Annotated in this window: 114 protein-coding genes, 2 tRNA genes and 2 pseudogenes (2 of these 118 cut by a window edge); 50 read left to right on the top strand and 68 right to left on the bottom strand. The window is 61.2% G+C overall.

What is annotated here, in order from left to right; all coding sequences use genetic code 11:
- The 16 genes from QQL24_RS09235 to QQL24_RS09160 form a co-directional block, all read right to left on the bottom strand.
- Positions 1–523: the 5' portion of an NADH-quinone oxidoreductase subunit J gene (locus QQL24_RS09235; RefSeq protein ID WP_284311686.1), read on the bottom strand. Its footprint begins 86 nt before the window's first position; only the first 523 of its 609 coding nucleotides appear in the window; its start codon is at positions 521–523; its stop codon lies beyond the left edge, outside the window.
- Between the two features lie 107 nt (positions 524–630).
- Positions 631–1,158 (bottom strand): NADH-quinone oxidoreductase subunit NuoI, encoded by a 528-nt coding sequence (nuoI, locus tag QQL24_RS09230; RefSeq protein WP_284311685.1) that lies wholly within the window; start codon positions 1,156–1,158, stop codon positions 631–633.
- On the bottom strand, positions 1,155–2,201 hold the full coding sequence (gene nuoH / locus QQL24_RS09225) for an NADH-quinone oxidoreductase subunit NuoH (RefSeq protein ID WP_284311684.1): 1,047 nt from the start codon (positions 2,199–2,201) through the stop codon (positions 1,155–1,157). Before nuoH ends, nuoI begins: the two co-directional genes overlap by 4 nt.
- Positions 2,202–2,216: 15 nt before the next feature.
- Positions 2,217–4,295, bottom strand: a complete 2,079-nt coding sequence (gene nuoG / locus QQL24_RS09220) for an NADH-quinone oxidoreductase subunit NuoG (RefSeq protein ID WP_284311683.1) — start codon at positions 4,293–4,295, stop codon at positions 2,217–2,219.
- Between the two features lie 154 nt (positions 4,296–4,449).
- Positions 4,450–4,914: a DUF3291 domain-containing protein gene (locus QQL24_RS09215; protein WP_284311682.1), complete on the bottom strand. Its 465-nt coding sequence runs from the start codon at positions 4,912–4,914 to the stop codon at positions 4,450–4,452.
- 4 nt (positions 4,915–4,918) lie between these two features.
- Entirely contained in the window at positions 4,919–6,220 is a 1,302-nt protein-coding gene (nuoF, locus tag QQL24_RS09210; RefSeq protein ID WP_284311681.1) for an NADH-quinone oxidoreductase subunit NuoF, read from the bottom strand.
- 77 nt (positions 6,221–6,297) lie between these two features.
- Positions 6,298–7,434: an NADH-quinone oxidoreductase subunit NuoE gene (gene nuoE / locus QQL24_RS09205; protein ID WP_284311680.1), complete on the bottom strand. Its 1,137-nt coding sequence runs from the start codon at positions 7,432–7,434 to the stop codon at positions 6,298–6,300.
- 60 nt (positions 7,435–7,494) lie between these two features.
- Entirely contained in the window at positions 7,495–8,682 is a 1,188-nt protein-coding gene (locus QQL24_RS09200; protein ID WP_284311679.1) for an NADH-quinone oxidoreductase subunit D, read from the bottom strand.
- Positions 8,683–8,750: 68 nt separating this feature from the next.
- Positions 8,751–9,362: an NADH-quinone oxidoreductase subunit C gene (locus QQL24_RS09195; RefSeq protein WP_284311678.1), complete on the bottom strand. Its 612-nt coding sequence runs from the start codon at positions 9,360–9,362 to the stop codon at positions 8,751–8,753.
- A 26-nt stretch (positions 9,363–9,388) separates the two neighbouring features.
- Positions 9,389–9,997 (bottom strand): NuoB/complex I 20 kDa subunit family protein, encoded by a 609-nt coding sequence (locus QQL24_RS09190; RefSeq protein ID WP_431310661.1) that lies wholly within the window; start codon positions 9,995–9,997, stop codon positions 9,389–9,391.
- Complete coding sequence (locus QQL24_RS09185; protein ID WP_284311676.1) at positions 9,967–10,332, bottom strand: NADH-quinone oxidoreductase subunit A; 366 nt, start codon at positions 10,330–10,332, stop codon at positions 9,967–9,969. Before QQL24_RS09185 ends, QQL24_RS09190 begins: the two co-directional genes overlap by 31 nt.
- A 386-nt stretch (positions 10,333–10,718) precedes the next feature.
- Positions 10,719–10,795 (bottom strand) — tRNA-Asp (locus QQL24_RS09180).
- Between the two features lie 93 nt (positions 10,796–10,888).
- A complete protein-coding gene (locus tag QQL24_RS09175; RefSeq protein ID WP_284311675.1) occupies positions 10,889–11,563 on the bottom strand; it encodes a COG3904 family protein in 675 nt (224 codons plus the stop codon).
- 165 nt (positions 11,564–11,728) lie between these two features.
- Entirely contained in the window at positions 11,729–13,147 is a 1,419-nt protein-coding gene (locus tag QQL24_RS09170; protein ID WP_284311674.1) for an AtzE family amidohydrolase, read from the bottom strand.
- The gene (locus QQL24_RS09165; protein ID WP_284311673.1) at positions 13,144–13,335 is read right to left on the bottom strand and encodes a DUF4089 domain-containing protein; all 192 of its coding nucleotides are present in this window, start codon (positions 13,333–13,335) and stop codon (positions 13,144–13,146) included. The genes QQL24_RS09170 and QQL24_RS09165 overlap by 4 nt, the downstream gene beginning before the upstream one ends.
- A 75-nt stretch (positions 13,336–13,410) precedes the next feature.
- Entirely contained in the window at positions 13,411–14,247 is an 837-nt protein-coding gene (locus QQL24_RS09160; protein WP_284311672.1) for a glycosyltransferase family 2 protein, read from the bottom strand.
- Between the two features lie 141 nt (positions 14,248–14,388).
- Here QQL24_RS09160 and QQL24_RS09155 point away from each other — a divergent pair.
- Positions 14,389–14,502, top strand: a pseudogene (locus tag QQL24_RS09155) (SAM-dependent methyltransferase); the annotation flags it as partial.
- A gap of 213 nt (positions 14,503–14,715) precedes the next feature.
- Here QQL24_RS09155 and glpX read toward each other — a convergent pair.
- From glpX to QQL24_RS09125, 6 genes are all read right to left on the bottom strand, one after another.
- Positions 14,716–15,714, bottom strand: a complete 999-nt coding sequence (gene glpX / locus QQL24_RS09150) for a class II fructose-bisphosphatase (protein ID WP_284311671.1) — start codon at positions 15,712–15,714, stop codon at positions 14,716–14,718.
- A 34-nt stretch (positions 15,715–15,748) separates the two neighbouring features.
- The gene (locus tag QQL24_RS09145) at positions 15,749–17,074 is read right to left on the bottom strand and encodes a homoserine dehydrogenase (protein WP_284311670.1); all 1,326 of its coding nucleotides are present in this window, start codon (positions 17,072–17,074) and stop codon (positions 15,749–15,751) included.
- Complete coding sequence (locus QQL24_RS09140) at positions 17,067–17,384, bottom strand: hypothetical protein (RefSeq protein WP_284311669.1); 318 nt, start codon at positions 17,382–17,384, stop codon at positions 17,067–17,069. The genes QQL24_RS09145 and QQL24_RS09140 overlap by 8 nt, the downstream gene beginning before the upstream one ends.
- Positions 17,381–18,289, bottom strand: a complete 909-nt coding sequence (locus tag QQL24_RS09135; RefSeq protein ID WP_284311668.1) for an alpha/beta hydrolase family protein — start codon at positions 18,287–18,289, stop codon at positions 17,381–17,383. Before QQL24_RS09135 ends, QQL24_RS09140 begins: the two co-directional genes overlap by 4 nt.
- 106 nt (positions 18,290–18,395) lie before the next feature.
- Positions 18,396–19,067: an RlmE family RNA methyltransferase gene (locus tag QQL24_RS09130; RefSeq protein ID WP_284311885.1), complete on the bottom strand. Its 672-nt coding sequence runs from the start codon at positions 19,065–19,067 to the stop codon at positions 18,396–18,398.
- Positions 19,068–19,150: 83 nt separating this feature from the next.
- Positions 19,151–20,176: a Ppx/GppA phosphatase family protein gene (locus tag QQL24_RS09125; RefSeq protein WP_284311667.1), complete on the bottom strand. Its 1,026-nt coding sequence runs from the start codon at positions 20,174–20,176 to the stop codon at positions 19,151–19,153.
- Between the two features lie 188 nt (positions 20,177–20,364).
- Here QQL24_RS09125 and QQL24_RS09120 point away from each other — a divergent pair, with 188 nt between their 5' ends.
- From QQL24_RS09120 to QQL24_RS09110, 3 genes are all read left to right on the top strand, one after another.
- Positions 20,365–21,561, top strand: a complete 1,197-nt coding sequence (locus QQL24_RS09120) for a bifunctional 2-C-methyl-D-erythritol 4-phosphate cytidylyltransferase/2-C-methyl-D-erythritol 2,4-cyclodiphosphate synthase (protein WP_284311666.1) — start codon at positions 20,365–20,367, stop codon at positions 21,559–21,561.
- Positions 21,562–21,619: 58 nt separating this feature from the next.
- Positions 21,620–22,132, top strand: a complete 513-nt coding sequence (locus QQL24_RS09115) for a CinA family protein (protein WP_284311665.1) — start codon at positions 21,620–21,622, stop codon at positions 22,130–22,132.
- 195 nt (positions 22,133–22,327) lie between these two features.
- Positions 22,328–23,551: a serine hydrolase domain-containing protein gene (locus QQL24_RS09110; protein ID WP_284311664.1), complete on the top strand. Its 1,224-nt coding sequence runs from the start codon at positions 22,328–22,330 to the stop codon at positions 23,549–23,551.
- A gap of 52 nt (positions 23,552–23,603) precedes the next feature.
- Here QQL24_RS09110 and QQL24_RS09105 read toward each other — a convergent pair whose 3' ends face one another.
- Positions 23,604–24,074 carry a type II toxin-antitoxin system RatA family toxin gene (locus QQL24_RS09105; RefSeq protein ID WP_284311663.1) on the bottom strand — a complete coding sequence of 157 codons (471 nt, stop codon included), beginning with the start codon at positions 24,072–24,074 and terminating at the stop codon, positions 23,604–23,606.
- A gap of 159 nt (positions 24,075–24,233) precedes the next feature.
- Here QQL24_RS09105 and QQL24_RS09100 point away from each other — a divergent pair, with 159 nt between their 5' ends.
- Positions 24,234–25,151 carry a bifunctional helix-turn-helix transcriptional regulator/GNAT family N-acetyltransferase gene (locus tag QQL24_RS09100; RefSeq protein ID WP_284311662.1) on the top strand — a complete coding sequence of 306 codons (918 nt, stop codon included), beginning with the start codon at positions 24,234–24,236 and terminating at the stop codon, positions 25,149–25,151.
- A gap of 9 nt (positions 25,152–25,160) precedes the next feature.
- Here QQL24_RS09100 and QQL24_RS09095 read toward each other — a convergent pair whose 3' ends face one another.
- The 10 genes from QQL24_RS09095 to QQL24_RS09050 all read right to left on the bottom strand — a co-directional run bounded on the left by QQL24_RS09095 (position 25,161) and on the right by QQL24_RS09050 (position 35,168).
- Entirely contained in the window at positions 25,161–25,448 is a 288-nt protein-coding gene (locus tag QQL24_RS09095; RefSeq protein ID WP_284311661.1) for a type II toxin-antitoxin system RelE/ParE family toxin, read from the bottom strand.
- The gene (locus QQL24_RS09090; RefSeq protein WP_284311660.1) at positions 25,448–25,897 is read right to left on the bottom strand and encodes a hypothetical protein; all 450 of its coding nucleotides are present in this window, start codon (positions 25,895–25,897) and stop codon (positions 25,448–25,450) included. The genes QQL24_RS09095 and QQL24_RS09090 overlap by 1 nt, the downstream gene beginning before the upstream one ends.
- An 86-nt stretch (positions 25,898–25,983) precedes the next feature.
- Complete coding sequence (gene lipA / locus QQL24_RS09085; protein WP_284311659.1) at positions 25,984–26,943, bottom strand: lipoyl synthase; 960 nt, start codon at positions 26,941–26,943, stop codon at positions 25,984–25,986.
- A gap of 55 nt (positions 26,944–26,998) precedes the next feature.
- Complete coding sequence (gene lpdA, locus QQL24_RS09080; RefSeq protein ID WP_431310660.1) at positions 26,999–28,471, bottom strand: dihydrolipoyl dehydrogenase; 1,473 nt, start codon at positions 28,469–28,471, stop codon at positions 26,999–27,001.
- Positions 28,472–28,544: 73 nt separating this feature from the next.
- Positions 28,545–29,906, bottom strand: a complete 1,362-nt coding sequence (locus QQL24_RS09075; protein WP_284311657.1) for a pyruvate dehydrogenase complex dihydrolipoamide acetyltransferase — start codon at positions 29,904–29,906, stop codon at positions 28,545–28,547.
- Between the two features lie 11 nt (positions 29,907–29,917).
- On the bottom strand, positions 29,918–31,282 hold the full coding sequence (locus QQL24_RS09070; RefSeq protein ID WP_284311656.1) for a pyruvate dehydrogenase complex E1 component subunit beta: 1,365 nt from the start codon (positions 31,280–31,282) through the stop codon (positions 29,918–29,920).
- A gap of 66 nt (positions 31,283–31,348) precedes the next feature.
- The gene (gene pdhA / locus QQL24_RS09065) at positions 31,349–32,407 is read right to left on the bottom strand and encodes a pyruvate dehydrogenase (acetyl-transferring) E1 component subunit alpha (protein ID WP_284311655.1); all 1,059 of its coding nucleotides are present in this window, start codon (positions 32,405–32,407) and stop codon (positions 31,349–31,351) included.
- A gap of 266 nt (positions 32,408–32,673) precedes the next feature.
- Positions 32,674–32,988, bottom strand: a complete 315-nt coding sequence (locus QQL24_RS09060; RefSeq protein ID WP_284311654.1) for an FtsB family cell division protein — start codon at positions 32,986–32,988, stop codon at positions 32,674–32,676.
- 184 nt (positions 32,989–33,172) lie between these two features.
- Entirely contained in the window at positions 33,173–34,453 is a 1,281-nt protein-coding gene (eno, locus tag QQL24_RS09055; RefSeq protein ID WP_284311653.1) for a phosphopyruvate hydratase, read from the bottom strand.
- A 184-nt stretch (positions 34,454–34,637) separates the two neighbouring features.
- Positions 34,638–35,168, bottom strand: coding sequence for a tellurite resistance TerB family protein (locus QQL24_RS09050; RefSeq protein WP_284311652.1), 531 nt, complete (start codon positions 35,166–35,168; stop codon positions 34,638–34,640).
- Positions 35,169–35,356: 188 nt separating this feature from the next.
- On the opposite strand from QQL24_RS09050, the gene queF reads away from it, so the two are divergent.
- Positions 35,357–35,818 (top strand): preQ(1) synthase, encoded by a 462-nt coding sequence (queF, locus tag QQL24_RS09045; RefSeq protein ID WP_284311651.1) that lies wholly within the window; start codon positions 35,357–35,359, stop codon positions 35,816–35,818.
- Positions 35,819–35,948: 130 nt separating this feature from the next.
- Here queF and kdsA read toward each other — a convergent pair whose 3' ends face one another.
- The 5 genes from kdsA to QQL24_RS09020 all read right to left on the bottom strand — a co-directional run bounded on the left by kdsA (position 35,949) and on the right by QQL24_RS09020 (position 41,936).
- A complete protein-coding gene (gene kdsA / locus QQL24_RS09040) occupies positions 35,949–36,782 on the bottom strand; it encodes a 3-deoxy-8-phosphooctulonate synthase (protein WP_284311650.1) in 834 nt (277 codons plus the stop codon).
- A gap of 205 nt (positions 36,783–36,987) precedes the next feature.
- Positions 36,988–37,866: a VOC family protein gene (locus QQL24_RS09035; protein ID WP_284311649.1), complete on the bottom strand. Its 879-nt coding sequence runs from the start codon at positions 37,864–37,866 to the stop codon at positions 36,988–36,990.
- Between the two features lie 112 nt (positions 37,867–37,978).
- Complete coding sequence (pyrG, locus tag QQL24_RS09030; RefSeq protein WP_284311648.1) at positions 37,979–39,607, bottom strand: CTP synthase; 1,629 nt, start codon at positions 39,605–39,607, stop codon at positions 37,979–37,981.
- Positions 39,608–39,719: 112 nt separating this feature from the next.
- Positions 39,720–40,124 carry a preprotein translocase subunit SecG gene (secG, locus tag QQL24_RS09025; RefSeq protein ID WP_284311647.1) on the bottom strand — a complete coding sequence of 135 codons (405 nt, stop codon included), beginning with the start codon at positions 40,122–40,124 and terminating at the stop codon, positions 39,720–39,722.
- A 102-nt stretch (positions 40,125–40,226) separates the two neighbouring features.
- Positions 40,227–41,936: a lysine--tRNA ligase gene (locus QQL24_RS09020; protein ID WP_284311646.1), complete on the bottom strand. Its 1,710-nt coding sequence runs from the start codon at positions 41,934–41,936 to the stop codon at positions 40,227–40,229.
- A gap of 426 nt (positions 41,937–42,362) precedes the next feature.
- Between QQL24_RS09020 and QQL24_RS09015 the strand changes: the two genes are divergently transcribed.
- Positions 42,363–42,995, top strand: a complete 633-nt coding sequence (locus QQL24_RS09015; protein WP_284311645.1) for a MarC family protein — start codon at positions 42,363–42,365, stop codon at positions 42,993–42,995.
- Between the two features lie 35 nt (positions 42,996–43,030).
- Positions 43,031–43,486 (top strand): hypothetical protein, encoded by a 456-nt coding sequence (locus QQL24_RS09010; RefSeq protein WP_284311644.1) that lies wholly within the window; start codon positions 43,031–43,033, stop codon positions 43,484–43,486.
- A 102-nt stretch (positions 43,487–43,588) separates the two neighbouring features.
- Here the strand turns inward: QQL24_RS09010 and ssb are convergent, their stop codons facing one another.
- Positions 43,589–44,086, bottom strand: a complete 498-nt coding sequence (gene ssb / locus QQL24_RS09005) for a single-stranded DNA-binding protein (protein ID WP_284311643.1) — start codon at positions 44,084–44,086, stop codon at positions 43,589–43,591.
- 452 nt (positions 44,087–44,538) lie between these two features.
- Between ssb and QQL24_RS09000 the strand changes: the two genes are divergently transcribed.
- Entirely contained in the window at positions 44,539–44,982 is a 444-nt protein-coding gene (locus tag QQL24_RS09000; RefSeq protein WP_284311642.1) for a hypothetical protein, read from the top strand.
- A 135-nt stretch (positions 44,983–45,117) separates the two neighbouring features.
- Here QQL24_RS09000 and QQL24_RS08995 read toward each other — a convergent pair whose 3' ends face one another.
- Positions 45,118–46,635 (bottom strand): hypothetical protein, encoded by a 1,518-nt coding sequence (locus QQL24_RS08995; RefSeq protein ID WP_284311641.1) that lies wholly within the window; start codon positions 46,633–46,635, stop codon positions 45,118–45,120.
- Positions 46,636–47,113: 478 nt separating this feature from the next.
- Here QQL24_RS08995 and QQL24_RS08990 point away from each other — a divergent pair, with 478 nt between their 5' ends.
- Entirely contained in the window at positions 47,114–47,242 is a 129-nt protein-coding gene (locus tag QQL24_RS08990) for a hypothetical protein (RefSeq protein WP_284311640.1), read from the top strand.
- Between the two features lie 87 nt (positions 47,243–47,329).
- Here QQL24_RS08990 and QQL24_RS08985 read toward each other — a convergent pair whose 3' ends face one another.
- Positions 47,330–47,836: a low affinity iron permease family protein gene (locus QQL24_RS08985; RefSeq protein ID WP_284311639.1), complete on the bottom strand. Its 507-nt coding sequence runs from the start codon at positions 47,834–47,836 to the stop codon at positions 47,330–47,332.
- Between the two features lie 235 nt (positions 47,837–48,071).
- Here QQL24_RS08985 and QQL24_RS08980 point away from each other — a divergent pair, with 235 nt between their 5' ends.
- A complete protein-coding gene (locus QQL24_RS08980) occupies positions 48,072–48,278 on the top strand; it encodes a ribbon-helix-helix domain-containing protein (protein WP_284311638.1) in 207 nt (68 codons plus the stop codon).
- A 751-nt stretch (positions 48,279–49,029) separates the two neighbouring features.
- Here the strand turns inward: QQL24_RS08980 and QQL24_RS08975 are convergent.
- Positions 49,030–49,908, bottom strand: coding sequence for a class I SAM-dependent methyltransferase (locus QQL24_RS08975; protein WP_284311637.1), 879 nt, complete (start codon positions 49,906–49,908; stop codon positions 49,030–49,032).
- 185 nt (positions 49,909–50,093) lie between these two features.
- Positions 50,094–50,288 (bottom strand): annotated as a pseudogene (locus tag QQL24_RS08970) (transposase); the annotation flags it as partial.
- Positions 50,289–50,594: 306 nt separating this feature from the next.
- Here QQL24_RS08970 and QQL24_RS08965 point away from each other — a divergent pair.
- The 9 genes from QQL24_RS08965 to QQL24_RS08925 all read left to right on the top strand — a co-directional run bounded on the left by QQL24_RS08965 (position 50,595) and on the right by QQL24_RS08925 (position 57,480).
- The gene (locus QQL24_RS08965) at positions 50,595–51,797 is read left to right on the top strand and encodes a tyrosine-type recombinase/integrase (protein WP_284311636.1); all 1,203 of its coding nucleotides are present in this window, start codon (positions 50,595–50,597) and stop codon (positions 51,795–51,797) included.
- Between the two features lie 4 nt (positions 51,798–51,801).
- Complete coding sequence (locus QQL24_RS08960) at positions 51,802–52,656, top strand: hypothetical protein (RefSeq protein ID WP_284311635.1); 855 nt, start codon at positions 51,802–51,804, stop codon at positions 52,654–52,656.
- Between the two features lie 214 nt (positions 52,657–52,870).
- Positions 52,871–53,074 (top strand): MerR family transcriptional regulator, encoded by a 204-nt coding sequence (locus tag QQL24_RS08955; RefSeq protein ID WP_284311634.1) that lies wholly within the window; start codon positions 52,871–52,873, stop codon positions 53,072–53,074.
- A 266-nt stretch (positions 53,075–53,340) separates the two neighbouring features.
- A complete protein-coding gene (locus tag QQL24_RS08950; RefSeq protein ID WP_284311633.1) occupies positions 53,341–53,622 on the top strand; it encodes a winged helix domain-containing protein in 282 nt (93 codons plus the stop codon).
- Positions 53,619–53,840: a hypothetical protein gene (locus QQL24_RS08945; protein ID WP_284311632.1), complete on the top strand. Its 222-nt coding sequence runs from the start codon at positions 53,619–53,621 to the stop codon at positions 53,838–53,840. Before QQL24_RS08950 ends, QQL24_RS08945 begins: the two co-directional genes overlap by 4 nt.
- Positions 53,834–54,151, top strand: a complete 318-nt coding sequence (locus QQL24_RS08940) for a hypothetical protein (protein WP_284311631.1) — start codon at positions 53,834–53,836, stop codon at positions 54,149–54,151. The genes QQL24_RS08945 and QQL24_RS08940 overlap by 7 nt, the downstream gene beginning before the upstream one ends.
- A 5-nt stretch (positions 54,152–54,156) precedes the next feature.
- Positions 54,157–56,358 (top strand): DUF3987 domain-containing protein, encoded by a 2,202-nt coding sequence (locus QQL24_RS08935; RefSeq protein ID WP_284311630.1) that lies wholly within the window; start codon positions 54,157–54,159, stop codon positions 56,356–56,358.
- A gap of 115 nt (positions 56,359–56,473) precedes the next feature.
- Positions 56,474–56,947 carry a hypothetical protein gene (locus QQL24_RS08930; protein WP_284311629.1) on the top strand — a complete coding sequence of 158 codons (474 nt, stop codon included), beginning with the start codon at positions 56,474–56,476 and terminating at the stop codon, positions 56,945–56,947.
- A gap of 155 nt (positions 56,948–57,102) precedes the next feature.
- Positions 57,103–57,480, top strand: coding sequence for a hypothetical protein (locus QQL24_RS08925; RefSeq protein WP_284311628.1), 378 nt, complete (start codon positions 57,103–57,105; stop codon positions 57,478–57,480).
- A 60-nt stretch (positions 57,481–57,540) separates the two neighbouring features.
- On the opposite strand, the gene QQL24_RS08920 is transcribed toward QQL24_RS08925, so the two are convergent.
- The 5 genes from QQL24_RS08920 to QQL24_RS08900 all read right to left on the bottom strand — a co-directional run bounded on the left by QQL24_RS08920 (position 57,541) and on the right by QQL24_RS08900 (position 62,365).
- The gene (locus QQL24_RS08920) at positions 57,541–57,867 is read right to left on the bottom strand and encodes a hypothetical protein (protein ID WP_284311627.1); all 327 of its coding nucleotides are present in this window, start codon (positions 57,865–57,867) and stop codon (positions 57,541–57,543) included.
- Positions 57,868–58,982: 1,115 nt separating this feature from the next.
- Positions 58,983–60,548, bottom strand: coding sequence for a caspase family protein (locus QQL24_RS08915; protein WP_284311626.1), 1,566 nt, complete (start codon positions 60,546–60,548; stop codon positions 58,983–58,985).
- A gap of 173 nt (positions 60,549–60,721) precedes the next feature.
- Positions 60,722–61,285, bottom strand: a complete 564-nt coding sequence (locus QQL24_RS08910; protein WP_284311625.1) for a recombinase family protein — start codon at positions 61,283–61,285, stop codon at positions 60,722–60,724.
- Positions 61,286–61,675: 390 nt separating this feature from the next.
- Positions 61,676–62,023, bottom strand: a complete 348-nt coding sequence (locus QQL24_RS08905; protein ID WP_284311624.1) for a hypothetical protein — start codon at positions 62,021–62,023, stop codon at positions 61,676–61,678.
- 78 nt (positions 62,024–62,101) lie between these two features.
- The gene (locus tag QQL24_RS08900; RefSeq protein ID WP_284311623.1) at positions 62,102–62,365 is read right to left on the bottom strand and encodes a hypothetical protein; all 264 of its coding nucleotides are present in this window, start codon (positions 62,363–62,365) and stop codon (positions 62,102–62,104) included.
- A gap of 261 nt (positions 62,366–62,626) precedes the next feature.
- Here QQL24_RS08900 and QQL24_RS08895 point away from each other — a divergent pair, with 261 nt between their 5' ends.
- Positions 62,627–63,019 carry a hypothetical protein gene (locus QQL24_RS08895; RefSeq protein ID WP_284311622.1) on the top strand — a complete coding sequence of 131 codons (393 nt, stop codon included), beginning with the start codon at positions 62,627–62,629 and terminating at the stop codon, positions 63,017–63,019.
- A gap of 48 nt (positions 63,020–63,067) precedes the next feature.
- Here QQL24_RS08895 and QQL24_RS08890 read toward each other — a convergent pair whose 3' ends face one another.
- Together QQL24_RS08890 and QQL24_RS08885 are read right to left on the bottom strand one after the other, a co-directional pair.
- Entirely contained in the window at positions 63,068–63,418 is a 351-nt protein-coding gene (locus QQL24_RS08890; protein ID WP_284311621.1) for a hypothetical protein, read from the bottom strand.
- 3 nt (positions 63,419–63,421) lie between these two features.
- Positions 63,422–63,655, bottom strand: a complete 234-nt coding sequence (locus QQL24_RS08885) for a hypothetical protein (protein ID WP_284311620.1) — start codon at positions 63,653–63,655, stop codon at positions 63,422–63,424.
- A gap of 83 nt (positions 63,656–63,738) precedes the next feature.
- Between QQL24_RS08885 and QQL24_RS08880 the strand changes: the two genes are divergently transcribed.
- The 4 genes from QQL24_RS08880 to QQL24_RS08865 all read left to right on the top strand — a co-directional run bounded on the left by QQL24_RS08880 (position 63,739) and on the right by QQL24_RS08865 (position 66,610).
- Entirely contained in the window at positions 63,739–64,059 is a 321-nt protein-coding gene (locus QQL24_RS08880) for a hypothetical protein (protein WP_284311619.1), read from the top strand.
- A gap of 4 nt (positions 64,060–64,063) precedes the next feature.
- On the top strand, positions 64,064–64,822 hold the full coding sequence (locus QQL24_RS08875) for an SOS response-associated peptidase (RefSeq protein ID WP_284311618.1): 759 nt from the start codon (positions 64,064–64,066) through the stop codon (positions 64,820–64,822).
- 187 nt (positions 64,823–65,009) lie between these two features.
- On the top strand, positions 65,010–65,594 hold the full coding sequence (locus tag QQL24_RS08870; protein WP_284311617.1) for a hypothetical protein: 585 nt from the start codon (positions 65,010–65,012) through the stop codon (positions 65,592–65,594).
- Between the two features lie 365 nt (positions 65,595–65,959).
- Positions 65,960–66,610 carry a helix-turn-helix transcriptional regulator gene (locus QQL24_RS08865; RefSeq protein WP_284311616.1) on the top strand — a complete coding sequence of 217 codons (651 nt, stop codon included), beginning with the start codon at positions 65,960–65,962 and terminating at the stop codon, positions 66,608–66,610.
- Between the two features lie 93 nt (positions 66,611–66,703).
- Here the strand turns inward: QQL24_RS08865 and QQL24_RS08860 are convergent, their stop codons facing one another.
- Positions 66,704–67,012 carry a hypothetical protein gene (locus tag QQL24_RS08860; RefSeq protein WP_284311615.1) on the bottom strand — a complete coding sequence of 103 codons (309 nt, stop codon included), beginning with the start codon at positions 67,010–67,012 and terminating at the stop codon, positions 66,704–66,706.
- 239 nt (positions 67,013–67,251) lie between these two features.
- Here QQL24_RS08860 and QQL24_RS08855 point away from each other — a divergent pair, with 239 nt between their 5' ends.
- Positions 67,252–67,572 (top strand): hypothetical protein, encoded by a 321-nt coding sequence (locus QQL24_RS08855; RefSeq protein WP_284311614.1) that lies wholly within the window; start codon positions 67,252–67,254, stop codon positions 67,570–67,572.
- 15 nt (positions 67,573–67,587) lie between these two features.
- Here QQL24_RS08855 and QQL24_RS08850 read toward each other — a convergent pair whose 3' ends face one another.
- Positions 67,588–67,821 carry a helix-turn-helix domain-containing protein gene (locus QQL24_RS08850; protein WP_284311613.1) on the bottom strand — a complete coding sequence of 78 codons (234 nt, stop codon included), beginning with the start codon at positions 67,819–67,821 and terminating at the stop codon, positions 67,588–67,590.
- 126 nt (positions 67,822–67,947) lie between these two features.
- On the opposite strand from QQL24_RS08850, the gene QQL24_RS08845 reads away from it, so the two are divergent.
- Genes QQL24_RS08845 through QQL24_RS08835 form a run of 3 tightly spaced genes read left to right on the top strand, consistent with a single transcriptional unit; the run spans position 67,948 to position 69,331 of the window.
- Positions 67,948–68,682, top strand: coding sequence for a hypothetical protein (locus QQL24_RS08845; RefSeq protein WP_284311612.1), 735 nt, complete (start codon positions 67,948–67,950; stop codon positions 68,680–68,682).
- Between the two features lie 3 nt (positions 68,683–68,685).
- Positions 68,686–69,036 (top strand): hypothetical protein, encoded by a 351-nt coding sequence (locus tag QQL24_RS08840; protein ID WP_284311611.1) that lies wholly within the window; start codon positions 68,686–68,688, stop codon positions 69,034–69,036.
- A complete protein-coding gene (locus tag QQL24_RS08835) occupies positions 69,026–69,331 on the top strand; it encodes a hypothetical protein (protein ID WP_284311610.1) in 306 nt (101 codons plus the stop codon). Before QQL24_RS08840 ends, QQL24_RS08835 begins: the two co-directional genes overlap by 11 nt.
- 1,348 nt (positions 69,332–70,679) lie before the next feature.
- Here QQL24_RS08835 and QQL24_RS08830 read toward each other — a convergent pair.
- Positions 70,680–70,922 carry a DUF6293 family protein gene (locus QQL24_RS08830; protein WP_284311609.1) on the bottom strand — a complete coding sequence of 81 codons (243 nt, stop codon included), beginning with the start codon at positions 70,920–70,922 and terminating at the stop codon, positions 70,680–70,682.
- 396 nt (positions 70,923–71,318) lie between these two features.
- Here QQL24_RS08830 and QQL24_RS08825 point away from each other — a divergent pair, with 396 nt between their 5' ends.
- Positions 71,319–72,113, top strand: a complete 795-nt coding sequence (locus tag QQL24_RS08825) for an outer membrane protein (RefSeq protein ID WP_284311608.1) — start codon at positions 71,319–71,321, stop codon at positions 72,111–72,113.
- 65 nt (positions 72,114–72,178) lie between these two features.
- Here QQL24_RS08825 and QQL24_RS08820 read toward each other — a convergent pair whose 3' ends face one another.
- Entirely contained in the window at positions 72,179–72,601 is a 423-nt protein-coding gene (locus tag QQL24_RS08820) for a hypothetical protein (RefSeq protein WP_284311607.1), read from the bottom strand.
- A 38-nt stretch (positions 72,602–72,639) separates the two neighbouring features.
- Positions 72,640–72,915: a hypothetical protein gene (locus tag QQL24_RS08815; RefSeq protein WP_284311606.1), complete on the bottom strand. Its 276-nt coding sequence runs from the start codon at positions 72,913–72,915 to the stop codon at positions 72,640–72,642.
- Between the two features lie 695 nt (positions 72,916–73,610).
- On the opposite strand from QQL24_RS08815, the gene QQL24_RS08810 reads away from it, so the two are divergent.
- Together QQL24_RS08810 and QQL24_RS08805 are read left to right on the top strand one after the other, a co-directional pair.
- Positions 73,611–76,940: a hypothetical protein gene (locus QQL24_RS08810; RefSeq protein ID WP_284311605.1), complete on the top strand. Its 3,330-nt coding sequence runs from the start codon at positions 73,611–73,613 to the stop codon at positions 76,938–76,940.
- Positions 76,941–77,016: 76 nt separating this feature from the next.
- Positions 77,017–78,477 carry a hypothetical protein gene (locus tag QQL24_RS08805; protein WP_284311604.1) on the top strand — a complete coding sequence of 487 codons (1,461 nt, stop codon included), beginning with the start codon at positions 77,017–77,019 and terminating at the stop codon, positions 78,475–78,477.
- A 458-nt stretch (positions 78,478–78,935) separates the two neighbouring features.
- Here the strand turns inward: QQL24_RS08805 and QQL24_RS08800 are convergent, their stop codons facing one another.
- Together QQL24_RS08800 and QQL24_RS08795 are read right to left on the bottom strand one after the other, a co-directional pair.
- The gene (locus tag QQL24_RS08800; RefSeq protein WP_284311603.1) at positions 78,936–80,438 is read right to left on the bottom strand and encodes a serine protease; all 1,503 of its coding nucleotides are present in this window, start codon (positions 80,436–80,438) and stop codon (positions 78,936–78,938) included.
- A 253-nt stretch (positions 80,439–80,691) separates the two neighbouring features.
- Positions 80,692–80,782 (bottom strand) — tRNA-Ser (locus tag QQL24_RS08795).
- Positions 80,783–80,940: 158 nt separating this feature from the next.
- On the opposite strand from QQL24_RS08795, the gene mazG reads away from it, so the two are divergent.
- The 3 genes from mazG to QQL24_RS08780 all read left to right on the top strand — a co-directional run bounded on the left by mazG (position 80,941) and on the right by QQL24_RS08780 (position 82,969).
- Positions 80,941–81,783 (top strand): nucleoside triphosphate pyrophosphohydrolase, encoded by an 843-nt coding sequence (mazG, locus tag QQL24_RS08790; RefSeq protein ID WP_284311602.1) that lies wholly within the window; start codon positions 80,941–80,943, stop codon positions 81,781–81,783.
- A 200-nt stretch (positions 81,784–81,983) separates the two neighbouring features.
- Positions 81,984–82,439, top strand: a complete 456-nt coding sequence (locus tag QQL24_RS08785) for a hypothetical protein (protein ID WP_284311601.1) — start codon at positions 81,984–81,986, stop codon at positions 82,437–82,439.
- 281 nt (positions 82,440–82,720) lie between these two features.
- Entirely contained in the window at positions 82,721–82,969 is a 249-nt protein-coding gene (locus tag QQL24_RS08780) for a YMGG-like glycine zipper-containing protein (RefSeq protein ID WP_284311600.1), read from the top strand.
- 14 nt (positions 82,970–82,983) lie between these two features.
- Here QQL24_RS08780 and hflX read toward each other — a convergent pair whose 3' ends face one another.
- The 5 genes from hflX to QQL24_RS08755 all read right to left on the bottom strand — a co-directional run bounded on the left by hflX (position 82,984) and on the right by QQL24_RS08755 (position 88,446).
- Positions 82,984–84,378, bottom strand: coding sequence for a GTPase HflX (gene hflX, locus QQL24_RS08775; RefSeq protein ID WP_284311599.1), 1,395 nt, complete (start codon positions 84,376–84,378; stop codon positions 82,984–82,986).
- Between the two features lie 50 nt (positions 84,379–84,428).
- A complete protein-coding gene (gene hfq / locus QQL24_RS08770; protein WP_068290859.1) occupies positions 84,429–84,686 on the bottom strand; it encodes an RNA chaperone Hfq in 258 nt (85 codons plus the stop codon).
- A 223-nt stretch (positions 84,687–84,909) separates the two neighbouring features.
- Positions 84,910–85,770: a D-amino-acid transaminase gene (locus QQL24_RS08765; RefSeq protein ID WP_284311598.1), complete on the bottom strand. Its 861-nt coding sequence runs from the start codon at positions 85,768–85,770 to the stop codon at positions 84,910–84,912.
- A 97-nt stretch (positions 85,771–85,867) separates the two neighbouring features.
- On the bottom strand, positions 85,868–87,430 hold the full coding sequence (locus QQL24_RS08760; RefSeq protein ID WP_284311884.1) for a CYTH and CHAD domain-containing protein: 1,563 nt from the start codon (positions 87,428–87,430) through the stop codon (positions 85,868–85,870).
- 281 nt (positions 87,431–87,711) lie between these two features.
- Positions 87,712–88,446: an SDR family oxidoreductase gene (locus QQL24_RS08755; RefSeq protein WP_284311597.1), complete on the bottom strand. Its 735-nt coding sequence runs from the start codon at positions 88,444–88,446 to the stop codon at positions 87,712–87,714.
- 186 nt (positions 88,447–88,632) lie between these two features.
- Here QQL24_RS08755 and QQL24_RS08750 point away from each other — a divergent pair, with 186 nt between their 5' ends.
- The 10 genes from QQL24_RS08750 (at position 88,633) to QQL24_RS08705 (ending at position 99,566) form a co-directional block, all read left to right on the top strand.
- Complete coding sequence (locus QQL24_RS08750) at positions 88,633–89,745, top strand: lactonase family protein (RefSeq protein WP_284311596.1); 1,113 nt, start codon at positions 88,633–88,635, stop codon at positions 89,743–89,745.
- 317 nt (positions 89,746–90,062) lie between these two features.
- Positions 90,063–91,022 (top strand): 2-hydroxyacid dehydrogenase, encoded by a 960-nt coding sequence (locus QQL24_RS08745; protein ID WP_284311595.1) that lies wholly within the window; start codon positions 90,063–90,065, stop codon positions 91,020–91,022.
- A 14-nt stretch (positions 91,023–91,036) separates the two neighbouring features.
- The gene (locus QQL24_RS08740) at positions 91,037–91,747 is read left to right on the top strand and encodes a GntR family transcriptional regulator (protein WP_284311594.1); all 711 of its coding nucleotides are present in this window, start codon (positions 91,037–91,039) and stop codon (positions 91,745–91,747) included.
- A 69-nt stretch (positions 91,748–91,816) separates the two neighbouring features.
- Complete coding sequence (locus QQL24_RS08735; RefSeq protein ID WP_284311593.1) at positions 91,817–93,010, top strand: enolase C-terminal domain-like protein; 1,194 nt, start codon at positions 91,817–91,819, stop codon at positions 93,008–93,010.
- A gap of 190 nt (positions 93,011–93,200) precedes the next feature.
- Positions 93,201–94,034 carry an HpcH/HpaI aldolase family protein gene (locus QQL24_RS08730; RefSeq protein ID WP_284311592.1) on the top strand — a complete coding sequence of 278 codons (834 nt, stop codon included), beginning with the start codon at positions 93,201–93,203 and terminating at the stop codon, positions 94,032–94,034.
- A gap of 237 nt (positions 94,035–94,271) precedes the next feature.
- Positions 94,272–95,540: an ABC transporter substrate-binding protein gene (locus QQL24_RS08725; protein ID WP_284311591.1), complete on the top strand. Its 1,269-nt coding sequence runs from the start codon at positions 94,272–94,274 to the stop codon at positions 95,538–95,540.
- Positions 95,541–95,680: 140 nt separating this feature from the next.
- Complete coding sequence (locus QQL24_RS08720) at positions 95,681–96,625, top strand: carbohydrate ABC transporter permease (RefSeq protein WP_284311590.1); 945 nt, start codon at positions 95,681–95,683, stop codon at positions 96,623–96,625.
- Positions 96,618–97,508, top strand: a complete 891-nt coding sequence (locus QQL24_RS08715) for a carbohydrate ABC transporter permease (protein ID WP_284311589.1) — start codon at positions 96,618–96,620, stop codon at positions 97,506–97,508. The genes QQL24_RS08720 and QQL24_RS08715 overlap by 8 nt, the downstream gene beginning before the upstream one ends.
- A gap of 26 nt (positions 97,509–97,534) precedes the next feature.
- Positions 97,535–98,644 carry an ABC transporter ATP-binding protein gene (locus tag QQL24_RS08710; protein ID WP_284311588.1) on the top strand — a complete coding sequence of 370 codons (1,110 nt, stop codon included), beginning with the start codon at positions 97,535–97,537 and terminating at the stop codon, positions 98,642–98,644.
- Between the two features lie 160 nt (positions 98,645–98,804).
- Positions 98,805–99,566 (top strand): SDR family NAD(P)-dependent oxidoreductase, encoded by a 762-nt coding sequence (locus QQL24_RS08705; RefSeq protein WP_284311587.1) that lies wholly within the window; start codon positions 98,805–98,807, stop codon positions 99,564–99,566.
- 9 nt (positions 99,567–99,575) lie between these two features.
- On the opposite strand, the gene QQL24_RS08700 is transcribed toward QQL24_RS08705, so the two are convergent.
- Both QQL24_RS08700 and QQL24_RS08695 read right to left on the bottom strand, forming a co-directional pair.
- The gene (locus QQL24_RS08700; protein WP_284311586.1) at positions 99,576–100,943 is read right to left on the bottom strand and encodes a glucoamylase family protein; all 1,368 of its coding nucleotides are present in this window, start codon (positions 100,941–100,943) and stop codon (positions 99,576–99,578) included.
- A gap of 87 nt (positions 100,944–101,030) precedes the next feature.
- On the bottom strand, positions 101,031–102,875 hold the full coding sequence (locus QQL24_RS08695; RefSeq protein WP_284311585.1) for an ABC transporter ATP-binding protein/permease: 1,845 nt from the start codon (positions 102,873–102,875) through the stop codon (positions 101,031–101,033).
- 188 nt (positions 102,876–103,063) lie between these two features.
- On the opposite strand from QQL24_RS08695, the gene QQL24_RS08690 reads away from it, so the two are divergent.
- Both QQL24_RS08690 and QQL24_RS08685 read left to right on the top strand, forming a co-directional pair.
- Positions 103,064–103,849, top strand: a complete 786-nt coding sequence (locus tag QQL24_RS08690; protein WP_284311584.1) for a DeoR/GlpR family DNA-binding transcription regulator — start codon at positions 103,064–103,066, stop codon at positions 103,847–103,849.
- A complete protein-coding gene (locus tag QQL24_RS08685; protein WP_284311583.1) occupies positions 103,842–105,023 on the top strand; it encodes an MFS transporter in 1,182 nt (393 codons plus the stop codon). The genes QQL24_RS08690 and QQL24_RS08685 overlap by 8 nt, the downstream gene beginning before the upstream one ends.
- On the opposite strand, the gene cls is transcribed toward QQL24_RS08685, so the two are convergent.
- Both cls and QQL24_RS08675 read right to left on the bottom strand, forming a co-directional pair.
- Complete coding sequence (cls, locus tag QQL24_RS08680; RefSeq protein ID WP_284311582.1) at positions 105,007–106,476, bottom strand: cardiolipin synthase; 1,470 nt, start codon at positions 106,474–106,476, stop codon at positions 105,007–105,009. The two genes, QQL24_RS08685 and cls, sit on opposite strands and share 17 nt — an antisense overlap.
- Before the next feature lie 68 nt (positions 106,477–106,544).
- Entirely contained in the window at positions 106,545–106,826 is a 282-nt protein-coding gene (locus QQL24_RS08675; protein ID WP_284311581.1) for a YMGG-like glycine zipper-containing protein, read from the bottom strand.
- Positions 106,827–107,193: 367 nt separating this feature from the next.
- On the opposite strand from QQL24_RS08675, the gene QQL24_RS08670 reads away from it, so the two are divergent.
- Together QQL24_RS08670 and QQL24_RS08665 are read left to right on the top strand one after the other, a co-directional pair.
- Positions 107,194–108,093 (top strand): sugar kinase, encoded by a 900-nt coding sequence (locus QQL24_RS08670; protein ID WP_284311580.1) that lies wholly within the window; start codon positions 107,194–107,196, stop codon positions 108,091–108,093.
- A 42-nt stretch (positions 108,094–108,135) separates the two neighbouring features.
- Positions 108,136–108,672, top strand: a complete 537-nt coding sequence (locus tag QQL24_RS08665) for a DUF1697 domain-containing protein (protein ID WP_284311579.1) — start codon at positions 108,136–108,138, stop codon at positions 108,670–108,672.
- Between the two features lie 54 nt (positions 108,673–108,726).
- Here the strand turns inward: QQL24_RS08665 and QQL24_RS08660 are convergent, their stop codons facing one another.
- Complete coding sequence (locus tag QQL24_RS08660) at positions 108,727–109,032, bottom strand: helix-turn-helix domain-containing protein (RefSeq protein WP_284311578.1); 306 nt, start codon at positions 109,030–109,032, stop codon at positions 108,727–108,729.
- Between the two features lie 420 nt (positions 109,033–109,452).
- On the opposite strand from QQL24_RS08660, the gene QQL24_RS08655 reads away from it, so the two are divergent.
- Positions 109,453–111,393: a hypothetical protein gene (locus QQL24_RS08655; protein ID WP_284311577.1), complete on the top strand. Its 1,941-nt coding sequence runs from the start codon at positions 109,453–109,455 to the stop codon at positions 111,391–111,393.
- Between the two features lie 204 nt (positions 111,394–111,597).
- On the opposite strand, the gene QQL24_RS08650 is transcribed toward QQL24_RS08655, so the two are convergent.
- Positions 111,598–111,650: the final stretch of an NADP-dependent malic enzyme gene (locus tag QQL24_RS08650; protein WP_284311576.1), read on the bottom strand. The gene runs 2,275 nt beyond the window's last position; the window shows 53 of its 2,328 coding nt (coding positions 2,276–2,328); its start codon lies off the right edge, out of view; the stop codon is at positions 111,598–111,600.

The following is a 111,650-nucleotide window of genomic DNA, read 5'->3' as shown; positions in this document are numbered from 1 at the left end:
TGATGCCTTCCTTGTGGCGGAGGGTCAGCACGATGGCGCCGATCATGGCGACCAGCAGCACCAGGCCCGCGCCTTCGAAGAAGTAAGCATACTGCGTGTAGAGAACGTGGCCGAGCGCCTCCGTGTTGGTGACGGAGGTGTCGATCTGCGTGGCCGGGTTGGGCACCACGCCGGGCGAGATCACCCAGCCGATCACCACCATCAGGAGCTCGATCAGCACGATCAGGCCGACGAGGAAGCCGATCGGCAGATATTGCAGGAAACCCTGGCGCAGCTCGGTGAAGTCGACGTCGAGCATCATCACCACGAAGAGGAAGAGCACGGCCACCGCGCCGACATAGACGACGATCAGCATCATCGCCAGGAACTCCGCCCCGGCCAGCATGAACAGGCCGGCCGCGTTGACGAAGGCTAGGATCAGATAGAGCACCGAATGCACAGGGTTGCGGGCAAGGATGACCATCAAGGCCGATGCCACGCAAACAAAGGCGAACAGGTAAAAGAAGGCTGTCGCCACATTCATGTTCAAACCCCTCTCCGGCTCGTTCCCGCGCCGTCTACATCGTACTGCGCTCCAGGCGGTGCCGGAGCCTTGTTGTTCTCGGCCCCCTTAGGGGCAGGCAGAAGTCCCTAGCGGTAAGGCGCGTCCTTAGCCATGTTCTTGGCGATTTCCCGCTCCCAGCGGTCGCCATTCGAAAGCAGGCGGTCCTTGTCGTAGAAAAGTTCCTCGCGCGTCTCGACCGCGAACTCGAAGTTCGGGCCTTCCACGATGGCGTCCACCGGGCAGGCTTCCTGGCAGAAGCCGCAATAGATGCACTTCACCATGTCGATGTCGTAGCGCGTGGTGCGGCGGGTGCCGTCATTGCCGCGCGGACCGGCCTCGATGGTGATGGCCTGGGCAGGGCAGATCGCTTCGCACAACTTGCACGCGATGCAGCGCTCTTCGCCGTTGGGATAGCGGCGCAGGGCGTGCTCACCACGGAAGCGCGGCGACAGGCGGCCCTTTTCGAAGGGATAGTTCAGCGTCGCCTTCGGCTTGAAGAAATAGCGCATCGACAGGAAGAAGGCCGAGACAAACTCTTTCAGGAAGAGCGACTTGGCGGCCTGGTCGAGGCCAACCTTGGGGCGTGGTGCGCCGGAGAGATCAGTCGAACTCATGGTGCCCACCCTGTGAATTGCAGGACGCCAGCGACGATCACCACCATGGCGATCGACAGCGGCAGGAAGATTTTCCAGCCAAGACGCATCAGCTGGTCGTAGCGGTAGCGCGGCACGAAGGCCTTCACCATCGCGAACATGAAGAAGACGAAGCTCACCTTCAGGAGGAACCAGATGAGGCCGAATATGCCCCATGACGGCAGGAAGGAGAGCGGTGCCGACCAGCCGCCCATGAACAGGAGGGTGGTCAGGGCGCACATGGTCATGATGGCCACGTACTCGCCGAGCATGAACAGGAGGTACGGCGTCGAGGCATATTCGACCATGAAGCCGGCCACGAGTTCGGATTCAGCTTCGGCCAGGTCGAAGGGGGGCCTGTTCGTCTCGGCGAGCGCCGAGATGAAGAAGATGATGAACATCGGGAAGAGCGGCAGCCAGTACCAGTTCAGGAAGGTCAGCCAGGGCAGGCCGATCCAGCTGGCGAGGCCGCGCGTCTGCTGGGCCTCGACGATGGCGGTGAGGTTCAGCGAGCCGGCGCAGAGCAGCACCGTGATGATGACGAAGCCGATCGAGACTTCGTAGGACACCATCTGCGCCGCGGCGCGCAGGGCCGAAAGGAAGGGATATTTCGAGTTCGAGGCCCAGCCGGCCATGATGGTGCCGTAGACGCCGAGCGATGAGATGGCGAAGACGTAGAGGATGCCGACATTGATGTTGGCGATCACCAGGCCCGAGGTGAGCGGCAGCACCGCCCAGGCCGCCAGGGCCAGCACGCAGGTGACGAAGGGCGCCAGCAGGAAGACGCCCTTGTTGGCGCCCGCCGGGATCACCGGCTCCTTAAGCACGAATTTCAGCAGGTCGGCGAAGGATTGGAACAGGCCGAAGGGGCCGACCACGTTGGGGCCGCGGCGAAGCTGCACCGCCGCCCAGATCTTGCGATCCGCCAATAGGTAGTAGGCGATGAAGATCAGGAGGCAGACCAGCAGCACCACGCTGTAGATCAGCGGCAGGATGACAGTGACGAGGAAGCTGTAAAAGGTCATTCTTTCCCTCGCCCCTTATTCCGCAGCCAGCGGCAGCGCGCCCAAGGCGAGCTGCGAACACTGCGCCATCACCGCCGATGCGCGGGCGATGGGATTGGTCAGATAGAAATCGCTGATCGAGGCTGCGAAGGCCGCCTTGTCGGGCGTGCCGCCCAGATCGGCCAGCCTGGCGACGGCAGCCGGATCGCCGGCCACGACATGGTCCACCGAGCCGAACTGCGGGAAGGCCGCGGTGAGTGTCTTGCGCAGGGCACCCAGCGAGTCATAGCCGAGCCTGGCGCCGAGCACGTCGGAGAGCGCCCGCAGGATCGCCCAATCCTCACGCGCTTCGCCGGGCGGGAAGGCTGCTCGGTTGGCGAGCTGCACACGGCCCTCGGTGTTGACATAAAGGCCGGAGCGCTCCGGATAGGCCGCTGCCGGCAGGATGACGTCGGCGCGATGGGCGCCGCGGTCGCCATGGCTGCCCTGATAGACCACGAAGGCACCCGGCTCGACGGGGATCTCGTCGGCGCCAAGCAGGAAGAGCACGTCGAGCGCACCGGCCTTGGCCATGCCGGCGGCATCGAGACCGCCCTCGCCGGGCACGAAGCCGATGTCGAGAGCACCGACGCGCGAGGCGGCATTGTGCAGCACGCCGAAGCCGTTCCAGCCATCCTTGACCACGCCGAGTGCACCAGCAGCCTTGGCGGCCAGGGACAGCAGCGCTACGCCATCGGCCCGGGCATAGGCACCCGCACCGACGATGATGATCGGCTTGGCCGCGCCCTTGAGGATTTCGGCGAAGGCACCGTTGCCGGCCGCAAGATCGCCCAAGGTGTCCGCGCCGGCGCCGAGATAGTCATAGGTGTAGGTCAGATCCACCTGCTCGCCGATCACGGCGACCTTGGCGCCGCGCAGCCAGCGCTTGCGGATGCGGGCGTTGAGCACGGCAGCTTCCCTGCGCGGATTGGTGCCGACCAGCAGAATGGCGTCCGCCTCTTCGATCCCGGCGATGGTGGGGTTGAAGATATAGCTGGCCCGGCCGAGCGAGGGATCGATCTTGGCGCCGTCCTGGCGCGCGTCGAGATTCTTCGAGCCGAGCCTGGTGACCAGGTCCTTGAGAGCATAGAGTTCTTCCACCGCGGCGAGGTCGCCGGCGATGGCGCCGATGCGTTCGGGCTTGGCGGCCTTCACCTTGACGGCAACGGCTGCGAAAGCTTCCTGCCAGGTCACGGCCTTCAGGCGGCCGTCGACACGCAGATAGGGCTTGTCGAGGCGCTGGGTGCGCAGGCCGTCCCAGATGAAGCGTGCCTTGTCGGAGATCCACTCCTCGTTCACCAGCTCATTGGTGCGCGGCATGATGCGCATCACCTCGCGGCCACGGGCGTCGATGCGGATGGCCGAGCCGACCGCGTCCATCACGTCGACGGATTCAGTCTTCGACAGTTCCCAGGGGCGGGCATGGAACTCGTAGGGCTTGGAGGTCAGCGCGCCGACCGGGCAAAGGTCGAGCACATTGCCCTGCAGCTCGGAAGTCATCGCCTTTTCGAGATAGGTGGTGATCTCCATGTCCTCGCCACGGCCGATGGCGCCAAGCTCGGAAACGCCGGCCACCTCGGTGGTGAAGCGGATGCAGCGCGTGCAATGGATGCAGCGGTTCATCACCGTCTTCACCAGCGGGCCGATATACTTGTCCTCGACGGCGCGCTTGTTCTCGGCATAGCGGTTCTTGTCGACACCGTAGGCCATGGCCTGGTCCTGCAGGTCGCATTCGCCGCCCTGGTCGCAGATCGGGCAATCCAGCGGATGGTTGATGAGCAGGAACTCCATCACCCCTTCACGGGCCTTCTTGACCATCGGGCTCTTGGTAAGCACCACAGGCGGCTCGCCATTGGGGCCGGGACGCAGGTCACGCACCGCCATCGCGCAGGAGGCCGTGGGCTTGGGCGGGCCACCCTTCACCTCGACCAGACACATGCGGCAATTGCCGGCAATAGACAGGCGCTCGTGGAAGCAGAAACGCGGGATTTCAGCCCCCGCAACCTCGCAAGCCTGGAGGAGCGTATACTCCGCCGGGACCTCGATTTCCTGTCCGTCGACGATCAACTTGGCCATGGATAACCTTGACGATCAGGCCCGGCCTGCAGGACGCAGTCCAGACTCTTTCCAAACTCGACTTCGCAAAATTCCGCGCCGCGATCAACTGCTGCGATGCGAAAAAGACGCGCTGTGAACGGCCGGGGGCAACAGGTCGTCCCCGGCGAAATTGTCAGGCGCAACGGGCCTCCCGCCATAGCTGTGCGGCGGGGACCTGTGCCCAATCGAAGGCGAAATCGCCAGGCCCATGCTCGCTGAGATGGGCCAGGCGCTCTGCCGCTTCCTTCAGATCCGGCCGATGGCCCTCCTCCACCCACCACATCACGAAATGCGGGGCGGCAGGCTTCTCGAACCAGGCCTCGCGCTTGCGGTAGAAGCCGGTATGGACGGTCTGAAAGACGAATTTCTCCAGTGACTCCGCATTCTCCCACACGGAGAGATTGCTGATCACCATGGGATCGTCATTGATCTGGAACGAGGTGGCGTTGTCGCTCTCCTCATCCTTGAGGCGCCAGACAAAGCCAGGCATGCGCTCAGCCAAGCCATTCACGCGCGCCAAATTCTCGAAAAACTCGGCCGCGCGGGGATCGCCCTCGCTGAAACGCAACTTGGCTATGTTCAGCTCCGCCAGATGCATCAGCTCACTCCGCGGCCTGCAGGACGGGGTCCGAATGCGGGTTGGCAGCATACTGGTCGATCTTGGCTTCGATCTCATGACGGAAATGCGTGATGAGGCCCTGGATCGGCCAGGCCGCGGCATCGCCCAACGCGCAGATGGTATGGCCCTCGACCTGCTTGGTGACGTCGAGCAGCATGTCGATCTCGCGCTTCTGAGCGCGCCCTTCCGACATGCGGGTGAGCACGCGCCACATCCAGCCGGTGCCTTCGCGGCAGGGCGTGCACTGGCCGCAGCTCTCATGCTTGTAGAAATAGGCCAGGCGGGCGATCGTGGCGACCACGTCCGTCGACTTGTCCATCACGATGACGGCGGCGGTGCCGAGACCCGAGCGCAGCTTGGAGAGCGAGTCGAAATCCATCGGCGCGTCGATGATCTGCTCGGCCGGCACCATGCGCACCGAAGATCCACCGGGAATGACGGCCTTCAGATTGTCCCAGCCGCCGCGGATGCCGCCGCAATGGCGTTCGATCAGCTCGCGGAAGGTGATGCCCATCGCCTCTTCGACATTGCAGGGCTTGTTCACATGGCCTGAGACGCAGAAGAGCTTGGTGCCGACATTGTTCGGATTGCCGATTCCGGCGAACCAGCCGGCGCCACGGCGCAGGATGGTAGGCGCCACGGCGATCGACTCGACATTGTTGACGGTGGTGGGGCAGCCATAGAGGCCCATATTTGCCGGGAAGGGCGGCTTCATGCGCGGCATGCCCTTCTTGCCCTCGAGGCTTTCGAGCAGGGCTGTCTCCTCGCCGCAGATATAAGCACCGGCGCCGTGATGCACGTAGAGATCGAAATCCCAGCCATGCCTGTTGTTCTTGCCGATCAGGCCGGCCGCATAGGCCTCGTCGACGGCGCGCTGCAGGGCCTCGCGCTCGCGGATATATTCGCCGCGGATGTAGATGTAGGCCGCATGGGCATTCATGGCGAAGGAAGCGATCAGGCAGCCCTCGACCAGGGTGTGCGGATCGTGCCGCATGATCTCGCGGTCCTTGCAGGTGCCTGGCTCGGACTCGTCGGCATTGACCACCAGATAGCTGGCGCGACCGTCCGACTTCTTCGGCATGAAGGACCATTTCAAGCCCGTCGGGAAGCCGGCTCCCCCGCGCCCGCGCAGGCCGGACGCTTTCATCTCGTTGATGATCCAGTCCTGGCCCATCTCGATGATCTGCTTGGTGCCATCCCATGAGCCACGCTTATACGCGGCCTCGAGCCCGGGGGACTGGAGCCCGTAGAGGTTGGTGAAGATGCGGTCGCGATCAGCAAGCATGGCGAACCTGTCGGTAAGAAAACTTCGTAACGCTATTGGGATGGGATGGTGACCTCAGGCCCCCTCCCCGCCCGTTCTCAGTCCGGCTTGTCGCCGGCCGCGTGTTCGGGACGCCAGCCGGTTGCAAGTTTCTTGGCCTGCTCCACCCATCCGTCCCGGATGGCCCTTCCCTTGAAGGCACCGAGATTCTGGTCGACCCAGGCGAGGTTGTCGGTATTCCAGGCGGCGATCTGGTCGAAATGGTAGACGCCCATATGGTGCAGGACTTCTTCCAGCTTCGGGCCGACGCCGTAGATCAGCTTGAGATCGTCCGGGCCCCCCTCGCGGGCCGCCGTCAGGAAGACCGGCTTATACGCATCGGACACCGGCGCGGGCGAGGCTGCCGGCGCGGGCGCAACCGGCGCCGCTGTCGTACCGGGAGCCGGAGCAAGCGGCGCGGGAGCAACAGGCGCGGCTGCGGCGGAAGCAGGTGCTGCCGCCGGGGCTGGAGCAGCAGGCGCGGGCGCAGGATTGGCGGCTGCGGCGGCCTTCGCCGCGTCGGCAGCTTCCTTCTTGGCCTTTTCTTCCTCGAAGCGCTTCTTCCAGGAACCGATGACCGAGCCGTCATAGAGCGAGGGATCGGTCAGCGTCAGGGCACCACCTTCAGGTTCGGAGGAGAATCGGCCGTTCTGCGGGCCGGGCTTGACCTCCTTGCCTGCGGCAAGGTCGTCCATGATCTTGTTGAGGATCTCGGGGGTGAGGTCCTCGTAGAAATCGGCGTTGATCTGCACCATCGGCGCATTGCAGCAGGCGCCCAGGCACTCAACCTCGAGCCAGGAGAAATTGCCGTCCTCGGTGACGTGATGCTGCGGTCCGATGCGCTTGCGCATCACATCCTTGAGGCCCTCGGCGCCGCAAAGCTGGCAAGGCGTGGTACCGCAGAGCTGGATGAAGAATTTGCCGACCGGCTCGAGCGCGAACATCGTGTAGAAAGTCGCGATCTCCAGCACGCGGATCTTGGCCATGCCGAGGCGGGCCGCGATCACCTCGATCGCCGCCTGCGAGACCCAGCCGCCAGCCTGCTCCTGCGCCTTCCACAGCAGCGGAATCACCGCCGAAGCCTGGCGCCCGGGCGGATATTTGGCGATCTGCTGATCGATCCAGGCCTCGTTCTCAGCCGTAAAGGCAAAGCTTGCCGGCTGGAGTTCCTGGGGCGCGAGCCTGCGAACGGACATGCGCTCTATCCTCTTTCCTGTCCTGCGACCGAGAGCCTCGGCCGCAACGTACACATTTAATCAACGATCGACTTCGCCGAACACGATATCGAGCGAACCGAGAATGGCCGAAACGTCCGCCAGCATGTAACCGCGGCAGAGCCAGTCCATTGACTGGAGATGGGCAAAGCCCGGCGCACGGATCTTGCAGCGATAAGGCTTGTTGCCGCCATCGGAGACGAGATAGACGCCGAATTCGCCCTTGGGCGCCTCGACCGCCGCATAAACCTCGCCTACGGGCACGTGATAGCCCTCGGTGTAGAGCTTGAAGTGGTGGATAAGCGCTTCCATCGAACGCTTCATCTCGCCACGCTTGGGCGCCACGACCTTGTTGTCGGGTGTCGAGACGGGCCCCGAGGTCGCCCGCAGCAGGGCGCAGCACTGCTTCATGATGCGCGCCGACTGGCGCATCTCTTCCATGCGGATGTTGTAGCGGTCGAAATTGTCACCATTCTTGCCGATCGGAATGTCGAAATCGAGTTCGGCATAGCATTCATAGGGCTGCGACTTGCGCAGGTCCCAGGCAGCGCCCGAACCGCGGACCATCACGCCCGAATAGCCCCAGGCCCAGGCGTCCTCGAGGCTGACGATGCCGATATCGACATTGCGCTGCTTGAAGATGCGGTTGTCGGTGAGGAGGCCCTCGAGATCGTCACAGACCTTCAGGAACGGATCACAGAAGGCCTCGATGTCGTCGATCAGCTCGGGCGGCAGGTCCTGGTGGACGCCACCGGTGCGGAAGAAGGCGGCATGCATGCGGCTGCCGGAGGCGCGCTCATAGAAGATCATGAGCTTTTCGCGCTCCTCGAAGCCCCAGAGCGGCGGCGTCAGGGCGCCGCAATCCATGGCCTGCGTGGTCACGTTGAGGAGATGGGAAAGGATGCGGCCGATTTCCGAATAGAGCACCCGGATCAGCTGGCCGCGCCTGGGAACTTCCATGCCCAGCAGGCGCTCGATCGCCATGCAATAGGCATGCTCCTGGTTCATCGGCGCGACGTAGTCGAGCCGATCGAAATAAGGAATGGCCTGCATGAAGGTCTTGGCTTCGATCAGCTTCTCGGTGCCGCGATGCAGCAGGCCGATATGCGGATCGACGCGCTCGACGATTTCGCCGTCCAGCTCCATGACGAGGCGCAACACACCATGGGCCGCGGGGTGCTGCGGCCCGAAATTGATCGCGAAATTACGCAGGTGCGGTTGATCGTTCATCTCGTTCCCAAACTTTCCGATCTGGCCAATCTTCTCGGTGGCAAGTCGTGCAATCGATGTCCTTGCAATCAGCCGGCCTTCGCCTTCTCGTCACCGGGCAGCACGTAGTCCGTGCCCTCCCAGGGGGAGAGGAAGTCGAAGTTGCGGAATTCCTGGTTGAGGCGCACCGGCTCGTAGACGACGCGCTTGGCCTCGTCGTCCCAGCGTACTTCGACGAAGCCGGTCATCGGGAAGTCCTTGCGAAGCGGGTGTCCGTCGAAACCGTAGTCGGTCAGCAGACGGCGCAGGTCCGGATGGCCGGTGAAGAGGATGCCGTAGAGATCATAGGCCTCGCGCTCGAACCACAGCACGCCGGGGAAGATATCCACCGCAGAGGGAACGGGCGTCGCCTCGTCCGTCTCGACCTTGACGCGAATACGCACGTTCTTCGTCGGCGACAGCAGGTGGTAAACGACATCGAAACGCTTCTCGCGGGCCGGATAGTCGGCGCCGCAGACATCGATGATCGAGACGAAACGCAAGCCGCCATCGTCGCGCAGATGCTTGAGCACAGCGAGGATGTTCTCGGAATCGGTGCTGACGGTCAGTTCGCCATAGGCATGGACCACGCCGGTGACGGCCTGAGGAAAGGCCGTCTGGAGCGCTTCGCCGATCGATTGCAGAACTTCGGTATTTGCCATTTGAAACTTACCCGGTTCAGCCCTGCTCAACGCTCGATAGTGCCGGTGCGACGGATCTTCTTCTGCAGCAGCAGCACGCCATACAGCAGCGCCTCGGCCGTCGGCGGACAGCCGGGAACGTAGATATCGACGGGCACGATGCGATCGCAGCCACGCACCACCGCGTAGGAATAGTGGTAATAGCCGCCGCCATTGGCGCAAGAACCCATGGAAATGACGTAACGGGGCTCCGGCATCTGGTCGTAGACCTTGCGCAGGGCCGGCGCCATCTTGTTGGTCAGCGTGCCCGCCACGATCATCACATCCGACTGGCGCGGCGAGGCGCGCGGGGCGAAGCCGAAGCGCTCCACGTCATAGCGCGGCATCGAGACCTGCATCATCTCGACGGCACAGCAGGCCAGGCCGAAGGTCATCCACATCAGCGAGCCGGTACGGGCCCAGTTGATGAGGTTGTCCGCCGTGGTCACGAGGAAGCCGCGGTCGGCCAGCTCGGCATTGATGTCGACGAAGAAGGGATCGGTCGAGCCGACCGGCTTGCCGGTGTTCGGATCGATGATCCCCTTGGGCGCCGGCGCAACCAGCGTGCCGCCGGCAGTATCGAGGTTCAATCCCATTCGAGTGCGCCCTTCTTCCATACATAGACATAGCCGAGCACCAGTTCGGCCAGGAAAAGCATCATCGAGATGAAGCCAACCGCCCCCAGATGCTTGAATGTGATTGCCCAGGGAAACAGAAAGGCCACTTCCAGGTCGAAGACGACGAACAGGATCGACAGCAGGTAGAAGCGCACGTCGAACTTCATGCGGGCGTCGTCGAAGGCGTTGAAGCCGCACTCATAGGCCGAGAGCTTTTCCGGGTCCGGGCGTTGGAACGCCACGATGAAGGGCGCCACCAGAAGCGCCAGGCCGATCACGGCCGAGACCCCGATAAAGATGATGAGCGGCAAATAGCCGGCGAGAAGATTGTCCATCAGCACGAACCCTGGCTGTGGCTGGCCGGGAGCGCCTGAAACGCTGGCCGCCACGGTTTGGACGATACGAGCGTGAGGTCGCTTTGAGAGCGGCGTCTACGCCAGCCATCCTTGCCATAGCGCTTTGGAAATATTCCCTCGCGCCGAACCAAGGACGGCCTGCAGCGAGCCTTAAACCACGGCTATGGGAGGCGCAAGCTTGGAAGCGTTCCAGCCAGGAGATTCCTACCGCAATGCGGCAAGCAATATGGCAATTCCGTCATGAGGATGACGCATACCCACTTTCGCGTGAAAAGCCTGGATGCGTACACCGTATTGTACCGTCCCGGCACGGCGCGGGCCGGAAATGCAAAAGCCAGCCCGAAGGCTGGCTTTTTGGTCACTAATGGCGAGAGAGACGGGACTTGAACCCGCGACCTTCGGCGTGACAGGCCGACGCTCTAACCAACTGAGCTACTCCCCCGTCCCGTCAGCGGCGGCGAACCGCGCTGGCGTGGCGCGGTGTTTATGTGCCGGCTTGCACAGTGTCAAGCCGAATTCGCCCCGCGCCCCAAATTCATTTCGCAATTGCGGCGAGACGAAAACGAGTGATGTCCTGCGGCGTCAGGATCCGGATGCCGCCGCCGCCATATTGCTCGGCAAGATCGATCAGAGCCGGGCTGACTCCCATGCGCTGGGAATAGGCGCGGAGCAATTGCGTGACCTCCGGAAAGCGCCGAGTGCTGCGCAACACCGAGAGCGGATCGCTGCCGGTGCTGTTGGGCAGGAACTCGCGGTGGACCCCGACGCGTGAGTCTGCCGTAACGAAGCGCTTGCTGCCGCCCATCAGCGTGTAGACGCAGGCAGACATGCATGAGCCGTTCACCGCGACGCTCTGTCCGTTCAGCGAGACCACCCGGCCAACGAAGACGCTGGTCCTCAGCTTACGCAGCACGAGGCCCAGTCTCAGGCTTTCGATGAGATGCCCGCCGGGCGAATCGATGATGAGCACGTTGCTGGCACGCTGGCCCGCGGCCTGCTGCACGAAAGCGATGAGGCGCTGGGTGGTTCCAGACGTGATCTCCCCGGTCGCAACCATCACGCTCGGACAGCGACTCCTGCACTTGCCCGACGTCAGGTCGGCGGTCCGGAAATCCATGGCCGAAGCGGGCGTGGCGAGAGACGAAAAGCCACACAGCAGGCCCATGACAAGCGCAATCAGGCCGGTTACGCGCAAAACAGAAGACAGCATGATTTTCCTTGAAACATTTCCAGCAAGCCCGGTGGCCTGTGGAAAAAAATGCGTTGAAACAGGGCGCGGGGGCAAGTTGCGATTGAGTGCGCCCGCAATTTTTCCAGGAAAGCTGCCGGCGCCCCAGCATCTCCGATGCCAGATTCGCCGCGATGGGATTGCCCCCTACTCGAGATTGGCCACGGGAGCACGGGCGACGCCGGCCGTCTCCAGCGCCCAGGCGGCACGCAAGGCAAGGTCCTCGCGCCAGGCCGGCGCGATTACCTGCACGCCGATGGGCAGCTGCTGGTTTTCGCTCCAGAGCGGAACGGTGACAACAGGCAGGCCGATGAAGGAAATCGGCTGGGTGTACAGTCCCAGATTGGCGCGAACCGGCAAGGTCCTGCCGCCGACTTCCATGGTTGCCTGGCCGATCTTCGGGGCGCGACACGGCGTCGCCGGCGCCAGGATGATATCGATTCGCTCGAAGATGCGATGCATCTCGCCTTTGAACCACTGGCGGAACTTGTGTGCCTGCGCCACCCAGGTCGCGGGCACCATATTGCCCGCGATCAAGCGATCCCGCACGGCGGGGTCGAAGTCCTGCGCGCGGGTCATCAGCCGCTCGCGATGCAGGGCGCCGCCCTCCGTCGTGGTGATCAGGAAGGCCGCGGCGCGTGCCACGGCGGCCTGCGGCACGGTGACGACCTCGGCGGCATCGAGCGCCTTGGCGCAGCGCCGCACCGCCTCGAAAGCCTCGATATTGCCCGACTCGGCGAAGTAGCCATCGGCGACGGCGATGCGCAGCCCCTCAACACCGCGCCCGAGTTCGAACAAGGACGGCTGCACGGGGCGCTCCGTGCAGGCAGGATCGTCGGGATCGGGGCCCTGCATCACGTCATAGGCGAGCGCGAGATCGCGGGTGGAACGGGCCAGCGGGCCGGTGTGGTCGAGGCTGGCCACGAAGGGAAAGGTCCGGGCCCGGCTCAGGCGGCCGAAGGTCGGCTTCAGGCCGAACAGGCCGCAGAGCGACGCCGGCACGCGGATCGAGCCGTTGGTGTCGGTGCCGAGCGACAGCGGCACGAATCCGGCCGCCACGGCGCTCGCCGAGCCGCTGGAGGAGCCACCCGCCATATGGTCTGTTGCATGCGGATTGCGCGAGGGACCGTCGTGGAAATTCTCGCCCGTAAAATCATAGGCATACTCGCCCATGTTGAGGGCGCCGATGCAGATCGCCCCCTGCCCCTCCAGGCGTTCGATCAGCGTGGCATCGCGGCTGGCCGGCTGGTTGCCACGGTTGATCTTGGAACCCGCGAGCGTGATCACCCCAGCGATGTCGTAGAGGTTCTTGGCGGCGAAGGGCACGCCCGCGAGAGCCCCTACGGGCTTGCCGGCGGCGTGCCTCGCATCGATGGCATCGGCCTTTGCCAGCGCCCGTTCCGCCACGATGGCAGTGAAAGCCCCGATCCCGCCGTCGAACTTCCCGATGCGGGCCAGCGCATGCTCGACCATCGCCCGCGCGGTGAAGCGTCCGCTGCGCACGCTCATGGAGATTTCGAGAATACCCAGGCTTGGCGAGCAGCCAGCGTCGAGCAAGCCCGTCATGCTTCGAAGACCGGGGCTGAGTGGTTGGCATCGTCGATATGAAAGGCGAGCACTGTCTCAGCAAACTCGGCCGTGATCTTCAGGTTGGTGGCGATGCCCTCGCGATAGTCGGGGGCGATCGGAATGCCGATCATCGGCCCCACGGCGTCGATCACTGCCAGCGCATCGAAGTCCGGTTTATCGCCCATCGCGTCGCCCTCGTGAGGATTCCGATAGGAAATGTCACCTCTTCCCTGCCCGATGACAAGCGCAATATGGAGAGGTCACTCCAGATCGCGCATTCGCCGCCGCTCCACGTGCTTGGCCAGCCGCAGGAAACGGAAATAGGCGTAATTCGTCGCGGTCGCGATGCCATAGAGACCGCGCACGAAATGGCGCCGGCCGATATAGGCCTTGAGGAAATTGAGCGGGAATTCGGTGAGGATGCGCCAGGTATTGAGCGTCTTGCCGCGCAAGTCGAGGTCTTCCGCCTGCTGCTCGGTATAGGAGTTCAACTTGGCAATCTCATCGCCGAGGGAGCGCACGGAGAAGTGGTGGATCTTGCCCTTGAGTCGCTCGATTCGCGGGCTCACGCTGAAATGCACCCGGTCATGCACGGTCGAATCGACATAGCGCCCGCGGTCGAGGCGATAAAGCCGTACGGGCGAAAGCGTATGGCCCCAGGGATGGGGCTCGCGCTCGCCGGGAAAGATTTCGGCGATCGTGGTCTCATACCCATCGGCGGCAGGACCGCTGCCTTCGAACAGGGCCCGGATCGAAGCAGCCAGGCGAGGCGAGACGACCTCATCCGCGTCGACGTTCAGGATCCAGTTGTGCCGGCACTGATCCTCGGCAAAACGTTTCTGCGGGCCGTAGCCTGGCCAGGAATTGTGGATCACCCGCGCCCCGAGCCCCGTCGCGATCTCCTGGGTGCCATCCGTCGAGCCCGAATCGATCACGACCAGATCATCAGTCAGGCCGCGGACAGCCTCAATCGTCGGGCCGATCCTGTCGGCCTCGTTGAAGGCGATGATGAAGACAGAGAGGGGCAATGGGCTGGACGGCACGGGCGTTGGGTTCGGCCTTGAGGGAGCGATGAGCGGCTTGGCAGTGATCGACATGGCCGTGATCTAATCGAAGCGCTCCCAAATGGCCAGTCTGTCGTCAGCCGCAGCCAGCCGATACCTTCCGCAAGGCAGCCCCTTCGGATTACGCCTTCTGGTCAGGAGCGGCACCCATCGCTTTCCGGTAGTGTGCGGCGCGGCGCCCGGGCCGGCGAGGCGCGGCTGCGCAAGGTCGCGGGTGAAGCCGGCTTCACCCGCTTCCGCCGCGCCACGGAGACGCCGTTCAACTTGATCCTGGAGGCGAGGCCGTAGGAGGTCTCGGCTGTGCTCTTCCGCCTGAGGCGGGGAGGCAAATCGGTGTGCCGGTCTTCAGACCGGCATGCCTGGGATCTTGATGGAACGATGCCGTTCCCGCCACATCGACTAACGGTCGATGTGGCTGAGAAGACCGGCACACCAAATGCGCCTCTCTTTACCCACGAAGCGCCGGCAAGAGCAGGTTGGAAACCTGTGATCCCATGATCCTCAGTCGAGATTGAACTTCGACATTTCACGGTGCTCGCCGTGGATGCGGCGCACAGTGCCGTTGAGCGAGCGGTAGATCACAGTCTCCGTGGTGATCACGGACCCGCGGAACTTCACGCCCTGCAGCAGAGCGCCGTCGGTGACGCCGGTAGCTGCCACGATGACGTCGCCGGAAGCGAGCTCCTCCATCCGGTATTTCTTGGTGGGATCGGTCACGCCCATCTTCAGCGCGCGCTCGCGCTTGGCCTCGGTGTCGAGGATCAGCCGTGCCTGCATCTGGCCGCCGACGCAGCGCAACGCCGCCGCCGCCAGCACGCCTTCCGGGGCGCCGCCGGTGCCGAGATAGATGTCGATGCCGGTGTCGAGCGGGTTGGTGGTGAAAATCACGCCGGCCACGTCACCATCGGTGATGACGCGGATGGAGGCGCCCACCTTGCGGATTGCCTCGATGATCGGCGCATGGCGCGGACGGTCGAGCACGAGAGCCGTCAGCTCACGCGGCTTGACGCCCTTGGCCTTGGCAAGCGAGTTCAGGTTCTCTTCCACGCTCGCGTCGAGATCGACCACCCCCTGCGCGTAGCCCGGGCCGATGGCGATCTTGTCCATGTAGACGTCGGGCGCATTCAGGAGCGAGCCGGCGCTGGCCATGGCCATCACGGCAATGGAACCGGGCATGTCCTTGGCGCAGAGCGTGGTGCCTTCGAGCGGATCGACGGCGATGTCGACCTTCGGTCCCAGGCCGTTGCCGACACGCTCGCCGATGAACAGCATCGGCGCCTCGTCGCGCTCGCCTTCGCCGATGACGATGGTGCCGTCGATCGGCATCTTGTTCAGTTCGCGCCGCATGGCATCGACGGCTGCCTTGTCGGCCGCCTTCTCGTCGCCCCGGCCGCGCAGCAGGGCCGAGGCCACCGCGGCGCGCTCGGTCACACGCACCAGTTCGAGGGAGAGGATGCGCTCGATGACATCCTTTGGCTTGACGTGAATAATCTCCGACATCGCTTCCTCCGATTTTTTCTGTGGTGGATGAGCTCTATTCGCGCTCGATCCTGATCAATTGCGGGGTTTCCACAATGTAGCCGTCGGACACCATCGCATCGAGGGCGCCGCGAATATCCGCTTCGGTCGTCGCATAGGTGATCAGCACGACGGGAACGGCGCCGGCCACCTTGCTGGGATCATCGCCACCGAAGACCCTGCTGCCGCGATGCTTCTGGACAATCGATTCCAGCGAAATGCCACGCTCGGCCATGCGGGTGGCGATGCCGGCGGCTGCGCCGGGCCGGTCGGCCACCGACAGCCGGACATAATAGCCGCCCTTGTGGGCCTGCATGGTGGCCGGAGCCAGGGATTCGAGATCGCCGCTCTTGCGGCCGAAGGGGGCCAGCACACGACCGCGCGCAATGTCGGCGATGTCGCTGACCACCGCCGAAGCCGTGGCTTCGCCGCCGGCGCCCGGGCCGACCAGGGTCAACTCCGGCACCGCATCGGCATCGATGGCAACAGCGTTGGTGACACCGTTGACCTGGGCGATCGGTGTCGACTTCGGCACCATGGTCGGATGCACCCGCTGCTCCACCCCGGACTCGGTGCGCGTGGCGACGCCGAGCAGCTTGATGCGGTAGCCGAGCTCGTCGGCAGCGAAGAGATCCTCGGTGGTGATGCGCTCGATGCCTTCGACATGGATGGCGTCGGCATTGACCTGCGTGCCGAAGGCAAGGCTGGTCAGGATGGCGAGCTTGTGGGCGGTGTCGAAGCCGCCAACATCGAAGGTGGGGTCGGCCTCGGCATAGCCCAGACGCTGCGCTTCCTTCAGGCAGGCGTCGAAGGACAGGCCTTCCGCCTCCATCTTGGTGAGGATGTAGTTGCAGGTGCCGTTCAGGATGCCGTAGACGCGGTCGATGTTGTTGCCGATCAGCGCCTCGCGCAGCGTCTTGATGATCGGCACGCCACCGGCGACCGCCGCCTCGAAATTGAGGGCGACGCCGGCCTTCTCGGCACGGCGGGCGAGATCGACGCCATGGCGGGCGAGCAGCGCCTTGTTGGCGGTGACCACGGGCTTGCCGGCATCGAGCGCCGCCTTCACCGCCTCATGCGCAGCCCCCTCCTCGCCGCCCATCAGTTCGACGAACACATCGACATCGGGATCGCGGGCAAGCTCGACCGGATTGTCGAACCAGCGATAGCGCTCCAGCGGCAGGCCGCGATCGCGGGCGCGGTTGCGGGCCGATACCGCCGTGACGACGATGCCGCGGCCGCAATTGGCAGCCAGCGCATTGGCCCTGCGATCGAGCAGGCGAATGGTCGAGGCGCCGACAGTGCCGAGGCCCGCGATACCGATTTTGAGAGGATCAGCCATAGTCAGTCCGGATATGAAGGTGCGCTCTTGTGCAATGCCGCGACGCCGGGATCAAGTCATCAAGGCGCTGATTTCTCGCGATGAACTTTCCAGCTGGACAGGAAAAGGGCCTTGCGAGCCGCGAATTCACGCTCGGGCGTTGAAATGCTTTCTCGTCCGCATCCCGGAGGGGGCGATCATTCAGCGGGAAGAATTCACGCCTGGCCGCGAAAGCCTCGTCGCTGAGCTTGCAGCAGGCCGCAAGCAGATGAGCATTGGAATAGGCGCTGTTGCGCGCCATGTCGCGATAGTGTCCGATAAGGCCGCTCATCCGCTGACGCCGCTCCCAAGCTTGGCGAAGAAAGCCAGGCTGCGCATGGTTTCCTCCGGCAGGGCGGAGAAATGGTCGCCGCGTACGGGCGCGTACGCGGCGGGTAGGCCAGCCGCCCTGGCGCGGCTCAAGGTAAGCTCGGACATCTCGTTCGAGCGTGTTTCCTCCGTGCCGTGCTGGATCAGCACCGGACATTTGAGGCTGGTGGCGTAGCAGACGGCCGAGCGCATCTCGAATTCGCGCGGATCGGAAGTATCGAAGCGGATATCCTCCGGAAAGCGCTTGAAGAAGGCATAGGCGCTGGGATTGCCGGAGAAGGACGAGGCCCCGCGAAACAGCTTCGTGCTCAGGGAGGCCAGTAAGGTGAGCGTGCCGCCGACGCTGTGGCCGCTGACGAAGACGCGCGAGGGATCGACATCGGGCTGCCCCGCCAGCACCCTGCCGGCAGCGAGCACATCATCAGTCTCGTCATAGAAGCCGGAGAAAGCACCCTTCTGGCCATTCTCCGCCCGGAAGGCGGGCACCATCACGACATAGCCGGCCTTGAGATAGGGCCAGGTCAACTCCCAATGGCCGGTGCCGAGGCCATTGCCGCCATGCAGGAACAGCAGCGCCGGCCGCCTGCCCCCTTTTCCGTCGGGCTTCGAGCGCCAGGCCCTGAGGTCGAGCGAACCGGAGCGATAGGGCAGCACCTGCGTCCCATCGGGCGGCTCGTTCAGCGGATCGCCGTCGTCAGGCGCGGGTCCGGCCTTGAGGATATGCGTGTGAAAGCTCTGGCGATCGATCGCATAGTCCCGTGCGATCAGCGGCGGGACGGAAGGACCAGCCTGCGCCCCCGAAGGCAGGAGCGATGCAGCGGCGCCGGCGAGAAGAGAGCGGCGGTTCAGTATCAATTGGGAAGCCATGCGAATGTCCCGAAAATGCGGTGCCATTCATACCGGCAAAGCTGGCAATTTCTGCATGATCGCAGGCAAAAGAGCCCCCCTTTGCCTGCCGCTTCAAAAACTAACATTAGTCCGGCGTCGGCTCCTTCCGCCCGCGAAAGCCAGTGGCCAGCACATAGATCTCGCTCGATCCTGCACGGCTGGCGGCCGGTTTGATGTGCTTGACCACGGCGAAATCGCGCTTCAGCAGCGTGAGGATGTCGCCCTCGGTACCGCCCTGGAACACCTTGGCCAGGAAAGCCCCACCGGGCGAGAGCACCTCGACGGCGAAATAGGCGGCCGCTTCGACCAAGGCGACGATGCGCAGATGGTCGGTGGCGCGGTGGCCGACGGTGTTGGCCGCCATGTCGGAGAGCACGAGATCGGCCGGGCCACCCAGCATTTCCCTCAGGCGCTCGGGCGCGGCATCGTCCATGAAGTCCATCTGCACGAAATCGACGCCCGGGAGCGGGTCGATCGGCAGGAGGTCGATGGCCACCACCTTGCCCCGTCCATTGATGGAATCGGTGATCTCCGCCGCGAGCTGCGACCAGCCGCCAGGAGCGGCGCCAAGGTCGAGCACACGCTGGCCGGGCTTGAGGAGCCTGGCCTTCTCGTCGATCTCGATCAGCTTGTAGATGGCACGCGACCGACGGCCCTCGCGCTTGGCGCGGGCGACATAGGGATCGTTGAGCTGGCGCTCGAGCCAAAGCTGTGAGGAATGCGTGCGCCCGCGCGCCGTCTTCAGGCGCACGCCCAACTCGCGCGCGCCGCTGCCCCGCCCCGAACTGTTCTTGCCGCTCCCCGGGCCGCCCTTCCCGCCGCCCTTGCCTGCACCGCCACTCACGGGTGATGACCTGAGCCGTTATGCCGCCAGACGTGATCCTCCTGCATCATCTGCACCAGCAGGCCTTCACGAAGGCCGCGATCGGCCACGCGCAGGCGCTCGCACGGAAAGGCGCGACGGATGGCTTCGAAGATCGCGCATCCCGCCATCACCAGATCGGCCCTTTCAGGCCCGATACAGGCATTGGCGACACGCTGCTCATAGGTCATGTCCAGGAGGCTTTCGAGCACAGTGTCGACCTCACCGCGCGACATCCAGAGCCCGTCGACACGGCGGCGATCATAACGCGGCAATTCGAGATGGATGCCCGCCATGGTGGTCACCGTGCCGGAGGTCCCGAGAAGATGCAGCCTCCCCACCCTGGAACCAATGGCCTGGCGATGCTCGAAGGGCGCCAGCATGGTCGAGACGTCGTCCACCATCTTCTCGAAGCTTTCGCGCGTCACGCGCACGCCGCCATGGCGTTCCGACAGGGTCACCACGCCGACGGGCAGCGAGGTCCAGCCGCGCACCTTGGGCTGGCGCAGGCGGTCATTGCCATCGATGTCGAGCCAGACCACTTCGGAGGAACCGCCGCCGATATCGAAGAGCACGACGCCGTCGAGATAGCGGTCGATCAGGGGAATGCAGCCGGCTGCCGCCAGGCGCGCCTCCGTCTCACGATCGACGATTTCGAGGTCGAGTCCCGTCTCCCGCAACACGCGCTCGACAAAGGCGAAGCCGTTGTCGGCAGCGCGGCAGGCCTCGGTCGCGATCAGGCGCGCCCGGTCCACGCGGCGATCGCGCATCTTCTGTGCACAGACGGCAAGCGCATCGACGGCGCGACTCATGGCGTTGACGTGCAGGCTGCCGCTGGCGCCCAGCCCTTCACCCAGCCGCACGATGCGCGAGAAGGCGTCGATGACACGAAAGCCATCGCCGGCAGGACGAGCAACCAGAAGCCGGCAATTGTTCGTGCCAAGATCAAGCGCTGCATAAGTATGGTGGCGGCGCAATTGTTCACCGTGCCGCAACTGCGGCACGGGTCCGTTTCCACCACTAGTCGACCAAGGCGCCTGAGCCTCCAAACTGCGATCCACCAAAATCTAACCTTGACACTGCCCGGTCGCAGTTTTTCACGCGCCACAGGCATTTCGCCACTTCGTTCATGAGTGTAACAAGTTCCGCGCGCGTGGCGATAGGGAATTCTAAGCATGGCCGTGTTATTCAGATGATCGATGATACAGCGAAGTTGCGCGTTGCTGCCTTGATCGTCGCGGCGGGCCGCGGGTCTCGTGTCGGAGGGTCCCTGCCCAAGCAATATCGCCAGCTCGGCGGGCAGAGCGTGCTGGCCCGAACGCTAGCCTTGTTCGAGCGTCATCCCGATATCGACAGCATCACCACCGTGATCGGACCAGGCGACGAGACCCTCTTCCAGGCCAGCGCCGAGGGAATCAGCAAGCTTGCCGGTTTCGTCACCGGCGGCAACACCCGGCAGGCCTCCTGCCTGGCCGGCCTGAAGGCGCTGCGGGCCGAAAAGCCCGATATCGTGCTGCTGCATGACGCCGCTCGCCCCTTCGCAACGCCGGACCTGATCACCCGCGCGATCGAGGCGGCTCGGCGTCATGACGCCGCCGTGCCGGGGCTGGCCGTCACCGACACGATCAAGCAGATCGATGCCGAAGGCTTCGTGACGGCGACACCAGACCGCGCCCGCCTGCGCTCGGTGCAGACGCCGCAGGCCTTTGCTTTCGACCTGATCCTGGTCTCTCATCTCTCCGCGGCGGCGGCCGGGATCGGCACGCTTACCGATGATGGCGCTGTCGCCGAATGGGCCGGCCATCCTCTTTTCATCTTCGAAGGCGAAACCACCAACATGAAACTGACGACCGAAAGCGATTTCCAGCACGCCGAGCAGTTCGTCTCGGAGCTTGCGGCCCTCGGCGATGTCCGCACCGGCACCGGCTTCGACGTACACGCCTTCACGGATGGGGACCATGTCTGGCTCAACGGTCTGAAGATCCCGCATGAGCGGGCATTGAAGGGCCATTCCGATGCGGATGTCGGCCTGCATGCGTTGACGGATGCCATTCTCGGGGCGATCGGCGACGGCGATATCGGCTCTCATTTCCCGCCCTCCGATCCGCAATGGAAGGGTGCAGCCTCCGACCGCTTCCTTGCCCACGCGGTAGCGCTGGTGAAGGCGCGCGGCGGCGCCATCGCCCATCTCGATGTCACATTTCTGTGCGAGGCTCCGAAGATCGGCCCTCATCGCGAGGCCATGCGGGCTCGCATTGCCGAAATCGCCGGCATTCCCGTCGATCGCGTCGGCGTAAAGGCGACGACGACGGAGCAACTGGGCTTCACCGGGCGGCGCGAAGGCATTGCCGCCATGGCTTCGGCCACAGTACGCCTGCCCTGGCATTGACGTCGCGCCTCTCTCTCGCCAGCCTGCGGCGACCAAAGGGCCGGCGCGAGCGGAGCGAATGATGAACGACGAGATCTTTTTCGATCAGGCCAGGGACGTGCTGGCCGCCTGCCGGACCAAGGGCCTGCTCGTCGCAACGGCCGAATCCTGCACGGGCGGACTGGTCGCCGGCGCCCTCACCGCGATCCCCGGCTCATCCGATGTGGTCGACCGTGGCTTCGTGACCTATTCCAATGAGGCAAAGGCGCAGATGCTGGGCGTCTCCCCTGCCCTCATCGCCCGCGATGGCGCGGTAAGCGAAAGCGTTGCCTTCGCCATGGCGGAAGGCGCGGTGAACCATTCACGGGCTGATGTCGCCGTGTCCACCACGGGAGTCGCCGGCCCGGGCGGCGGAACCGCAACGAAGCCCGTCGGCCTCGTGCATTTCGCGGCCTGGAGCAGGCAGGGCCCGCGCCTCCATGTGGAACGGCGCTTCGGCGACCTCTCGCGCTCGGAGATCCGCAAACGCTCAGTGGAGCAGGCGCTGGAACTGCTGATGAAGCTGGTGGAAGAAGTGAAGGCCGTGGCTTAGCTCTGAACGAAGATCCGAGACCGATGTTCAACGAGCCGATTGCAACAGCCAGTGTCGTCCACATCATTCAGATCGCGCTGACGCCGGTATTTCTGCTGTCGGGCATCGCGGCTCTTCTCGGAGTTTGACAGCCTCGCTCTCCAGCAGCGATAGAAAGAAAAACAATATTTTTATTGATTGCAGAGGACCATCGCTATGGAAGAACGGACAAGCATCGGCATGAGCGCAAGCCGGCTCGGACGGATAGACGCCGCGATGCAAGCTTATGTCGACCGCGGCGTTTTTACCGGCATCAATACGCTGGTGGCCCGACGCGGCAAGGTCGTGCAGACCGGGCATTACGGATGGCGCGACCGCGAGGCAAAAGCCCCGATGACGGCCGACACGGTCTTCCGCCTCTATTCTATGACGAAGCCCATCGTCTGCACGGTGCTCATGACCTTGTTCGAAGAGGGCCGGTTCACCCTCGTCGATCCGGTGGCGAAATTCATTCCCGCCTTCGCCTCCGTCAAGGTGCGAACCGACGACGGAAGCCTCGTCGATTCCCGCTGGCCGATGACGGTCGGCGATGTGTTGGCTCACACCAGCGGCCTCGTCTATCACTTCCTTGGCGACTCGCCTGTCTCGCAGATGTACGACAAGGCGGCGATCTTGCGAGCAGACGTTTCGCTGGCGGATGCGGTGAACGACCTCGCGCAATTCCCCCTCGCCTTTCATCCCGGCACGCGCTGGAAGTACAGCCTCGGCAATGACGTCGTCGGGCGCCTGATCGAGGTTATTGCTGGAAAGCCGCTCGGCGAAGTGCTGAGGGAGCGCCTGTTTGAGCCCCTGGACATGCCAGATACCGGCTACGGCGTCGTGGAAGGCAAGCGCGACAGGCTCGCGGCCATGTATGGGCGCCCTGATATTCTCCTGCCCGGTGTCACCGCGCCCGATTGTTTTTCTGCGTGGGCGCAAGGCGCCAACGAGAAGGTTGATGTCTCGGCGTCCTACCCGGTCGACAAGGCGGAGGTGTTCCAGCGCGGTGGCCATGGCCTGTTTGGCACGATCAGCGATTATTTCCGCTTCGCCCAGATGCTATGCAATGGCGGGACGCTCGACGGACATCGCATCATCGGCCGCAAGACACTGGAGCTCATGCATACGAATCGCATTCCCGAAGCGTTGCTGCCGCTCGAGATCGGTGGTCTCCCGCTCATGGGTTATGGCTTCGGACTTGGCTCGCGGGTGGCGCTTGATATTGCCGCCACCAATGCGCCGGGCTCGGTCGGCGAATTCGGCTGGTCCGGGGCGGCCAAGACACATTACTGGGTAGACCCGAAGGAAGAGATTGTAGCCCTCTTCATGACCCAGTCGATGCTGAGCTTCGATCCGCTGGAAATGGAAATGCGGGCGCTCGTCTATCAGGCGCTGGAGTAGGGTGCCGGAGAGCCCCTACTGACGCAACCGACTTCTCCGCCCACAGTCTTGCTCAAGCCGCGCCGATCACCTTGCGCCCGTAGACCACGTCGGCGCGCTTCTCGAAGGCCTCGGCAAAGCGACGGAAGGCGGCTTCGAACATCGCGCCCATCAGCATGCCGAGGGTCCGGGAACGGAAGGAATAGTCGATGAAGAACTCGACGATGCAGCCCCCTGCCCCATCATCCTTGAAGGCCCAGCGGTTCTCGAGATGGCTGAACGGGCCATCGAGATATTCGACCAGGATCTGCAGCTTTTCCCTGTCCATGCTCACGCGGCTTGCAAAGGTTTCGCGGATCAGCTTGTAGGCCACCGTCATGTCGGCGATCATCACCAGCCCGCCATCGGCCTGGGGCTGGCGGCTGCGCACCCGCAAGGCCGAACAGAGCGGCACAAAGAGCGGGTATTTCTCGACATCGGCTACGAGATCGAACATGTCGGCCGGCGAATGCTTGACGCGGCGTGTGGTGCGGAACGAAGGCATCTTTGGAACTCCGATGCCCTCATATAGGCATCGGAGCATCGAGGAAACAGCGTATTTGTGCGCCCTGCGGCAAGATCTTCCAGCCAGGCGAGCAACCCGCTTGAAGCGCGGCGTAGCCTCATCTAGTGTTGACTTAGTCAACACTCAGGCGACGCGCCCATGTCCACCATCGATGAAGTGCGGGATTTCAATCGCTTCTACACGCAGAAGATCCGGCTGCTGGATCGCCATCTGCCGGCCGGCCCTCTCCCGCTGCCGGAGGCGCGCATCGTCTATGAGCTGGCCAAGGGTGGTGAGCAGACCGCGGCCGATATCGGACGGCGGCTCGACATGGACAAGGCCCATCTGAGCCGGATCGTCGCCCGCCTGCGCGCCGCCCATCTTGTCGTCACCCGCACCGATCCCGACCATGCGCGCCGGAGCCTGCTTTCGCTCTCGCCGCAGGGGCATGCCGTCTTCGCGAGGATGGAGGCCGGCACGATCGCCCAACTCGACGGGCTGCTGGCCGAGGTCGACGAACAGGAACGAGGCAGGCTGGTCGAGGCCATGCGGCAGATCAAGCACCTGCTCGACGGCGACGTCAGGCGCGGCAAGCCTGTCCTGCGCAAGCCACGGCCGGGCGACATCGGCTGGATCGTCCATCGCCAGGCCGAGCTCTACCATCAGGAATATGATTGGGACTGGACCTATGAAGGGCTGGCCGCCAGCATCCTCGGCAAGTTTGTGGTCGAGTTCGACGCCAGCCGCGAGGATGCCTGGGTCGCCGAACTCGAGGGCCGTGTCGCCGGCTCGATCTTCCTGATGAAGAGTGAGAATCCCGCGACGGGGAAACTCCGCCTGCTTTATGTCGAACCCTTTGCACGCGGCCACGGCCTCGGCCGCACGCTGGTCCGCGCCTGCATCGAACGCGCGAAGGAGTTGGGTTATGCCTCACTCACACTCTGGACGAACGATATCCTCACGGCGGCGCGCCGGATCTACCAAGCGGAGGGCTTCCGGCTGGAACATGAGGAGGCACACCATTCCTTCGGCAAGGATCTGGTCGGCCAGACCTGGACGCTGGGTCTGACGGACTAACGCACCGCCTCAAGCTTCTTTCGGCGGCCATTGCTGCGCATGATGCAGGATCGTCAGGATGCGCACCTCCTGCCGCTCGATCGCATAAACAATGATATACGGCGTCTGGTTCACCACGAGTTCGAATGTCTCCGGGACCCTGCCCCTGCGCCCCTGTCTCGGCAAAGCTTGCAGGCTATTTGCACGATCACGCAGGCGCTTCACCATGCGCTTGGCTGCCCCCAAATCATCCGGTGAAATTCGGTCGAAGATTGCACGTCGAATAGCAATGGCCTCGCGGCTCCAGATGAGGCGCATCAAGCCTCATCCATCATGCGCGCGAAATCGGCCTCTGCTTCTTCATGGCTGACCACCTCGCCGCGCTCGATCGCATCGAGACCCTCCTGCACCTTGGCGCGGAACCAGGCATCATAGTCGGCGGCCTCGCGCTGCTTGCGCAGGCGTTCGGCCTGATCCGGACGCTTGATCTCGTTCGCATGGGCGTCGTGCTCGGCAGCATCGACCTCAAAGCGGTCCATATGCAGTTCCCCGCGAATGAAGCTCACGGCCGTATCAACGTGCCGCCATAACCGCATCCGGCGTGACTTCTGAGCAGCAATTACTCGTTCGGCATCGCCATAGCGGATGACAACGGCCCAGCCGCCCGGCTGTCCAAGAATGGTGGCACCGCGCAGGGCCCGCGCCTCCACCAAGGGCTTGATGGCCTTGCTGTCGATCAGTTCGGGAGTCTTGGACAAGGCCGTCATTACCGCCTCATATATTGAGTGTTCGCGCGGCAATTATTCAGTATTTGCTGAGTCCTGTCTAGATCACGAGTCCCCAAGAATCCGGCTCAACACCCCAGCTTCGCCGCCCGGTTCGCTTTCAGCTTGGCGAAATCATCGCCGGCATGGTGCGAGGAACGCGTCAGCGGCGAGGATGACACCATCAGGAAGCCCTTGGTGTAGGCCACCGTCTCGTAGCTCTTGAACTCGTCGGGCGTGACATAGGCCACCACCGGATGGTGTTTGCGCGAGGGCGCGAGATATTGGCCGATGGTGATGAAGTCGACATGGGCCGAGCGCAGATCGTCCATGAGCTGCAGCACCTCGTTCCGCTTCTCGCCGAGGCCGACCATGATGCCTGATTTGGTGAAGATCGACGGGTCGAGCTCCTTCACGCGCTGCAGCAGGCGCATCGAATGGAAATAACGGGCGCCGGGGCGCACCGTGAGGTAGTTCGAGGCTACCGTTTCCATATTGTGGTTGAACACGTCGGGCTTGGCCGCGACCACGATCTCCAGCGCGCCTTCCTTGCGCAGGAAGTCGGGCGTCAGCACCTCGATGGTGGTGCCGGGCGAGAGGCGGCGGATGGCCCGGATCACCTGGGCGAAGTGTTCGGCGCCGCCATCTGCCAGATCGTCGCGGTCGACAGAGGTGATCACCACATGGCTGAGGCCGAGCTTGGCCACCGCGATGCCGGTATGCTCAGGCTCGTTGGGGTCGAGCGGCCCAGGCATGCCGGTCTTCACATTGCAGAAGGCGCAGGCCCGCGTGCAGGTGTCGCCCATGATCATGAAGGTGGCGTGCTTCTTGTCCCAGCACTCGCCGATATTGGGGCAGCCCGCCTCCTCGCAGACAGTGACGAGCTTGTTCTCCTTGACGATGGCCTGCGTATCCCGCCAGCCGGGCGAGCCCGGCGCCTTGACGCGGATCCAGTCCGGCTTGCGCAGCATCGGCTGGTCCGGCCGGTGCGCCTTTTCAGGATGCCGCGGGCGGCTGTCATTGTTCAGGAGGTCAAGCACGACGGCCATGGCATGCCTTTCAGGTCGCTCACCCGCCCAGAGGGCCCGGGCGGGCGAAAACAGATTACATATGGATAACGCGACCGTAGGCGTCCAGTACGCTCTCATGCATCATCTCCGACAGGGTCGGATGCGGGAACACCGCATGCATGAGATCTTCCTCGGTCGTCTCCAGATTCATGGCGATGACGAAGCCCTGGATGAGTTCGGTGACCTCGGCGCCCACCATATGCGCGCCGAGCAGCTTGCCTGTCTTGGCGTCGAACACTGTCTTGACCAGGCCTTCCGGCTCGCCGAGCGCGATGGCCTTGCCGTTACCGATGAAGGGGAAGCGGCCGACCTTGACGGTATAGCCGGCATCCTTGGCCTTCTTCTCGGTCAGACCGACACTGGCGACCTGCGGCGTGCAATAGGTGCAGCCGGGGATCTTGTCCTTCTCGAAGGCATGCGGATGCTTGCCGGCGATGGCCTCGACGCAGACCACGCCCTCATGCTCGGCCTTGTGGGCCAGCATCGGCGGTCCCGCGACGTCGCCGATGGCGAAGATGCCGGGCACATTGGTCTTGCCGAAGCCGTCGATGACGACACAGCCGCGATCGGTCTTCACGCCAAGCTTCTCGAGGCCGAGATTCTCGATATTGCCGACCACGCCGACGGCCGAGATCATGCGATCGGCCTCGATCACTTGGCTCTTGCCGTCGCCGGTTTCGACCATGGCCTTGACCGAGTTGGCCGATTTCTCGACCTTGGTCACCTTGGCGCCCGAAAGGATCTTGATGCCGGCTTTCTCGAAACGCTTGCGGGCGTGGGCGGCGATCTCCTCGTCCTCCACCGGCAGGATCTGTGGCAGCACCTCGACCACCGTTACCTCCGCGCCGAGCGTGCGATAGAAGGAGGCGAACTCGATGCCGATGGCGCCAGAGCCGACCACGATTAGCGATTTCGGCATCTCCTGCGGAACCATGGCGTCGAAATAGGTCCAGATCAGCTTCTTGTCGGGCTCAAGGCCAGGCAACACACGCGGGCGGGCGCCGGTGGCCACGATGATGTTCTTGGCCTGGTAGGTACCGGGGCCGAGCGCTCCCTTGGGAGCGGGAATGGCGGGACCTTGCACCGATTTGGTGGAAGCCTTCACCGCGATCTCGCCAGGCTTGGTGATCTCGGCCTCGCCCCAGATCACGTCGACCTTGTTCTTCTTGAGCAGGAAGCCGACGCCGGTCGCGAGCTGGGTGGAAACGCCGCGCGAACGCTTCACCACAGCGCCGACATCGGGCGTGATCGTGCCGTTCAGCGTCAGGCCGTAGTCCTTGGCGTGCAGGGAATTGTGCAGCACTTCGGCCGAGCGCAGCAGCGCCTTGGTGGGAATGCAGCCCCAATTGAGGCAGATGCCGCCCAGATGCTCGCGCTCGACCACGGCCGTCTTCAGGCCGAGCTGTGCCGAGCGGATGGCGGTGACGTAACCGCCGGGGCCGGAGCCGATGATGATGACGTCGTAGGAACTCATGAAACGTCTCCTGAAGGGAGCTGCATGGGGCATGCCCCTCCGCTTGGCGGGAGGGGCACAAATTGAGGGGAAAGCGATTGACCCGTAGATAAGATCGCTGTGCCCCTCACACCAGCATGCTCATCGGCTTCTCGATGTAGCCCCTGATCGCCTGCATCAATTCTGCGCCGAGCGCGCCATCGACCGCACGGTGGTCGGTGGAGAGCGTCAGCGACATCACCGTGGCGACCTTGATCTCGCCGCCATGCACCACCGGCTGCTTGATGCCGGCGCCGACGGCCAGGATCGAGGCGTGCGGCGGGTTCACGATGGCCGAGAACGACTTCACGCCGAACATGCCGAGATTGGATACCGAACCGGTGCCGCCCTGGTATTCCTCCGGCTTCAGCTTGCGGGTCTTGGCGCGGGCGGCAAGGTCCTTCATCTCGCCGGAGATGGCCGAGAGCGTCTTGCTTTCCGCGCTGCGGATGATCGGGGTGATCAGTCCGCCGGGGATCGAGACAGCCACGCCGACGTCGGCATGCTTATGCTTGAGCATGGCGCCATCGGTCCAGGAGACGTTGGCCTCCGGCACGGCCTTGAGGGCCAGCGCGTAAGCCTTGATCACCATGTCGTTGACCGAGATCTTGAAGGATGGCTTGCCGTCCTTGGTCAGCGGCGCGCCGTGGTTGATCTGCTCGCGCAGGGCCAGCAGCGCATCGATCTCCACTTCCACCGTCAGGTAGAAATGCGGGATGGTCGACTTGGCCTCCGTCAGGCGGCGCGCGATGGTCTTGCGCATGCCGTCATGCGGGATCTCCTCATAGGAGCCAGCGGCGAAGAGCTTCTTGGTCGCCTCGTCCGAGGCGCCGGCGGGAGCCGGGGCCGGTGCGGCGGGTTTCGGCGCTTCGGCAGCCTGCGGCGCGGCGGCGGGAGCCGCTGCCTTGGCGCCGCCGCCGGCGATGGCGGCCTGTACGTCTCTCTCCACAACGCGGCCATGCGGACCGGAGCCTGCGATGGCGGCGAGATCAAGACCAGCATCCTTGGCGATGCGCTTGGCCAGCGGCGAGGCGAAGATCCGCGAGCCAGCCTGAGCTGCCGCTGGCGCCGCTGCCGGAGCCGGCGTGGCAGCAGGAGCGGATGCAGCGGCAGGAGCAGCAGCGGCCGGAGTGGGAGCAGCCGCAGCAGGAGCGGCAGCCTTTGGCGCAGGCGCGCCGCCGGCGGAAGCTACCGCCTTGGCATCCTCACCCTCGCCGGCAATGATGGCGATGAGGTCGTTCACCGGCACGTCGGCGGTGCCCTCAGGCACGACGATCTTGGCCAGCACGCCCTCGTCGATGGCTTCGACTTCCATCGTCGCCTTGTCGGTCTCGATCTCGGCCAGGACGTCACCGGATTTGATGGTGTCGCCTTCCTTCTTGAGCCATTTGGCGAGATTGCCCTTCTCCATGGTGGGAGACAGGGCCGGCATCAGAACATTCACAGGCATCGGGGTGCTCCTCAGCGATAGAGGACGGCCTTGGCCGCCCCGACGACATCAGCCACGCTTGGCAGGGCCAGCTTTTCCAGGTTGGCCGCATAAGGCATCGGCACATCCTTGCCCGACACGCGAGCGACCGGCGCGTCGAGATAGTCGAAGGCCTGCTCGTTGACGCGGGCGGCGATCTCCGAGCCGACGCCGGACTGCTGCCAGCCTTCCTCGAGCACCACGCAGCGCGCCGTCTTCTGCACCGAAGCGATCACGGTGGCGGTGTCGAGCGGACGCAGGGAGCGCATGTCGATCACCTCGGCGTCGATCCCCTCGCTCGCCAGGGCCTCGGCGGCCTTGAGCACATAGGTCATGCCAATCGACCAGGCGACCAGCGTGACGTCCTTGCCCGGCTTGACAACCTTGGCCTTGCCGATCGGCACGACGAAATCGTCGAGCTTGGGCACGGGGCCGCTATGGCCGTAGAGAATCTCGTTCTCGAGAAACACCACCGGATTGGGATCGCGGATGGCGGCCTTGAGCAAGCCCTTGTAATCGGCCGCCGAATGCGGGGCGACGACCTTGAGGCCCGGCACATGCGAATACCAGGAACCGTAATCCTGGCTGTGCTGGGCAGCCACGCGGGCGGCGGCCCCGTTGGGGCCGCGGAACACGATCGGACAGCCCATCTGGCCGCCGGACATGTAGAGCGTCTTGGCAGCGGAGTTGATGATGTGGTCGATCGCCTGCATGGCGAAGTTGAAGGTCATGAACTCGACCACGGGGCGAAGGCCGGTCATGGCCGCGCCCACGGCGACGCCGGCAAAGCCGTGTTCGGTGATCGGGGTATCGACCACGCGGCGCGGGCCGAACTCCTGCAGGAGGCCCTGCGTGATCTTGTAGGCGCCCTGGTACTCGGCGACTTCCTCGCCGATGACGAAGACGCTGCCGTCGAGGCGCATCTCCTCGGCCATGGCATCGCGCAGGGCTTCGCGAACCGTCTGGGTGACGAATTCGGTGCCCGCCGGGATCTCGCCCGAAGCATCATGCGCTTCGATAGGCGCGGGGGCCGACTGCACCACCGCCGGAGCGGCTGGGGCTTGGGCCGCCGCGGCAGGCGCAGGAGCCGAAGCGGCGGCGGGCGCGGGTGCCGATTCACCTTCGCCCTGGATGAAGGCAATCTTGGTGTTGACGGCGACATTGTCGGTGCCCTCGGGCACCAGGATCTGGCTGAGCACGCCCTCGTCGATGGCTTCGACTTCCATCGTCGCCTTGTCGGTTTCGATCTCGGCGATCACGTCACCGGACTTGATGGTGTCGCCTTCTTTTTTCAGCCATTTGGAAAGCTTGCCCTGCTCCATGGTCGGCGAGAGAGCGGGCATCAGGATATCAGGCATGGGTGCCTCGAATTCTGGAGAGTAATTTTTGCGAGCGAAAGGAACGTGAAGAAAACGTCCTGAAGGTCACTTCAGGATGTCGCTCCACAGCTCCGAGGGATCGGGCTCGGCGTCATTGGTGGCGAAATCGGCGGCCTCGTTGACGACATCGCGGATATCGGAATCGATCTTCTTCAATTCCTCCTCCGACACGCCATGCTCGCCGAGGAGACGCGCGCGGCTCTGCTCGATCGGATCGTGCTCGGTGCGCATCTTCTGGACTTCGTCCTTCGAGCGGTACTTCGCCGGATCGGACATCGAATGGCCGCGATAGCGGTACGTCAGCATTTCCAGGATATAGGGGCCCTTGCCGGAGCGGGCATGCTCGATCGCCTTCTGGGCGGCGGCATAGACGGCGCGCACATCCATGCCGTCGACCTGTTCGCCGGGGATGTTGAAGGAGACGCCACGGCGGGAGAAATCGGTCTGCGCGGAAGCACGGTTCACCGAGGTGCCCATGGCATATTTGTTGTTCTCGATGACATAGACCACCGGCAGCTTCCACAGGGCCGCCATGTTGAAGCTCTCATAGACTTGGCCTTGGTTGGCCGCGCCGTCGCCGAAATAGGTGAGGCTCACCTTGCCGTCGCTGCGATAGGCATTGGCGAAGGCGAGGCCCGTGCCGAGCGAGACCTGGGCGCCGACGATGCCGTGGCCGCCATAGAAGGCCTTCTCGACCGAGAACATGTGCATCGAGCCGCCCTTGCCGTGCGAATAGCCGCCACGGCGTCCCGTCAGCTCCGCCATCACGCCGCGCGCCGCCATGCCGGCGGCGATCATATGGCCATGGTCGCGATAACCGGTGATGACCTGGTCGCCCTCGCGAGTGGCGGCCTGCATGCCGACGACCACCGCTTCCTGGCCGATATAGAGGTGGCAGAAACCACCGATCAGGCCCATGCCATACATCTGGCCCGCTTTTTCCTCGAAGCGGCGGATCAGCAGCATCTCCCGGTAAGCCTGCAATTCCTGCGCATGGGAGAATGATGATGTCACCTTGCTCGCTCCCCCCGTCTTGCCCGATCGGGCGGCAGGTTTGGAAGCTTTGCTAGCAGTAGCAACGGCCTTCGCGGCTGTAGCGGCCATGGACCCTCCGAATATTGATGGCTTAGCTTGGGGAACAGCTAGCGCATCCCTCATCAAAAAGCGAGAGGCAGGCCAGAATGCTGCAGTGCAACATATTGAATGCACAACGAAATTGGCAATCAACCAAATTTCAGTTTATTTCACAATAAACCGAAATCCAGTTATCATTCGACACAAAATCGTTGCAGTGTTTCCAGTTGCAGAGGGCAATGGGAAACGAAAATCGATTTACTGTGGAGGGAAGCGCAATAAGCGGAAAGCCAAGCCTACTTGCCCAGCAACACTACGATGTCATTGGGGTCGACGAGACCAAGGAGTTCGCGCGATTTTTCCTCGAGCATGTCCGGGTCGATCGTCTGGGCCTTGAGCAGGTTCACGCGCCGCTCCAGCGCCTGATGCTCGTCCCGCAATTGGGCGAGCTCGTTGGTCAAATCCTGCCTCTGCTTGTCAAATTGGTGCTGCGCCTGGATGCCGTGGTCGCCATTGAAGGCCTGGTAGGAGAAATACGCGATGGCGGCAGCGGTTCCCAGGAAGAGCGCCAGCTGGTTGAGGATTGCCCGGATGCGTGTGCGAATGACCATGTCTGCACGCTAGCCCGCGATGGTTGATTTTGTGTTGATGGTCCATGCTGCAACGCAAAAACCAGCCGCTTTTTCGCCCTACTATGCTGCCGTGGCAGGCCCGCCATGCAAAATCAGAGCACAAAAATGCCGGGAAGCGGGGTGCCTCCCGGCATTTGCATAGCTCAGCAGGCTATTCGAGCGATCAGGCGAGCGCCTTGAGGGCTGCGCGGCCGCTATAGAGGGACTGCGTACCGAGGGCTTCCTCGATGCGCAGAAGCTGGTTGTACTTGGCCGTGCGGTCGGAACGGGCGAGCGAGCCGGTCTTGATCTGCCCGCAATTGGTGGCGACGGCGAGATCGGCAATGGTCGAATCCTCCGTCTCGCCCGAACGGTGCGACATCACCGCGCGGTAGCCGGCCTTGTGGGCCATCTCGACGGCGGCAAGCGTCTCGGTGAGCGTGCCGATCTGGTTGACCTTGACGAGGATGGCATTGGCCATGCCCTTCTTGATGCCCATCGACAGACGCTCGGTGTTGGTGACGAAGAGATCGTCGCCCACTAACTGCACCTTGTTGCCGATCTTGTCGGTGAGGAGCTTCCAGCCTTCGAAATCGTCCTCGGACAGGCCGTCCTCAATGGAGACGATCGGATAATCCTTGGCGAGCGAGGCCAGATAGTCGGCCTGTTCGGCGATCGAACGCTTCACGCCCTCGCCCGAATAATCGTAGACGCCATCCTTGAAGAACTCGGTGGCGGCGCAGTCGAGCGCCAGCATCACGTCGTCGCCCGGCTTGTAGCCAGCCTTCTCGATGGCGGTCATCACGAAGTCGAGCGCGGCCTTGGCCGAAGGCAGGTTCGGGGCAAAGCCGCCTTCGTCGCCGACATTGGTGTTGTGGCCGGCGCTCTTCAACGCGCCCTTCAGTGTGTGGAAGATCTCGGCCCCCATGCGCAGGCTTTCGGCGAAGGTCGGCGCGCCCACCGGCATCACCATGAATTCCTGGAAATCGATCGGGTTGTCGGCATGCACGCCGCCATTGACGATGTTCATCATCGGCACCGGCAGGGTGCGGGCGGACGGGCCGCCGACATAGCGCCACAGCGGCAGACCAGCAGATTGGGCTGCGGCCTTGGCGACGGCGAGCGAGACGCCGAGGATGGCGTTGGCGCCCAGGCGCGCCTTGTTCTTGGTGCCGTCGAGATCGATCATGGTCTGATCGATCTGAATCTGGTCTTCGGCATCGAGGCCGCCAAGCGCCTCGTAGATCTCGCCGTTGACGGCTTCCACCGCCTTCTCGACGCCCTTGCCGCCATAGCGCTTGCCGCCATCACGCAACTCGACCGCCTCATGCGCCCCCGTCGAGGCGCCCGAGGGAACCGCAGCCCGGCCCGTGGAGCCGTCTTCCAGCAAGACATCAACCTCAACCGTGGGATTGCCGCGGCTGTCGAGAATTTCGCGCGCGATGATGTCGCTGATTGCGGTCATGAGGCTGCTCCTGTTTCGGGTCCAATGGTGTCCGCCGCGCTCATAGCGGATGAAGCGCCCGGGCGGAAGACCAAAAGAACGTCATCGAAACGCCATGCTGGGAGCGCGGACATTCTGTCCGCTCTTGGAAACGGTGCGGTCAACGATAAAGAAAGAGCGGACGAGGACGTCCGCGCTCCCGGCTTCACGCCCGCGCCGGCTTTTGCGGCAGCAATCTCGCCTGCACTTCGTCGATCATGGCCTCGCGCACCGGCGTCATCCCGCCGGCGGCTTCCGCGACTTCATGCAGGAGTTCGATCAGATCCCGCTTTTCATCGGGCGAGAGCTTCTTGTCGAAGATCGGGGCCAATTCACGGAACAGGACCGAGAAGCTCGGCGTGTTGCGGGCGACATATTCGGCAAACGTGCGATGCTCGACCACCTTGTCGCCATAGCCGAAGACATGGCGGGCGGCATCATCCACCAAGGTGGCGGCGCCTGGCAGCAATACATCATCGACGCTGCCAAGCTTGATCATCAGGGCCAGAGCGCCGTCCCGTGGTTCGGTGACGGAGCGCACTGCCGCGCGCGCCTCCGCGTCGCGGCTGCGCTGGGCTCGCCTCGCCCTCGCTGCGGTACTGAACTGGGCGGCAATCGCATCCATTCCATCAAGCCGGATCAGCCAGTAGACAAACAAACCGACCAGCCCACTCAGGATGGCAACTATTTCGGGCATCAGCCTTCCCCATCGTCAATACAGGTCTATTGCCATGAGTTTTTAGCAATGTCACGACAGCGTCGGTTCTGCCGGGAACACGTCAACAGTGTTGATCGTTCGGTTTATTCACCAAGCGGTGCAGCTTGCATCCTGCAGCGAAATAGCCGATTGCCTTCCACCGATCAGATCTGCTCGGAATTGAGGAAATGACATCCTTCGACGCATCGACGCTGCAGCTCGGCAGCGATAGCAAGATACCCGCTTCGCCGGAAGAGGCGCGGCTCGACCGCGTGCCCAACCCGCAGGCGGACACGCTCTATCTCACCCGCTTCACCTGCCCGGAATTCACCTCGCTCTGCCCGGTGACCGGCCAGCCGGATTTTGCCCATCTCGTCATCGACTATGCGCCGAAGGACTGGCTGGTGGAATCCAAGTCGCTGAAGCTCTACCTGACCAGCTTCCGCAACCATGGCGCCTTCCATGAGGACTGCACGGTCGCCGTGGGCCGCAAGCTGGTGGAACTCCTGGAGCCGCATTGGCTGCGCATCGGCGGCTATTGGTATCCGCGCGGCGGCATTCCCATCGATGTGTTCTGGCAGACGGGCAAGCCGCCCGAAAGCCTCTGGCTGCCCGACCAGGGCGTGCCCACCTATCGTGGGCGAGGTTAGACTGGGAGCGCGGACATCTTGTCCGCCTCTTGGAAACGATAGGTGAGCGTAGATGGGCGCGATCGAAGGTCAGTACCCTTGTCTTTTGGGACAACGGTTCAAGAGGCGGACAAGATGTCCGCGCTCCCAGTTAGCTCTTGGCGATGTCGTCGAACTGCTTCAGGCGCTTGAGCAGGGCCTCGAGCTGGTTGAGCGGCACCATGTTCGGGCCGTCGGAGGGCGCCTTGTCCGGGTCCTGATGCGTCTCGATGAACACGGCGGCGACGCCGACTGCTACGGCCGCCCGCGCCAGAACCGGCACGAATTCGCGCTGGCCGCCGGATGACGTCCCCTGCCCGCCCGGCTGCTGCACCGAATGGGTGGCATCGAACACCACGGGCGCACCGGTCTGCTCCGCCATGATCGGCAGGCCGCGGAAGTCGGTCACCAGCGTGTTGTAGCCGAAGGAGGCGCCGCGCTCGGTCACCAGAACATTGGGATTGCCGGCCTCGGTGATCTTGGCCACGACATTCTTCATGTCCCAGGGCGCCAGGAACTGGCCCTTCTTGACATTGACGACGCGGCCGGTATGGGCGGCGGCCAGCAGGAGGTCGGTCTGGCGCGAGAGGAAGGCGGGGATCTGCAGCACGTCCACCACCTCGGCGACCTTGGCGCACTGGTCGTTCTCATGCACATCCGTGATCACGGGCAAGCCGAATTTCTCGCGGACCTCGGCGAAGATGGGCAGCGCGTTGTCGAGGCCGACGCCACGCCCGCCCTTGGCCGACGTGCGGTTCGCCTTGTCGAAGGAGCTCTTGTAGATCAGGCCGATGCCGAGCCTGTCGGTGATCTCCTTGATGCCGGCGGCCATCTCCATGGCGTGATCGCGGCTCTCCATGGCGCAAGGGCCGGCGATCAGAGTGAATGGCAGGTCATTGCCGATACGGAGCTTGCCGAGGGAGACAATGGGGTTGGCTGCGGTCATGATCGATCCGGAATTGAGAGGTGGCCAAAAGCGCTGGACTGCAGATAGAGTGCATGGAGGCCAAACACAACCCGGGCCTCCGGGCGTTGCCATGGGTGAGAAGGGCGCGCCAAGCGCGGAGTGGCGGTCTCCGACCGCCACTATTCCACCGCCACATCCGGGAGCGGCAAAGATGGCGGTCAGAGACCGCCACTCCCCCCATCTGTCACGCTGCCTTCGGTTCTTCGAAGATCAGGGCCGTGCCGAAATTATCCGCTCCCGCAACGGCGAGGTGCTTGCGATGACGGACAAAAGGAATACCAGCCTCTTCCAGGCGAGCAGCCAGCGGTTCCAGCGGCGCCGTCACCTTGAAAGCGGCAAGGCGCGGCCCGTGGTCGAGCGACAGAGCAGGCTCGAGGCCAAGCACGTCGCGATAGCAATCCGGCGACATCGCTTCCACGGAGCCCCTTGGCGTGACGATCGCCATGTTGCGGGCTCCGGCGCAAAGCGCGCGCGAACCTGTAAAGGCCTCGAAGAAGGGCACGGTGGCGGCCGGCGCTTCGGCCAGCATGACGATGCCGCCAAGCTTGCTGGCGCCATTGGGATGGGCCTGGAAGGCCGGGTTCCAGAAATTCTGCGGCTCGTGATGCTGGCAGGAAAAACAGCCGATGTCGGGCATCGCCGGATCGGCGGCAAAGGTGAGCGTGAAGGCGACGCGCACCTTCGAGCCATCGGGCTTCATCGCGAGGCGCTCGAAGAAGAAGGACTCGAACCCACCGATGCCGGCCACATCGAAGGCCTGCCTGTCGGCCGGCGCATCCCGCGATTCCACCACCAGCATGGCAAAGCCATCGCCGTATTGGTCGAGATGGCGCGCAACGGCCCAAGCGAAACTGAATTTGCCTGGTTCGGGCGGCATTATCTCGGCCCCCTCGCCCATCGTTATCAGCTCCAGGAAGATACCCGGAAATTGCACGATGCGGTTTTCCGTGCCCCACGGGTGTCGGTTGCGGGCGCCGACGATGAAGCCCATTGCCTGGTAATGAGCAGCTGCCGCGTCCAGATCGCGCGTGGCGAGGACGAGATGATCGAGACCGCGAGACATCGGGAAGCTCCTGGGAGCGCGGACATCTTGTCCGCCTCTTGGCTGTCAGCGAATGCTGCAAACAGTTCAGTCGCCAGAAAGAAAGAGGCGGACAAGATGTCCGCGCTCCCGGTCAGAACAGCCGGCTCTGCTCGACTGCCGCCGCGATGAAGCTCGAAAACAGCGGATGCGGCTCGAACGGGCGCGACTTCAGTTCCGGATGATATTGCACGCCGATGAACCAGGGATGATCTTGATATTCGATCGTCTCCGGCAGCAGGCCATCCGGCGAGGTGCCGCAGAACACCATGCCCTTGTCCTCCAGCCGTTCGCGGTAGGACATGTTCACTTCGTAGCGATGGCGGTGGCGCTCGGAGATCGAGGTCGTGTCATAGATCTGCGAGATCTTCGAACCCCGCTTCAGCGTCGCCTGGTAGGCGCCGAGGCGCATGGTGCCGCCTAGATCGCCGCCCTGGGCGCGCTGTTCGAGTTCGTTGCCCTTCATCCACTCGGTCATCAGGCCAACGACGGGTTCCTTGGCCGGGCCGAATTCGCTGGAATTGGCGTCCTTGATGCCGGCGAGAGAGCGGGCGCCTTCGATCACCGCCATCTGCATGCCAAAGCAGATGCCGAAATAAGGCACCTTGCGCTCGCGTGCGAAGGTCACCGCCTTGATCTTGCCTTCGGCGCCGCGCTGACCGAAGCCGCCCGGCACGAGGATGCCATGTACATGCTCCAGATGCGGCGTCGGATCGTCCTGCTCGAAGATCTCGCTCTCGATCCAGTCGAGTTTGACCTTGACGCCATTGGCGATGCCGCCATGGGTCAGCGCCTCGGTGAGCGACTTATAGGCATCCTTCAAGCCGGTATATTTGCCGACGATGGCGATGGTGACCTCGCCTTCGGGATTGTGGATGGTCTGCGAGATCTTCTTCCAGCGCGACAGATTGGGCTCCGGCGCGTCGGTGATGCCGAAGGCAGCCAGGACTTCGGCGTCGAAGCCCTGCTCGTGATAGGCAACCGGCACATCGTAGATCGAGCCGACATCGCGTGCCTCTATCACCGCCGTCTCGCGCACGTTGCAGAACAAGGCGAGCTTGCGGCGCTCCTCCTTGGGAATGGCGCGATCGGAGCGGCAGAGCAGGATGTCGGGCTGGATACCGATGGAACGCAGTTCGGCCACCGAATGCTGCGTCGGCTTGGTCTTGAGCTCGCCCGCCGAGGGAATGAAGGGCAGCAGCGTCAAATGCGTGTAAATGCACGCACCGCGCGGCAGGTCATTCTTGATCTGGCGGATCGCTTCGAAGAAGGGCAGGCCTTCGATGTCACCCACCGTGCCGCCGATCTCGACCAGCACGAAATCGATGCCGTCATTGCCCTTCAGGACGAAGTCCTTGATGGCATTGGTGACGTGGGGGATGACCTGGATCGTCGCGCCGAGATAGTCGCCCCGCCGCTCCTTGGTGATGATGTCGAGATAGATCCGGCCGGTGGTGATATTGTCGTCCTTCGAGGCCGGACGGCCCGTGAAACGCTCGTAATGGCCGAGATCGAGATCGGTCTCCGCACCGTCGTCGGTGACGAAGACCTCGCCATGCTCATACGGGCTCATCGTGCCCGGATCGACATTGAGGTAAGGATCGAGCTTGCGCAAACGAACCTTGAAGCCGCGCGCCTGCAGGAGCGCGCCGAGGGCGGCTGAGGCCAAACCTTTGCCAAGCGAGGAGACCACGCCGCCGGTGATGAAAATGTACCGCGTCATGGACCCCCACTTAGACAAAAACAAAACGATTCGACGAGCGGGCAATCGCTGCCCGCAGGATTATTTTGCAATCAGCTCGAAACGCCGGCGCGGATGCGCCGGGTCGGAGGCTTTACGGGTTGGACGGTGCCGGCTGGGACGGCTGAGAGCCGCCCTGGAGCTGGTCGAACACCGAGCCGCCGCTATTGTTGGCGGGCGGAGCCGCCGGCTGCTGCGGCGCGGCCGGAGCGCTCGGCTGGGACTGCGTTGCCGGAGCCGTCGGGCTGAAGCGGTCGAGCAGCGAGCCCGTATTGCCCTGGTGATTGGCGAGGATCGTCAGCAGGAGGCTGGTGACGAAGAAGGCCGCCGCCAGGCCCGCGGTGGCGCGGGTCAACAGATTCGCCTGGCCGCGTCCGGTCATGAAGCCGCCCGTTCCACCGCCAATGCCGAGGCCGCCGCCCTCCGAGCGCTGCAACAGCACTACGATGACAAGGGCGATAACCACCAACAGGTGGATCGTGATGAGAACGGTTTGCATTGTCTGATCCGGATATAATTCGCGCGCGTTCCTACACGAAGCAGAAGCCGCTGGCTACCCCGCGCATATGGTTGGGGACTGGCAAATACGCCAGTCCCCCTCTTATGACGACTTCTTGCGGCTTTCAAGAAAAGCCTGATGCTCACGCACCAACTCGCCCGAAAGGGCCTTGGCGATCAACTGCCGAGTTTCGGGGACGCCGTAGATGGCGGCAAAGGATCCGAACCGCGGGCCACGCTGCTCGCCGAGCAGGATACGATAGAGCGTATTGAACCACTCCAGCGAAACGCCGGGGCGCTCAGGCGTCGCACCCTTCGCCTTGAAGTCCTGGTAGGGCGGCAGGGCGCGGCCCACGTCGTAGACCGTTTCCTGGATCGTCGCGGCATCGGCGTCATCAGGCAAATTGCCAAGCGCTTCGGACAGGCGTTCCAAGGCGACCTTCTCATCGGCCGTCGGCTCGGCATAGGCCTTGGCAGGTTTCACGAAGTCCTGGAAATAGCGGATGGCATAACCGACCAGAGCGTCAAGCCTTGGATGGGTCGCCGGACTGACGCCGGGGGCATATCGCTGCAGGAAGGCCCAGAGCACATCCTTCGATTCGGCATTCGCCACAGCCACGAGATTGAGCAGGAGAGCAAAGGTCACCGAGGTGCCCTGGTTCGCCCCTCCCACTGTCTCCGGTGCAGGCGGGTGGCCCGTATGAATATGCCAGACCGGATTGCCGAGGCGGTTCTTCCAATCCTGCCGTTCATAGCCCCCCAGGAACTGCAGATACTCGTCCACGGCACGCGGAATGACATCGAAATAGAGCCGCTTCGCCTCGCGCGGCTTCTGATACATATAAAGAGCAAGGCTGTCGGGAGAGGCATAGGTCAGCCACTCGTCGATCGACAGCCCGTTGCCCTTGGTCTTCGAGATCTTCTGCCCCCGCTCGTCGAGGAAGAGCTCGTAGTTGAAGCCATCCGGCGGCGTGCCGCCGAGAGCGCGGACAATCTCCGAGGAAAGCTTTACGGAATCGATCAGGTCCTTGCCGGCCATCTCGTAGTCGACGTCGAGCGCATACCAGCGCATCGCCCAGTCCGGCTTCCATTGCAGCTTGCAGTGGCCGCCTGTCACGGGCGTCTCGAAACGCTCCCCCGTATCGGGATCGCGCCAGACGATGGTTCCGGCCTCCGGGCGCGACTCTTCGACCGGCACCTGCATGACGATGCCCGTCTTCGGATGAACAGGCAGGAAGGGCGAATAGGTCGAGGCGCGCTCCTCACGCAGGCTCGGCAGCATCACCGCCATCACCTTGTCGATGTTGCGCAGCATGTGCAGCAGCGCCGCGTCGAACATGCCCGAGGTGTAGCAGGTGGTCGAGGACAGGAACTCGTACTTGAAGCCGAAACTGTCGAGGAAGCGGCGCAGCATCGCATTGTTGTGATGCGCGAAGCTCTCATACTCCCCGAACGGATCGGGCACCTTGGTGAGGGGCTTGCCGAGATTGGCCTGCAGCAACGCCTGGTTCGGCACATTGCCGGGCACCTTGCGCAGCCCGTCCATGTCGTCGGAAAAGGCGACGAGGCGCGTCGGCACCTTGCCCTCCGTCAGCACCTCGAAGGCATGGCGCACCATCGAGGTGCGGGCGACCTCGCCGAAGGTGCCGATGTGCGGCAGGCCCGAGGGACCATAGCCGGTCTCGAACAGGATCTCTTTTTTGTCTCCTGCCCGCTTCTGCAGACGAGTGACGAGCTTCCTCGCCTCCTCGAACGGCCAGGCAGCGGAGACATTGGCGGCCGCGACGAGCTCGGCCGGGAAGAGATTTGACATGTTCGATCCGATATTTTCTGCTGCCTGTGGCAAGGCCCTCGAAGCAATGGGTGAAACGATTGACTTTTGCCGGCCACAGGCGGAAGGCACAGCCATATTCAGGCTGGCCCGAAGCGTCAATGAGCGGCATCGGCAAAAGGAGACGGCGTAGGGCGTTTCGTCAGGTATGGTTTGGGGTTTGATGAGGTCAAAAATGGCCAAATGGGAGGACCATTGCGCACGCCGATACATCCGTATCGGCAAGCGATACGACGCTGCAGTTGGCCATTTTTCACCTCACCTCTCCGCGGCGGGGCGATTTTGGCCGATGAGCGCGTCGTCCTTCGTAGCAAGCCGCAAGGCTTGCGTCCTCGAACTCCTTCTCCTCGGCCAAAATCGCTCCCGTCAAACCCAATCCATACCTGACGAAACGCCCTAAGACAGTCCATGACGATTTTCGATTACCTCTCCGCCGCCATCGCCACCATGCTTGTGGTCGTCGATCCGCCGGGTCTCGGCCCGATCTTCCTGGGTGTGACGCGTGGCATGACCAAACCGCAGCGCCATTCGGTGGGATTGCGCGCCAGCGTGATCGGCTTCGGCGTGCTCGCCTTCTTCGCGGTGGCGGGCGAGCCCTTCCTCAGGCTCCTCGGCATCACCACGCCGGCCTTCCGCATCGCAGGCGGCCTCCTACTTTTCGCCATCGCCTTCGAAATGGTGTTCGATCGCTCGCAGGTGCGCAAGAGCGAGACGGCCGAGACCGCGATCACCAAGGATTTCATCTCGAACGTCGCCGCCTTCCCGCTTGCCATCCCGCTGATCGCCGGGCCAGGCGCCATCACCGGCGTGATGCTGCTGTCGGCGCAGGCTCACGGCGACCTGTTGAAGTTCGCTGTGCTTTTCCTGGTGCTCGGCTTCGTGACCCTGTGCTGCTTCATTTCCTTCAAACTTGCCGACGTCATCAACAAGCTGCTCGGCGTCACCGGCAATGTCGTGCTCACCCGCCTGCTCGGCATCGTGCTGGCAGCGCTGGCGGTGCAGTTCATGGTGGACGGGGTGCGGGCGATCGTGGTGGGATAGGTCTGACCACACCTTTTGAGCCTCGGGGCCGCTTCGTGTTCAAACCTGCAAGGACGCTCTTTCTCGCATTCGCCCTGTCGTCAGCCGCCTTGGCGCCGGCTGTGGCGCAGACGCCGGACGTCAGCCAGACCATCGACACCGTGCTTGGCGACCACGCCAAATATCAGGCCGTGATCGCGGCCCTGCAGGCGGGCGTGAAGAACAGGGACGCCGCTGCCGTCGCCGCCCTCGTGAGCTATCCGATCACCGTGAAGATCCATGGCAAGAAGACCAGGATCAAGACGGCGGCCGACTTTGCCAAGAATTACGACGCCATCATCACACCGGCCATCGCCGCGGTGATCGAGGACCAGAACTATGACGACCTCCTCGTCAACGCCCAGGGCATCATGTTCGGCAAGGGCGAAGTGTGGATCAGCGGCATCTGCAAGGACACGGCCTGCCGCCAATCGGATGTGAAGGTCGTCACCATCCAGGCGAGTGCGTCCTGACAAAGGCCCGATCGGCCTTCCCTGTGCTGGAAGAGCGAACAGCAAAGGGGCGACCGAGAGGCCGCCCCTTTGTTCAAGCCGATCGACGCGCCGAAACGGGCATCAGAACGGAATATCGTCATCCATGTCGGCGGAGGAGTATTTGCTTGCGCTGGCCGGCGCCGGGCGACGCTCCATCGGGCTCGAGGAGCCGAAATCATTGCCCTGGTAGCCGCCGGAACTGCCGGCACCGGCTTCACCGCCGCCGCCCCGTCCATCCAGAAGCGTCATCTCGCCGCGATAGCGCTGCAGCACGATCTCAGTGGAGTACTTCTCGGCGCCCGAAGCGTCGTTGTATTTACGGGTCTGCAGCTGGCCTTCGATATAGACCTTCGAGCCCTTCTTCAGATATTGCTCGGCAATACGGGCAAGGCCTTCGTTGAAGATCACCACATTGTGCCACTCTGTGCGCTCCTTGCGCTCGCCCGTGGCCTTGTCACGCCAGGTCTCCGCCGTGGCGATGCGCAGATTGACCACCGGCTCGCCCGAATTGAGCCGCCGGATTTCCGGGTCGCGCCCGAGATTGCCAACCAGAATAACCTTGTTCACCGAGCCTGACATCGAGGCTTCCTTCCTTCGCTCAACAGCATGCAACGCTTTTCCGCGCGCACGCCAACCGGTCCCTACAGGGACGCATCCTTCGCTCTGCTCTATCACGACCCGGCAGAGGAAACGCTGGCATGTTCGCCTCCGCCCTCGGCTATCCCCAGAGAAATGCAGGGGAGAAAGCGTCAAGAGCCCCGGCATTTGTTCCATATTTGTTCACACAAAGCAAGGGCTGGCTTTAACATCCGGCTAACCATCCCGAGGGATGCAGGGAGGCCGTGGAGAACGCACGAATCATGTGGGAAGCTGCTATTTTGGGGCAATAAGGCCTTGCCTTTGGCAGTCGAGCCGCCCAACAAGTCAGGCTCCACCGCGAAGGAACATGGCTCTCCACCGCGCTTTCGCCACATTGGACGTGCAGGGGAGCGCACCGCTCAAAAAGAAGAGCTTTTTACGAGGGCAGCAACATGGCAGGACTTGGACAACAGCGCGAAGCGACCGATGGCGCCAACACGGTGGCGGCTTTGGGTTTGCGGCGCGCGGCTTTGCGCGGCATGCTCGCTTCCCCGATCATCGATGCCGATGACCAGAAGGGCCTTCGCGACGAACTGATCAGCGAACTGCGTTCGATCGCCAATTCGATCTCCCGCGCGCCGGCCAAGAATGCAGTCGAGCTCTGCGCCAAGCTCGACGTGCTCGGTGAAGAATATCGCCCTGATGGCGACAGCGGCTCGATCCGTGAGCTGATCGCGTCGATCCGCCGCGACGTCGTCAGCCTCACCGCCCGCCCGGCGGCGCAGGAGCGCGCTTCATTCCAGACCATCCGCCCGCTCCACAATGCGCGTCCGGCCGAGCAGCAGCCCGCCGCGACCGAAGCGCCGACCGCCGAGACGAAAAACGACGCCGAATAAGTCCGGCGCCATCATCATTCGATAAAAAGCCCCGGCGGATCACGGATCCGCCGGGGCTTTTTCGTTCGTCACCGCATGGGTCCGAGCATAGGAAAGGCGGGACCGCTCCCGCCTCTCGCGCAACGCCTGCAATATTTACTGGGCGTTGTTGTTATTGTTGTCGTCTCCGCCGCCGGCGCCATTGCCGCCGTTGTCGCTATCGTCACCACCGGGAGCCGTGCCCGGATTGAGGACCTGGCCATTGATGCTGACCGCCTTGGTGTCGCCGTCGAAGTCGATGGCCCAGACGGCCTTGCCGTCAGCGGTCTTGGCAAGCCCCTTGGCGAAGGCAACCAGCATCGGCATGTTCGGCACCTGGGCCTTGCCCAGTGCGTCCGAAAGCTTGTCGAGATCGGCGGTCGAGATGATCACCGTGCCCTTCTTGTCCGGGAACACGTTCATCGAACCTTCGGCGCTCAGCGCACCGGCCGGCGCCGAGAGGGTCGAGGGCGACAGCGTGACGTGCGGCTGGCCGCCCATCACGATCTGCAGAGCCTGGGCCGACACTTCGTCCGGAATCGGCGGCTCCTTGGTAACGTCGAAGTTCTGGATGGCGAGGCGCGCCAGGGCGTCGAGGTCGACGCCCTCGAACTTGAGGGCGATATTGCCCTGAGCGGGAACGAGAGGCCCGGCCCAGGCGGGAATGACCGGCGTATCAGGCAGCTTCAGCCCGTTATATTTGATGCCGAGGCCGTAGGAGGCCTGCTTCACGGCACCGGTCAGGCCGACATTCTCCTCGATCGAATCGAGGGTCACAGGGCCGATCGGCGTGTCGACATTGACGCCATTCAGCGTAACCTTCCCGGACAGATTGTTCCAAAGAGGCAGCGCCGCGGTCAGCTTCTGCTTAATGTCGCCCTGTTGGGCGGCGATGTCAGCCTTGTCGCCGGCCTTGGCAGCGATACCGATGATGTCGAGGACGGTGCCGATCTGGAAATTCTCGGCCGTGCTCTCGCTGGTCGCCGTCTTGGCCGTGACCTTGATGGTGAGCGGCTTGTCCTTGCCCACGATGGTTTCGACAAAATCGGACATCGTGCCGGCGGTGGAGATGGTCACGCCGCCCCCGTTGCCGGCCACGCCCGTTATCTTGGAGGTAATGGCGCCGACGGAAACGGTGGCGTCGCTCTGCGGCGAGCTGACGGCCGCCGAAGCCGAGGGGCAGGTCGTCTCGTAGCTCGAGAAGACGGAGAGCTTGGGATCGAAGGTGCCGGAGCTCTTGCAGGCGGCGGTGAACTTCACGCTGGACTGATCATCGCCCTCTGTCTTGGCGAAGCTGTAGTTGAACGGGGACTCGCTGGTCACCGCATAGGTGCCATCGGCATTAGGCGTCGCCAGATAGGTGATCGGATCCATGCTGACTGTGACGCCGCTCTTCTTGATATGGGCGAAGGTCGGCGTGAGATCGAGCTTCACGGCGTAGGCCGAACCCTGGGGCGTGATGCTCACGATGCCCTTGTCGAACAGAGCCGGGCCGAAGGTCTTGGTCAGGGAATCCTGGAGCTGCTTGGCTCCATCCGCCGAGACGCTCTGGGCGAAGGCGGGAGCAGCGAACAGGGTCGCCGCCAGCAACGTGCCTTTCAGAGCAGCCAGGGAGGCAAGTTTGCGACGTTTCATGCCAAAAGCGTGCATGGATTTTCCTTCGGTGGGTAAGAGCCGTTTCGCGCGGCCGCATTGTTATCGCAAAACAATGGGGCGCGCACGCGCGACTTCGTGAAAAACTGCAAAACGATCAGAACCGGCGGGGAGCCGGAACAACAACACTAGGCCCGGATAAAAGGGGAAAGGAGGTGCCCAAACGCACAAGACACACTGCAAACACTCCTTGCTGGCGACGCATGCCAATACATCCGACCTGCCTTTACGTTTCTATACTTCGACGAGGCGCATTGGCAGTTCCATGCGTGACAGAGGCGTTAATTGCCGTCACCATGACGCTTTCCGGCAACAGGCTTGCGACGAAGCGGCCTCGCAAGAGAGAATTGCTGCACCAAGCATTTACGCTTTAGCAGCATTATGCGATGGAAACACGTGCCCTTGATGGTGGTTCGGTGTTAGATCTGCATCCCTGCCGTCCGAAGAATTGGAAGCGACAATGACAATCCTCAAGATCCTCACCGCCGTCTTCATCCTGTCGGGTCTCGCTGCCTGCGCCAGCTACTACGGCCAGGCGGACCACACTCCTGTCTACGTCGTGCAGCCCGACAACCCGTTCCCGCGCTGAGCCGGGAAGTATTGGACGGATTTTTTTAAAGCGGCCCGCCGGACCGCATTGCCACAGCTACAAGCCGGTTTGCGGGCGGCAGCCAGACTATGCGGGAGCCTTGTCGACAGCGACGGGGCTCTTTTTGCGTAAACCGGTCGCCTTGGCAGAGAGCCGGCGCGAAGCAGCCTTGGCGCGCTTCTTGCCGTTTCCCCCGCCGCTATCGCGGTTCTCCGCGGGGCGCTCCCCGGCCTTCATGACCTTTTCGGCGGCCGCCGCGCACTCATCCCTGAATTTCTGGACCTCTTCTTCGCTGAGATGCTCGATACCGATGAAGCTGTCCTGCGCCGCACTGGTGAGCAGCAGTTCGTCGAGCTTGGCCTGCAGGGCGGCCGTATCGCGGTTCTGGGTATTCTGGATCAGGAACACCATCAGGAAGGTTACGATGGTGGTGCTGGTATTGATGATGAGCTGCCAGGTATCGGAAAAGCCGAAGAACGGCCCGGACGCTGCCCAGATGAGGACGACGGCGCAGCAGGCCATGAACGTTGCCGGATGTCCCGCTGCTTTCGCGACCCTGTCGGCGGCCCTCCCGAATATCTGGACCAGTTTCATGGTGAACGACCTTTGCTATGGCTCGATGCCCATGCATCAGCTCCGGAGCCTGCCAGCATAACGCCCAGACCCCGTGCCCGGTTCAGGTCAAGGCTTCCGTTCTTCCGAAATTGGCATCTTCCTTGCCTGGTATTTTCCGGCCAACAGCAGGCCCCTGTCATCTGTTCGTTGCCGACATGCGCCAAAGGGGCCCCTTATCTCCCGCGTGCCGGAACAAATCGTGGAGACATTGGATATGCCGAGCAGGCTCCAAAATCATCGAGTTTGGCTCAATGGGCGCGAGACCGACCTCACGCTGGAGGCCGGCTTCTGGGCGGCTCTGGGACAGATCGCCAGGAAGCAGCGCCGCAGCGTGGAATGCCTGCTTTGCGAGCTTGAAGAGGCCCGACCCAAGCGCGGCCTGCGCTCCGCCGTCATCGAATTCGTGCTGACGAACGCCTGACGGGGTCCTGGTGTCTTGCCTGGCGGAGACGCAGTCCGCCTAAATTTTTATGTAACCACTTGATATCTTGTATTTATTTCGTGACACATAACATTCCTCCCTACTCTCTTCCCTACTGCGTTTTGCGGTTTTAGGGATGAAATGGACTACAAAATCTGCGACTCCACACGGCGATCTGGGCGCCTAGAATCAAGAAAAGCCTGCCAATCACGGCAGGCTTTTCTCATGGTGTCGGGTCGCGTCCAATAGGTGCCTTGCCATCCATGCCGGCAGGGCACTCCTTTCAAGCTAAGACAGCCTCAGCGCCCTGGGTCCAGAGTTGTGATGCGCCGGAGTGCTCGAGGGAGATGGGACGAACGACCGTCTAATAAATCACGTAAATCACGCCGACATCACGGCGCCCAGTCTTGTTGCAATCCGAATGGCCTACTACTTTTGAGGAATCCACTTCGGGATAGGTTGTCAACAAGCCGGAGCTGGCGGGACTGGCAATGCGTGGTGTTAATACGGCGGCGGACATCTTGGTTCTCGCCCTTCTGGGGATCACTTCTTTTCTTTTCCTATCAGGCCATGGCACCTCTGCGGTTATCGCCCTGGCTTTCGCTATTTCAGCGCTTCTGGGTGCCCTCACGGCTAGGTAGCCACAAGCGCCATCAGCCCGGCGAGAAACAGGGTGCGGAGAAGTATGGGGGCGCTCCGTGCATAAAAAAGCCGTCCGAGGAGCAGCGTTGAGGTTTTAAATATCACGAATTCAGTATTCTGCGACTTTATTTGGTATCTTCAGACGCTTTTTTCGTCGAAAGATCTTGGGAACAAGCTTGTTCCTGGTCTCGTTTACTACTTGTGGCTTTCGCGGACGGCGTAGCCTTATTCCGCCGCCATGCTGGCCATCTCCCCATTTTTTGACGTACATGCCCTGTTGAGGGATGACATCGCATGTGGATTCGGCAGTCTTTTCGGCAGAAATATATATGCCGACAAGGTGCCCGGTATTGAACCCTCCGAAGGCGAGCCCTTCCAAGCTTCCAGGCTCATAATCAAAAATGAGCCATGGTTTATTGTTATGGTCTACGGAGTAAAGAAATATTTGGCATTCATGAATAATGAAATTGTTCGCCATGTAGTAATCATAAAACAATGTTGGCGAAAACATATAAAATCCGTGATCTACATGATTAGATGATGGAGATGAATGTATAATCCTGCCGCCTATCTTCAGCATTTCGAATATATTTCGAAGAGAAGACCGAATATCAAAAACGTGTTCTATTGTTCCACCATCATATATCATGTCGAAGCGGCCGGAGAGCGCTTCAGGAATCGGCTTATTCAGATCATGAACATACGTCGCCTGTTCGAAGTCGGAATAATCCATGCTTTCGACAGTCGAAAACCCAAGCTCTGAGAAGAAACTACCATCGTCGAGATACGATGGATCGAGCAGAGGTTTGAAGATATTCTCAGGCGAAATATCCCGCTTGAGTTTCGCTGCATGAAGCGCGGCTAGCAGATCGAGTTCGGCTTGTGTAATGAACAAATGCTGCCGACCCAGCTGCAAGACAGTACCTGAAAAAGGTAGATGTCTTGCCTCTTCTAATAGAAAACGGGCACCTCCACGGGATATTCCCATAGCCGTACTTACCCCTATTCGACCGCATTTCATGTCGCTATCATAACCAAATGCAAAGCGTCTATATAAATGGATCGGACGGAGGTAGGGCGACCGCCATGATAGGCACCGCGATGTCTTCAGAACCGGGCACCGAAGGCCTTCAACTCATTGGAAAGCAAAGGCCAGTCCGCATCGTGGTTATAGGCGGCCTTGCGCCAACGCTGGAAGCGATTGTAGATCGTGGTCACCGGGACATAGCATTCGGGCAAATCCGACAAATGTGCTCCCAAGCGTAGAATCCGGAAGATCCCGTTCAACGCACGCCGGTCGTCAACATGCGCGACACCTCGCGCTTTTTTGAGTGTCTTTAAATTGGTTCCGTGCCATTGCTTGCGCACTCCCTTCCCCGCCGAGGCCGGCGTCAGCATGCCTAGCATGGTCAAGCACAGCGCTGACGAATGTCATCGGGGCCCCAAAAATGGCTCAAATCCAGCCAAGACACGCAAAATCGCGTGGGTGCGCCAGTATGGATAGGGAAATGGCGGAGACGCAGTCCGCCAAACTAGCATTCGCTGGCATTCATTAGCCTTCGGATAACCCTCGGAGCGGCTTCACCAAATCAGCCTGACGTGTCATTATCCTTCATCAGCATTCGCTACAATTCGCGTTTTGCGTTAGGGTAATTGTTGGGGCACGGGGTGGCTATGGCACGCGAAATCGATCGGCTCAGCGCGAGGACGGTGACCTCAATCACAAAACCGGGTCGGCACGCCGACGGCGGCAACTTGTTCCTCGTCGTCGATCGAAGCGGAGCCAAGCGCTGGACATTTATTTTTCGCTGGAACGGCAAGCTAAAGGAAATGGGATTGGGTGGCGTGAACTCGGTTACGTTGGCACGCGCCCGCGAGCTCGCCGGAGATGCCAGGCGCAATTTGGCTGATGGTGAAAACCCGATCGAGAAAAGAAGGGCGAAGGAGGCAAGGTCTCAGACATTTGCCGAGGCCGCAGATGACCTGATCCTCTCCATGGCACCGAGCTGGAAAAATGCGAAGCACAAGGCGCAGTGGGAGATGACGATCGGCGACACCTACTGCAAGTCGATCCGCGCTATGGACGTGACGCAAATCCGAACGGAGCAGGTGCTGGAAATCCTGAAGCCCATCTGGCAGACCAAAGCGGAAACCGCTTCGAGGATCAGGGGACGGATCGAGCGTGTTCTCAACTCGGCTAAGGCGGCCGGGTTTATCAAATCCCCCTGGGAGAACCCGGCTCGCTGGTCTGGTCATCTCGATCACATATTACCCAGACGCGCAAAGCTTTCCCGCGGCCACCATGCCGCCCTGCCCTATGAGGAAATTCCGGCTTTCATGAAAGATCTGCGGTCTCGTGAGGCGACGGCAGCTCTGGCGCTCGAGCTATTAATCCTCACGGCTACCAGGACGAGCGAAACGCTACTTGCGAAGCCTGGGGAATTCGATCTGGAGCGAAAGGTTTGGACCATTCCAGCAGAACGCATGAAGATGAAGCGTGAGCATCGTGTGCCGTTGGCGCCTCGTGCCGTGGAAATCATAGAGAAGTTGAAAATAGCCGGTGGCGAGTGGCTGATCCCCGGCGCCAAAAAGGGGCGCCCGCTCTCAAACATGGCGATGCTGAAATTGCTTGAGAGGATGGACAGCGACGTGACTGTCCATGGTTTCCGATCCGCGTTCAAGGACTGGGCCGCGGAGGTTACGCCCTTCGCGAATGAGGTCAGCGAGGCAGCTCTGGCGCATCTTGTCGGTGACGAGACTGAGCGCGCCTATCGGCGTGGCGATTTGTTCGATAAACGCAGGGCGTTGATGGAAAGTTGGGCGGCCTTTTGCACAACGCCGCCGGCTGACAATGTCATTCCGTTAAAGCGAGGGTGAAGTCATGTCGCAGCAAGCGATGACCCTAAAAGAGACGAAGGGCACTAGCGTTTCTATCCACACCCCCGACGAAGGGACAATGGATCCACTCGCCGTGTCAAAATGGTCTCTGCCGATGGTTGCGGCGTGGATAATCTGGAGAAAGCCAGAAGCAGTACGCGCGGCATGGCCTAAATATCTTCGTGAGGGCAACGATGGGAATCACGACTTTTTCTTCCCGACGTCCAATGCCCGCGTATCCCTGTTTGACGTCCTGGAGGGGCCTGCGAAGTCATCTCGCCGCGACGCTCTTATGCAGGGTGCTGCAGCACAACGCGAATTGTGGCGCCACCTCGATAATAACGAGCTTACCGCTGTCGGCATTCCGGCCGGCGAGAATGAATCCCGGGCAATCCGAAAATTGGATGATTCATCGGAATGGACCGAGGGCGACGATCCCTTGTTTTATTTTGATCGCGAAGGATGGCCCGTCGATGCGATTGGACGGCAATTCGATAATCAGCCCCGGTACACCCAGGTCAGACTCCAGCGCGACGATGTTTTGAGGATTTGGAAGGCCATCGGTCATTCTCCAACCTCATCAAAAGAGACAACAACACAACAATCTTCACTGAAGAAGCGCGGCCCCAAGGAGATTACTATCAATGCCCAAAAATTATTGTCGATGGTGGACGAGGCTCAAAAGCACTGGCTGAAAAATCCAAAGCTGAGCAAAACACTCATAGCGCGATTCATGGCCCAAAGTCGGATTAACAACAAGGAATTCAGGGAGCCTACACTCCGCAAATTTCTTTCGGGGAACTACAAGCCTGCGAAGCGCGAGGGAATCACGCAACCGGTGCGACCAAAAGCCGAGTAGTTCTGAGATCGATATCTACGAGATCTAAATGGGAAATTAGAGATCTAATTTTTGCAAGCAAAATCAATCACTTATTTTTAGTTATCCCACCTTCAGGACGTGATTCATCGCCGCTAGACTCTAGTGCATGATGACGAACGCCGAGACCTGCGAGCGAATTTGTCCCAACTATTGCAGGTCCGGAGTTTGTCGTCGCCACACACTAGGTGCCGCGATGAATACACAACCTTACGCCCGCTGCGTAACCGAACTAGCCAAATCCAAAGCCGCCGGTATTGGCTATGTCAGCCTATTTAAAGCGATTGCTGATGGTCGCCTGAAAGCCGTCAAATTTGGCAGGAAGACCCTGGTCCGTGACGAGGACCTAAAGGCGTTTCTCGATAGCCTTCCCGTCGTCAGACCCACCAAAGCCCCCTGAAACGAAAACGACCGGCGTTTGCACCGCCGGCCGAAGATTTCGTTCGTCAACACCCCTTCCAAGGACATCGACCATGCCTAATTCAATGCCATATCTGCGTCGAAAAACCAAGAAAAATAGGAAATCTCCGCTGCCTCTTTTCGTTTGGCAGCCCCCCGAGCCGCTCTCACCGGCAGCTCGACGTATTGCTTCTCGCTTTCGACTTCCAGCCGCTACCGCTGCGCTTCTCGCGCGGCTGGCCGGCTTCAGCATGGGAGGCGATGCCCATGTCTGATGTCCGCGCAATGGTAATCCGCGTGGGTGAAACCGCCCACACGTTCGAGGGCCGCGCCGCTTGGGCGCTCTCCAACCTGATCAAAGCAGGTTCGAAGGGCTGCACGCCAATCGAAAACCCTGCTCCAAGGTGGTCGCACTACGTTTTCCTGCTTCGTCGCGCCGGGCTCGTTGTTGAAACGGTCACGGAGAACCACGGCGGCGCCTATGCCGGTCATCATGCCCGCTATGTGCTGCGCAGCCCCATAGAGGTCCTGCAGGAGGTGCGCGCATGATCAGGCGCCCCTCAGCAATCTATCGCGATGGAGCCCCCGGCCGACACATCATGGTCTACTCGGGGCGCTCGCTGAAAGGATTTGTGGTCATTCGCGACGGCGAGTCCCACACCTACGCGCCCGAAGGCGATTTCGTCGGCACGTTTGTCGGTGCGTCCGAAGGCCTCAAGGCCGCGCGCGAATGGCTGCTCAGTGATCAGGGAGGCAGGCAATGCTGAACCTGCCTCAGCCTCACCGTCACATTGACTTCAATGCGATCAACGCTGCCGCCCTGCCTTGCCTGCCGAGCCTTTGCGCTCGCTGGCTGCCGGGCGGCAAGCGGCACGGGCGCGAGTATTTCGCACTCAATCCGCGCCGCTCCGATCGGGCGCCTGGCAGCTTTGCCGTCAACCTCTTGAGCGGGAAATGGGGCGACTTCGCCAGCGGAGACCGCGGCGGCGATCCCGTTTCCCTCTGCGCCTTCATTTTTGGCCTGTCTCAGGTCGAGGCCGCTCAGCGCCTTGCCGAGATGCTCGGCATTCAGGATTGATCCCAATGGAAGCCAATTATCACAGCGACCCGTTCGCGCCCCTTTCCGATGCAGAGAAGGCAGGCAAACAAGCCCCTCCTGAGGACGTCTGGAAGCCCATCACGCCAATTCCGGATGATGCGCCCCAGCTCACTCGGGAATTTATCCAGGCTCGCCTTCCCGCCGGCTATAGCCTTACGACCGGCTGGAAATATCTCGACGCCGACGGGCACCGCATGTGCTCCGTCATTCGTGCCGATCGCCCGGCAAACGGCTCGCCCGCTGCCAAGACCTTCATGCCCTTCGCTTTCTGCGAGGGGCCGAACAAAAAGCGCGAATGGCGTGCCAAGGGCCTGTCTGCGCCGCGGCCACTCTATCACCTTGATCAGTTGGCAAAGCGACCGAACGATCCCGTGCTTGTTGTCGAGGGCGAGAAGGCCGTTGAGGCGGCCGCCTCTATCTTTGGTAGCCACGTGGTTGTGACCTCGATCTCCGGTTCCAAGTCGGCGGCCAAAGCCGATTGGAGCCCACTGCGTGGGCGCAGAGTGACGATCTGGCCGGACAACGACCCCGCCGGCATTGCATATGCAGGAGATGTCGCAGCCCTCCTCCACCAGACTGACGTCGCCAGTGTCGGAACTGTCCAAGTTCCCCGGTCTTGGCCTGATGGTTGGGATCTGGCAGATGAATTGCCGGTTGATGTCGACCTATCGAAGCTAACGGAGCTAATGGCGCTATCGGCACAGCAGGAGCCGGAATTTGGAAGCTGGGAAAATCCGGATCTAAGCCTGCTCGGGACAGGGCGGCGCCCCGCTCCTACATTTCCGGTGGAGTTGCTGAACGGCTGGGGCGAGTGGGTTGAGAAGCGGGCCGCAGCTTGTTCGGCTCCCCTGGACTACGTCGCCATTTCGCTGCTCGCCAGCGCAGCCGCCGCCATTGGTAATGTGCGGTGGCCGCTGGCTGGGGCGAATTGGGCGGAGCCTCCTCTATTGTGGTGCGGATTGGTTGGCTCGCCATCATCCGGCAAGTCGCCATCCATGGATGCCGCTTTCGCTCTGGTACATCATGCCGAGGAGCAGATGGCTGCCGGCTATGATGACGAGCGCCGCGACTATGAGACGAAGCGCCAGACCGCCAAGGCCACACGAGAAGCATGGGAGGCCGAAGTCAAAGCCTCTGTGAAGGCTGGTGAGAATCCGCGCCAGATGCCAGCAGAAGCGGAGGTTCCCGACGTGCCTCCGCGCCCGCGCATTCGTGTCGCGGACGCTACAATCGAGGCTATCGCGAAGCTCGCGGCTTTGCTGCCGCGCGGGCTGTTGCTTGTTCGGGACGAGCTTTCGGGGTGGTTCGGAGCCTTTGACAAATACGGTGGAGGCGGCGCCGATCGCGCTTTCGCTATCGAGATGTACGGTGGCCGCCCCTATGTCGTCGACCGTGTGAAGAATGCCGACCCTATCCGCATCCCCCATCTGTCCATTGGTATTTTGGGTGGTGTCCAGCCAGACAAGCTCGCGGAGATGCTCTCAGGTCCGGATGACGGTTTGGTTGCCCGCATGCTGTGGGCTTGGCCGGAAGCGTTGCCTGACTTCTCGCTGCTACGCGAGCAGCAATTCGATCACAAGGCGAACGCAGCCTTTGCTAGACTTGTGGAACTGCCTATGAGCGCGGATCAGTTCGGCAATCCGGAGCCTAGATATATCCAACTCACCAGCGAGGCAGAAGACTTCCTGGAGAAATACGCGCGCTCGGTGGCAATCCGGGCTCACCAGGCAACAGGCGTCATGGCAGGCGCGCTCGGCAAGGCGCGTGGTCATGTCCTGAGGCTGTCTGCCGTGTTGGAATATCTGTGGTGGTGCATTCAGCCAAGCGACACAGAGCCGAGCAAGATCGGCGCAGATGCGGTGTTGGCGGCAAGTGGTATCGTCGACGGCTATTTCCTGCCGATGGCGGAACGAGTGTTCGGAGACGCCTCGATCCCGCTGCATGACAGACTTGCCATGGTGCTGATCAGGAGACTGCGCGACGAAGGGCAATCGGCTTTCAATGCTCGCGACCTTCGTCTTTCTAAGGGGGGTCCGCTGAGAGACGCGGGCGCCATGGACGCGGCCTGTTCTGCACTGGTGGAATCTGGCGTCATTCGTCCCGCGCCAGGTCGCGAAGGCAATACAAAAGGACGCTCGTCAAAGAAGTTCGAAGTCAACCGTCGCCTCTTCGGAAGGGCGGCATGAGAAATCTGTAGGTGCCAGTCCATTAGCTCCATTAGCTCCATTAGCTCCGATAGATGACAGTCCAACGAGCTATCGAGGCTAACGGAGCAAACGGACAAGGGGTTGGAGATTTACAATGAGCGAATGGCTTGCCCTTGCTCTGAACCGCGCCGCGACCAAGGCGCGGGATATCGAGGCTCAGGACGAACTGATAGAGTCGGCGCCGATCGTAACGGCTGTCGCAGAAGTCATGTCGTTCCAGCCAGCATATAGAGGCCCTTACGCCGACGCCTTCGCCACTCTTGAGGCTACGAACCCGACGGATGATGATCACCGCTGGCAACAGGCAAAGGCCGATGCCCGCGCCTTCCTCGATCGATGGGCTGATGAAGCCCTTCTATTGGGCTGGAGCGACCTGGAGCTATTCGGCCTGCATCCTACTCACCCGCTCGTCCGACATGACGTAATGGGCCTCGTGTGGCTGCTGCGGGGGCGATCGGTCGTAGGCATCGATGCGCATCACGCCACGCTGTCGACTGGTGGCAGCTTCTATCGCGGCCATTGGCCGGCAACCGTTACCAGAGGGGAAGTAGCCAAAACGCGATTTTAAATCTGGAAAAATCACGCTGATCGCAGCGAAATCGACTGTTTGCGAAGTCAGGAACGGGTGCAATTGATTAGAAAGGCTGATATAATGCGCTTGAATTAAGCATTTCTGCTTATCAATCTAGTTCGCACGGATTTCAGTCCAATCAGGAAGCACTCATGCCCGGCGGATATCGACCCGGTGCCGGCAGGCCCAAGGGTTCCCTCAACAAGAGCACGCTCGAAAAGGGCCGCGCGATCGGTGAGCTTGCCAAGGAATTCACTGAGGAGGCCATTCAGACGCTGGTGGCCATCATGCGCGACCCGACGGCGACCGCGCCGGCCCGCGTGTCTGCCGCAGACAAGATCCTCGAACGTGGCTGGGGCAAGGCGATTGCCCAAGTGGAGATCGGCAGGCCAGGCGACTTCAGCCACTTGTCAGACGAAGAGTTGGAGCGGCGCATTCTTGAGGGCGCCAGGGAACTGGGGATTAGCGCTGTCGAAGACGAACCGGTGGTAGATGAGATGATCTTGGTAGGGTCGAGTAAGGCGCACTGAAAGCGCGTATCGCTCCGATCTCTTTGATCTTAACTGCCTATTGGGTGGCGGCGCTCGGTCTCAGATCCGAATCCCGGCTTGTATGAGCTTAAGTTTGAGGACAGCAATTTCGTCCCGAAGCCTGATCACCTCCCTTTCATTCATCGCAAGGGTATGGCTGTGTCCCTCGCTGCTTACCCTGACATCGCCCAACACCTCTTCTAAAACCCGGACTTTTTGCTCGGTGGAGTCCACCAGCCTTTCATGCCTATCGGTGAGGATCGCCAAGGAAGCCTTGAATGCCTTGCTATCTGCCGCCGACCATTGCCACAGCAGAAAAAGCAAAACCGACATCCACCACGGCGCAGGCGATTGTAGCGTTGCCCAGACCCTCTCCAGCCACCCCATGGCACCGTTCCCTCGCTTCTCATGCAATTCGCCAACTCGGGCAAAAGCTCATCGACGCTGCGAAGAAGTTCCGAAGCCCGCTTGATCAACGGTGCGATGGAATTTCCGAAGTCAGGACGAAACAGCTTTTCCCTCGTCTATAGGTCAGCCGATCGGGGCTTGCGCCGGCTTGCTTTTGTCTTCCCCATCGCAGGGCATATCATCGATTGCCACACGTTTTCGACATCCTTGGAGAAGTCGCATTTTTCAACATCGCTCCCATTTGATCAAGCAGCGCTATCCTGCTCCCTAGCGCGGCCTTCTGCCGGTGTCGGGATGTGAGTAGGCAGACCATCTATGGCGGACCGCCTGGGTCGAACAACAAGGCGATCTGCCTTATCACCGCCGAGTTTCCGGCGGGACATCCTAGGGCGGCCCCAAATGGTTGCTCGATCCATTGAGAACCGGCTTCGGAGCATTGAACAGACGCGTCTTAGCCGACGTGTGTTCGTGGCCTGCAGCCGCGAGGCAGAGGCCGAGATTTTGGCCGCTGAACCTGGTGCGCAGATCGTGCGAGTGAACACGGGCGTGCCGAGGCTCGGAAACACGCCCTTCGGCGAGCAGGCGAGGAGTGGAGATGGCCTCTCGATCGATTGAAAGCAGGCTGCAGCGGCTGGAGAGCGCGACCAACGCAGCCGGCTGGGAAGGCCTGAGGCTCGCGGCGACAAGTGCCGTGTGTCGGTGCATTTGCCCTGGCGCCTGCTGCGCACGCGATCGAAGTGCGAGGATCTGGGCTGCATCATGCAGCACGTCTTCTGCGAGCGCTGCGGACCAGGCACGAGGCCCGCTGAGTTTGCCTTGGCCGGGATGAAGTATCGCGGGAGCGGGGCGCCGGCCCCGTGCTCCTTCAAGGTCCCAATGATCTGTTCTTCCGAAAAGCGGACGCGCTTCATGCTCTGGTCCTCGTGACGGGCCAAAGCGAACTTCAAACCGGATTAGATCCCAATGGCACTGCCATAAAGTTTTGCGTATAAAGGTCCAAGATTTCTCAGCCCGGAATCATTGGAAGTTGTTCTGTCCGCTCGGGAGAATCAAAGTGAGCTGATCTCCTCCACGATACATATTTCAGGATGGTACTAAGAACCGTGCGTCATACTGATAGATCGTATTTTTTTTCGAGCTTCAAATTGCCTAAGCGACATTAGTTTAACATCGATCACGTCATAGTTGACCATCATAAATCCGCTGTCGGTGACAATGACTGCCTCGGGCCGGGTCTCGAGGAGATCCTGCGCCATGACGCCCACATAGATCGGGCCACCCCAGATGTAGCGGAAGCTGTAGATTGGCAAGCCGCTAGGAGAATGGCCGAGAGCCTGGATGTCGGTCTTGAGACGGCGATCGGACCATCCGCCACCGCCTCCTCCGCCGCCTCCACCGCCGCCACTACCACCACCCCCGCCACCCCCGCCACCACCGTTCGGCAGTGGAAATACAGGTATTGGTTTTGATCGAGTGCTGGATGGCAGCACTGGCGCCGCAAAATCACGGCTAACTGCAGGTGCGACTCGAGAAGCCTTCACGACCTTAATTCGTGTACGTTTTTGAACGTGTACCGCGGCACGTTTATGGGGTGGCAATGGTTTTGTGACTAGCTTTGGGGTACTTGGCACCGTCACTGCTGCAATTTGATTAGGCGAAGAACTAGGTGGCGGCGTGGTCTTAACTGCTGCGTCCGCATCGAGCTTTGCCACTGCCGCTCTCGCGAAAGGTGCAAATGGGCAGCTGCCAAACAGGCGAATGTGGTCCTCATAAAACTCTCGCTTGTTTTGGGCCTTTGCTTCAGCCCAATGGGCGGCTGCTTGAGAACATGGGTCAAAATTTCCAGATGGTATCGCTGGAGTTGTTTGAGCAGGAGCGCTGACCGCTGGCGGAAGTGGATCGGCGAGTGTTATGAGCGCGCCGCCAAGTGAGCCATATGCGAATGGCTCTTGCTTTTGCTGAGTCGAGTTCAACACGTCATCTCGCACTTTCCGCATAACTATTTGTACATCGACGCCCCTCTCAGTTAGACGGCTTGCTAACGCCGAAGCAAACGGGCTGTTGTCCCCGTCACCGTCAATAGCGGTCGTGCCCGCCTTTGCCGCAAACGCCACGAGTGTGTCCGGGGTAGATGTATCAACACGTGCCAGTCCTCGGTCAATCGATCTCGTCGCATTAAACCGGCTCATATTTGCAATAAATGGATTGTTTCGACACGCATCTAGGATGATTAGCTTAAGGCGCTTTGCGCCCTCAAGGGCGGTTACAACCCGCTGCAGGGTTATCGTTTCATCCACGACGTCTCGATCTGTGGTGAGTTTCGCATCGACAGGAATTAGGTAGTTCTCACCGTCCATCTCAATGCCATGCCCCGAATAATAGACAACGGCGATGTCAGCCTTAGCAGCCTCATCTTCAAACGTGCGTAAGGTTTTTACAAATTGTTCTCGTCCAAGATCTAATTGTACCGATACGGAATCGAAGCCGGCCTGCTGAAGAGCACCTTGAATCAACTTAACGTCGTTGGGAGGATTCTTAAGTTTACCAACGGTGGAATAGTTTGAGTTTCCAATTAGAAGTGCCACTCTCTTTTCGGCATGAGCAGTGACGGGTAGACAGATCGCCAGAAATGCGAGAATAGCAAGAAAACGCCCAAGCATGCCCGCCTCCCATATTTTGAACCTCTGCCTTACAATAACATATTCTGCAGAGGGCAAAGTGTTCTGGGGCACAAAGTAAGCGCCCCGTTGGCAATTATCCCTGCCGGGCGGTTGCTGCGATCATGCAGACGCTTATACACGCTCACTATAGAAAAAAGACGTCACTGCGGCGATCAATTGACATGCGTCGTTAGCCGTTCGCTTATAACCCGGTAAACGCTCGCCCTTCCAATCCCCAGCCTCTTTGCAATCTCCGTGGCGCCCAGCCCGCTGCCCTGCAGCTCTTTCACCGTGGCGATGTCAATGGTCGGCTTGCGCCCTTTATACACGCCCGCGGCCCTCGCTTTGGCGACGCCTTCCATCTGGCGCTCTTTTCGAAGGTTCGTCTCGAACTCGGCGAAGACGCCGAGCATGTCCAGGAACGCCTTGCCGGCGGCGGTGCTGGTGTCGATCGGCTGCTCCGTGGCCTTGAGCGCAACGCCCCTAGCCTTGAGCGAGCGAACGATGTCTTGCAGATCCCCAATGCTGCGCGCCAGGCGATCGATGCGCGTGACCATCAGCGTGTCGCCTGAACGAAGGAAGGTGAGAAGCGTATCAAGCTCTGCCCTGCCCTCCCGGGTCGTGCCGGAGCGCTTCTCTTCCCGGATGACCTCACACCCAGCTTTGCGGAGAGCCTCAACCTGAATTGTCAGATCCTGGTCAGTGGTGCTGACGCGTGCATAGCCGTACGTGGTCATTCACTGGCACCCGTCTCGTTTGGTTCTAGACCCGCATTCCATACCGTCTCATAATACAAAAGTAAACCCAAATAAGACGCGGAAAGTGTCTCATCGGATTGTCTCGCTGGGGTTTACCTGAAAAGGACAAACCAGATTTAGCATAGCAGGTGTGGTTGTCGCACTGGCGTCTAGCGTTATGACAAGTGTCTTGCTGATGTATTCCGCGCACTACTACGGTATTGGATGCGTCCTTATGCTGCTGGTGCAGACGGTCCTCCAACTTCTCGTCAAATGGACGTTCGTCGGACGTCCTGCTTGGCGCTGAGTTCGAAGTATTGTTGAATAAGAATACCGGGAGTGTATTCGGCTTAACGGATATGGGTCGTTTGCGGGACCTCTTTGTGGCTTCTAGTGGTCTGGTTTTCCGAGGTTTTTTGCTAGGTCGCACGACTTGGAGTCGCCCATCGAGCATGCGACGCGTTCGTCATTCAACGCTTCGTCGCACGACTTGGAGTTGCCCTTTGCGCATTCGTTGCGTTCGTCGTCCAACGTGGCGAGGATCAACGCGACTGCGCCCTGTTGAGCTTTGTTTGCTTCGTCCGCCGAGTGATATGGATAAACGGCTTTGTCGCGGGGCCATATGAAATCGTAAACCTGACTGCCTCGAAGGAGGACACATGCCACACCGAACAACGCCAACAACACCCATTTTAGCGCTGGGCGCTGGCGGATGAAGGTGGCAACACGTTCCAGCATGGCGGCAACCTTTATTTTGGGGACGGTTCGTAAGACACGCGCGTCTGCGCACGGGCTGCCGGCGGCTGGAGCATATTATTACGGACCTTTCGGTTTACCGTACTCTTTTTCCATCCTAGCAGCGTTGCTTTGGATTCGATTCTGCAAATCAAGAAACTTCTGCTCCGCAGCTTGTCTATCCCGTTCTTCAGCAGTAGGCTCCAATAAAAGTCTCTCAATATTCTTAATGGGATCCCACCCTTTTGCGTCTAACGCACTAAACAATACCATGAGTATTATTAAAGGCACAAAACCAATTATCAGTGATCGCAAGATCGGTGGCTTTGAATTCTTACCTTCCATCATTATCTCCCAAACATTAGAGATTGCGACCCATTGATCACTTACGCGCCTGAGCGTCCAACCTCCAGATTGTCCGCCAAATAGTCGAACGGTACAAGCTGCCTAGCCCAAGTGGCCCTGCAAAAAAGAATACTTCCCATATCAGACCGGGGAGTGCCTCACTCTGTCCATCGAGACTTGCAGTTCGGCATCCCATTGTTAGTGTAGCGGATAATCGGGATAGGGAGCGTAATTCCCGGCCTTTTCACAGGAGCCTTCTGAATGGCTACTTTGATGCATCTTTTCGGCTATCTTTTGCGTCTTCCTGTATCAGGCCTGGGCTGGTTTATCGCATACCAGTATCGCCGTGATGACATCCCCGTCGTCAGTATGTTGAAAACATATAGTCCTTCAACAATTGATTATATGAGAAATGTGATATCGCCACTTTTGATAATTGGCGCGATCCTGCTTCTTGTTCCGTATTGGAGAATCGCACGATTTGGCGTCCTCTTGGTTGTTGCGGCATTGTTGATGGAAACATTGGCGCTGAGAGATGCGCTTCCAATGTGGGATCTACAAACGCAGGCCAATGACTTGATAATGGCACTAGTGTTCTTGATCCCAACAATTTTCTTGAACGAAGGCGCAATTCGATATCGCCAGTCCGTCTAATACTGCTCTGATACGGCAACTCGCGCGCGCACGTGGAAGGCTACAATCTCAAGAGGGCTTCGAGGCAGTGTGCTCAGCGCGACGAAGCAGCTCCTCTGCCTCGCGCCGCGCCTTGTCCGTCGGCTCGATCCTGAAGCCTCCGAAGCGATCCTGGAAGGTCTGCGCCGCCTCCTCCGTCTTGAAGCCGTAGATTATGTGCTCAGTTTCGCCGCGGCCTATGCAATTAAACCGCGGCGCCTCGTTCATGGACCGATAGAAGGCATCCAATTCGCCATAGAACGCGAAGCGCTCGCGCGGGCTCTCGCGGTGAATCAAAATTGCCACATGGAAAGGATAGAACCTGTCCAGCGTCGAGAGCTGGAATTCGCCTTTGCGATAGACCATGGCGATGCCTCCCACACCTCACTTCGGTTCCTTGCTGTCCCTGATGATCCTGCCGCCTTGCTGTAGCGTGATGCGACGGTCTTTCGGCCATTGCTCAACCAGGACCTCAAAAGCGGCGATTGCCGAGCTGATCGTGACGGTGGCGCCAAGCGTCTGCAGGATCTGATCGTCGGGTTCGACCTGGTGGATGCAGAAGGCCAGTTCATCCGGGTTTCGGATGTCGCCGGAACGTTGATATCGCTTGCTTCCCATCGCCGAATCTCCTCTGGCCTAGCAGCAGGATGCCATGTGGAATAATGAGAACAAGACGTGAACATGTCGCACCGGGTCTCCCAATGACAGAAGCCAGCTTCCTTGCTAGGGTTGAGCATGGGTGGATGGAGGACGGCATGGGCAGCATGTGCGGACCGAAGTGCAATCTCGATATCTCGGATCGCATCTCCGAATGCGAGTTTGATCTGGAAACAGCCTTCCTTGAACTTGTGGACCAGGCGGTGGGTGCCGGCTGGACGCGGACGGAGGCGACGATTGCCATCACCGGGCTTGCCGACAACTTCATGCTGGGATTGGCGGAGAATGAGCATATGGGCGTCGAGATTGCCCATGCCTTGGAGAACATGAAGCGGCCCGGCTATCGCGGCCCGCGGGACTTCTAAGGCCATGTGTGGACGCGTAAGGCAGACCGGCCCTGAACTGCCCGGCATTCATTCCGAGATGGGCGCGACCGAAGAGACTCTCGCGCGGGCCTGGAAGGCCCACCACAACGGTGCCCCGTCGCAATGGCTGTGGTGCATCAGGCGCGAGCCTGGAACGACGCGCTACGTCCATGACCTGCTACAATGGGGCTTCACGCCGGCTTGGTACAAGACGCTCAGCCAGGGGCAGCGGCCGATCAACGCCCGCTGCGAAGGTATCGCCAGCAGCGGCATGTTCCGGAACGCCTACAAGGGCCGGCGCTGCCTGGTACCGGTCGACGGCTTCTTTGAGTGGCAAAAGATATTCGGTGACGACGGCAAGCCCATGAAAGGCAAGAAACAGCCCTACGCCATCGCGATGGCCGATCACTCGAAATTCGCTTTGGCGGGCATTTGGGAGAGCTGGACGGACAAAGAGACCGGCAACGTCACCCGCACCTTTGCCATCGTCACCTGCACGCCCAACTCGCTCGTGGGCCAGATCCATGACCGCATGCCGGTGATCCTGCACGCCAAAGACTATTCGCGCTGGCTGGACAACATCGAGCCCGACCCAGCCGATTTGATGGTGCCCTATCCCTCAGAGCTCATGGACATGTGGCCGATATCGAGCAAGGTCAACAGCCCGAGCTATAATCAACCGGATGTGGCGGATCCTGTCCGAGAGCCTGGCACGAGGCCATCATCAGAGGATGGTTTTGCGGATGAGCCGGATCTTATTTGAGTGAGGCCAAGGAACTACAGCGGCCACTGCCGGATGATGCGCTGGTGGTTGTGGAGCGGTTGCAGAAATAGGATGCAAAAGTCTCACTTTTATTGGGATTATTGCGACACGCTTACTATCCTGAGCCAAGTGACATTGTAGTTTGAATGGGCCGCCCAAGCCGAGCGCCAAAGATAGATCGTGAAGCATGCGCGAGTATGTGAAAAGCAAAGAATTTAATAAACGCATGCGTTTATTACTTACTCCAAAGTTCCAAAAAATGGGCTGGACGCCAAAGCCTGGAAATAGATGCGTATTTAAACGTGGTGTTAGAGAATTTTGGCTTCAGACATCGAAATACAACAATAGCCTCTCTGGTGGAAAATTCACAATAAATCTTGGCACGCGGCGCATACTTGCCCATCTTAACGAGAATGATCGCGAAATTGGCAGGGAAGTAGAATCACGCCTCGTTGCTCGGTGGCCTCGCCCAGATCCAGATCCGGAGGTTGAGGTTGTTGATGAAAACGGTGGCCGGAAGCGCATGAAACTTGGGGACACAATCAAGCCAAATCCCCGATCATGGGATCATATCGGCTCAGAAGTGTGGCTGAGATATCTTACGAAGGAAGATCTGGATGATTGGGCCACCTTCCTTGAGCCTCGCCTGAGCAGATTAATCCTTGCGCCTCACTTTAACGGATTCATAGCTACCTGTTTGATTGAGGCTTTCGATCCTTTTTTATGGATCGAGCGAGCGCAGCGTCTGCGGCAAATGTTTCGAGCAAAATAGCCAAGACGTGCGTCAGCTAAATCAACCGCAGCGACGTCGCTAAAGGGATGGAACAATGAAGCCCCCACCATTCAGTCCCGAAATGCTGGCTGAACGTTGGGGGTGTACCCCCAATCACGTTCGAACCCTGATCAAGACGGGACGCCTTCGGGCGTTTAGTGTCGGCACACGCATTTTCAGAGTGCCCGAAGATGCGGTCGAGGAATTTGAAAAAGGCGAGTTCACCCAGCCAGCGAAGCCATCTGCTCCGCAGCAAGATGTGGCGGTTGTCACCGTCACTCCGGCGGCCGCGAGATTGCTAAGGCGCACAAGGCGCGGGGTGAAGGATGCACCCTAGTTTCGCGCCCAACCTGTCGTGAAAGACGATGCCCGATTATTTCTCGCCGAAACGACCAATCGTCCGCCTGGCGCTGAGTCTCCCAGAACTGGCGCTTTCAATCGGTGTGAGTGCTGCTTCGGTCGAAAAGATGGTGGCGGAGGGCGCGCTTCCCAGGCCCCGCAGGTGGCATTCGCGCAAACTCTGGCTGGTCGCGGAGGTCGAAGCCCATCTTAACGACCTGCCGGTCGATGGCGAAGAGCCTCAGCGGGGCGCCTCTGCCTTGGACCTTTGGCGCGAGCAGCGCGCGCTGCGCGACGGTCAACCGGGACTGCCAGTTCCGCAGCCAAAAACTGCTTTGGCGAAGTATTACCGGCAGGTCGGGTTCGATCCTCTCACGATGAAAGCTGAGGATCTTGAGCGGCTGAGGGAAGTGGCTGACAAAAAATGGGTCGAGAGTGTTCCGAATACGCCGATGGGTAAGCGCGAAAAAAAGATTCTGGCGCATTTGGCAGGCCATCCCCTCGGCACGGCCGTCAATTCGTTTGATATAAGGCCAGTCTACTTCGACGCCCAACAACAATTGGAAATCCGAGGATTTATAGAGGTGCGGCCAAATCCGAAAGGCGAAACCTACACACCTTATTATGTCCTTACGGAGGCCGGTTTGAAGGCCTGGCGGGTGGCTTCGGGCCAATAGCTCAGTTCAATCGCTCTTGCTCCGCTTCGCATACTGCACCCCAGCGCCGCCATTCTCCGCGAAGAACCCGGCCAGTGTAGTATTGTCATCCGCCTACGTACCGGGCTTGCAGTGGTAGGTCTCCGTGGCGCCGGCCATCGTCAGCTCATTGTAGCCTAAACCTGGGTTCATTTTGTTGCCGTAGTGCTGGTAGCGAATACCATTGCCGGTCATCACAGCGCTCACCTTCGAATATTGATTCATCTGCATTTGAAAGAGATGACCGTCGACAGTGATGGAGGGTTTGCTCTTATCCCAGATTACCTTGAGCTCATGCTTGCCGTGGCATACCCAAACTTCGCCAGCAATAGTTGAGGTACCTATAAGGGACGCCATGGCTGCAAGGACGAAACACCTCAACATTTGGAACCTCCTTTGACACCTGTCTGCAGCAAGTTGGAAACTTCCCGGCGCCGCGAAACTCTCTCCTTCAAGCATCACGCCAAGTTGCTGCCCTCCCCGCCGCCGAAGCGCTGCTCGATTGGGCCGAGGAAACCATAAAGGTCACGGCTTGCAGGGCGCGAAACCGTACCACGATCGAAGGTTATTATAGTATCTATACTGGCAACGGCCGACAACAACCATCTGAAGGGAGAGGAAAAATGGAGCCAGGGCTTATCGATGTAATGAGGTACGGAATAATCGCCCTTGCAGTCGTTGTCGTAGGCGTGACCGTTGTCGCGTCGATAGCCTTTTGGCGAGCAGATAGAGACCAGGCTAAGATTTTTGCTCTACTTATTAAAGAGGCAAATACTCTGCAGCTAATAACGGTCCTAAATGTGATCGTAGCTGTGACGTTGTTGTCAATGCTGGGGAAAATTGATGCAAGCGGTGTCATTTCGATTTTGAGTGGCATCGCTGGATATGTTCTTGGTGGAATTGGAAAGACTTCCTCCCAAAGGGCAAACATTGATGGGGGATAAAATTCCGACAAATGATCATCGCTCTTTCCTAAGCCTCACGCCCGGCCCCTCACCATTTTCTGCGACGAAGATTACGCCGGCATTTTCGAAGGCATTCATTAGGACGGCGAGCGTCGCATTTTGCGGCGAGGATTTGCCACTTTCAAAGTTGCGGATAGTGGCGTTCCCAACGTTGGCGGCTTCGGAAAGCTGCTGTTGGGACCAGTCGAGAAGCGCCCTTGCGGCGCGGCATTGAGCGGGAGTCATCATACCTAGGCTTGTACCATGATTTCTGTCGGATTCCGATAGGGCTAGCGAAAATCGCTTGAACTAAAGGAGGTAATCCTTTATCGCTATGGGTAGCGAAAATCGCTAATCTCATTAGGGATATCCACCATGTCGAAACCCACCATGTCGGCAGCCGCTACCGGCTTGCCTGAAACTTCCCGCCGCCGGCTGATGCTAGGAGGTGCTGCCACAGTCCTCCTTGCCTCTTTCTCCCTGGCCAAAGCTTCGACGGCCGATACCGCTCACCCCGACGAGATCCTGATCGGTCTCAGTAAGCGGTGGGCCGAGATCCGCCGTCGGGCGGACATTTTGCGGGAGGAGGCCGACAACGCTCATGAGGGCTGGCTCGAGGTCTTCAACGACCATCGCGGCCTTGAGGTAAGGCGCGAGGATGCAACTCGCTTTCCGCTGGCGAGGGTTGCTGAAGCACGAAGGCGTGGCCACTGGAACCCCTATTGGGTGAAGGACCTGCCCGGATACGAGCAGGGCGAGTTTGAATGGGGCACTCAGAAATATCGCGATCAGCGCGGTCAACGCCGGGATGAACTGATCGCCGCCGCTGCCGCGTGGAAGGCTCGTGTCAGAGATTACGAGGACGCGAATGGCTACACCGCGCGGAACGCGGCGATCGACGCCCTCGAAGAGAAAGTCGAGGACCTGGAGGCCAGCATCTTCGCGATCGAGCCGCACACTTTGGACGGCGTGGCATGGCAGGCCGCCATCATTTGGTACGAACTGCCCGACCCAAATGAGGCCGAAAGCACGCCGATGGAGAGGCATATCTTTCAGCTGGTGCGCTCCCTTGCCTCTCGCGTGTCCCCAGACAATTCAGTGGAGGTGTGAGTCATGACGCAGAGAGGAAATCGTCCCGCTACCGTCGTCGATCCGTTGGTCACTGCCGCAGAAGCCTACTTTGCTGGCCTCAACGTCTATGGGAATGCCGACCTGACAGACATTTCTTCTGACGAGGAGGAGCAAGCTCTGTGCGAGCGGCTCTACGGCGCCGCGCAGCGCCAGCTTGAGGCGCCCGGCAGGGTAATGACCATTGCCGGCGCTCACGCTCTGGTGCGGTTCCTCCAGCACGACAACGAGGACTGGGGGCAGGCGGTCTGGAAGCCGCTGCTTGCGGCCCTGGAAGAGTTTCTGAGGGAACAAGCCACACTTGCGGCATCGGAGGGGACAGGAAATGACCGATAGCACTTTTAGACTCGCAAAAGTCGCGGACACCACCTACGCCGACATGCAACGCGCTCTTGCTCGCGCTAGCCGCGCCACGCCTTTCGGCGCGGCCGCATTTCTCGCCATGCATCGCGCGGTAAACGAGATTGTCACTGTCGACGGCGAGGACGGGATCCAAATCTACATAGGCGACTCGACCGGCACCCCCGACCTCACCGAGATGTGGGCGGCGAGCGATTGGAGGAGGCGTACGCCGGATTGGATCAAGCAGGTTCGGGCGCTGCTCGAGGAGGAGAAAGCTCCCAGGGGCTAGAACATGTCGGGCAGCGCTCGACGCCGTTCCCATCAGCTTAGCGCCGTCTCCGGTTGGTGGCGGCGTCTTGCATTGGGAGGTCGCTGGGGCCTACCGTGTGGCCTCATGCCGATCGCTAACTCTGTTCACTTCCCGCCCGTCGATCTCGAGCCATTTTTGTAGTTGAACTTTGTTGCAAGCAGGCTTCAATGAGTGAGTTGGGCTGGCTATGGGCAGAATAGTGTGGGGGAAGACATGAAAGTCTTGGTTTTGACGGCAGTTGCTTGCTTGGGCCTTTCAGCATGCTCAACCACGAATAGCTCCGTTACAAATTACAATGCCGACCAAGCCGCGATGGCTCGCAATAGCGGTGTTGCCTCGGGATACACGGACGCCTCAAATCGATACGGCAAGGAAGTCGCCACTGGAATGGCGTGGTCGAATCCCGGGCGGTAACGCCGTCGGCGAACTACGGCAATCCTGGCGCCGGCAATCGGGTTAAGGGCAGACGGGGCGCCTTCTGGTTGGTTGGAAATGTTGGTATGGTCTGCTCGGGGAACCCCAGCGAGCGGAGTGACGATTGTCTTGGTCGAAGGTCTTACGGTGGATCGCTACTGCAGCGCTGACGTTTGCCGCGCTATATGTGGTGCAAAGGTTCGGTGGTACCCCTTGGGACCGGGCACACCCGCTGGAGGGCGCGCTTTACATGGCTGCTGGCGCTGGAACCGGAGCCGTCCTGGCGTTCGCACTTCGATGGTTGCTGCGGCTCCCGTTTTTTCGTTGATTGCCGATCCTGGTGAGATTGAACCGACGTAAGGGGTATTTGTCCCCTCCGGGGCGGCATGAATTCGCTCGTTTCCCAGCTATATGGGATGATTTACACTCTAACCGGTGATGCAGCTAAAGCATTTGAACAATGACGAGTTCTGTTATTGACCAATGCAAGGGCAATGACATTTCCCGAATTGGACCCAGCAATGTCAGATCTTGCTGCCGCCGAACTTGAAAGTGCCGTCGAACGCCTCATGAGAATGCAAAAAGACATTCTGAGTAAGGGTTGAAAACTAAAAAGCCCGGCAGCTATCGCCCCGGGCATGCGTCGTCACCTTGGGATAACGGAAGTATCGGCTTCCGTTATCGAAATTGGCTCACTTGCCATTCTCAGAGACCTGGTTCCTCCTCGCTTGTCAGCCAATCGCCATGGTTAGCCGGCAGGTGCAACCTTCCGCTCGCCGACGCGTTCGATATCCTGCAGCGGATTGACCTTCTCGCTGCGACCTCTGGTCCAACTTAACCCCGGCTCGCTCCCCCGCAGAGCCGGGTTTTCTCGGCGGCCTGCCCTTTCAGCGAGGTTGAGGGCATCATCTCGTCAGTCATCGGCGGCGGCAACAATGGCGCGGCCTTCATCAGTGATGACGAAGGCCCTTGGCTTGGTTTCGCTCATCGTGGTGATAAGGCCTCGCTCCCTGAGCGGCGCGAGCACATGGTTACGAACGAATGCATATTTGACCAGATCTCGGTTGTACCCGCAAATCCTTGCAAGCGACTTGGCAGTCCATCCACCATTGTCGTCCAGGCATCTAAGAAGGGTCAGCTCCAGCTTGGTGACCATCGTTCAAACGCTCATTCGTCTTAGGTCATGCCCCTGTTCCCCAAGCCATCCCTGTTATCTCGCGCGAATGTTGCGCGATTATTAGGCGATGCTCGTGCATGATCTGGTCGAACTTGCTGACACGAGCGGTCGTTGAGCTCGGTCGGGTTGAGCAGCCTACCTAGGGCAAGTACCGCGAGGGCTGGAAAGCCAGCCAGAATCCGGAAGGCGGGCACGACGGGTGCGAATTGGGCTATCGGCAATATAACGGCGCACCCCTACTAGGGGCTGATCAAGTCTTTCCGAATCCATGCTTGCACAATTTTGCCAACATTGTTGCTTGTTTATCACAGCCAAAGCGGTGCCCGTTGTCGTATAGCGAAACATCCGATTGGCTCAATTCTGAAAGACCTCGCCATGCGTCTCGGCGCTCTAGCACTACTCGGTTCTTTGGTTGGTGCCATGAGCGCCTCGGCAGCAGACCTCGCGCCGGTAGCGCCCGAGCCAGTCGCTCCAGTTGTCGCTCCGGTCACCTGGACCGGCTTCTACATCGGCGCGGGAATTGGCGGCCGTACCAACAATACTGATTGGACGACGACTACCGCTTTTTTCCCTGCGTTCCTCGGAACTCGAATTCCTATGCCCTTTAGGAGTGCGCCGAACGCTAGCGTGGATTCGACGGATTTCCGCGGTTCAATCTATGGCGGCTACAATTGGCAGTTTGCTCCAACCTGGGTCGCGGGCCTTGAAGGAGACATCGGCTATGCAAAAAATAGCGGCAGGATCTCCCGAATCCCTGGTCTTACTGCAATCGGCGCTAGCTTCGCGGAATCGGAGCTTACAACGGATGGCAGCGTACGTGCTCGCGTGGGTTATCTCGTAACCCCTTCTATTCTGCTTTATGCAACGGGTGGTGTGGCATTCCAGCAAATCAAGAATTCGACGACCTGTCCTGCCGATACGTTCGTTTGTAATCCGGCTGTCGGCACTCAATCGTTTCATTCCTCCGACACTTTGGTTGGATACACGATCGGAGCCGGCGCCGAGGCAATGATCTATGATCATTGGCTGGTTAGAGCTGAATATCGGTTCTCCGACTTCGGCTCCAACAGCTTCACTGCTATTCCGCCGACGATTTCAACGTTCGGCGCTGATGCGAAGACCAAGGTGCAGACACATAATTTTGGTGTCGGTATAGCCTACAAATTCTGAGAGCCAAGGAGCGTTGAACGCCGGGCACACTGGCAGGTTGAAATAGTCCCAGCTGTAGGCCGCCATCAGGTCCTGTCCTCGCAAGCCCCATAATACTGAGAAACCATCCCGCCGATGATCGGATCGAAGATATGCCGCGAGTACGCGGCAGGATGGCTTGATCCCTGGTTTACGAGCATCACTGTAAGCAGGTTGATGTTCCGGGTAGGCGTGACCTCCATGATGTTCAATCCCGTCTCGGATTGAAACGCATAGGCTGGAGCAGCGTCGGCGTTGTTGATGACTTGAGCGCTCTTTTTCTCCAGATCGATCGCGGCAATCGTGAGCGACATCGTGTCATTGATGTCCTTGCGTTCGATCGTGCCGTCGGGTTTCAGGACGGCGGCTACGGCACCGTGAAGAGAGCACACCAATGCAGCCGGTACCTCGGCATGCGATGGGGTCGTCAACGCCAGAATGGCGAGAGCAGTAGCGGCCATCCGCTTCATTGATTTCCCCCAAACGACCGCTGTTCCATCGCACCGCGTTAGTAGTCGGTTGATGCCCTCAAAGGGAACGCCTTCCTAAATTGATCGCCATAGCCAAAATAATCGAAGTAGCGCTGCACCTGGACCCAGGTCAGGCGCACCAATTCCTGTTCGATCAGAGAAGGACGATTGAGGACTTCAATGCGATAGTGATCGAGTTTGCGAAGACCGTCATCGATCCTCTCCATTCGCCTAATCTGATAGCGCGGAAATGTTCCGAAGCCATTTGGCTCGAATATATCCATCCGCCCCGAAAAAACTCTGGGCTTGGCCATCAACCTCCCTCGCGCCATCACGTAGCAGCGTAAGCTTCAGCATGCTCCGCATGGTGCGCATTTGCAATTTTCGAAGTACATCAGCGTTCACTAGTATTCATGGCAATTAGCCGGCAATTTTGAGCAATTACAGCAGCTTAAGCTTCGAATTCGCTGAGCAAACGGCCTCGATAATGTACTATCCAATCGAATTATAGGCTCGTATTGCGGTGATTGGATTTATGCATCATGGCAGCCATCGCCGACGATGGGTTCGATCGGCTGTTCGATAGTGTCGCTCAGTGGGCACTTATGCGGATGATGTGTAAGATGTATTGGATCGGCGCAGCGTAAGTGTCGCGGGCCGCGTCTGGATCGCATAACCTCAACTGCAGCCACACCGGCAAAATATATTCTAAGAAATACAATCATGAACGTCAGTGTACATATCCAAAAATAGGCTCCATGGACTGTCTGTGTTATATTGAAACACAGTTTCTGGAGTTTAAATACGATGAGTACGCGTCTATCGCATGCGCTGAATGTCCGTGTGCCTATCGCTGTTATTTCCGCTCTTAAGGAAACAGCGCTCCAACAGCATCTGACGGTCTCTGCTTATCTGCGCCAACTGGTCATGCGCCATCTCGAACGCTCTGACGGTACGGCCCCACGCGCAAGCAACGCCGCTTCGCTGCCAGGCGAGGGAGGGCTCTGAGATGGCCGGCAAGCAAGAGTACCCCGAGTTCGTCCTCCCCAGCGAACAGCCCCGGGCCGCTGCACCTCCGGACGACTCTCCGGATTTCACGCTGCCGTCAGAGGCGCCAAATGTTCCAGACTTCAGTGTCTATGCCAACCAGGGAGCGGGCGCCTCTCCAATCAGCACGACGGCAGTCAACCCGAATGCAGCCCTTCGCAATACCGGTGACGAGAGCTATCTTTCCGGCGCAGTGAAGGGCGGCGCTACGGGCATCGCACAAGGTCTTCAGGACGTACCGGCCGCCTATAATGCAGCGGGAGATTTTGGAGATTGGGTAGGTGCCCATATTGAAAGCTATCTGCGCGGCGTTCCGCTTGAGCAGGCACAAAAGGACAGAGAGGCACGGGGACAGGCAGTAAAGAATTTTGTGGCTCCGGTTCTCGATCCAATCAATGCCGCCGTTGCTCCGCTGGCCAGTGGGGCTGCGTCCATCGAAAAGAATGTGGCTGAAAACGCTCAGTATAAACCCACCTCCGAAGCGGGTAAAATTGCGCAGAGCGGCGTTCGTGGAGCTACGAGTTCCCTGTTTATGGGTGGTCCGGAAACGGTGGGCATGGGCCTTGTGGGAGGCGCCGCGCAACAGAGCGCTACCGACGCCACGAACAATCCGTATATCGGCACGGCGGCTGGCATCCTGGCCCCCATTCTGACGCATACTGTCGCACCTTCTGTGGCCGGCGTGGCCAAATCCTATGTCGGCCCGATGACCGAAGCGGGACGTACGGCCAAAGCCGCTGAGATGGTGGGGAACGCTGCGACCAACCCACAGGCGGCACTGACCGCTGCTCAGACGGCTCCGAAAGAGATCATTCCCGGCTCGACGCCCAATCTGGCAGAGCAGACGGGCGATATTGGTCTAGCCCAAGCCACGAAGGCTGCTGGAATTGCCAATCCTGAGTTCGCCGCGCGCCAGATGGCTAATGCGGGCGATCAGAATGCCGCTCGCGCTCGTGCAATCGATCAGATGGCACCGGGCGCTGGCGATGTCATGAGCCCGACTGCCACGCTGAACAAGCAGCTGAGCGATATCGACGCGGCCCACGAAAGCACGATCAATAATCTCGCTCAGCGTGCCGATACCCTTAATTCCGGCGTTATGGGCAACTTTGATCCCGAGTTGGTCGGTTCCACTCTGAGGAACGTGACCCAAGAGGCAAGCGATGCGGCATCTAAGGCTAGGTCGCGTCTTTATGACCTCGTGGACCCGGACAACAAGCTTGCTGTGGTGACCGCACAGGCGGCGGATGCCGCAAAGCAACTTCGCGACAGTATCGACCCCGCCGTATCCGTTCCGAGCCCGAATGCGACACCGGTCATCAACATGGTGGCGAACCTGGCGGCCGTGACGCCGTTCAACAAGCTTACGGCACTGGACAGCACGATCACGGCTGCCATGGCTCAGGCCAAGCGCTCCGGTGATTACATCGGCCATAATCAATTGAAGGATTTGAAGTCGGCGGTGATGGGAAGTATTAATGATGCCGTTGACAACCAGAATGCTTGGGAACAGGCCGCGATTGCGCGCGGAGAATTGAACCCGGCAGATTCTATTCGAGCACGTTTCGAGAATGATAAAGAGGTCGCCGGTTTCGGGAATCCCGGGCGAGACAGCACCGCAAATGATAGCGCGGTCGCTGTCGGTGCATCCGGCATGGGAGCGCCCCCTAGTGTTGGAAGCGGTCTGGAACCGAGCCAAGGCGCGGGGGGACTTCGAGCTTCTGCAGGCGATCAAGGAATACAAAGCCGTCTTGGCCCGGGGGGAGACAATAACCCCGGCGCCGCTACCGCCGCCCCCGGCGTACAAGGGAGCGGAACCCCTAACGCCAGCCCAACTACGGGAAGCGTGGGACGAGGACCCGGAGCCGCCTCTGCGGGGGTACTAGGGGCAGAAAAGCCTCAACTGGCACCGAATTTCGACGAAGACGCCGCTGCGCGTCTCGCGACCGCCAAGCAAGCACACGCCCAGTATGACCAGACCTATCGTCAGGGTCCAGTCAAGAGCATGCTCTCGACTAATGGCTTTGCCGGTCAGTATCGGAACGCTGCTTCTACCATTCCCGCCAAGGCGTTCCCCGCCGGCAACACCGGCTATTCGACCACGAGCGCCTTCCTGAAGGCCGCCAACAATTCACCAGAAGCCGTTTCCGCCATACAGGACATGGCTATGGCTCGCCTTCGTGCCGGCATGAAGGGTGACGCCCTCGATCCCAAAGCGCTTGCCGCATGGAAGCAGAACTATGGGCAGGCCCTGAAAGCGGTGGACGAAGCCTCTCCAGGGTTTTCCTCGAAGTTCGATAATGCCGCCACGGCTACGCAAGCACTCAACGATGCACGCATTGCCAAGGTGCAGGATCTGAAGCTTGCTCAGGAGGGCGCTGCCGGCAAGCTTATGGGCGCGACTACGCCTGGAGAGGTGCGCCAACGTGTCTCCGATATGATCCGTGCCAAGGATGGCCCGACACAGATCAAAAGCCTTCTCAGCCGCATGCAGAATGACCCCGGGGCTGTGCAGGGTCTTCAGCGCGCCGCTGCTGAGAGCCTACTGGAAAGCGTAAGAAATGCGGGCATGACCGACGGTGAGCGCATCATCTCGGGCGATAAACTCGGGAAGCTTCTCGCCAATCATGGCGATGCAGTGGAAGCGCTTTTCGGACAGGACGGTCTGGCTAATATGAAGGCCATCGCCGCCGATGTGAAGCGCTCACAAATCGCCATGGACAATACGAGAGCACGGTCTGGCGCTGATACCGGCGCGAATGTTTTCAAGAAGATGCAGGAGATCGCGGCCAAGTCTGGTCACCTCTCCATCGGTGGGGCAATGACGATTGCCGGCGTAGAAGCCCTTCATAGTGGCGATGTGATGGGCGCTACTGGTATTGCCGCCCTCGCTGGCCTCCGCGCTGGTCTAGGCAGGCTGAGAGCCAACGGCATCAATAAGGTCAATGACCTCTATTTGCAGGCTCTGGAAAACCCCGAAGTCGGCAAAGCCATGCTCCAGACCTATATCGACAAGCAAGGTCAAGCCAGACCATCCGCACTTATCCGCCTCGGTCAGACAATCGAGCAATCGGCAAAGATGCTCGCCACGCCGCAGCAGCCCACGAACGAGCCGCGCGAAGCGCGCGCTCATGGGGGCGCTGTGAAGAAGTCGCACGAGTTCCTCGTAAACCGGCTGATCAAGCTCGTCGACATGGCCAAGCGCGACGCCAACAGGGCGACTGAGCCGCTGCTAAATGCCCCTGATCCCGTCGTGGTGAAGGCGCTCCAGATCGCCAAACAAGGCATCTGACCGAACAAAGCACATCAGAAATCTGACGTTTTCACCCAACACCAGCCCAGCAGGCAATCTTTAGGAATCCCCCCAAATGGTTTCGTCCTTCACGACCAACAAGCGTATCGAACAACCCGCCAACGGCGATTATCCTGGCAACTGGAATGTTCCCATCAACAATGATTGGGCAATTCTCGACGCCGCCTTGGGTGGCCAGACCAACCTCAATGCTACTGGCGCATCAGGGACAGTCGTCCTGTCGTCAACCCAGTATCAGCCCTTGATCATCAATATATCCGGTGTTCTCACCGCAGATGTGAACTACCAGATCCCAAGCCCGGTTGGTGGCCAGTGGAACGTGAACAATTCCACCACGGGTGCCTTCGCGGTCACAATTTCTTCGGGTGGCGGGGGATTATCGACCGTGGTGGGCCAGGGTTTCATCACGCAGGTCTATTCCGACGGCACGAACATTCAGCCCACCAATACCTCGGCCGCCATACCCAATAATTCCGTGACCAATTCCAAGCTCTCCCAAATGCCGGGCTTGACGATCAAGAGCAACATCACAGGGGGCACCGCAAACGCCAACGACAATACCCTGAGCGCGATCCTCGATACGATTACGACGACGCAGGGGGCTATTCTTTACCGTGACGTATCGACGTGGGCGTCCCTCGCACCGGGTATTGTCGGGCAAATGCTTCAAACTGGCGGCTCAGGAGCTAATCCAAGCTGGGCAGCAGGCGACGTCCCCGTTCGACAGACTGTGCTCTCTGGTCCTGCCACAAATGGCCTACCAACTTTCCTGCCAGCTACTAGCGTCACACTCACTCTGACGACCCAAAACGTCGGGACGGGCGCGAATTCGCTTGTGGTAACGGCCGCCAACGGCTTCGGCGCTGGCGGCGATGTCGACGTCATCGGTATTGCTACGGCGAACCTGAGTTGGTCCCTGGCGCCCAGCGCTACGAATTTCCTGATGACAACAGTGTCGGCTGGCGCCTTGACCGCTTCGATCTCGACGCTGCCGATCATCTATCAGTACGGTGGCGCACTTTCGACGACCAACGGGCAGTACACCTTCGACATTGTCGGAAAGCAGATGTATCTCGGCAATGGCTCTGTGGCCAATCCAATCAGTACTGTATGCGTCGGCGAAGCCGTCACAAGTGGCAGCGGTGTTACGTCCACCATAGCCTATGCCTATGAAGGCTACTATGACAGTGGATATATAACGCCATTGCCGACGACGACGGCAACGGTGGTATCCAAGAATAGCAATCTTGGGGTAGATGGCGCGTTGGTTCAATTGACAGCAAAGAACCTCACAGCGGATCTAAACTATTCGGTTGGTGATATTAACTCTTCACCCATGATGCAGCCAACATCAGGATTGGTTGTCCCCATGCCAGTTTCGTCAACTAGAAACACGGTTTGGTTCACAACGGGCGGTTTTGCTGCTTGGGTGATTATCAATAAGAATACCGGCGTGAATGCTGGTCCGGCCGTTGCCAGTTGGGGATATCGCCTCACCGCGAAGAGGCCCTGGTAGCAGCCAATAGGCGCCGTCATCACCGATAACCAGGAGCTGAACAAGCTGGGAGCACGGTTGCTGAGATCATCAAGGTGATCGGCTCGTCTCCCAGTACGGCTCCCGTCGCCTCGGGCGCCCCCCCCCCCTCTTGGCCCCGATGCAATAGATCGCGGCCAAGCGCGGCGCCTGCGCTGGGCTGGTGGGCAATATGGCCCACAACTAGGAGGCCAATAGGCCGGAGCTACCGGCAGGCCCCTGCGCCTTCGGAGCCAGATTCTAAAGTGGTGCGGGTGCCGCACCAATCGGAATCTTTCCGATGAGGCTGCCAGGCGGCATGAACGCCTCTCCTGGCTCCATGGTGTAGGTTCGCAGTGACACGATGATCGAATGAACCGCCGACAACGCCCTGATGATAGCTGCGGTAAACACGGGAATACTGCGATTTGAGAGGTGTCCACTAAGATTGGTCGCTCGCGCTAATGACATCGAACGTAGGCGCTCACCGCCTTCGCCTGATCTGCAATATCCGCGGGCGGTGTGGCCGTGGCGCCGAGCGTCCCGGTCTTATATTGCACGCCGTTACTCTCGAGGAAATTCTCCGCGACCGACGCTTTGATCGCAAAGTTCACGTTCTGCGGAATGTCGCCATTGGCCACCATCGCCTTCAGGGCATTGAGCTTAGCGGAGACCACGCCAACGAGGTTGCCGCTGGCATCCAGTAGCGGGCCGCCCGAGTTGCCCGGTTGCACCGGGGTGGAAACCTGGAAATAGCGGCTATCGTCGCCCAGGCCGGTCAATGCCGTGATATTGCCCAGTGTGAAGTTTCCGGAGCTCGACAGGATATCGGACAATGGATACCCGAACGCCTCGACACCCTCGCCCAGCCGGACGCCTGTTCGAAACTGCGCGACCCGCGGTGGGGTAATATCGGCTTTCAACAGTGCAAGGTCATTGGTCCTGTCGCGAGCGATTACACGAACCGGTAGCGGCCCGTTCGGGCCGGCGATTGTGATCGATGTGCATTTTTCTATGACATGCGCGTTGGTCAGCAACTGGCCGGTAGCTTCGACAAAGAAGGCCGTGCCGGAAAACTCGGGAGGCGGACTATCGGGCGCTGTTGCCGGGGGGGCTGCTGCGTGGTCCTCGGGGGGCGAGGAGGGCGGAGGCGACGTTGGTGCGGGCACCGTTGGCGGCGAAGGTAGAGAAGTGGTTTGAAGCTGCGGCGGATAAACGTTGGGCAAAGGAATGAAAGGCGCCCTGGGCGTCAGTTGCGACCACATCGATGCAGAAATGAGATTCTCCAGCCGATCGCCGTGTAGTTCGGTATCGGTGTTGTCGAACATAAACATGAACCCAAGGGTACCAGTCCCATATCGATGAAACCGAATGTAGGAAGACTTAGGACCATTCTCAGCGGTGATTGCAAAGAAGTCCGGCCGCGCCACGCTGTAGCCGATTTGATCACCGCCGCTTTTAAGCACGTTCATCCAAGCCGAAAATGATGCTTCGAGGGACGTAGACGGAAAATACCCATAGTCCAGGACAACGCGACCGCGGGGATCCTCGAACCGCAATCCATCGGCATTGCGCGACACTGTCAGGCCTAGCCCCATGGGCACCCAAAGGTGAGCTCCGACGTCGGGGTGTGGTATCGATCGGAAACCCCATTGGGCGAATAGCGGGTTGGTTATGGCATCCAGGCGCGCTTGTTGCTCCGGCGTAATGATACCTGTACCTGGAAATCCGTTGGCAGATTGGAATTGCGAAATTTGGTTGAATAAGCGCACGCTGAACAAGGTGTTCGGGACATTTGCTGTGAAGCCGGCCGCGTCGAGAGCAGTCTGGAGCCTGACGCGCTGCTCTATATTCTGCGATGCGAAAGCTTGGGCCGCTTCCGCGTAGCCGGGCGGCCTACCATCCGCGAGTGCTGCGCCTGCGGTCAGACAAAGAATCACCCAAGCGACTAGCGCGCGCCGCATTTACTGCCCCCAAAAGTAGCTTTCGTATCGGGCAATGAAAGCACTCATTGAAGCGGCGCGCCAGATAGTCGACCGAGCGATCATCTGCCCGAAGAGATATGCGACAAAAAGGGGGAGCGAATTTCGTTCCAGCCGCTCACCAGCCTTCGCTGGAATTCGTGGCAAATCGCCGCAGCTGTTGGGGTAAAATTTAGGGTAGCCGTCTGGAGCAAGCCAAATTCACTTGCAATCCCAATATCTTAGGCAAAGTGAATGGCGGAGACGCAGGGATTCGAACCCTGGATACCCTTGTGGGGTATGCTCATTTAGCAAACGAGTGCCTTCAGCCTCTCGGCCACGTCTCCGTTACGCCCCGGATAGACAATCCCGCCCGCGCAATCAAGGCAAATTCGCAGCTGCCCCCATGCCTTCACGGGGAAAGCCTCCGGGAATGGCTCGGGGGCGGGTGAAGGAAGGCAGGAATCGCCCCGCTTTTGCGCTATGAGGCGACAAGGAGACCGCCATGGACAACTCAGCCAATCCCCCCGCCTCCGTCACGCCCAGCCGCGATTTGCAGCGCCTCATCGATATCATGGCGGCGCTGCGCACGCCGGTCACGGGCTGCCCCTGGGATCTCGAGCAGGATTTTGCCAGCATCGCCCCCTACACCATCGAGGAGGCTTATGAGGTTGCCGACGCCATCCAGCGGGGCGACATGGCTGATCTCAACGACGAGTTGGGCGATCTTCTCCTCCAGGTGGTGTTCCACGCTCAGATGGCGCGCGAGCAGGGCCTGTTCGATTTCGGCGATGTGGTGCAGGCGATCACCACCAAACTGATCCGCCGGCACCCCCATGTCTTCGGCGAGGCCCGCAACCTGCCGCCTGCTGAGGTGAAGAAGCTCTGGGCCGAAATCAAGGCGCAGGAGAAGGCGGAGCGCGCCAAGCGCCGGCCCGAGGCGCGGCAGGCGAGCGCCCTCGACGGCGTTCCAGCGGCCATGCCTGCCCTCACCCGCGCCGTCAAGCTGCAGGAGAAGGCCGGCAAGGTCGGCTTCGACTGGAACGACATCCGCACCGTGCTCGCCAAGGTGCGAGAGGAGGCCGACGAGATCGAGGCGGCCCTCAATGCTGGGGCCAGAGCGGAGGAAATCAACGCGGAGATCGGCGACCTGCTCTTCGCCGTCGCCAATGTCGCCCGCCATGCCCATGCCGATGCCGAGGAAGCCTTGCGCGGGGCGAACACCAAGTTTGAGCGGCGCTTCCATTTCATCGAGGCACGCCTTGCCGAACAGGGCACGACGCCCGCCGGCTCGACGCTTGAGGCGATGGATGCCCTGTGGAACGAAGCAAAGCGAGAAGGTCTTTGACGTCGCGCTACCCGGGCGTGGTCCGAGGAATCTGACTTCCTCGCGTCAGGCCACGAGGAAGTCCGGTCCAGAAGCAAAGACATGCATTTGGCGGATGGAATGGACGACCATCCCCCTCACGGATGATCCGCGATCGCAACTGTTTCCGCTATAATACAAGGCGAAGGACCACACCCAATTGCGCAGCGGAGGCAGGCACCGTGAAAATGGTGATCATGCGTGGAAAGGCCGGCACATACGCGCTGCCAGGCGAAAAGCCCCGGGAATGGCCGCGAGGCGCACTGGACGAGGCCGCGGCCTTGGATTTCGCACGTCTGAGGGGCTACGAGCCGAAAGTCATCGACGTTGCCGGTTGGTCGGCCGTCAACAGCCAGCAGATGCAAAAGGCGCTGAAGGAGATCCGGGCCGATGATGACGTTTTCGCGCTCTATGGCTTCTCGGCGGGTGGCTACACCATCTACAACATTCTCCAAGTGTTGAAGCCGAAGGAAAAGGATCGCCTCGCTCTGGTGGTCGTCCTTGGCGCGCCTCCCGATCCGACGCCTTTCAAGGACGACTATCGGGGCCCCTGGGAGCTGATTTACCGGCTGAATCCGCCCGCTGGCCATATGGCCGGCCCGAGGGTCTTGTTGGAGCGGCCCTTCGGGCCCGACTGAAATTCTGGCCAGGAATAGAGATCCCGGCAGCAAATTAACCATGAATGAAATGACCTTCAAACGGCCGCCGCCCGAGGGATTCAAAGTTAAATTGACGGGCCGCCTGGATCTTTGAAACGTATTTGCGTGCCCGCAAAGCTCGATTTTCCGGTCTTTACGCTGCCGTTAACGCCTGCGGCGAAAGCATGAAAGAGGCAGCCTTTCTTCCGACTCATTCAATACCGAAAGTTAATTTTAAGTAAATGAGCCATTCAAGTTGCGTAGCGTAGGGATGCTCAGAAATGAATAGAACGTTTGTTTTGGTCATGGCCGGTAGCCTGGGCCTCGGTACCGCCTCCTGCAGCAGCAGTCCGGGAGGCAGGGCGCTGAACGGTGCCATCATCGGCGGCGCCAGCGGTGCCATCGTCGGCAGCCTCGTCTCCCGCCAGCCGGCGGCCGGTGCAGTCGTGGGCGGTGCGATCGGCGCGGCAACGGGCGCCGTCATCGGCGTGGTGACGACGCCGAGCTCGCCTTCGCCCAGCTGGTTCTGACGGCTGCCGGGAACTCAGCCCAGCCGGCGGACGTCGTCGGGCTCGACCATGTCGACCACCGTCAGTCCGAAGCGCCGACGCACCTGGTCGGCCCGTTCCGGGGCGACACGCACGGTGACCCGCGTCACGCCTTCCTCGTCCGTCTCGCGCGCCATCACGTCGGCATTACCGTAAAGCCAGGCGAGCCCGGCGCCGTCCGAGGGAGGCACGTCGATGGTGAGCGTCAGGCGCCCCGCTGCCACCGTTGCCTCAACGCGGTCCAGGAGGGTGTCGATGCCCTCCCCGCTCACGGCGGAGATGACGACCGGCCGGTTCTCCCCACTACGCCGCGCGGGATTCAGGAGTGCCTCTCGCGCCGGAGCATCGAGCAGGTCGACCTTGTTCCAGACCTCGATGATCGCCCGCTCGGCACTCGCCTCGACGCCGAGGCTTTCTAGGATGCTGCGCACGTCGGAAGCCTGCGCCTCGGTATCGCCATGCGAGATATCGCGCACATGCAGGATGACATCGGCCTCCAGCACCTCTTCTAGGGTGGCGCGGAAGGCGGCGACCAGCATGGTGGGCAGTTCGGAGATGAAGCCCACCGTGTCGGAGAGGATCGCCTTGGTGCCGTGTGGCAGCTTGAGGGCGCGCAGGGTCGGATCGAGCGTGGCGAAGAGCATATCCTCGGCCAGCACCTCGGCCCGGGTCAGGCGGTTGAACAGGGTCGACTTGCCGGCATTGGTGTAGCCCACCAAAGCGACGATCGGATAAGGCACCTTGCGACGGCTGACGCGATGCAGGGCGCGCGTGCGCTTCACCTGCTCCAACTCGCGTTCGAGCTTGACGATGCGGTCCTGGAGCAGGCGCCGGTCCGACTCGATCTGCGTTTCGCCAGGACCGCCGAGGAAGCCACCGCCGCCGCGCTGGCGCTCGAGATGGGTCCAGGAGCGGACCAGCCGGCCCTTCTGGTAATTGAGATGGGCCAGCTCGACCTGCAGCGTGCCTTCCCTGGTGCGCGCGCGGCGGCCGAAGATCTCGAGAATCAGGCCGGTTCGATCGATAACCTTCGCACCCCAAGCCTTTTCGAGATTGCGCTGCTGGACGGGCGAAAGCGCGCAGTCCATCAGCACGAGCGTGACCTGCTCGTCCTCGACGATCGCCTTGATCTCGTCGACCTTGCCCTTGCCGATATAGGTCGAGGGCCTGATCTCGGCGAGCGTCACCACAGCCGAACCGACCACGTTGAGGTCGATGGCTGCGGCAAGGCCGACGGCCTCTTCGAGCTTGGCCGCCGGGGAGCGCACAAGATCGCTGTCCGCACGGCGCGAAAGCACCGGCGCCACGACATAGGTGCGCGTGCCCGAGGCAACTTCCAGCTCATGCGCATCGATGCGATACGCCGGATCCTTGAACAATTCTGGTGTCAAACGTCAACTTTCGGGCGGAATCGTTCCCGCCACCGTTGTGAGGGCAAGAATCAGAGCTTGTCCGCTCCCTCGATCTCGCCACCTTCGAAGAGCTGGACGGGATGGCCCGGCATGATCGTCGAAATCGCGTGCTTGTACACGAGCTGGGAATGACCATCGCGCCGCAACAGCACGCAAAAATTGTCAAACCAGGTCACAACGCCTTGCAACTTAACGCCATTCACCAGGAAGATCGTGAGCGGGATCTTGTTCTTGCGGACATTGTTGAGAAAGGTGTCCTGTAGATTTTGGGTTCGCTCCGCCGCCATAATACCCCCGAAACTCCTTGACCGCGGTTAGCCCGCGGATATTCACAAGCAATGCCGGCAAAAGCCAACGCGCTTGCCTTCATTCAATCAACCTACATAGTCGACGGGGATGCTGCGTCGCGCAAGCAAAAGTTTGCACTTCCCGCGCGGCATTCCGCCATGTCTACCGTTTAAGCGACATAACAACGGCGTGAATACGGCAAAAAACGCAGGTTCGGAAAACTTAGGCTGAATGTTCCGCCACGCTGTGGAAATGGGCCCGCAACTTGATGGCGAGGGCGCCGGGCTTGCCGTCACCAAGCACGATATCATCGATTCTGATCACAGGCGTGATGACGGCCGTCGCCGCCGTGATGAAAGCCTCCCTTGCGGCCTTGGCCTCCGCCACGGTGAAGGGGCGCTCCGATACGATGAGGTTGTCGCGCTTAGCGAGATCGATCAGCGTGGTGCGGGTGATCCCGCGCAGGATCCCGGATTCGGCCGGCCGCGTCACCAGCGTATTTTCCTTGGTGACGATCCAGGCATTGCTTGCCGCGCCTTCCGTTACATAGCCATCCTCGTCGAAGAACCAGGCTTCCCTGGCGCCCTGCAGCTTGGCCTTCTGGCGCGCCAGCGAATTGGGCAGCAGGCCCGTGGTCTTGATGTCGACCCGCTCCCAGCGATTGTCCGGCACGGTGATCACCGAAATGCCGGCGGCCGCGCCCGCCTCGACCTTGGCCCGGTCGACCGGACGGGCGATCACCACCAGCGTGGGCGGCGTATCGGCGGCCGGAAAGACGAAGTCGCGCCTGGCTGAGCCGCGCGTGACCTGGAAATAGACCAGGCCGTTGCGCACGCGGTTGCGCCGCACTGTCTCCCGAAGGATGACTTTGAGCGCGCCCTCCTCCACCGGCATGCGGATGCCTAGTTCGGACAGCGAGCGTTTCAGCCGGGCGAGATGGCGCGTCTCATCGATGATCTTGCCGCCGAAGATCTCGCAGACCTCATAGACGCCGTCGGCGAACTGGAAGCCACGATCCTCGATATGGACGCTCGCATCGCGAAGCGGCGTATAGAGTCCGTTGACATAGGCGATGCGGCTCATGGCGGTTCCAACAGGCAAGGAGGGGATCGGCGGATTTCCTCTGACCGATGTGCCGCAGATTTCCGCGCCTGACAACCCGCAGGATCGCTCTGGCGCCCTACATCTGCCAGAACGGCGCGCCTTCCCGGAAACGCTTCCACACCTTGTGCAGCTTGGCCGACGCCACCTGCTTGTCGCGGGCCTGCCAGCCAGTGATCAGCCCTGCTCCCCTGTGCAGCGCCGGGCTCTGGGAATTCTCCGTCAGCTCGAACAGCAGCCCGCCCGTGGTCGCCGCGTCATTGGCAAGGCCGAGACTCTCCTGCAGGTCCGCCAGACGGACCAGATAGCGCTGGGCTTCTTCCTTTGCGCTGAAAACGCTGCGGAAGAATTCCACGCCATAGCGCAGCTTCTTCAGCTTCAGCCGCAATTCGTGCTGGGCTTCCGGCTGCAGGCGCCGGAAATGGGAGCCGCCCTTGAGCGCCCGTCGATGCAGGCGGTCGAGCGCCTGCCGGGCGAAGCTGTCCGCCGTCTCCGCCAGGATACCGAGGGACCCGCTGGCGATATCGTTGCGCCAGACGCGACGCTCGACGGTACGGCCGAGGGTGAGCAGGAAGCGGTTATAGCGCGGAGTGGCAAAGACTTCGCGCAGATGATCGTAATTGCTGCTGCGCCGCGGCTTGATGCTCTCGCGCAGGGCGGCGAAGGCCTTGTGATCGGGGCATTGCGTCTCGATGCCGGCAATGGTGTCGACATCGAGCACATCCCAGTTGCGTACCGGGCCGAGTGTCGAGGCCAGCCACTTGGCTTCGCTCGCCACCAAGGCGAGCGCAGGCGAGCCGATCTGGCGCTGCAGGATGGAAATGGCCGTGCGCATGCGCCTGAGCGCCACGCGCATCTGGTGCACACCCTCCGGCGTCCGGCCGGCCTCCACCACCGCCTGGTTGGCGACCATGTGCTGGCGACAGTCGCCGAGCAGCTTGGCCACGATCTCGTCGACATTGTCCTGCGCATCGACGCCGGCCTTGGCGGCGCGTACGCCCTCGCTCGGCGGATCATAGGCGAGATGATAGCCGCGATCGGCCTTGGCAAGCGTACCGACCCGCAGCGGCGCCGAATCGAGCAAGGCGAGGGCGACGTCATAGAGCGTTGCGGCATCGCCGGCCTTCAGCTCGAGCTCGATCTCGTTGATGGACTCGCGGCGCTCGCCGGCGGTGATGCCGCCATTGTCATAGGCAAGCTCCAGATTCGCGGCCGGCAGGTCGAGAGCCTGGATGCGGCGGCGGAACTTGGTGACGAAGACCGTTTCGAGCACAGCATTGGTGACACCCTCCAGACCGACCTCGCGCGCCTCGGGCGGCAGGCTTTCCAGATCGGGCACCAGGCTGGGAACGCTCACCTCCCACTCATGGCGCGCAAGCGGATTGCCGCCATCCACTGGCCGCTTGAGGGTCTGGATGTAGGTCTTGCCGCTCCGACGCACCCTGAGCGCGATCTTGTTGCGATAGAGCTGGCGGTCAGGCGTATCGAAATAAGCACTCTCGAAGTTGCGGAAAATACCGCGATTTCGCGCGTGCTGGGTGATGATCGGCACGTTGGCCAGGGAATCCAGGCTTCCTTCGGGCACGAGAAGCTTCAGCTCTATTTCCCGATTGGCTGCGGGAGGAGGCAATACTATGCCCACAACTGGCGCAACCGAATCAGTTTTACTGCCTGTTTCCACGGCATTACTCCAGACGACGTCATCCCGTGGCGAGAGAATCTCTTGGATGACACTTTGATGACATTTCGGAGCTATGGCAGATCAAATTGTCACATTCTACCGGCCACAGAGGCTAAATGGCCAAGTTCGCGCTTACAAAGATGTACGCCCCTCAGGATTGCTGGATAATGCAACATGAAAAAGCCCTCCGCGCGGCAGCGAAGAGGGCCTCTTCGTGTATTTTTGGGCTGGGTATTTTGGCCTCAGCCGGTCCAGCCACCGTCGATCACGTGAACTTGACCGGTGGTGTAGGTCGCGCCCGCAAGATAGACGACGAGATCGGCGATTTCCTCGGGGCGGGCAATGCGTCCGATCGGCTGACGGGCAATGAAGGCGGCGCGGGCCGCTTCATAATCCCCGGTGGCTTCGAGACGCTCGCGCAGTGAAGGGCTTTCCACCGTCGCCGGCGCGATGGCGTTGCAGCGGATGCCCTTGCCGACATAGTCGGCCGCCACCGATTTGGTTATGCCCACCACCGCTGCCTTGGAGGCCTGGTAGGCGAACCGATTGGTAATGCCCTTCACGCTCGAGGCGACCGAGGACATGTTGATGATGGTGCCGTCGCCCCGCTCCAGCATATGTGGCAGGAAGGCCCGCATCATCCGGAACATCGCCGTCACGTTGAGGTCGAAGGCGAAGTTCCAGTCCTTCTCAGTGCAGTCGAGGATGGTGCCGGCATGCACCACGCCGGCGCAGTTGAACAGGATATCCACCTTGGCGCCATGCCGTTCGGCGAGGGCCGCGATCGCATCCGGCGACAGCACATCGAGGCGCTCGACGCTGATCGAATCCGAGGCGAGATCCTTGAGCTTGTCCTCGGCGATGTCGGTGGCGATCACGCGCGCACCGGCGGCCGCCAGTGCCTGGGCCGAAGCCCGGCCGATGCCTTGGGCAGCGGCCGTCACCAGCGCCGTCTTGCCTTGCAGGGATAGGGACATTCCTCACTCCGTCTCGATTTTCTGGATTGTCGTCCAGCGATTGATAGCGGCTTTTGTATGAATAATTCAAACGCTGAGATATGGCGCGACGTCATGCCTCTATAGGCCGTGTCGCTGTTGCCCGGCCTTCCCCCGTCCCATATGGTCGCCTCACTATGGAGCGATCGAGTCTAAAGGCGGGGATTGATGTCAGGACAGCGCACTTACCTCTATGTCGGCGGCGCCACGCGTCCGACACCTTATTATCCCACCAACAATGCCAAGGGCATTTCCATCTTCACCTTTGACGAGACCAGCGGCGCCATCGCGCCATCAGGTCTGATCGAGGGCATCGACAACCCCACCTGGATCAGTGTCGACGCCAAGCACAAGGCGCTGCATGTCACCAGCGAGGTCGTCGGCTGGAACGAGGGCACGGCCTCGGCCTATGCGATCGATCCGCTCACCGGCAACCTCCACTATATCAACAAGCAGGCCACGCTCGGCAGCATCACCGCGCATAGCAGCCGCGACCGCACCGGCAATTTCCTGCTGGTGGCCAATTACAGCCTGATGCCGGAGACCGAGCTGCCCAACAAGGCCATCGCCATCCTGCCGATCCGCGAGGATGGCGGTTTGAAGCCTTCCGTCAGCGACGCCACCCATTCCGGCACCGGACCGGATCCGGAGCGCCAGGAGCGTCCGCATCCCCATTGCGTCAAGACCACACCGGATAATCGCTATGTCATCGTCTCCGACCTCGGGCTTGATCTCCTGGTGATCTATCGCTTCGACAGCCAGACGGGCGCGCTCAGCCGGGCCGGCGCGGCTTCCCTGCCCCCCGGAGCCGGCCCGCGCCATTTCGTCTTCCATCCGCGCGGCCATTTCGTCTTCGTCGCCAATGAGATGGGATCGAGCGTCTCCTCCTTCGCTTTAGAGGCCGAGCAGGCCAAGCTGACGGCGCTCGCCACCGTCTCCACCCTGCCCGACTCGGCGGGCACGGAGAGTTTCTGCTCGGAAATCGCCATCTCGGGCGATGGTTCCTATCTCTATGTCGCCAATCGCGGCCATGACAGCATCGCCGTCTTCTCGATCGACAGCGAAGGCGGGCTGACCCTGGAGCACAACGTGCCCTCCATCGGGAAATTCCCCCGGCATTTCGCCATCGATCCCTCCGGCAATTTCCTGGTTGTCACCGGCCAGAACAACGACAAGCTCGTGGTGTTCGCGATCAATCGTGACAGCGGCGAGTTGACGCCGACCGGCATCGAGGTGGACGTGGGTACGCCGACCTGCGTGGCCTTCTTCCAGGCTGAGTAACGGGAACGCGGACATCACAACGACATGTGTGCATGTCGTGACGTCCGCTCTTGAACCGCGCCAGCCGGAGGATGGGCCGTGACCTCAGTTCAAGGTAGCGCCCAAAGGCGGGAGCGACCCTCGATGCAAGCTCCTTAGATCCTCGCTACGCACCGTTTCCACGAGCGGACATCACGACATGCACACATGTCGTTGTGATGTCCACGCTCCCATTCATCCGACATTTCCCGTCTTGCCGCCCTCCCAACTGATATGTTACACACGAGATACATAGCCGCATAAGCGGCGGGCTCCAGGGTGGAATGAGGTAGGGCGCCATGATTTCGGCAGCGTCGTTTCCCGACGTCGAACTGGCCTTGATCGGCGGGCAGCAGCCTTTCGTGCTGGAGGAGCTGAAGAGCCGCTTCAAGATCCATCCGGTCTATGCCGAGGCCAATCCCCTCGCCGCCCTCGAACGCATCGGCAGCTCGATCCGCGGCGCCGTCGGTCATGGCATGGCCGGGCTGACGCGGCGCCATATCGAACTAATGCCGAAGCTCGAGATCTGTGCCCTCAACGGGGTCGGCCTCGAAACCAGCGATCTGCCCGCCATCCGCGAGCGTGGCATCAAGCTCACCACCACCCCCGTCCTCTTCGACGATGTCGCCGATCTCGCCGTGAGCCTCGCCCTCTCCTGCTGCCGCCAGATCCCCCTCGCCGACCGATTCGTGCGCAGCCAGCAATGGGAGAAGGAGCGCCTGCCGCTCGGCCGCAAGCTCACCGGCCTGCGGGTGGGTATTCTCGGCCTCGGCCGCATCGGCATCGAAGTCGCCAGGCGTCTCGAGGCGTTCAAGACGCAGATCTTCTACGCCGATCCCGTCAAGCGCGAGGATGTCCCCTATACCCACGTCACCGATGCCGGGACGCTCGCTTCCACCGTCGACATTTTCTTCCTGTGCGCCGCGGGCAATCCCAAGGGCGCTCCACCCATGATTGGCCGCACGATCTTCGACGCCCTCGGCCCTCGCGGCATCTTCGTCAACATCGCCCGTGGCTGGCTGGTGGACGAACCTGAACTGATCAAGGCCCTGCAGGAAAAGCGCCTGGGTGCGGCCGGTCTCGATGTCTTCTACGACGAACCTATGGTGCCTGCCGCCTTGCGGGCACTCGATAACGTAGTGCTAACGCCGCATATCGCCTCCTCGACTGAAGAAACGATGCGGGCTATGGGCGCCTGCGTCATCGACAACCTCGTCAGCTGGTTCTCCGGCCGCGGCGCCCTTACGTCGGTGACATAGGAGGCTCCAGCGCCATGATGACACCCAACCCGGCTGATCCCACCCCGCTCGAGCGCCTGGCCCGCCCGCGCTCCCTGGCGGAACTGGTGATCCACGAAATCCGCGAACTGATCGTTTCCGGCCGCCTTGGCCCTGGCGAACAGCTCTCGGAGAGCGTGCTGGCCGAACAGCTCGGCGTCAGCCGCACGCCGGTGCGCGAGGCTTTCATGCGCCTCGAAACCGAACATCTGGTCGAGGTTCGTCCGCAGCGCGGCACCTTCGTGTTCCAGTACAACGAGGCGGAACTACGCGACATCTGCGAACTGCGCGAGGTGCTGGAAACCGGCGCCATGCGCATCGCCATCTCGCGCAACCGCGAGGTGCTGGTGGAGCAGTTGGAAAGAGTGGTCAGCCGCAGCGAGACGCCGCCGCTTCCCGACCTTGCCGAATATCAGGCGCTGGACAATTCGTTTCATGAAGGCCTGGTCAAGGCCAGCGAGAACAAGGAATTGATCGAGGCCTATGCCCGCATATCCGGGCGCGTACGCACCATCCGCTACCGCCTCACTCGCACGCCGCAGCAGATCGCGGACTCGCGCCTCGGACATCGCGAGATCGTGGAAACCCTCAAGGCCGGCCGCGATAGCGACGCGGTTTCGCGGCTCGGCCTGCATGTCTACAACCCCTACGAAATGTTCCGCCGCGAGAGTGAAGTGAAGAAGGCGACCAAGGAGGGGCAGGCATAGGCGCAGGCTCCGAGATTTGCCGGTCTGCGTTTGTTTTCAAACGATAAATTTGCAGGGAGATCGGCAAGAATGAAGATTACCGGCGTGAAGATTCGCCGTGTCCACGGCACCATGGCCACCAAAGGCATGTTCTGGGAAGAACGCCTCGTTCGCCCTATCGACATCTATCCCGAATATCGCGACCAGGGCCCCTTTGAAGGCGGCGAACAGGTCGATGGCAGCCATCTGAAGCTGGTGCAGGATTTCGTCGAGATCCACACCGATGAAGGCGTCACCGGCACAGCCGGGCCGATCTGGCAGGATTGCTCGCATCTCATCCTCACCCAACTCAAATCGATCATCATGGGCAAGGATCCGCTGGCGATCGAGCTCCTGTGGGATCAGATGCACCGCCTGCAGGTGCATGGTCGCCAGGGTATTCCGATGGTGGCGATCTCGGCGATCGACTGCGCCCTGTGGGATCTCAAGGGCAAGGCGTTCAACCAACCACTCTGGCGCATCCTGGGCGGGCCGACGCGCGAGAGCATACCCGCCTATGCCTCCATGCTCGGCTATGCCGTGCTCGATCTCGGCAAGGTGAGGGAGCGAGCGTTGGAATATAAGGAAAAGGGTTACAAGGCGCAGAAATGGTTCATCCGCCATGGCCCGATGGCCGGCCACGAGGGTCTCAGGCAGAACGTCGCCTTGGTGCGCACGCTGCGCGAGACGCTGGGCGATGACTACGACATCATGATCGACTGCTGGCAGAGCCTGAACCTCGACTATGCCGTGGATTTCTGCTCCCGCATCGAGGAATTCCGCCCGCGCTGGGTGGAGGAATGCTTCATGCCCGACCGCATCGACAGCCATGTCAAGCTGAAGGCCAAGACCAGCATCCCCCTCTCCGGCGCCGAGCATGAATATACCCGCTGGGGCTTCAAGCGCTTCATCGAGAAGGACGCGCTCGATATCTACCAGCCGGACATCTACTGGTGCGGCGGCCTCAGCGAGACGCTGAAGATCGCGGCCTATGCCACGGTGCATGACCTCATCACCATCCCCCATGGCCATTCGACGCCCATCGGCATCCATTTCAGCGTGACGCAATCGCCCATCCACACGCCCTACCAGGAATTCCTGGTGAAGTGGAACGCCATCAACATGCATTTCCTGATGAACCCACTCTGGCCGGTGAAGGGCGACATCCACCTGCCCCATGCGCCGGGTGTCGACATGGATCTCGACCCGGCCAAGATCGAACGCGAGGAAGAAGTCCGCTTGTGATGCCAGGTGCCGCCAAATCTTCACCCTCCCCTTTATGGGGAGGGTCGGACGAAGTCCGGGGTGGGGTGGCGCCACATGCCTTGCTGACTTCATCTCGAACATAAATCAAGGGCGGTGGTTCTCACCCCACCCCGACGCTGCGCGTCGACCCTCCCCATAAAGGGGAGGGTAAGGAAAGAAGGAAGTTACAGTGTCTGAAGCAGAAGGTTTGCAGAGCACCGGCGCAGCCACCAGTGGCGGCTGGGGCGCGCTCGGCCGCGTCAAGGCGATGAAGGGCAAGCTTAGGGACGGCAAGCCCGTCTTCGGCGCCTGGCTGAGCCTGAACGATCCGGCGGCTGCCGAGATCCTCGCCCGCACCGGCTTCGACTTCCTGCTCATCGACATGGAGCATGGCCCCTGGGACCTGGTGACGCTTCAGCACACGCTGATGGGCTTCAACGGCACCGACACCGTGCCGGTGGTGCGCGTGCCCTGGAACGACCATGTCCGCATCAAGCAGGTGCTCGACATGGGCGTCGAAGGCATCATGGCGCCGATGGTGCGCACGGTGGAGGAGTGCCGCGATCTGGTGCGGGCCTGCCGCTATCCGCCGGTCGGCGCCCGTGGCTTCGGCCCGCGCCGCGCCTCCAACTACTACCGCAACATCGAGGATTATGTCGCGGCGGCCAATGAGGCGCTGTTCGTGATGCCGCAGATCGAGGACATCGCTACGCTCGACGTGCTGGACGAATTCCTGGCCGTGCCGGGCATCGATGCGGTGGCCATCGGGCCGAATGACCTTTCCGGCACCACGGGCCTGTTCCGCCAGCACCAGCACCCCACCAACAAAGGCGCGCTCGACACCATCATCGCCAAGGCCAAGAAGGCTGGCGTGCCCGTCAGCCTCGGCATCAATACCAAGCCCGCCGACCAGCGCGCCCTTATCGAGCGCGGCGTGCTCATCCTCACCACCACCTCGGATCTCGAACTGCTGGCCGCGGGCTCGCGCCAATCGCTGGAGGCCAACCGGCAGGCGATCGCCTGAACCTAGTCATCCCGTGCGCATCGCAGCGCGCAGTGGTGCGATGCAGACACGGGACCGCCCGCCGTGGGACGCCTCTCTCATCTTGCGGTCCCGCATCTGCGCCGCACCACTGCGTGTTGCAGCGCGTGCGGGATGACTTCTCAACGTGGGAACCGTCACATTGCAAACTGGTATCTTGTATGGTAGTCGAATATCCACACGCTCGCGAAGAGCGAGGAAATCAACAGGGAGGAACTAATGCGTCGCCGTAGCCTCGTTGCCGCGGTCGGAAGTCTGCTGTGCGCTGCCCTGATGGCCAGCGCGGCCTCCGCCGAACCGAAAACCAATCTGTTGCATCAATGGTCGACCGGCTCCGACGCGGATGCCATCGCCAAGCTCGGGGAACTCTTCAAGGCCGCCGGCGGCACCTGGGAACAGACCTCCATCGCGGGCCATACCGCCAATACGCTCGCCAAGCTGCGCGCCGACGTGGTCGCCGGCAACGCGCCACCCGCCGTCCAGCTCAAGGGCCCTGAAATCGCCGAATGGAACGACACCGGCAAGACCGCCAATCTCGACGCCCTCGCCGGTGACGAAGGCTGGGACAAGGTGGTGGCGCCTGAATTGCTGCCGGTGATGAAGCCGAAGGGCTCCTGGGTCGCCGCTCCCATGAACATCCACCGCATCAACTGGCTCTGGGGCTCGACCAAGGCGATGGCCAAGGCCGGCATCACCGATCTTCCCAAGAACTGGTCCGAGTTCAATACCGATTGCGACAAGGTGGTGGCCGCGGGCCTCATTTGCATCGCGCACCTGTCGCAGGACTGGAGCGATGCCACCGTCTTCGAGAACGTCGTCTACGGTCAGGACATCGATCTCTTCCGCAAGGCCTTCGTCGAAGGCAACGTGGACGCCCTGCGCAGCCCGGGCATGATCAAGGCCTTCGATCAGTTCCGCCTGATGGTGTCCAAATACATGGACAAAGGTATTTCCGGGCGTGATTACGACGCCGCCTCCAACATGATGGCCAATGGCCAGGCCGCCTTCTTCATCATGGGCGACTGGGAGGTCGGCACCCTCACCGCGGCAGGCTTCAAGCAGGGGCAGGACTATGTCTGCGCTCAGGCACCGACCGACTGGGGCAAGCCCGGCTTCATCCTGAATTCGGACTCCGTGGTGTTCTTCACCCAGAAGGACCAGGACTATATCGACGGCCAGAAGCTCCTCGCCCACCTCATCATGTCCAAGGACTTCCAGACCATCTTCAACAAGGCCAAGGGCTCCATTCCTGCCCGGCTGGACATCACCCTCGATGGCTTCAATCCCTGCCAGCAGAAGTCCCAGGAAGATCTGAAGGCCTCGATCGAGGCCGGCACGCTGGTGCGCTCGATGGCCCATAACATGACCGTTCTGCAGAAATTCCGCGGCGCCATGATGGAAACCATTACCGAATTCGTGAACACGCCCGACATGTCTTCTTCGGACGCCGCCAATGCCATGGCGGATGCCGTGCAGGCACAGATGTAAGGACAGGCGTCGCGGCCGCGCAATCCATCCGGAATGAAACGTGACGCAGCAGCAATCTCTCCCCCTGTGGGGAGGGAATACAAGGGTGGGGGGCGCTGGGCGGAAGATGCAGCTCACTTGAAGAAAGGGCGTGCCAAACAATGTCTGCAGTTGCACCTTCAGCGTCATCAGCCTCGGCAAGCGAGTATCGCCGGTCCTGGCGCGACCGCCTCGGCGAATATGTGCCGCAAATCGTGCTGGCGCCTTGGGTGCTCACCAGCTTCGTCTATGTCTTCGGCTTCACCGCCTGGACCTTCTACATCTCGCTTTCCAACTCCACGCAGCTGCCGACATATCAATATGAAGGCTTCGGCCACTACGTCTCGCTGTGGAAGAATGCGCGCTGGAACATCGCCTATACCAATCTCTTCGTCTTCGGCGTGTTGTTCGTGGCGGGCGCCATGGCGATCGGCCTGCTGCTGGCCATCATGATCGACCAGCGCGTGCGCTTCGAATCCGTCTGGCGCACCATCTACCTCTATCCCCTCGCCGTCTCCTTCGTGGTCACCGGCACGGTATGGAGCTGGCTTTTCAATCCCACCGCGGGTTTCGAATTCTTCATGCACAATCTCGGCTGGTCGAGCTTCCAGTTCCGCTGGATGACCAATCGCAACTGGGCGATCTATGGCGTCGTCATCACCGGCATCTGGCAGTCCTCCGGCTTTGCCATGGCACTCTTCCTCGCCGGGTTGCGCTCCGTCGATCACGACCTGATCAAGGCCGCGCAGATCGATGGCGCCAGCGTGGCCCGCATCTATCGCAAGATCGTCATCCCCACGATCCGGCCGATCTTCATAGCGGTGATCGTGGTGCTCCTGCAATTTGCCACCAAGACCTTCGATCTCGTGCTGGCCCTGACAGGCGGCGGACCGGGCGTTTCCACCACGTTCCCGGCCATCTATGTCTATGACTTGATGTTCCAGCGCGGACAGATCGCCGAGGGCGCCGCCGCCGCGATGATGATCGTGGCAGCCATCGCGCTGATCCTCATCCCCTATGCGCTCTGGCAGGCCTGGCGCAAGCGTCGGGAGGAAAGCCATGGCTGACTTCAGCTACGATCCCCTTGCGACCTCCGGCAGTTGGAAGCGTTCTCGCGCCAAGATCGGCGTCTATGCCATCCTGGCCCTGTTCGCCGCCTATTACCTGCTGCCGCTGGTGGTGATCATCCTCAATTCCTTCCGCGACCTGCCGGAGATCGCGCAGAACGGCCTGATCGCCTTCCCGCGCAGCTTCAATCTCAAGGGCTGGTACGAGGCCTGGAATACCTATTGCGTCGGGGGCACCTGCGAGGGCGTGAAGGGCAATTTCTTCAATTCGCTGCGCATGGCCATTCCGGCCACCATCATCTCCACGGCGATCGGCGCCATCAACGGCTACATCCTGTCGAAATGGCGCTTCCCCGGTTCGGAATGGATCTTCGCCGGCATGACGCTCGGCGTGTTCATGCCCGGCCAGATCGCCCTGCTGCCATGGGCCTATATTCTGGGCACGATCGGCCTCACCAACTCGACCTACGGCCTCGTCCTCGTTCACACGGTGCAGGGTTTGTCCTTCACCACCCTGTTCTGCCGGAACTATTACGTGAACGTGCCGGACGAGCTGATCAAGGCCGCCCGCATCGACGGCGCCGGCTTCTGGCGCATCTTCCGCAAGATCATCCTGCCGCTCTCCCCGCCCATCCTGATCGTCACGGTGATCTGGCAGTTCACCGGCATCTGGAACGAATTCCTCTATGGCGTCGTCTTCACCTCCGGGCGCGAGCAGCCGATCACCTCGGCCCTGGTGGCACTGACCATGAACGGCACCAATGTGCGCGAATATGACGTGATGAGCGCGGCAGTGCTGATCGGTGCCCTGCCACCCCTGCTGATCTATTTCTTCGGCGGGCGCTATTTCGTGCGCGGGCTCACACAGGGCGCGATCAAATAATTCCTCTTGAGCAATGAGTTGGCGGAATGACCTCACTCACCATTCGAAATCTGCGCAAGAGCTACGGCGCCCTGGAAGTGCTGCGCGGCATCAATATCGAGGCGCGTCCCGGCGAGTTCGTCGCCCTGGTCGGCCCATCCGGCTGTGGCAAGTCCACTCTGCTCTCGATGATCGCCGGGCTCGAAAGTATCACCTCCGGCGATATCCTCATCGGCGACCGGGTGGTGAACCAGGTACCACCCAAGGACAGGGACATCGCCATGGTGTTCCAGTCCTATGCGCTCTACCCCACCATGACCGTGCAGGAGAACATCACCTTCGGCATGGAAAGCCGCAAGGTGCCGAAGGCCGAGCAGATGCAGGCTTTGGCACGGGTTGCGCAACTCCTGCAGATTGAGCCGTTGCTGAAGCGCCGCCCCGCGCAGCTCTCCGGCGGCCAGCGCCAGCGCGTCGCAATGGGACGGGCGCTGGTGCGCGATCCCGCCCTGTTTCTGTTCGACGAACCGCTCTCCAACCTCGACGCCAAGCTGCGCGTCGAGATGCGTTCCGAGATCAAGAAACTGCATCAACGCGTTGGCAAGACAACCATTTATGTCACGCACGATCAGGTCGAGGCGATGACGCTGGCCTCACGCATCGCGGTGATGCACAAGGGCGAACTGCAGCAATTCGCCGAGCCTCAAACCATCTATGATCGCCCCGACAACAAATTCGTGGCCGGCTTCATGGGCGCCGCGCCGATGAATTTCCTGAGCGCCGAGGTCACCGGCGAGCAGGGTTCGTCTCTGGCCCTTGCCGGCACCACTGGCACGCCGGTGACGATGAACCTTGCCGTTCCCCTCAACGGTAAGGCGACAACACGCAGCGTGCTGCTGGGCGTTCGTCCCGAACACATCACCCTGCACCATCCCGAGCGGGGTCCGGGCAAGCGGGCCTGCGCCGTGGTCTCGGCACCGGTCGAGATCGTCGAGCCGATGGGAGCGGAGACCATGGTGAGCCTGCGCCTTGCCGGCAACGAGATCATCGCCCGTTTCGAGCCCGACGATGCGCCGGAGGTCGGCCAGACCGTGCCGCTGTCCGTCGACATGTCGAAGGTCTGCGTGTTCGACGCACAGACAGAACGCCTGATCAATTAGCTCCTGGGAGCGCGGACGTCTCGTCCGCTCTTTCTCAATCGTAATTACGACTCGTTTCCGAGAGCGGACGAGACGTCCGCGCTCCCAGGAAGGCCAGCAAGACGCCCGCGATCCCGCCCCTTCTTTATCCCCCAATCCCTTTTCAGCAAGGACCATTGCCGTGACTTTCGCCCGCTACTCCAGCCTGCAGAATCGCGTCGCCTTCATCACCGGCGGCGGCTCGGGTATCGGCGCCAGCATAGTCGAAGCCTTTGTCGAACAGGGTGCGCAGGTCGCCTTTGTCGACATCCTCGAAGACGAGTCGAGGGCCCTTGCCGAACGCCTTGCGGAAAAGGGCAAAAAGCCCCTCTTCATCGCTTGCGACCTGCTCGACATCAAGGCGCTGGACGTCGCCATCACCACGGTGCGCGATACGCTCGGGCCCATTCAGGTCCTGGTCAACAACGCCGCCAACGACACGCGCCAAGAGGTCGATGCCGTCACCGAGGCCGATTGGGACCGCACCATGAGCCTCAACATCAAGCACCAGTTCTTCGCCGCCCAGGCGGTCGGCCGGCAGATGCGCACGCTCGGCGCCGGCTCGATCATCAACTTCTCCTCGATCGCCTGGATGGGCGGCGCTGGAGCGATGACGACCTACGCCACCGCCAAGGCGGCCGTGGTCGGCCTCACCAATTCACTGGCCCGCGAATTCGGCCCCTCCAACATCCGCGTCAACGCCATCGCCCCCGGCGCCGTGATCACCGAACGCCAGAAGCGATTATGGGTGAGCGAGGACGACATGCAGATGTTCATCGAGCGCCAATGCATGAAGCGCTCGCTGGTGCCGGATGATATCGCCCGCACGGCCCTGTTCCTTGCCGCCGATGACAGCTTCATGCTCACCAAGCAGTGCATCGTCGTGGATGGCGGGCTGAGATAGCACTCCCAGCTATTTCAAATGCGGGCTCTCGAAGCCGAGCCTCTTGAGGCCCGCCTGGATCTCCGGGATCCTCATGAACAGGTCCCAGATCAGCCCGGTGCGGTGATTCTCGATCATCACCACGATCGGGCCCTGGTCGATGGAGAGATAGGTCTCGGCAAACCAATCCTTCCCCTCGTTGAAAGCATCGACAAAGCCGAAGCGGCCCCAGACCTTGTCGCCATGTTTCCTCAGGAAATGCCGGAGCGCCGCCATCGCCTCCCCGGGCGCATAGGGGAAGCTCGACAGGGCGGCCGTTGGGCTGATCGTGCCATTGTCGTTGCTCGGCATATGGGCGTCGTAGCCCGCCGGATCGTCGCTCGCCGTCAGGCCCCAGCAATCCGGGCCGTAGCCCTTGTGGCCATGCGGGTTGATGACGCAATGCCGGTGGTTGATCAGGGTGTGCGCGACATTGTGCTGCCAATAGTCGGCATAAGCGTCCTTCAACCCGCGCGGGTCGAGTCCCAGGAAGGAATAATGCGCCCAGAACAGCGGGCCGCCGCGGTCGGGGCCTATCGGCAGCTCGATGCCATAATAGGTGCTCGGCGGGCCATAGTCGCGGGCCTGCACGAAGCCGCGGTGATAGGCAGCCGGGTCGATGGGATAGCGCGGCGCTGAAACCGCCATGAGATAGACGACCAGGCACTCGTTCCAGCCATGGATGTCATGGTCGAGCACGAAGCCGTTGTTCGGGCTCCAGTGCCAGTAGAGCGTATGGCGGCCCTGCGTGTACCAGTTCCACTCGATCTCGCCCCACAGGCCGGTGATGCGGTCGCGCAGGCGCTTCTCGGCCGGCGTGTCGGCATCGAAATATTGGCGGGCGCAGAGCAGGCCCTGGAACAGGAAGGCGGTTTCGACGAGGTCGCCGCCATCGTCCTTGCGGCTGAAGGGCCAGACCCTGCCTGTTTCGCCATGCATGAAATGCGAATAGGCGCCGTGGAAGCAGGTGGTCGGCTCGATGATGTCGATGATCCGGGTGAGTCGCGCCAGTCCCTCGGCGCGGGTGATCCAGCCGCGCTCGATCGCCACGATCATCGCCATGACGCCGAAGCCCGTGCCGCCGGTCGTCACCAGGTCGCTGGGTGTATCGACGGTGCGGGTGGTGCGGTCTCGCGCCATGCCGCTGACAGGCTCGGCGCCCTCCCAGAAGAAGCGGAAGGTCTGACGCTGCACCGCCTCCAGCAGGGCATCGTCCGACAGTTCGAGGAGTTCGGCGGCCGTATAGGGCCCGGATGCCGAGCCTGCCTTCGCGGCAGCCTTGTCATCAGCCGCGACGGCCTTCTTGCTCGCCTTCTCGGCTTTGGCAGCTTTCTTCCTGGTGCCCTTGTCTTTCGCCATCGTCCGTCTTTCCGCCCTGGCAGGTCAAACCCCAGCCGCCCCAGTTTCTGATATTTCAGTTCAAGTTTTCACGATTTCGTATTGAAATCAAATGTCATCTCCAAACCCCCAAAAGGATTGCCGGGTGTTTTCGGGGGGGTCGGGATCCTCGTGCTCGAGGACGCCACGGTCGTTGACCAGATGCACCGTGCGCGGAAACACCTCCGCCCTGGCGCCGACCCGGCCGATATGGATGATCGCGGACTTGGCAAGATCGTTCTTGATGACACCATAGGCCTTGTCGCGCGTTTCCTCGTCCAAGCCTTCCAGCGCCTCGTCGATGACGATCCAGGCCGGTTTCTGCAAAGCAAGCCGTGCAAAGGCGAGCGCCTGTTGCTCCTCATCGCCCAGATCCTTGTCCCAGCGCACATTGCGGTCGAGATCGGACGTCAGATGGCCGAGGCCGATCGAAGTGAGCGCCCTCTTGAAGTCCTCCTGCTCGAACTTCGCCACGGGCTGGGGATAGGACAGCACCTGCCGCAGCGTGCCCTGCGGCAGATAGGGCCGACGCGGCATGAAGGTGACCTGCTCGTCCTTGGGCATGCTGATATTGCCGTCGCCAAAGGGCCAGAGACCGGCAATGGTGCGAAACAGCAATGTCTTGTTGGCACCGGCTTCGCTGACCACCAGCACTCGGTCGCCGCCCTTGATGTCGACCTTCTCCTCCTGAAGCCTGGTTCGGCCGGTGGGCGATTCGATCACCAGCCCATCGAGCTTGATCTCGCCGTCCTCGGAATCGGTGAACTCGATGCGGCTGGCATTGGATTGCAGCTTGTCGACATCGGTCACGGCGTGGCGGAAATTGGCGACGCGCAGCAGCGTGGCGCGCCAGTCGGCGATCAGGCTGAAATTGTCGACGAACCAGCGCAACTGCGACTGGACCTGGTTGAAGGCCCCCACGGCGAGCATCAGGCCGCCAAAGGTCAAGTTGCCGGCGAAGTAGATCGGCGCGGCAACCAGAAAGGGGGCGAGATTGGTGAACCAGCCATAGCCCGATGTCACCCAGGCGAGCTTGGTCGTGGCGGTCACCAGCCGCCGCATTGCCATCAGCACCGCTTTGAGATCGAGGTTGAGCTGGCGCTCCTCGTCCTTCTCGCCATTGTTCAGCGAGATGGCGTCCACATGTTCGCTCACCCGCACGAGGGAAAAGCGAAACTCGGCCTCGCGGGCATAACGGTCGGCGTTCAGGCTGATCAGCGGGCCGCCGACGTGCCAGGACAGAAGCGAGGCTGTAATGGCATAGAAGACGGCCGCCCAGACCATATAGCCGGGAATGGCGAGGCTGTAGCCATAGACCTCGAAGACGAAGCCGCTCGATGCGTTCCAGAGGACAGCGATGAAGCTGACCAGCAGGATCGAGGCAGACAGCAGCCCGATGCCGAGATCAGTCGACAGCTCCGTAAGATGGCGCGCGTCCTCATGCAGGCGCTGGTCGGGATTGACGCCGATCTTGCTGGAATTGGCCAGACGGAAGGCCCGGCGGGGCTTCATCCACTGACCGACGAGATCCTCTACCAGCCCCTGGCGCAGCTTGAGCTTGACCATGTTGTTGAGCCAGACCTGCGTCACATTGAGGATCAAGAGGCCACCGGCAATGGCCAGGAAGACCAGAATCTGCTGCAGGAACTCGGACAGATCCTTGCGGGCGAGGGCATCGTAGAAAGGTTGGTTCCAGGCGTTGAGCAGGATTTGGAAATAGGCCGTGACGATAATAACCAGGAAGACGCCGACGACGAGGAGGAGTAATTGGTTACGGTGTGGAGAACTGATGAAGGCACGGCCCATCGTGTTGAGCTGCAGGAGCAGCCCACCCATGGATTGTTCGGACTGCCCGGGCTTGTCCGGCTCGTTGCTCGGCTCTTCGGCAGCAGTTCCGCCGGTTTGTGCAACCATGAATCACTCTCCGCCGCGACTATAGCCGGTCATTGACGAGAGTCATCCTCAAGCATGCAGACAGGCCAGCAGGCCACAGGCTCGGGGAAAAGCGTGCGCGTGTTTATGCGCCTATTTGCATGATTGCGCTTGATTCATGCAACATGACGCGTCATAAGGCAGAGGTCTCATGAAAGACCGAACCTGCTATGGATACTGACGCCGCTTTTGACACCAGCCTCATCCCCGCCGAACGGCAGCGCCTGCTGCTGGAGCGCATCGAGCAGGATGGCCGCATCGCCTCGGCGCAGGCCGCCCTCGATTTCGCCGTCTCCGAGGACACCATCCGGCGGGACCTGCGCGAACTCGCCGATGCCGGCCTGGTCGAACGCGTGCATGGCGGAGCGCTGCGCAAATCGAAATCTTCGCATCGCTTCGACAAGCGTGTGGTCACCAATGAAGCGCAGAAGGCACAACTGGCGAGCCGCGCGCTTGCTTTCATCGCGCCGGAGATGGTCGTCCTGCTCGACCAGAGCACCAGCAATCTGATGCTGGCCCGTCAGTTGCCGGTTGATGCCGGTCTCACCGTCATCACCCCCTCACCCGATATTGCCGTTGCCACGCTCGATCGCGGCGTGAGCAAGCTCATGCTGGTGGGCGGCATGATCGATCCTCTCTCGCGTAGCGCCATCGGTGCCGGCGCGCTGGAGCAGATCGCCGGCATGAAACCGGATCTTTGCTTCCTGGGCGCCTGCGCGGTGGATCTCATCGATGGCGTGACGGCCGTCGACTACGAGGATACCTGCCTCAAGCGCGCGATGGTGGCCGCCTCGCGCTCGGTCATCGCCCTCATCACCGCCGACAAGCTCGACACCAGTTCGGCCTACAAGATCGCCCCCTTCAGCCGCCTCGACCATATGGTCACCGAGCGGGGTGTTTCCGGCGCCATCCTGCAGCGCTACTCGAACAGCGGCGTGGAGATCCATCTTGCCTGACAGCGCACGCCCCCTCACCGGTTGGCCGGTCTGGCACCCCACCGCCGCCATATTCTTCGTCAATGGCGCACTCTACGGCGTATGGGCCACGCAGATCCCGCTCGCCAAGATCCGCCTCGGCCTCGATCCGATCGTGCTCAGCACGGCCCTGCTGATGCTGGGCGCCGGCGCGGTGATCGCCATGACCGGCAGCGGCTGGGTCATCCAGCGGCTTGGCACGGCCACCCTGATCCGCATCAGCGGCCTGTTCTTCTGCGCGCTGTTGCCGCTGATCTCGCTCGCGCCCAATGCCGCCGTGCTCTGCGCCATCGTTTTCCTGTTCGGCGCCAGCGGCGGCTGCATGGATGTGGCGATGAATGCCGACGCGTCCCGGGTCGAGAAGGAGGCCGGACGGCCCTATATGTCTTCCTTCCACGGCATGTGGAGCCTCGGCGGCTTCGTCGGCGCAGGCCTTGCCACGCTGATGCTCGAATGGACGGGCGGCTCGCTCCAGGCCCTGATCATGGCCGTGGTCCTGTTCGTCCTCTTCGCCTGGGGCCAGCGTGGGCTCGGCGCCGGCCATGTCGAACGCATTGCCGGAACCTCGCAGAGGCACTCGCTGCGCCCCGCCTTCCTCGCTTTGCTCATCGGTGTCATGGCGGCCCTGACCTTCAGTGGCGAGGGCGTGGTGCTCGACTGGGCCGCGATCTTCCTGCGCGAACATCTCGGCGCCGATCCCGCGATTGCCAATGTCGGCTACCAGGCCTTCGCCGGCTCGATGGCCATCATGCGGTTCTTCGGCGACGCGATCCGCCGTCATATCGACGGCGTCACGCTGGTGCGGGGAGGCTGCCTGCTCGCTTTGGCTGGTCTGCTGCTCGGCCCGCTCTCCGGCAACGTCTATATCGGCATTCTCGGCTATGCCCTGACCGGTATCGGCTTCTCCAATATCGTGCCGGTGCTGTTCAGCGCCGCTGGCGCCATGCCTAGGCCCGAGGTGCAGATCGCGGCGGTCTCCACCATGGGCTATGCCGGTCTGCTGGCAGCGCCGCCACTGCTCGGCGTGGTCGCCCACGCCACCTCCCTCGCAGGCATCTTCTATGTAGCGGCAGCGGGGACGGTGATTGTCGCCGCCCTGGCCTGGACTTGCGCGCAGGGCGCGGGTACCACGCGCCGGGTTACAGAAGCGGGCTGACGAGACGGGCGAGGTTCTCCGCCAACTTGCGGATCCACAGGCGCCTGCGCCAGACGTCGAGCGCCAGGAGGTCGCTGTTGGCGATGTAGTTTTCCTGCATGCGCCGCAATTGCAGCCCGATCTCGCGGTCGTAGATGACCACGGTCACCTCGGAATTCAGCACGAAGGAGCGCATGTCCATGTTGCTGGAACCGATCAGCGCCAGATCAATGTCGATCGAGACATTCTTGGCATGCAGGAACTTGTCGCGGAAGAGATGGATCTTCACGCCTGCGGCGAGCAGGCCGGTGTAATAGGATTCCTGGGCAAAGCGCACCAGCTTCTGGTCCGACACCTTGGGCACCACGAGATGGACCTCGACGCCGCGCAGTACCGCGATCTGCATGGCCCTCTGCACCGGCTCGCTCGGCACGAAATAGGGCGTGACGATCACCACATGCTGCAGGGCGGAGTGAACGGCGGTGACGATCAGGCTCTCAATGCCGCCGACCCGGTAGTCGGGGCCGCTCGGCAACACCTGGGCCGTGAGGGTGCCGGCTGCCGGCATCGACGACATCACGCTGTCGACCGGCAATACCTCATCCGTCTCCAGGAACCAGTCGGCCACGAAGACCGCCTGCAATTCCAGCACGATCGGCCCTTCGAGCCGGAGCATCAGTTCCTGGTTGCCAGCGTCGACGAGCGTATCGGCAGCGATGATGTTCTGTGAGCCCGCATAGGCGACCTGGCCGTCGATCACCGCGATCTTTCGATGGTTGCGCAGGTCCGCCCGCGCCGACTTGCGGCGGAAGAAGGTGATCGGCAGAATCAGATGAACTTCGACACCATAATCCAGGAGCGTGGTGCGCACCTCTCGCTCCCAGGGCCGCGAGCCGAGCGCATCGATCAGCACGCGGCATGTAACGCCCCGTTCCCGGGCACGCCCCAGCGCTTCCATGACCTTCTGGCCGACCTCGTCGCTGGCGAAGATATAGAAGAGCAGATGCACATGACGCTCGGCGGCCTCGATATCGGCGACGAGACGCTCAACCATGCGGGCATAGTCGGCCAGGAACTCTGCCTTGGCTCCCTCGATGACGGGCAGCCTGCCCAGCTTCTCGATCAGGATGGCGGCTCGGGTGAAACGGCGCGGCAGCTTTTCACGAGCAACTTCCGTGAGCTCGAGAATCTTGTCGGCCGAGAGCTTGAGGACGGTGGGCAGGCGCTCGAAACGCCGGCGGCGCCAGCGCGGATAGGTTGCACGCCCGATCAGCAGATAGAGCGCTAGAGCCGGCCAGGGCAGAAACATCACCAGCAGCAGCCAGCTTCGCGCCGCCTCGGAAGTACGTCGGAACGGCACCACCACGATCATGATGAGCCGGATGGCCCATTCGGAATAGAAATAGGCCCAAGTCAAAGCGCTGAGGTCCAGAGCGCTGAAGTTCAACAGCGGCAAAGGAAAGGGCCTTTCCAACAAAACACCCACGCAGCGGGACTGCGTGGGTGCAATCTACTCAGGTGAGGACCTGAAAGCCAGTGGCCTTACGGGCACTGCACGCGGCGATAGTGTGCATTGCCATATTCATCATACCAACGGCGCGTGCAGGCGCGCGGTGTGGTCTCGGCGCCGACGATGGCACCGGCAGCACCGCCGAGCACGCCGCCGACAACGGCGCCGCCGGCCGAATGGGTGGCCAGGCCGCCGATGAGGGCGCCGCCACCGGCACCAATCGCGGCACCACCTAGCGCACGGTCAGAGCGCGAATATTCCGAGCAGCCAGCGAGCAAAAGCCCTGCAGCTGCGACGACCAAAAGCTTCTTCATGAGAGATCCTCCGTGAACGCCGTTCCATATTGATCATATACAGATACAACTGAGAGCAAAGCGCAATTCTTACATCATGCACATCATGAACCGGAGATGAATGATAATGTAAGCTTTACCCTCTGCTTTCGCTGCAGCCGCATCCAGCCCCGAGCCGGCATGCCTGCCGCCGACTCAACCAGTCAGACGAATAACACCGACATACAAACTTCCGTACCGAAAACAAGTTCCGGCGCCATTTTCCCAATTTTGTCGGAAGAATCTCCGCGACAAGACTGCCTTCGCAACTGCGAAATGGCCGCTTGCGCCAGAGGGCCATGACCATTAAGCGGGAATGGTTGTGTGATCTCGTTCGGAGCGACAAGCGATGGAAGCGCTCTTCATCGGCCATGCCTATATCGACGTGACTTTCGTCGCGGATGACATGCCCCAGGGCGACGACAAGTCGGTCGCGAAGGATTATGCGGTTGCCTTCGGCGGCAACGCGACCACGGCTGCCTTCTGCTGCGCCAAGCTCGGCGTGATCCCGGACCTCATCACCACCAATTCCAATGACTGGCTCGGCCGGATGTTCATGGACATGGCCGCCAAATACGGCATCTCCGTTCATCCAAGAAAGGTGAGGCGATCCTCGCTTTCCTTCATCATGCCGAAGGACGGCAAGCGCGCCATCGTGCGTGCCCGTGACGACGAGTATCTGCACCCCTATCCGCACCTCAATCTCGGCAATTGCCGGGCGTTGCATCTCGACGGGCACCTTGCCGACGCCGCGCTCTATTATGCCAAGGAGTTCCGCAAGCTCGGCCGCCTGGTCTCGCTGGACGGGGGCGGCCTGCGCTCGAACACCGACGAGTTGCTCAATTTCGTCGATGTCGCTGTTGTCGCCGAGCGCCTGTGCGAGCAGATGCATCTCAGCGAGACCGAGATGCTCGACTATCTCAAGAGCAAGGGCTGCAAGATCGCCGGCGTGACTGCCGGCGAGCGCGGCATGCTCTGGTATGACGAGAGCGGCAAGGTGCAGCGCATGCCGGCGCTGAACGTGCCGAAGGCCGCCGTGGTCGACACCAACGGCGCCGGCGACATCTTCCACGGCGCCTATATGTATTCCTATCTCAGCCGCCCGCTCTCGCGCTGGGAGGAGCATTTCCGCTTCGCGCGCGGGGCCTCCACCCACGCGATCCAGTATCTGGGCAACGAGGCGAAACTGCCGACGCGCGCCGATATCGAATCCATCGAGACGCGCTTCCAGCCCGTCCCCGTTGCCTGAGGATGGGCCAAGCGGGGCCTCCTGAGGCTGCCGGGACCCGTCATGGCCACTTATGTCGCGCTTCTCTACAGCATCGTGCTGACGCCGCAGCGACGGGTCGTCATGAGCGACCTGCGCGCCATGGCGACGGAGCTCGGTTTTGAGCGGCCGCGCACGCTGGCCTCCACCGGCAATCTCATCTTCGAGACGGACTCAACGCCCGTTCAGCAGTTGGAAAACCGTCTTGAGGCGGCCTTTGCAGCCCACTTCGGCAAGCCGGTCGATATTCTCGTCCGGGAGGCGACGGCCTGGCGCAAGACGGTTGCCGGGAATCCCTTTCCCGCGGAATCCGCGCAGGATGGCAGCCTGGTGGTGCTGCGCATCATGCGAAGGCCGCTGGACCCAGCCCTCACCCAAAAGCTGGAGCCCTATCGCTCGCCGCCGGAAAGCCTGGCGATCGTCGCCGGGGACCTGTGGGTCTCCTTCGCGGGGCGGCCGAGCGAATCGCGCCTGCTTGGCGCCCTCACCACCCGGCGGCTTGGCATCGGCACGTTCCGCAACTGGAATACGGTGCGCGGCCTCGCGGATCTGCTGGATTGAGATTTTCCCGCCGCTCGCGCGCAGTTTCCGCCCCTCGGAACCGGCCGCGGCCCTTCAGCCCACCGCCGACGCCGGTTCCCAGCGTTCGAGATTCTCCGAGCGTGGCTTTGTGTAGAGCATGGGATTACGGTTCATCAGGAGCACCAGGGTCAGGAACACCTCCGTGCTGCAGGGCGAATGATTCTCGATCCGTGAAATCGTGCCGAAGCTTACGCCTGTCAGAGCCTCGAATTCACGCATGCTCAGATGGCGTTTCGAACGCTCGGTACGGATATCCCCGCCGAACCTCTTCCAGTCGACCTGCAAAAGTGAAGCCGTCTTGGTGTTCCTGTTTGCCTTGAACGCCGCGTAGTCCGCCATATCCCATCCATTCAAAGTCGGGCGCCCTCCCGTGCCCGATGCCGCATCACACACAATGATGCTGGCGCGTCCCCACTACGGTGCCGGACCGGAAGCGACGATTTCGCGCGGTTCCTCGTGTCAAAACGAGAGTGACCGGCCAGCCCTTGCAATGCCCTCACCTCGCTGTCAGCGGCCGGCAGGCCATTGAAGCGTTTCGCGAATGTAACGTGGACGGGGTACCAGCGTTATGATCTGCGTCTCATCAGGTTTGTCGTTTTGTCTCAAAATGCCCTTCCTGCAAAAATATTCTGCGGAGTGAACAGCGCAGCGTGACAGTGAACACGGTGGCTCCGCTGATCCCCGATTGACTCCACGCCCATAAATTTCGATCTACAGCCATTCCGGATTGCTGATTTTACTCCCCCACAAGGATCATCCATGGCCTCCCTGCCCCGCCACGCCGGTTCACATCGCCCTCGGCTCGACCTGCGGCGGCGAATCGCGCCCAGCCTGCTCGCGCTCGTCCTGGCAGGTACTGTCTCGGGCGGAGCGTTTGCCCAGGCCAGTAGCCCGCCTCCGCCGCCGCGCATCATCATCGGCACGAGCAGCGACGACGGGTCGGGAACCAGCGTCTTCGGCAATGTCGAGCTTTCCTCTCCCGGCGGGGCATCTGTCCATATCACCCGCCTGACGCTGACGAACTTCAAGCACGAGAACGGGCGGTTCCAGGCGGATGATGCCAAGCTCGAAGGTGTCGAGATCAGGCTGGGCGAGGCCGGTCCGGGCACCCTGGAAATCCCGAGCGCATCGCTGCACGCGCTATCCGGCGCCCTGCCCGACAAGGCTGCCCTGTCCACCAGCGCCTCGCCAGGAAGCCTGCCGCCGATCGCTGGGCTATTGCTGGCGGCCAAAGCCGAACGGATCGAAATTCCGCAGATGCAGATCGGGGCAGGTGATCGCAGCGCCACCTATGCCGACATCGTGCTGATCAATCTCGACAGCGGCAGGCTCGCCAGCCTCGCCGCCGGAAAGGTCATGGCCGTCCACAAAGGCTCGCAGATCAGCCTGGGCAGCCTTCGCCTCGGCGGGGCGGACTTCAATCCCTATGCGGACTGGCTCGATAACAGCCGGGCCGCCAAGGCAGCGCCGGGACTGAAGACGGTCTATGACAGCTTCGAGCTCAACGATATCGGCCTGAACGAGCCGGATGGCTCAAGCCGCCTCAAGAAGGTCACGATAGCGGGACTGAAGCTTGCTCCGCCCAACCTCAAGCCGTCGGAACTCGCGGATACCCTTGAGAAGATGGGTGCTGACAACACCTATGCCGACCGGCATCCGGCGGATGTCGTCCGACTGGTCCGGACCGTGCTGCCGGCGTTCTCGCTCGACAGCGTCACCCTCGAAGGGCTCGATATTCACAGCACAAAGGACCGGCCGGTCTCGGCTGCCCTCGTTCGCATCGAAGCCATTTCGGGCAGTGCTATCGGTGAAATCCGTTTCGGCGATATCGCTGGCGTTTCCAACGATGACAACCAGCCCTTCACGCTGGGTTCGCTGTCGCTGCGCGGTTTCAGCGTCGGCAATCTTGACAAATTCCTGGATGCGATCGCGGCGGGCACGCCGCCGAAGGCGGTTGATATCGAGGATTATCCGCAAGTGCGGGCCGCCAGCTTCGCCATGAGCGATTTCAGCGGCGAGAGCCCAAAGCAAGGGCCGATCCGTGTCGAGGGCTTCACGCTCGACGCGCCGCAATGGACGGGCCTGTTGCCGTCCCAGCTCAGCCTGCATCTCAAGGGCTTGTCGGGAAAGACCGGCACCCTGGATGATGCCGACGGACGCGCGACCCTCGAGAAGTTCGGGATCGACACCATGGTGATCAATGCAGACGCCAATCTCGCCTGGGCGGAGGCCGACAAGACCCTCGCCTTCGGCCCGACATCGGCCGAGATCGAGAAGGTCGCCAAGGTCTCCCTCAACGGCACCATCGGCAATGTGCCCAAGAGCCTCTTCCTCAACCCCGCCAGTTCCTACCCGGAACTGCTCTCCGCCGACATGCGCGGCCTGTCCATCGGGCTGGAGGAGCGGGGCGGCATCCGCAAATTGCTCGACATCTCGGCCAAGGAGAACAATGCCGACGTCGAGCAACTGCCGAAGGCGCTCGCTGGCCTGGCTTCAGCCAGACTGACCGGCCTGATTGGCGCGGTGAACGCCGAGAAGATCGCAGCAGCCCTGCAAACCTTCCTCAGCGACCCCGGCCGGCTGCAGATCGACATGACCACCAGCACGCCTATCGCCCTCGCCCCGCTGGTGATCGGCGGCGCCGACCAGTTGCTCGACCAGATCCGCAACAATGTGACGGTGGACGCCAAGGCGGATTGAGGTTGCCCTTACAGGGACGGGCGAGCGACGTCATTCCGGGCGACCGAAGGGAGACCCGGGATCCATGAACACTATCCTTCCAAGGTTGTGTTCATGGATTCCGGCGTTCCCACTCACAAACAGAGTTTGTGAGGATACGCTGCAGCCGGAATGACGTCACGGTTCTATTCTACACCGATGGCTCAATAATCGGAGCCATCGATATCAGCTCTGCACGGTCTGTGCTTCCACCACCGCCACGGAGGTCATGTTGACCA

Source organism: Labrys miyagiensis, assembly GCF_030160835.1.
Lineage (GTDB): Bacteria > Pseudomonadota > Alphaproteobacteria > Rhizobiales > Labraceae > Labrys > Labrys miyagiensis.
The sequence above is the reverse complement of the archived record's forward strand: the minus strand, read 5'-3'. Positions and strand labels throughout refer to the sequence as shown.

Coding starts and splice junctions, on each gene's coding strand:
- nuoI (WP_284311685.1), bottom strand. CDS start 1,158: ATGAGTTCGACTGATCTCTCCGGCGCACCACGCCCCAAGGTTGGCCTC.
- nuoH (WP_284311684.1), bottom strand. CDS start 2,201: ATGACCTTTTACAGCTTCCTCGTCACTGTCATCCTGCCGCTGATCTAC.
- nuoG (WP_284311683.1), bottom strand. CDS start 4,295: ATGGCCAAGTTGATCGTCGACGGACAGGAAATCGAGGTCCCGGCGGAG.
- QQL24_RS09215 (WP_284311682.1), bottom strand. CDS start 4,914: ATGCATCTGGCGGAGCTGAACATAGCCAAGTTGCGTTTCAGCGAGGGC.
- nuoF (WP_284311681.1), bottom strand. CDS start 6,220: ATGCTTGCTGATCGCGACCGCATCTTCACCAACCTCTACGGGCTCCAG.
- nuoE (WP_284311680.1), bottom strand. CDS start 7,434: ATGTCCGTTCGCAGGCTCGCGCCCCAGGAACTCCAGCCGGCAAGCTTT.
- QQL24_RS09200 (WP_284311679.1), bottom strand. CDS start 8,682: ATGAACGATCAACCGCACCTGCGTAATTTCGCGATCAATTTCGGGCCG.
- QQL24_RS09195 (WP_284311678.1), bottom strand. CDS start 9,362: ATGGCAAATACCGAAGTTCTGCAATCGATCGGCGAAGCGCTCCAGACG.
- QQL24_RS09190 (WP_431310661.1), bottom strand. CDS start 9,997: ATGGAAGAAGGGCGCACTCGAATGGGATTGAACCTCGATACTGCCGGC.
- QQL24_RS09185 (WP_284311676.1), bottom strand. CDS start 10,332: ATGGACAATCTTCTCGCCGGCTATTTGCCGCTCATCATCTTTATCGGG.
- QQL24_RS09175 (WP_284311675.1), bottom strand. CDS start 11,563: ATGCTGTCTTCTGTTTTGCGCGTAACCGGCCTGATTGCGCTTGTCATG.
- QQL24_RS09170 (WP_284311674.1), bottom strand. CDS start 13,147: ATGACGGGCTTGCTCGACGCTGGCTGCTCGCCAAGCCTGGGTATTCTC.
- QQL24_RS09165 (WP_284311673.1), bottom strand. CDS start 13,335: ATGGGCGATAAACCGGACTTCGATGCGCTGGCAGTGATCGACGCCGTG.
- QQL24_RS09160 (WP_284311672.1), bottom strand. CDS start 14,247: ATGTCGATCACTGCCAAGCCGCTCATCGCTCCCTCAAGGCCGAACCCA.
- glpX (WP_284311671.1), bottom strand. CDS start 15,714: ATGTCGGAGATTATTCACGTCAAGCCAAAGGATGTCATCGAGCGCATC.
- QQL24_RS09145 (WP_284311670.1), bottom strand. CDS start 17,074: ATGGCTGATCCTCTCAAAATCGGTATCGCGGGCCTCGGCACTGTCGGC.
- QQL24_RS09140 (WP_284311669.1), bottom strand. CDS start 17,384: ATGAGCGGCCTTATCGGACACTATCGCGACATGGCGCGCAACAGCGCC.
- QQL24_RS09135 (WP_284311668.1), bottom strand. CDS start 18,289: ATGGCTTCCCAATTGATACTGAACCGCCGCTCTCTTCTCGCCGGCGCC.
- QQL24_RS09120 (WP_284311666.1), top strand. CDS start 20,365: ATGATCGATGATACAGCGAAGTTGCGCGTTGCTGCCTTGATCGTCGCG.
- QQL24_RS09115 (WP_284311665.1), top strand. CDS start 21,620: ATGATGAACGACGAGATCTTTTTCGATCAGGCCAGGGACGTGCTGGCC.
- QQL24_RS09110 (WP_284311664.1), top strand. CDS start 22,328: ATGGAAGAACGGACAAGCATCGGCATGAGCGCAAGCCGGCTCGGACGG.
- QQL24_RS09105 (WP_284311663.1), bottom strand. CDS start 24,074: ATGCCTTCGTTCCGCACCACACGCCGCGTCAAGCATTCGCCGGCCGAC.
- QQL24_RS09100 (WP_284311662.1), top strand. CDS start 24,234: ATGTCCACCATCGATGAAGTGCGGGATTTCAATCGCTTCTACACGCAG.
- QQL24_RS09095 (WP_284311661.1), bottom strand. CDS start 25,448: ATGCGCCTCATCTGGAGCCGCGAGGCCATTGCTATTCGACGTGCAATC.
- QQL24_RS09090 (WP_284311660.1), bottom strand. CDS start 25,897: ATGACGGCCTTGTCCAAGACTCCCGAACTGATCGACAGCAAGGCCATC.
- lipA (WP_284311659.1), bottom strand. CDS start 26,943: ATGGCCGTCGTGCTTGACCTCCTGAACAATGACAGCCGCCCGCGGCAT.
- lpdA (WP_431310660.1), bottom strand. CDS start 28,471: ATGCCCCATGCAGCTCCCTTCAGGAGACGTTTCATGAGTTCCTACGAC.
- QQL24_RS09075 (WP_284311657.1), bottom strand. CDS start 29,906: ATGCCTGTGAATGTTCTGATGCCGGCCCTGTCTCCCACCATGGAGAAG.
- QQL24_RS09070 (WP_284311656.1), bottom strand. CDS start 31,282: ATGCCTGATATCCTGATGCCCGCTCTCTCGCCGACCATGGAGCAGGGC.
- pdhA (WP_284311655.1), bottom strand. CDS start 32,407: ATGGCCGCTACAGCCGCGAAGGCCGTTGCTACTGCTAGCAAAGCTTCC.
- QQL24_RS09060 (WP_284311654.1), bottom strand. CDS start 32,988: ATGGTCATTCGCACACGCATCCGGGCAATCCTCAACCAGCTGGCGCTC.
- eno (WP_284311653.1), bottom strand. CDS start 34,453: ATGACCGCAATCAGCGACATCATCGCGCGCGAAATTCTCGACAGCCGC.
- QQL24_RS09050 (WP_284311652.1), bottom strand. CDS start 35,168: ATGCCCGAAATAGTTGCCATCCTGAGTGGGCTGGTCGGTTTGTTTGTC.
- queF (WP_284311651.1), top strand. CDS start 35,357: ATGACATCCTTCGACGCATCGACGCTGCAGCTCGGCAGCGATAGCAAG.
- kdsA (WP_284311650.1), bottom strand. CDS start 36,782: ATGACCGCAGCCAACCCCATTGTCTCCCTCGGCAAGCTCCGTATCGGC.
- QQL24_RS09035 (WP_284311649.1), bottom strand. CDS start 37,866: ATGTCTCGCGGTCTCGATCATCTCGTCCTCGCCACGCGCGATCTGGAC.
- pyrG (WP_284311648.1), bottom strand. CDS start 39,607: ATGACGCGGTACATTTTCATCACCGGCGGCGTGGTCTCCTCGCTTGGC.
- secG (WP_284311647.1), bottom strand. CDS start 40,124: ATGCAAACCGTTCTCATCACGATCCACCTGTTGGTGGTTATCGCCCTT.
- QQL24_RS09020 (WP_284311646.1), bottom strand. CDS start 41,936: ATGTCAAATCTCTTCCCGGCCGAGCTCGTCGCGGCCGCCAATGTCTCC.
- QQL24_RS09015 (WP_284311645.1), top strand. CDS start 42,363: ATGACGATTTTCGATTACCTCTCCGCCGCCATCGCCACCATGCTTGTG.
- ssb (WP_284311643.1), bottom strand. CDS start 44,086: ATGTCAGGCTCGGTGAACAAGGTTATTCTGGTTGGCAATCTCGGGCGC.
- QQL24_RS09000 (WP_284311642.1), top strand. CDS start 44,539: ATGGCAGGACTTGGACAACAGCGCGAAGCGACCGATGGCGCCAACACG.
- QQL24_RS08995 (WP_284311641.1), bottom strand. CDS start 46,635: ATGAAACGTCGCAAACTTGCCTCCCTGGCTGCTCTGAAAGGCACGTTG.
- QQL24_RS08990 (WP_284311640.1), top strand. CDS start 47,114: ATGACAATCCTCAAGATCCTCACCGCCGTCTTCATCCTGTCGGGTCTC.
- QQL24_RS08985 (WP_284311639.1), bottom strand. CDS start 47,836: ATGAAACTGGTCCAGATATTCGGGAGGGCCGCCGACAGGGTCGCGAAA.
- QQL24_RS08980 (WP_284311638.1), top strand. CDS start 48,072: ATGCCGAGCAGGCTCCAAAATCATCGAGTTTGGCTCAATGGGCGCGAG.
- QQL24_RS08975 (WP_284311637.1), bottom strand. CDS start 49,908: ATGGGAATATCCCGTGGAGGTGCCCGTTTTCTATTAGAAGAGGCAAGA.
- QQL24_RS08965 (WP_284311636.1), top strand. CDS start 50,595: ATGGCACGCGAAATCGATCGGCTCAGCGCGAGGACGGTGACCTCAATC.
- QQL24_RS08960 (WP_284311635.1), top strand. CDS start 51,802: ATGTCGCAGCAAGCGATGACCCTAAAAGAGACGAAGGGCACTAGCGTT.
- QQL24_RS08955 (WP_284311634.1), top strand. CDS start 52,871: ATGAATACACAACCTTACGCCCGCTGCGTAACCGAACTAGCCAAATCC.
- QQL24_RS08950 (WP_284311633.1), top strand. CDS start 53,341: ATGTCTGATGTCCGCGCAATGGTAATCCGCGTGGGTGAAACCGCCCAC.
- QQL24_RS08945 (WP_284311632.1), top strand. CDS start 53,619: ATGATCAGGCGCCCCTCAGCAATCTATCGCGATGGAGCCCCCGGCCGA.
- QQL24_RS08940 (WP_284311631.1), top strand. CDS start 53,834: ATGCTGAACCTGCCTCAGCCTCACCGTCACATTGACTTCAATGCGATC.
- QQL24_RS08935 (WP_284311630.1), top strand. CDS start 54,157: ATGGAAGCCAATTATCACAGCGACCCGTTCGCGCCCCTTTCCGATGCA.
- QQL24_RS08930 (WP_284311629.1), top strand. CDS start 56,474: ATGAGCGAATGGCTTGCCCTTGCTCTGAACCGCGCCGCGACCAAGGCG.
- QQL24_RS08925 (WP_284311628.1), top strand. CDS start 57,103: ATGCCCGGCGGATATCGACCCGGTGCCGGCAGGCCCAAGGGTTCCCTC.
- QQL24_RS08920 (WP_284311627.1), bottom strand. CDS start 57,867: ATGGGGTGGCTGGAGAGGGTCTGGGCAACGCTACAATCGCCTGCGCCG.
- QQL24_RS08915 (WP_284311626.1), bottom strand. CDS start 60,548: ATGCTTGGGCGTTTTCTTGCTATTCTCGCATTTCTGGCGATCTGTCTA.
- QQL24_RS08910 (WP_284311625.1), bottom strand. CDS start 61,285: ATGACCACGTACGGCTATGCACGCGTCAGCACCACTGACCAGGATCTG.
- QQL24_RS08905 (WP_284311624.1), bottom strand. CDS start 62,023: ATGCTGGAACGTGTTGCCACCTTCATCCGCCAGCGCCCAGCGCTAAAA.
- QQL24_RS08900 (WP_284311623.1), bottom strand. CDS start 62,365: ATGGAAGGTAAGAATTCAAAGCCACCGATCTTGCGATCACTGATAATT.
- QQL24_RS08895 (WP_284311622.1), top strand. CDS start 62,627: ATGGCTACTTTGATGCATCTTTTCGGCTATCTTTTGCGTCTTCCTGTA.
- QQL24_RS08885 (WP_284311620.1), bottom strand. CDS start 63,655: ATGGGAAGCAAGCGATATCAACGTTCCGGCGACATCCGAAACCCGGAT.
- QQL24_RS08880 (WP_284311619.1), top strand. CDS start 63,739: ATGACAGAAGCCAGCTTCCTTGCTAGGGTTGAGCATGGGTGGATGGAG.
- QQL24_RS08875 (WP_284311618.1), top strand. CDS start 64,064: ATGTGTGGACGCGTAAGGCAGACCGGCCCTGAACTGCCCGGCATTCAT.
- QQL24_RS08870 (WP_284311617.1), top strand. CDS start 65,010: ATGCGCGAGTATGTGAAAAGCAAAGAATTTAATAAACGCATGCGTTTA.
- QQL24_RS08865 (WP_284311616.1), top strand. CDS start 65,960: ATGCCCGATTATTTCTCGCCGAAACGACCAATCGTCCGCCTGGCGCTG.
- QQL24_RS08860 (WP_284311615.1), bottom strand. CDS start 67,012: ATGTTGAGGTGTTTCGTCCTTGCAGCCATGGCGTCCCTTATAGGTACC.
- QQL24_RS08855 (WP_284311614.1), top strand. CDS start 67,252: ATGGAGCCAGGGCTTATCGATGTAATGAGGTACGGAATAATCGCCCTT.
- QQL24_RS08850 (WP_284311613.1), bottom strand. CDS start 67,821: ATGATGACTCCCGCTCAATGCCGCGCCGCAAGGGCGCTTCTCGACTGG.
- QQL24_RS08845 (WP_284311612.1), top strand. CDS start 67,948: ATGTCGAAACCCACCATGTCGGCAGCCGCTACCGGCTTGCCTGAAACT.
- QQL24_RS08840 (WP_284311611.1), top strand. CDS start 68,686: ATGACGCAGAGAGGAAATCGTCCCGCTACCGTCGTCGATCCGTTGGTC.
- QQL24_RS08835 (WP_284311610.1), top strand. CDS start 69,026: ATGACCGATAGCACTTTTAGACTCGCAAAAGTCGCGGACACCACCTAC.
- QQL24_RS08830 (WP_284311609.1), bottom strand. CDS start 70,922: ATGGTCACCAAGCTGGAGCTGACCCTTCTTAGATGCCTGGACGACAAT.
- QQL24_RS08825 (WP_284311608.1), top strand. CDS start 71,319: ATGCGTCTCGGCGCTCTAGCACTACTCGGTTCTTTGGTTGGTGCCATG.
- QQL24_RS08820 (WP_284311607.1), bottom strand. CDS start 72,601: ATGAAGCGGATGGCCGCTACTGCTCTCGCCATTCTGGCGTTGACGACC.
- QQL24_RS08815 (WP_284311606.1), bottom strand. CDS start 72,915: ATGGCCAAGCCCAGAGTTTTTTCGGGGCGGATGGATATATTCGAGCCA.
- QQL24_RS08810 (WP_284311605.1), top strand. CDS start 73,611: ATGGCCGGCAAGCAAGAGTACCCCGAGTTCGTCCTCCCCAGCGAACAG.
- QQL24_RS08805 (WP_284311604.1), top strand. CDS start 77,017: ATGGTTTCGTCCTTCACGACCAACAAGCGTATCGAACAACCCGCCAAC.
- QQL24_RS08800 (WP_284311603.1), bottom strand. CDS start 80,438: ATGCGGCGCGCGCTAGTCGCTTGGGTGATTCTTTGTCTGACCGCAGGC.
- mazG (WP_284311602.1), top strand. CDS start 80,941: ATGGACAACTCAGCCAATCCCCCCGCCTCCGTCACGCCCAGCCGCGAT.
- QQL24_RS08780 (WP_284311600.1), top strand. CDS start 82,721: ATGAATAGAACGTTTGTTTTGGTCATGGCCGGTAGCCTGGGCCTCGGT.
- hfq (WP_068290859.1), bottom strand. CDS start 84,686: ATGGCGGCGGAGCGAACCCAAAATCTACAGGACACCTTTCTCAACAAT.
- QQL24_RS08765 (WP_284311598.1), bottom strand. CDS start 85,770: ATGAGCCGCATCGCCTATGTCAACGGACTCTATACGCCGCTTCGCGAT.
- QQL24_RS08755 (WP_284311597.1), bottom strand. CDS start 88,446: ATGTCCCTATCCCTGCAAGGCAAGACGGCGCTGGTGACGGCCGCTGCC.
- QQL24_RS08750 (WP_284311596.1), top strand. CDS start 88,633: ATGTCAGGACAGCGCACTTACCTCTATGTCGGCGGCGCCACGCGTCCG.
- QQL24_RS08745 (WP_284311595.1), top strand. CDS start 90,063: ATGATTTCGGCAGCGTCGTTTCCCGACGTCGAACTGGCCTTGATCGGC.
- QQL24_RS08740 (WP_284311594.1), top strand. CDS start 91,037: ATGATGACACCCAACCCGGCTGATCCCACCCCGCTCGAGCGCCTGGCC.
- QQL24_RS08735 (WP_284311593.1), top strand. CDS start 91,817: ATGAAGATTACCGGCGTGAAGATTCGCCGTGTCCACGGCACCATGGCC.
- QQL24_RS08725 (WP_284311591.1), top strand. CDS start 94,272: ATGCGTCGCCGTAGCCTCGTTGCCGCGGTCGGAAGTCTGCTGTGCGCT.
- QQL24_RS08720 (WP_284311590.1), top strand. CDS start 95,681: ATGTCTGCAGTTGCACCTTCAGCGTCATCAGCCTCGGCAAGCGAGTAT.
- QQL24_RS08715 (WP_284311589.1), top strand. CDS start 96,618: ATGGCTGACTTCAGCTACGATCCCCTTGCGACCTCCGGCAGTTGGAAG.
- QQL24_RS08710 (WP_284311588.1), top strand. CDS start 97,535: ATGACCTCACTCACCATTCGAAATCTGCGCAAGAGCTACGGCGCCCTG.
- QQL24_RS08700 (WP_284311586.1), bottom strand. CDS start 100,943: ATGGCGAAAGACAAGGGCACCAGGAAGAAAGCTGCCAAAGCCGAGAAG.
- QQL24_RS08695 (WP_284311585.1), bottom strand. CDS start 102,875: ATGGTTGCACAAACCGGCGGAACTGCTGCCGAAGAGCCGAGCAACGAG.
- QQL24_RS08690 (WP_284311584.1), top strand. CDS start 103,064: ATGGATACTGACGCCGCTTTTGACACCAGCCTCATCCCCGCCGAACGG.
- QQL24_RS08675 (WP_284311581.1), bottom strand. CDS start 106,826: ATGAAGAAGCTTTTGGTCGTCGCAGCTGCAGGGCTTTTGCTCGCTGGC.
- QQL24_RS08670 (WP_284311580.1), top strand. CDS start 107,194: ATGGAAGCGCTCTTCATCGGCCATGCCTATATCGACGTGACTTTCGTC.
- QQL24_RS08665 (WP_284311579.1), top strand. CDS start 108,136: ATGGCCACTTATGTCGCGCTTCTCTACAGCATCGTGCTGACGCCGCAG.
- QQL24_RS08660 (WP_284311578.1), bottom strand. CDS start 109,032: ATGGCGGACTACGCGGCGTTCAAGGCAAACAGGAACACCAAGACGGCT.
- QQL24_RS08655 (WP_284311577.1), top strand. CDS start 109,453: ATGGCCTCCCTGCCCCGCCACGCCGGTTCACATCGCCCTCGGCTCGAC.